Raw genomic sequence first — 115,343 nt, forward strand, 5'->3', positions numbered from 1 at the left:
CTCACCGAATACCAAGCCAAGATGGGTGATAGCTATTATGTGTCATTCATTAAAGGCCGTGCAGGCCGCAAGGTCAGTGAGTTTTTCCTCGATTTTCTCGGTTGCAAAGAACGAGTGAATTCAAAAGCGAGTACCCGTCACTTAGTGGATACGGTGCAAGCCTTGGTGAAGGAAACAGAGCTTGAAGAAGAAAGTGCTCACGCCATGCGTCGTGAAGTCTATGACTATTGCGGCGAGCGTTGGCAGCAAGGCGAACACGTGAGTATGGAAGGGCTCGAAAGCCGCCTTACCGAAAAAGGTGCGCCGTCGTTAAAAGCATTTACTCAAGATAAAGGGGTAGAGCTTCCTGAACAGTTTCCCGCGGATCGCGCAAGTTTGCGTCAGTTGATTAAATTCCAAGGGCAAGGCGGCGGCTTGAGTGTTGCCTTTGATCAAACCATGTTCGGTCAGCGGGTGAGCTATGATGCGGATACAGATACCTTAACGATTAAAGGAACACCGCCGAATTTACGGGATCAATTACGCCGGTATTTAGGTCACAACGATTAATAGACATAAAAAATGCCAGCGTTTGCTGGCATTTTTTTATTTGTCTACCGAGAAGGAAGACAAAGCAGAACGGTAAGCCGTCGCTACGACTTAGGATCTGATACGTGAGGAACAATCTGAGTTGCATGCAACCCTTTCGGGCCTTCTTCTAACTCAAAGTCGACTTCTTGACCTGCTTTTAAGGTACGATAGCCTTCCATTTGAATGGTCGAATAGTGCGCGAAAATGTCACCACTCCGATCAGTCGACTCAATAAATCCAAAACCTTTCGAGTTATTGAACCATTTGACTTTACCGGTAGCCATACTTCTACTTCCTTCTTGCGTGTGAGATATTATTTTAGTCTTTCGAGCGCCTGTTATTATTGTTGGGGCGCAGACGATTCCACTGGACCTTGAAATTTGGTTTGGGCGGAACCATTTCTTACTGTAGATAAGACTAAAAAATAGTCAAGCGCCGAACGAGTATTTGATTACATTTTTTTAACGTAGTTGCGAAGATTTGCAAAAATTTGCGCTACCACTTGCTAGAATTCTGGCTATAGTTAATAGGTACACGACGAGTTTATGACGAAGTACAGCGACTCCATTCCTGAGCACCACCTCGCTGATGAGACGGACATTCATCTGCAGCCACCGCGCATGTACTCGGTGATGCTCAATAATGACGATTACACACCGATGGATTTTGTAATTGAAGTGTTAGTGCGCTTCTTCCGTCTCGACCAAGAAAAGGCAACAAATGTTATGTTGCAGGTCCATGAGCAAGGAAAAGCCGTATGTGGAATATACTCTGCAGAAATTGCAGAAACAAAGGTGGTTCAGGTCAATCAATACGCCCGCGAACACCAGCATCCGCTGCTCTGTACTATGGAGCAAGCATGATTTGTGAAGTAAGGAGAGTTGTATGCTGAACAAAGCACTCGAGATTTCATTAAATGATGCGTTTCGCCTTGCCCGCGAGCGTCAGCATGAACTCATGACCGTAGAACACCTGCTGGTCGCCTTATTAGATAACCCGGAAGCCGCAGAAGCGTTGCGAGCCTGTGGTGTGAAGTTCGCCTCGTTGAAAGACGAGTTAGTGAATTATATCGAGCGCAGTACCCCCAAGTTCGATGTCGATGAGCATAGTGATACCCAGCCAACCCTCGGTTTTCAGCGTGTGTTGCAGCGTGCTGTATTTCATGTGCAGTCTTCGGGTAATTCCGAAGTGACTGGGGCTAATGTATTAGTGGCCATTTTTAGCGAACAAGAATCGCAAGCGGTGTACTTGCTGAATAAACATGAAGTGACGCGACTTGATGTAGTGAATTTCATTTCTCATGGCATCTCCAGAGTTGAGGAAGAAAAAGCCCAGCCTGCCGAAAATCCAGAAGGTGAGGGGGACGATCAGGAAGCAAGTTATCTTGCGCGGTTCTGCGTGAATCTTAATGCGCGAGCCAAGCTAGGTAAAATTGACCCGTTAATTGGCCGGGATGCAGAATTGGAACGCTGTGTGCAAGTGCTCTGTCGACGTCGCAAGAACAACCCGCTTTTGGTGGGTGAGGCGGGGGTTGGAAAGACAGCGATTGCCGAAGGCTTAGCCTATCGCATTGTGAAAAATGAAGTACCACAAGTTATCGCTGATGCGGTGATTTTCAGTCTGGATATGGGCGGGTTACTTGCAGGTACCAAATACCGTGGCGACTTTGAGAAACGGTTTAAAGCATTGTTACGGGAGGTCAGTAAACACCCTCACGCAATTCTATTTATTGATGAAATTCACACCATCGTGGGTGCCGGTGCTGCATCCGGTGGTGTGATGGACGCCTCTAATCTTTTAAAACCGCTGCTTTCAAGCGGGGACCTAAAATGTATTGGGTCCACCACTTATCAAGAGTTTAAGAATATTTTTGAAAAGGATCGTGCGCTGGTTCGCCGGTTCCAGAAAATAGATGTAACCGAGCCAACGGTGGAAGATACCACACGTATTCTTATGGGATTGCGTGAAAAATACGAAGAGCATCACGGCATTCGTTATACCCAGCCGGCGATTCGGGCTGCTGCGGAGTTAGCGGCAAAGTATATTAACGAGCGGCACTTACCGGATAAAGCGATTGATGTCATGGATGAAGCCGGTGCGAGTCAGCGTTTGTTGCCGCCCTCAAAACGGAAGAAAACCGTAGGTGTTGCGGATATCGAAGCCATTATCGCTCGAATTGCGCGAGTTCCGGCGCAATCTGTATCACGTAATGACCAAAGTATGCTCAAACAGTTGGATCGCAATTTGAAGATGGTGGTGTTCGGTCAGGATGCGGCCATCGACAGTTTGGTATCTGCTATCCGACTATCGCGCTCAGGACTAGGTGGCGAACATCAACCTGTGGGCTCGTTTTTATTTGCAGGACCTACTGGGGTAGGTAAAACGGAAGTTACGCAGCAGTTGGCGAAGGCCATGGGCGTGGAGCTCCTTCGTTTTGATATGTCCGAGTACATGGAACGTCACGCAGTGAGTCGTCTGATCGGTGCGCCTCCAGGCTACGTTGGATACGAGCAGGGCGGTTTACTGACAGAAGCAGTGATTAAGCACCCATACAGTGTGGTATTGCTTGATGAAATCGAGAAAGCTCATAGCGATATCTTTAATATCTTGTTGCAAGTCATGGATAACGGGACGTTAACCGATAATAACGGACGCAAAGCAGATTTCCGTAATGTCGTGTTGGTGATGACAACTAACGCCGGTGTGCGGGAAACTGAACGTCAATCTATTGGTTTCCAAGAGCAAGATCACAAGTTCGATGCGCTGTCGGAGATCAATAAGATTTTCACGCCAGAATTTCGTAATCGCCTCGATGGTATCATTTGGTTCAACCACCTGAATACTGAGATTATTATGCAAGTTGTGGATAAATTTATCTGCGAATTGCAGGCACAACTGGATAAGAAGGGTGTGTCACTAGAAGTTGAGAAGAGTGCGCTTGAGTGGCTCGCTGAGAAAGGCTACGACCGATCCATGGGCGCACGTCCAATGACACGGATTATTCAAGAGCATTTGAAAAAGCCACTCGCCAATGAAATTTTGTTTGGTAAATTAAGTCAGGGCGGAAATGTGCGTGCTCAGCTCAATGAACAAGGTGATGAACTTACATTTGTTTACGACAATGCGAGCGAAGCCATTACCTAAGTGTTGTCCATGCGGCCCACGGTAATCGATACATACGCAAAAAGCCCAGCTCAACAGAGCTGGGCTTTTATTTTGTAATTCGTGCTATGGGTTGCGTGAGTACTAGCGCTTAGAGAGTGCTAATGTTTGTGCAACCGTCTGCCATAAATGACAAGCGCTGTAGGCTCGTTTAGCGCGAGCGGAATACGATACGACCCTTGCTTAAATCGTAAGGAGTCAGCTGAACGGTCACTTTATCGCCGGTCAGAATTCGAATGTAGTTTTTACGCATTTTTCCAGAAATATGCGCAGTAACCACGTGCCCGTTTTCAAGTTCAACGCGGAACATGGTGTTTGGCAGGGTTTCAAGGATCGTTCCCTGCATTTCAATGCTATCTTCTTTCGCCATTAAGTCCTCTGTCTTTTTTGGTCTGGCTAATTCTAAAGCGCGGGGATTTTACCGCTTTTTAACAAGGATTGCCAACATCTAGAAAATTCAATTCACGTGATTGCCAAATATGGGCCGGAATTTGCACCGAATCTTGCTGTAAATAATCTAAATAATCATCTCGATGTACCAGTATGGCACCTAAATTTTCTAAATGATCATTCATGATTTGGCAATCAATCAAGCGCAGTCCATGACCAATCAAATCCTGGGCAAGGGCAAGTAACGCTATTTTTGAGGCGTTGGGCTTGATGGAAAACATACTTTCCCCCGCAAAAACACTTCCTACTTGAATCCCGTAAAGGCCACCTATCAGTTGATCGTGATGCCAGACTTCTACAGAGTGTGCGCTGCCGTGTTGATGAAGTTCCTTGTAGGCGTCACACATCTCTTGGGTAATCCAGGTACCATTATTGGGACCTCGAGGTGCATGGGCGCATTGCTCGATCACTTCGTTAAAGTTCTGATTTAAGGAGATGCGATAATCGCATTTCTTTATAAATTTGCGCAGGCTGCGGTTGCAGTATATTTGATCAGGGAACAGCACAGCCCGGACCATAGGGTTCCACCAAAGGATCGGGTCCCCTTCGGAGAACCAAGGAAAGATGCCATGTCGATAGGCATTGACCAAGCGTTGTGTGGAGAGACATCCACCCCATGCAATTAAGCCACCATGGCGATCACCGGCGGCGGACGGCGCAGGAAATGGCGCGGATGGGTCTTTGCTGACTTCAGGAATGCCGGTGAGGTTCATGGCGTCGCTCAATAAAAAATGGCCTGCGAGGCAGGCCATTGGGTAGTTACTTGGCTATCGCATCCAAGAAGCGTTCCGCATCAAGGGCAGCCATACAGCCGGTACCCGCCGACGTAATTGCTTGTCGGTAGATATGGTCGCTCACATCACCTGCGGCAAAAACGCCTGGGATAGAGGTTTGTGTGGCATTTCCGTTGGAGCCGGTTTGTACTTTGATGTATCCGTTCTCCATACTTAGTTGGCCTTCAAACATCTGAGTGTTGGGCTGATGACCGATAGCAATAAACACACCTTGCAGTTCAAGTTCGTCGGTGCTGCCGTCGCGTGCATCTTTAATACGAATGCCAGTGACACCCATATTGTCTCCAAGCACTTCATCGAGGGTTTTGTGCAGGTGTAACTTAATTTTGCCTTCTTCAGCTTTCTTCATCATACGATCGATTAAGATCTTTTCCGCTCGGAAGGTATCGCGACGGTGAATAACGTGTACTTCTTCTGCGATATTAGAAAGATATAAGGCTTCTTCCACTGCGGTGTTTCCGCCACCGACCACACATACTTTCTGACCACGGTAGAAAAAGCCGTCGCAGGTGGCACAGGCGCTTACGCCTTTGCCTTTAAATGCGTCTTCCGAAGGTAATCCCAAATATTTAGCAGAGGCACCAGTTGCGATAATTAGCGCATCACAGGTGTATTCTTTCTCACCTTTTAAGCGGAAGGGGCGCTCAGATAGCTCAACCGTGTGAATATGGTCAAACAAGATTTCGGTATTGAAACGCTCGGCGTGTTGTTGCATGCGTACCATTAAATCTGGGCCCGTTAAGCCTTCAGGGTCACCCGGCCAGTTTTCAACGTCTGTGGTCGTGGTTAATTGACCGCCTTGTTGCATACCAGTGACCAATACCGGATCAAGGTTGGCTCGGGCAGCGTAGACCGCGGCGGTGTAGCCGGCAGGGCCTGAACCGAGAATTAAGAGTTTACAATGCTTTACTTCAGCCATGGAACAACGACTCCGATGTTTGCTGGCCTGCTTACTGCACAGGCAATAATTTTAAGAAGAGATAAGGACCGCTATTGTAGGGAGTTGTTACAAATGCGTAAAGAGCCGACTGACGTCGGCTCTTTAATTAACCTAGATTTTAATAGCAGAGAGCGGCTCTAAGTACTCAAGATTTAGTTTTGCACCTAAATCATCGTGAATCGCTTTATAGGTAATGTAGCCTTTGTGCATATTCAAACCATTGCGTAGGTTTGCGTCATGCTCAAGTGCTGCCAAGCCTTTATTAGCCAATGCTAAACCATGGGGTAGGGTCGCATTATTAAGTGCAATGGTTGAAGTACGAGCAACGCCACCAGGCATGTTTGCTACACAATAATGAACTACGTCATCAACGATGTAGGTTGGATCTTGATGCGTTGTTGCTTTTGAGGTTTCAAAGCAGCCGCCTTGATCGATGGCAACATCGACCAGTACTGAACCAGGCTTCATATTTTTAATATGCTCGCGGGTCAGTAGTTTCGGTGCCGCAGCACCAGGAATCAATACCGCACCGACCACAAGATCGGCTTCACGTGAATATAATTCGATGGCGTCTACCGTGGAGTACACAGTTTTGACACGACCACCAAAAATATCGTCTAGTTCGCGCAAGCGCGGCAATGAACGATCAAGAATGGTGACATCGGCGCCCATACCGATCGCCATTTTCGCTGCTTGGGTACCTACAACGCCACCACCAATGATAAGTACTTTGCCTGGGGCTACACCAGGCACGCCACCGAGTAGGGTTCCGGAACCGCCATGGGCTTTTTCTAAGTGATGAGCGCCTGCTTGAATCGACATGCGACCCGCCACTTCACTCATAGGAGCGAGCAACGGTAAGCCGCCACGATTATCGGTCACGGTTTCGTAGGCAATGGCGGTGACACCCGCTTCCGCTAATAACCGGGTTTGCTCTGGATCTGGGGCGAGATGAAGGTAGGTATACAGAATTTGGCCTTCACGGAGCATTTTGCATTCGTTCGGCTGCGGCTCTTTCACCTTCACAATCATATCGGCTTTAGCAAAGATTTCTTCTGGCGTGTCGACAATGCGCGCACCGGCAGCTTCGTAATCTTCATTGGTAAACCCGATGGACACGCCGCCATCGCGCTGGATCATCACGTCATGGCCGTGTTCCACATATTCACGGACTGCCGCAGGTGATAAGCCGATACGGTATTCATGGTTTTTAATTTCTTTAGGTACACCAATCAACATAGCAAAGTGCCTCTTGAGCTGTATAAATGGGTCGGGCAGTGCAACGCTTGCAACCACCGGGACCCTCGTAAAATTTGGGCAAAGTATAACGCAGGGCGAACTGGCGTGACTTACTTTTTTTAACGTAAAAATAAGTTTTATATGCTAAAATACTACTTATTATTAGTGGGAAAAACTGGCTGGTTAAATGAGTAAAGATAAAGTCACTATTGATAGGATTGATCGTAAGATTTTGCGCATCCTGCAAGAGCGAGGGCGTATATCGAATGTTGCTTTGGCGCGCGAGGTAGGCCTGAGTCCAACACCCTGTTTAGAGCGCGTGCGTAAGCTTGAACGTGACGGCGTGATTCTTGGTTACAACGCGCGAATAGACCCGGATAAACTAGGAACCCCGTTATTGGTGTTTGTCGAGATTACGTTGAGTAAGACCTCTTCTGATGTATTTGCCGAGTTCAGTGATGCGGCGCGCAAAACCGAAGAGATTCTCGAATGTCACTTGGTCTCGGGCGATTTTGATTTTCTGCTGAAAGCCCGCGTAGCAGATATGGCAGCGTATCGAAAATTGCTCGGAGAAACCTTATTAAATATGCCGGGCGTGAATGAATCGCGCACCTATGTGGTTATGGAAGCAGTAAAACAAGAAAATAAAGTGGTGATTAAAGGCTGAATTCACTGGTAAATTGGTTACAATCAGTTAGGTGATATCTGGCACAGTGAGCGGTGAGCGTAAAATTCACGGAAATTCAGTTACATTGTTGCCCTGAACCAATAAAAATGTGTAAGGACATACGATAAAGCAACGCGTATCACGCTAGATATAGAGATACATCCCCCAGTCAGTTTGCAGATAACAACAAACAACGGAGCATTATGACAGGCGTACAGCGATTACTGGAAACCGGTCTGATTCTATGCGGCGCATTAGCAATTTTCTTGCTGACCGCATTACTGACGCATAGTCCGGCAGATCCCGGTTGGTCTCAAACGGGCCATACCCAAGATATTGAAAATGCAGCCGGCGCAATTGGCGCTTGGTTTGCAGATATTTTGTTGTTTGCGCTGGGGATTATGGCGTATAGCATGCCATTTGTTGTCGCCGGCTTTGGCTATGTCATGTTTCACCGACCACGACAACTTTTAAGCCTCGATTATTTGAGTTTGGGGCTTCGACTTATCGGTATATTACTGTTTCTGGCAGGAACCACAGGGCTTGCCACGCTCAATTTAGCGGAGGTTGAGTATTACTCTGCTGGGGGCTTAGTTGGTGATGTTATTACCGGTGCCATGCTGCCTTATTTTAGCCTCGTGGGTACTACCTTAATTTTACTCACTTTTGTACTTACCGGAATCACCTTAGTCACTGGATTATCCTGGTTTGTGCTGATTGATCGCATCGGTGCCTATACGATTGCAACGATCACTTGGTTCTATATGACCATTAAAGGTTGGTTTTCTGGTTTAGACTCCGAGAGCAAAACAAAGAAGTCGCCGTCTAAGACCAAGCAGAAACAAATTACCTCGGCAAAGTCGAATGCCGAAGACGCCTTCGATGATCACAGCGACACTGATACGGATGGTCGCAACGCAAACCCCAGTATTTGGGCGCGCATGGGAAGCGGTATTGCTGGCCTATTCTTTTTGGGTAAAAGCAAAGCGGGGAGAGCTGAGCGCTCGGAAGCCACCGACGACGTGGATGACTGGGATGAGCTGCCATTAGGGCGTGAGCCGATGCAATCTGAACCGGATGACTTACCGTCTATCTCAACCCGTACAGAGCCCGAGATTGACGAAGACACATTATGGGAAGATCTCGATGATGACGATCTTCCGTTTACGCCGGATCAACCCTCAAAAACGAAACCAGCTGTGGCGAAACCAAAACAATTTGCCAAGAAGCCAGCAACCTTATCTGCCGAAGGACGCCCGGAATGGGTCTCAGAACTACCATCGATCGGACTGCTCGATCGCGCGAATCGCACCAGTAACCCGATTAGTCAGGAAGAATTGGACCAGGTAAGCCGAACGGTAGAATCGGTTTTAAAAGACTTTGGTGTAGATGTACAGGTTGCCGGGGTTCAGCCTGGCCCTGTGGTTACCCGTTTTGAATTGGATTTAGCGCCGGGTGTGAAAGTGAGTAAGATTTCCAATCTATCGAAGGATATTGCGCGTTCGCTTTCGGCCATTGCTGTGCGCGTCGTGGAGGTAATTCCAGGTAAATCCTACGTAGGACTTGAGCTTCCCAATAAGAACCGCGAAATTGTGCGTCTTAGCGAAGTGTTAGAAAGTGAAAGTTTCGCAAAATCAGGCTCTCCGTTATCGATGGTATTGGGCAAGGACATTGCTGGTAAGCCAGTGACCGTTGATTTAGCAAAAATGCCGCATTTGCTCGTGGCGGGAACCACGGGCTCAGGTAAATCAGTGGGAATCAACGTGATGATTCTCAGTATGCTGTATAAATCGCAGCCTGAAGACGTGCGCATGATTATGATTGATCCGAAGATGCTGGAACTGTCGGTTTACGACGGCATACCGCATCTACTTACGGAAGTTGTCACCGACATGAAAGATGCAGCGAATGCCTTGCGATGGTGTGTCGGTGAAATGGAACGTCGCTATAAACTGATGTCGGCCCTTGGCGTGCGTAACCTTAAAGGTTATAACCAGAAAGTGGCGGAAGCAGCAGAGAGCGGGGAACCCCTAAAAGATCCGATTTGGAAGCCTGGCGATAGTATGGATGAATTCCCTCCTGAACTTGAGAAGCTGCCGTATATCGTTGTCGTGGTCGATGAACTTGCCGACATGATGATGATTGTAGGTAAGAAAGTCGAAGAGTTGATTGCGCGTATTGCGCAAAAAGCGCGAGCCGCCGGGATTCATTTAATTCTTGCGACCCAGCGACCCTCGGTAGACGTGATTACGGGGTTGATTAAAGCCAACATCCCAACCCGCATCTCATTCCAAGTATCGTCGAAAATCGATTCTCGGACCATTCTTGATCAGAGCGGCGCTGAACACTTACTCGGGCAGGGTGACATGCTCTATATGCCACCGGGTTCCGGTGTACCTGTGCGGATTCATGGTGCCTTTGTGGATGACCATGAGGTACATGCGGTGGTCGGCGACTGGAAAGCACGAGGCCGGCCTAATTATATCGAAGAAATTCTCAGTGGTGACCAAGGTGAAGAGGGGCTGTTACCGGGTGAATCTGGTGACCCTGATGGCGAGTCCGACCCCTTGTATGATGAAGCCGTAGCCTTTGTAACAGAAACCCGTCGTGTATCTGTATCTAGTGTGCAGCGAAAATTCCGTATTGGCTATAATCGCGCTGCCCGCATTGTCGAACAAATGGAACATTCCGGTGTCGTATCTGCTGCGGGGCATAATGGCGCCCGCGAAGTGATCGCACCGAAACCACCGAGGGATTTATGACGTACATCGGCAAATTGAATTATACCCGCGTACTTTTGTGTATGGCCTTACCGGCCGTTATGGCGATGCAAAGTGTCGCAGCGGATATCGCGACCACTGAGCCTAAACGTGCTTTACAAGCAAAGTTGGCTGATCTGGTCACCTTCCAAGGTGAGTTTATTCAAGAAGTGTATGACGGCGAAGACCTTATTCAAGAGGGAACCGGACATTTCTATCTGGAACGTCCAGCGAAGCTACGTTGGGTAACGGATGCTCCTGACGAATCCACCTTAGTGGCAGACGGTGAAACTCTGTGGTACCACAACCCATTTATCGAGCAAGTCACCTTATTTCATCAATCAGAAGCGATGCAGGCAAACCCGTTGCTCTTATTACTAGATGCCGAACAAGCGAACTGGGATGCCTTTAACGTGAGTTATGATGGCGAAAAGCTATGGACGGTGGAGGAACATCCAGATGCGGCAGCGGGGATGGGGAGCACCTTACATTTAGCGTTTTTAGATGCAGTGAGCGATCGCCCAGAAGATACGAACATGCTGTATAAACTCATTCTTGAAGACGGTCATGGTCAGCGTAGCGTGTTTAGCTTACAAGATATGCAAAAGAACCAACCGCTGCCAGCCCAAGCGTTTCTCTTCACGATTCCTGATGGAACCGATATCGACGATCAGCGAGATTAACAATAAACGGTGCGACAAATTGACTTTATGAGTGACGATCCCCCTGCGCTGACCACCATGCCTTTGGCGGCCCGCATGCGGCCGCGTACCATTGATGAATATATCGGACAAAGTCATATTCTTGGTGCCAATAAACCCTTGCGCGTTGCAGTGGAGCAGGGGCAATTACATTCCATGATTCTCTGGGGTCCACCAGGGACAGGGAAAACGACCCTCGCCGAGTTATTTGCCACCGCCGCCGATGCCTATGTAAGCAGACTATCTGCAGTGACCTCTGGGGTAAAAGATATACGGGCGGCCATCGACGATGCGAAAAAGCGCCGCGCGGTTCAGCGCACGTTACTTTTTGTCGATGAAGTACACCGTTTTAACAAAAGCCAACAAGATGCATTTTTACCCTATATCGAAGACGGAACGATTTTGTTTGTGGGAGCTACCACAGAGAATCCTGGCTTCGCCCTCAATAATGCATTGCTCAGTCGTGCAAGGGTATACCGGTTAACCACGTTAAATGACAACGAACTGGCGCAGATCATGCGACAGGCGCTGAATGATTCAGAACGCGGGCTTGCTGATCGCGGGTTGACCTTCACCGAGGACGCTGAAGCTTATTTGTTACGTAGTGCCGGCGGTGATGCGCGTCGATTGCTTAATTATCTAGAAATCGCCGCCGACTTCGCGCTTCCTGAAGAACCTTTAGATGCAGCCCGTTTGGCTGAGATTGTCGGGGAGAAGGGCGCTGCCTTTGACCGCCAAGGTGATCTCTATTACGACTTACTATCTGCATTTCATAAATCTGTTCGGGGGTCATCGCCGGATGGGGCACTCTATTGGTATTGTCGTATTCTCGCTGGTGGTGGTGATCCCTTAATTGTAGCCCGTCGCTTACTGGCAATCGCATCGGAAGACATTGGTAACGCGGATCCTCGAGCACTGGAAATTGCGCTTAATGCTTGGGATACCTTCCAGCGGGTTGGTCCGGCTGAAGGCGAACGGGCTATTGCACAAGCCACTATTTACTGCGCCTGTGCCGCGAAAAGCAACGCAGTGTATAGCGCATTTAACCAGATGCTGACTTTAGCCAAAGAAGGACCTTCTTATCCTGTGCCCGAACATTTACGCAATGCGCCCACAAAGGTGCACAAGAGCGAAGGCTTTGGCGCGGAATATCAGTATGCCCATAACTACCCCAATGCGTATGTGGCAGGTGAATCTTATTTACCGGAAGAATTGGCAAATGAACGCTACTATGTGCCGGCGGAACGGGGACTAGAGACTAAAATCAAAGAAAAGCTGGAACGCTTAAACGACTTGGATGAGGCTAGTTCCTGGCACCGGTGGGTTAAGCCATGAGTTTGCTCACGCTATGGCTTCTTGTGGCGATTGGTGGTGCCTTTGGCGCCTTGTTGCGGTTTTGGCTGACTCGATTAAGTGCTTGGCGTTGGGGGAGTTCAATTCCAGCCACGCTTTCGGTAAATATTCTGGGTAGTCTAATACTGGGTGTTGGCTGGGTGATCGTGAGTTATTATCAGCACATGCCTTGTGGGCCTGAAGACTCCGGGTTACCTGCGTACGCCATGATTGAACTTGGCTTTGTCGGTGGCTTTACGACCTTTTCTGCCTTTGCCGTTGAGCTACGTGGCATGCTTCCAAATCACTGGTTACGGGCGTTAGCCTATATGCTCGGTAGCGTATTAGGCTCGGTAATGGGCTTGATTCTCGGCTATATCCTCGGAGGCTTTGTTGTATATGGCTAGTGCATGGCGTCGATTTCTCGTATTCTCTGCTGCGGTTATGCTCGGCGGCGCTTTAGGAGCGGTATGTCGGGTGATGATCGCCAGTTGGATGCATGGTAATGGTTTTGATTTTACTGGGATCGACATGCAAGGAGATTTCCCTTTTGCGACGCTGATCGTTAACATAGTAGGGAGTTTTGGTTTAGGCCTTATCGTCGGTCTGTACGCCACCCAATCCCGTCGCTCGCAATATAGTCGTGAAACTTGGTTAATCTTTATGGGCACAGGCTTTTTTGGCTCATTTACCACGTTTTCTGCATTTACTTATGAGCTTGTGCATCTTTGGTCGTGGCAAGAGTACACATATGGAATATCCAATCACCTATTGGTGATGACTAGCGTAGTCGCGCACCTTGGAGGCGGTTTACTTGCCGCAAGCCTTGGTTTTATTTTAGCAATCACCTGGCGCCAACCAAACCCAGAATAACCTGTTTATTACCGTTGTCACTAAAGAGAAGAGAGTCGTTCATGTTAGACGCGAAACATTTTCGTGAAGGGATTGAAGAAACAGCCGCACAGCTGCAGAGACGTGGGTTTCAGCTCGATGTTGATGCCTTAAATGCGTTAGAGTCGAAGCGCAAAGACGTGCAAGTACGCACGGAGACACTGCAAAGTGAACGGAACTCTCGCTCAAAGTCCATCGGCCAGGCGAAAGCTCGCGGCGAAGATATCGCGCCTCTGTTGGCGGAAGTTGGTGATTTAGGAGACCAGCTTGAAATGGCCAAGCAGGAGCTTGCGCAGATCCAAGCTGACTTGCAAAACGTGATTGCTGGTATTCCAAATATTCCAGATACAAGTGTTCCCGACGGTGCTGACGAAAACGAAAACCTAGAAATCAGTCGCGTTGGCGAACCCCCACAGTTTGATTTTGATGCAAAAGATCACGTGGATGTCGCTGCAGGCCTGAATAATGGGTTAGATTTTGAGGCTGCTGCAAAGCTAACCGGCGCTCGTTTTGTGGTGATGAAAGGGGGCGTGGCACGTCTTAATCGTGCAATTGCCCAGTTTATGCTGGATTTACATACGGATGAACACGGCTATTCAGAAACCTATGTGCCGTATTTGGTGAATCACGATAGTTTGTTTGGAACAGGGCAGTTACCCAAATTTGGTAAAGATTTATTCCATGTGGAAGGCGAAAGCCAGGATGCCGTAGCATTGTCCCTCATTCCTACGGCAGAAGTACCACTGACCAATCTTGCCAGGGATGAGATCTTAGATGAGGCTGAGTTGCCAGTTAAACTCACGGCATTTACGCCGTGTTTTCGCAGCGAGGCCGGTTCCCATGGACGGGATACCCGCGGTCTCATCCGCCAGCATCAGTTCGATAAGGTGGAATTGGTTCAATTAGTGAAGCCAGAAGATTCCATGGCGGCCTTAGAAGCCCTTACAGGCCATGCGGAGAAAGTACTGCAACTATTGAAGTTACCTTATCGCAAAGTATTATTGTGTACCGGTGATATGGGCTTTGGTGCTTGTAAAACCTACGACCTAGAAGTATGGTTGCCGGCCCAAAATACCTACCGAGAAATAAGTTCTTGTTCCAATATGGGCGATTTCCAAGCCCGCCGTATGCAGGCGCGTTTCCGTCGCAAGGGAGCGAAGAAGCCTGAGTTACTGCACACCCTAAATGGCTCTGGGTTAGCGGTTGGGCGTACACTGGTCGCGATTCTTGAGAACTATCAGCAGGCGGATGGTTCGGTAATAGTGCCAGAGGTATTACGTAAGTATATGGGTGGTCTTGAAGTTATTACGGCGACTGCATCGTAACTATCGGTTGTTGATTGAGACATCCTAAATACATTTCGCAGGCTTAGGTAAGCCTGCGATGCGTGTTGCTTGCTTTGCCGGGCCTTTAGGGAATAGTTTGTATAAATAGCGGCTGTTCCCTTTATCTTCCCCCAATGACTTCCCCACAGCCTTCACTAATACCCGCATGGCTGGACTCGTGTCGTATGTCTTATAAAACGCCCGTACAAAATGCACCACTTCCCAATGGGCAGGTGTCATCGTGATCCCTTCTAACTCCGCAATATACGCTGCTAGTTCCGGACTCCAATCATCCAGATGCAATAAGTAGTTATGCTTGTCGGTAGCGTACTGCTGTCCATTAAATTCAATCATGGTGACACATCATGTTGATGGGGCGCACGGCCAAAACTAATCCGATGGGTGCTGCGCTTATGCAATAAGATGTCGACCTCCGCAGCAGATAAAACGGTAACGGGAATGCGCAGATGATTAATTCCTAAGCCGGCATTTTGCAGCGAATCCTCGGTGGTAAAGAAGTTCTCAAACTCAAATACTTCATTTAACAACGCGATTTTCTTTAAGGGATCGGGCGCATTTACCGGTGCCACTAATTGCCATACCCCGTCGCCTACAAAAAGCGCATTGGCGGGTTGTTCTAAACTCACCATCATTAATAGCATATCAAGGCCATGGCGAGCACTGGGATGCTGGGGGCGTTCATTGAAAATCAATGTGTTCATCAGCGTTTCCCTTAATACTGCAGAAGTTGGTCAGCGCTGCTAAGTTGTTCAACAAACTCAGCAAGACCGCCGGCAAAGAAACCTTCTGCAAGGTTTCCCTCAGGTGCTGGTTCAGCAATAACGCCATACTGTGCCCCAGCCGTACTGCAAATTACTAAAGGCGACTGAGTAGCTGCAGAAAATTGACGCCATTCTTCTTGCAGATTAGGGAGGCCCGAAGGAAATTCGATATGGGCGCTGCCATAGAGTGTGGCAGCGCCATAGAAAAACACTTGCCTAATGGTACTGCCTGCTTTGGTAAGTCGGCGTGCATCCGCAAGTGCACGCAACCCCGGTTCAAAGTAATCGGGACCGGAGTAAATCATTAGAACAATGGAGTGCGCTGCTGCCATGACATTCCTTGAGTGTGTAAACATTAGCTAAGGCAATGGGGAGAGTATAACGAAAAACGCCCCGTAGAGTCATCTACGGGGCGTTTTTCAATAGTGTATCGTTCTTTTGCTTAGTCGTCGCCGCCAGCAAAGGCCATCAACAAGTTTATTAAGCTAAGGAAAATGTTGTAAAGCGACACGAATAACGTGACTGTGGCTAGGATGTAATTCCGCTCACCACCATTCACAATGGCACTCGTCTGCATCAAGATGGCGCCTGAAGAGAACAGGATGAAAAGAGCGCTAAGGGCTAAGTGGAAAGCAGGTAACTGTAGGAAAAGGTTGGCAATAAAGCCGACTACAATCACCACAAAACCCGCAACCATCATGCCGCCTAAGAACGACATATCTTTCTTCGTAGTTAAAATATACGCGGAAAGTGCAAAAAAGATTGCAGCGGTTCCGCCCATGGCCAACATAATGATGTCGGAGCCACCGGCAGCGACAACCATATTAAGAATTGGACCGATGGTGTAGCCCATAAAGCCTGTAAGTGCGAAGACCATAACAAGACCCATGGCACTGTTGGCAGTTTTATGAACAGCAAAAAGCAGACCATAAAAACCAACTAACGTAATCAGTAACCCAGGGTGGGGCAGGTTCATCATTCCGCTCATGGCAGCAACTAACGCACTGAAGGCCAATGTCATGGCGAGCAGTGAGTAGGTATTGCGCAATACTTTATTGACTTCAATGCTCGTATCGCGACGCGCTGTTTGTACAGTTGGGTTATGCATCGTTATCGTTCTCCGGTTGTTTAACTTTCTACTCCGCATTCTACACACTTTTAGAGCAAAAGATGTGCGTATCTGCAAAACTTAGAGTATTGAATTATATAATGGTTCTACTATACCTCAGGGTATGGGGGCTATTTCAATAAAATTCGATGATTCCATAATCTATCGGGCCTGGAACGGCTAATTTTGCAGCAAACAAACCGATTTGTTACATTTTTTGCTTTACAAGGTGAATTCCGATCTTTATCATTCGCCTCGTTCTTCAGAAGAACACGCAAAAACAATTTGGAGAGGTGGCAGAGCTCGGTTTAATGCACCTGACTTGAAATCAGGCGTAGGTTCATCCCTACCGGGGGTTCGAATCCCTCCCTCTCCGCCAAATTCGAAAAGCCCGCATCACCTGATGCGGGCTTTTTTCGTTGTGCGTGGTTGCACATGGTTAAATCTGTCGAGCAGTGATAATTTATATAAATAAATTGAATCAGGGAACTTAAGGTTATGCTGTGATAGCCCGCCTTGAGCACTTGAGAAGGAATACGAATGCAACAGTTTGAGGCCATGCCAAGCCTGCGCAGTGTTTTAACCACCGAAGTGATACGATTGCACGAACTTCGTGCCAATGAGCGCGGCGAAGCCGCATTACAAGATGAAGATGCTATTGCGCAAGCACAACAGCAGCCGCAGGTTTATCAGCAGATCGATGAGCGCGCCCGTGTACTTGCACAACGCCTCGGCTATCCTTTGCTCATTGAACGAATGTTTGCGGCCCTGCGCGGGTTTACTCTGTTGCTCATGCTCGTTATGTTCCTGGCTGGGATAGGTTTAGCGAGTCGCTTGCTGGCCAATACGTCGGTTAACTTATTTTCGCTGATTATTTTAATGCTCGGTTTGAACTGGCTTATGTTGCTGTTTTGGTTGATCGCTGGATTACGGCATCTGCGGGGACGGTCCAATCAGGGTATCGGCGTTGGGAGCTGGCTATTTCAGGTAGGCACATGGTTGAAGCGGGATAAACCCATCGCTGTGGTGAGCGAAAGCTTTGTTCATGTCTTGGGCTACGGGCGAATGAGCTTCCTATTCTTTAGTCGTTTCACCCATGGTGTGTGGCTTCTATTTACCCTAGGGCTTTTCATTTCAACCTATGTATTGCTGATCTCTAGGGGTTACAGCTTTCACTGGGAAACCACCATTCTGTCTGCGGATGTACAACAACTGATGTTGGCTATATTTGCCTATTTACCTGAGAAGTTAGGGTTTGCAACACCTGAGTTTAGCGACGGTGAGGCGATAACTGGGCGGCAAGCGATTGGCATTTGGTTATTACTCGTCATCGCTTTGTATGGCGTATTACCGCGGTTGTTGCTGTGGTTCGCAAGTCGCTGGCTGTTGATAAAGCGTGCCCGTGCATTGCGCACGGATCCGCAACGTGTTGGTTTAAGCCATTTGTTACAGCGCCTACGTCGAAACGAAGAAATGGTCGTCGATCCCGCGCCTGATCATATTGCTCATCCAATAGCCGACGGAAATGTCCCTCAGAGTAACGTGGATCTGATTGCATCTTTAGATCATGCACGTGCCGCCGATAAACTTCAGCAACGCTCAAATTACTGGGGCGTAATCGATAGCCACGAAAGCAAACAGGGGTTTCTTAAACACATCGAGGCTATATCTGCGAAGCATGTTTGTGTTCGTATCGACACGGCACTGACACCAGATCGAGGCAGCGTGCGAACGCTCACGGATATCGCCAAGGTAACAGCAATGCATGTAACCTTGCTGTTACAAGACCGATCGCCAGAAAGAATTCAAGCCTGGCGCGACACCTTGGAAGAGAGCAATATTCCATTCGAGGAAATGAATGATGAGTAATTACCAGCAGGAGCGTCCGCTGCAGATTGCTGTGGTGGGGCACACCAATACAGGGAAAACATCGCTTCTGCGTACCTTACTGCAAGATGTGGGTTTTGGGCATATCTCCGATCGGCCTGCAACAACGCGCGATGTGCGTGCGGCTACTATTAGTAGTCAGGGTAAGCCCCTTATTACGTTGTTTGATACACCTGGGCTCGAAGATGGAATTGGATTATTTGCGTGGTTAGAAGAACACAGCCGAGGAGTGAGCAAACATGATGGTCCAAATCGGATCAAACAGTTCTTGGACAGTCCACAAGCTTCCGAAGAATTTGAACAAGAGGCAAAAGTGTTGCGCCAACTGCTGGTCAGTGACGCAGCATTCTACGTAGTGGACGTGCGCGATCCTGTACTGAATAAATATTTAGATGAATTAGCCGTGCTTCGATTGTGCGGACGTCCGATTGTGCCAGTGCTCAATTTCACTGCCGCCGCTGCGCACAATACGGAAGCGTGGCAAACTGCATTTGCACAGGTCAACCTGCATGGCTGGGTAGCATTCGATACAGTATCACCCCCTGAGCATGGGGAAGCGCAATTGTATGATCACCTTGTAGCTGTACTCCCACAAGCGCGCGTGGCGCTGAAGGTTTTAACCCAAGAACGGCAGCAGGAACGTGAGCAACGTCAGTTTGCGGCGTTGCGCTGGCTTGCAGAATTGATTATCGATGTTGCGGCTGCGCAAAAACAAGTCAATAGTGCCCATGCAGCGGACGTAGAGCGTGCAACCATCGAATTACAAAGACGGGTTGTGCGTCACGAACAAAGCTGTTTACGTCACGTGCTTCAAATCTATGGTTTTCGCCACGACGATGCGCGATTAGCAGAAGTACCTGTGCGGGCAGGGCAATGGGAAGATGATTTGTTTCATCCTGATTCATTGAAAGAATTTGGCATTGAAGCGAGCAAGGGTATTGTCGCGGGCGGTACTGCGGGAGCTGGTATAGATATAATGACTGGAGGCTTTTCTCTCGGCGCAGGAACCTTGATTGGTGCAGCTGCAGGGGGGATCTGGCAAGGATGGCAGCGCTATGGGCAACCCATTCAGAATAAATTGCAAGGTTTTGTAGTTATACGCATTGAAACACCGGTACTGGAGTTGCTTGCAAAGCGACAATTAGGCTTAATCAAAGCACTTCAACGCCGAGGGCATGCTGCGGTGGAGCCGATTTCAAATACAGAACTTACCGATCAATTCCCCGATCAGGCATTTCAGATATTAGTAAAACAGGCACGCAAACACTCGCGCTGGAGTGCGTTACCCGGGATGCAATTCCAAGACTCCCTGGAACGTCAACGGGCCATCGATCACTTCATTCAAAGCACACTTCAAGAAACGACTTCCGGTTAAAAAATAACCATTCGTTTCATTTTCATATCGGAGAATATGCCGCTAATTGGTTGATTATCATCCATTTAATGAAAGGGAGATTACGTACGTTGTTTGCCTGAAACCCGCGATAATTCCTGAACTCTTGTTGTTAGCTCTATATCTTAAGATATATGTCAATTTTCGTAGTCCGAGGTCTGATCTCTTTTAAAATATGTGAATTAGAGTTGAATTCAGCTTGCGCTCATTTGCATGTATAGGTGATTAATATGGACCGCTGAATGAAGGAGGTACAGCGGACCCATACGGATATCACTAATGATTAGACTAAGGATGGATACCATGAGCGATATTATTCTCGCTTTACGGTCTCAGATTCGCCAAGCCGGATTGCTTAGTGAACTGACCAAATTGAAGCATAACGTTGTAACTGCAAGCCATCACCGCAATGATCTCTTCAAAGCGGCCCAGCCCTACAAGGTACCCGTGTTGATATTTGATGAAGGCAACGCCGACATCTCTTTACGCGCGCTAGCCCGGAGTTTAAAGCAACACCATAAACGATTTCGGATTCTTGCGTGGTGCGATAACCTAAGTCATGCCATGGATTTACGTTTACATGAGAAATCCATCGACGGCTTTCTTCTTGCAAATAGCGAATTGGATGAAATAGAAAAAGCCATTCGCACAGTGACCATAGGCTCTGTATATGTGCCAACACTGCTTGCAGAAGCCACCAAGCGCTATCGCAAGATCAATGAGATTCATCCGTTGTTTAGCGGTTTAAGTCGCCGTGAAAGTCAGATTTTTCAATTGATCGCGACCGGCTTAACCGTACCGGAGATCGCCAATCGGTTATTCATTTCTCGTAAAACTGTGAATACATTCCGGTATCGGCTGTTCCGTAAATTGCATGTGGAAGGGGATGTGCAGTTGGCTCATTTGGCTTATCAACATGGCTTGTTAACCCCTTCATTGCTAAAACGATTAGCCATGTATCCACAACTCTCGCTTCCCGCCGCAAATGAATCTATGACGCAACAAGTGGCGGAACGTAAATCCCTGAGCTATCGCCCGTAACACGGTGGATAGCGAGACAAGTGCGTGGTGGTCTGGTAATCTTATCCTATGGCTCATCGGATAAAGCAGACACCACTCTTGCATGGCATCTAAATCAGACGCGACAGCATTTAACGCCCCGGATTTTCTGCAAAATCTTACCCATCAACCGGGTGTTTATCGCATGTACGATGACGCTGGTGAAGTGATCTATGTGGGGAAAGCGAAAGACCTAAGAAAACGTTTAGGCAGTTATTTTCGCCAGCAAGTAGATTCGGTGAAGACCCAAGCTTTAGTGAAACAAATTGCCAATATTGAAGTGACGGTCACCAACAGTGAAGCGGAAGCCTTAATTCTCGAAAACAGTTTCATCAAAAAATACCGACCGCGCTATAACGTTTTACTCCGAGACGATAAATCGTATCCTTATATTTTTATTTCCGATCATCAACATCCGCGTATTGCTTTTCACCGGGGTGTTCGCCGAGAAAAAGGGGAGTATTTTGGTCCCTTTCCGAATGGCACCGCGGTGCGCGAAAGCCTCCGCTTGCTACAAAAACTGTTTCCGGTACGCCAGTGTGACGATAGCTATTACCGAGCTCGCAGCCGTCCTTGTCTGCAACATCAAATGAAACGGTGCTTAGCGCCTTGCGTGAATCTTCCAAGCGACGAAGAGTATTTGGAACAAGTGCGCTTGGCCAAACTGTTTTTACGCGGCAAGAACAATGAAGTGGTGGCACGCCTGGTTGAGTCGATGGAGCAAGCGAGTCATGATCTTGCATTTGAACGTGCCGCGCAGTTGCGGGACCAAATTGGTGCCTTGCGCGCAGTGCAAGAACGTAATGCAGTTAGTGGTAGCCATCATGAAATGGATGTGATTGGTTTGTATCGGGAGTCTGGTTTCACCTGTATTCATATGCTATCGATCCGGCAAAATGCAGTGCAGGGCAGTCGCAATTATTTTCCAAAAGTACCGCAACATACGCAGGATTCAGAGATCTTAGAGTCATTTTTATTGCAGTACTATCTGAATCGCCAACACGGGCAACGCTCACCTGCGGAAATTGTTGTGCCTGATAGCCTAGAACATCTGAAGCGGTTTAATGAACAGCTTCGCAGTGTTTCTGAATCCAACGTGCGCGTATTGCAGCCAAAACGGGGTGAGCGCTTCCAGTATCGCGCGTTGGCGACAAAAAATGCCATGAACGCTGTGCAAAGCAAGCTTGGCACCCAATCAACGATGCAGAGCCGCTTGCAGGCGCTAAACCGGTTGTTGGAGCGAAATGAAGCGGTGTTACGCATCGAATGTTTTGATATCTCCCATACCATGGGAGATCAAACGGTGGCGTCTTGTGTTGTGTTTAATCAAGAAGGACCAAATAAATCGGAGTATCGCCGCTTTAATATTGAAGGGATCACCGGCGGTGACGATTACGCCGCTATGGCACAAGCGCTGTCACGTCGTTACAAACACGCGATTGAGCGGGATAACGTACCTGATGTGCTGCTTATTGATGGTGGGAAAGGGCAACTAACACAGGCCGAAACCTATTTTCAGGATTGGCCTCACCCCCCAATCTTGTTGGGTGTAGCAAAAGGTGAAAGTCGGAAGCCGGGGTTAGAAACTCTGATATTTGGATTTAGTCGTCGTACTGTTCAGCTACCTGCTGACGATGCTGGGTTACATCTGATTCAACATATCCGCGATGAAGCCCACCGATTTGCCATTACCGGCCATCGACAACGGCGAGCCAAAGTGAAAAAAACCTCTACTTTGGAAGAGATTCCGGCGGTTGGGGCCAAACGTCGGCAAAATTTATTAAAATATCTAGGTGGATTGCAGCAGGTAAAAAGCGCTAGTATAGAGCAGCTTGCCAATGTTCCTGGAATCAGTCGTTCCTTGGCGGAAACTATCTATTATGCGCTACGTGATGAATAACCATTGCTTGGCTGTATAATCTCCCAGATAACCAAAGAACGCGGCTTTTATAGCGGTTGAAGGAAAGAGAAGAAAAAATATGTGGAGCATTCCTAACATTTTAACGTCGTTCCGGATTGTATTGATTCCGGTATTTTTGGTGGTGTTCTACCTACCCATTGAAAACGCCCATTTCTTTGCGGCACTGATATTCGTTTTAGCCGCGATTACCGATGCCTTAGACGGCTATATTGCTCGTAAACTGGAACAACACACGAAATTTGGTGAGTTTCTTGACCCAGTTGCCGATAAGATCATGGTGGCAGCGGCCTTGATTGTTGTTGTAGAGTTTCATAACACCTTATGGATTACGATTCCGGCGCTGATTATTATTAGCCGTGAGCTTATTATTTCGGCATTGCGCGAGTGGATGGCGGAAATCGGCAAGCGCGAAAGTGTTGCGGTATCGTCGCTCGGAAAAGTTAAGACAGTGATGCAAATGATTGCATTAACAGGTTTACTATGGAGCGCAAACACCTTTGTGATTGGCGTGGCTACCATTGCTATTTATATCGCGGCGATCCTTACGCTATGGTCAATGTATGTATACCTCACAGCGGCCTGGGCGGATTTGACCCACGATAGTTAGCATTGAGTGGGGTTTCAAATTAAACACGAAGAGCGCTTATACAGCGCTCTTTTTTGTTTCTTAATTTCAACCATTACTAGCGCTAAATTAGAGCGTAAACGGCATACATGAGGATACGACTACAACAGTGCGATCGCATCATTGGAAATAGGGCACAACACTGAACCGGGAGTTGTTAACCTGTGTTGGTGTGTTAGCTTTTTGGGGGGGTCTGAGGGGTGCAGAGAGATGGTGCCCGGGGCCGGACTCGAACCGGCACGACCGTTAAGTCGAGGGATTTTAAATCCCTTGTGTCTACCAATTTCACCACCCGGGCTAACCTAGTAGGCACTTCTTCTGCTTGCAATGCGTTCTTGAAGAACACATTTTTGTTCACACATAACGTGTTAAAACTGGAGGCGGGTCCCGGAGTCGAACCGAGATCCACGGATTTGCAATCCGCTGCATAGCCATTCTGCCAACCCGCCGGGGAGTTAAAACGTGGAGCGGGAAACGAGACTCGAACTCGCGACCCCAACCTTGGCAAGGTTGTGCTCTACCAACTGAGCTATTCCCGCAACGCTTTATCACTTCCGGAGCCGTGCTCCAGTGGCTCGCCATTCTACCTGCACGGACATTTCAGTCAACAAGAAATTTTGAATTTCCGGTTGTTTGGATGTTTTTTGACTGATTTGCTTATTTTCTGGCTGTCGCGAACGATAGGTTTCTACTTTTTCTGGCTTTCTGCGACATGGCGCATCCAGTTGACCAGAGCAACAATTGCCATTTCTTTCTGACTTTCGCGACGTACCGACAGATGTAACCCTTGCCGACCATTCAAATCAAAGCCTTCAACATGTACAAGTCCACTCTGGGTCGCAGCCCGTTGGTAGCAGTCGGGCAACAACATCAAGCGACCGGTATACTGTGCTAATTCAACGGCCATACTGGTATTGTTGACTAGTTGAATATGCTCTGCGGCGACCTTAGTATCATGAACCCGTACCCAACGGTCCCAATCCTTATTGGTATTCACAGCAACATATTTGTAGTTCGGAAGGGACTCTTCGGTAGGCGCAGGAAGCTTCTCAGGGCGCACTAATATTAGATTGGTATCCGTAAGCTTCCAATTGGAAATAGCTTTCTGTGCGGGCGCAGAGAAGGTGAGCAACGCGTCGAGCTCCCCATGCAGCAGCTCATGACTTAAAGCAGCTTCATTTTGCCGGCTTAAATATTCAGGCACTTGCACACAATGCAGTTCCAGATGCGGGTAGAGTTGGTTAAACTCGTCGAGTACTGGGCCTAACCACCACCGTAACAGCTCGCTACTGATACCGAGAGTGAGGGTACGACGGGCGTGCTCGCCATTTTTCATGGTACGTTTTACGAGTCGCTCGATTTGGCGGAATACCCGAGATAACTCAGGAGCCAACGCATCGCCGGCAGGGGTTAGGGCATGCACGCGGTTATCACGCTGGATCAGGCGGATGCCCAGCTGCTCTTCGAGAGCCGTGATTTGTCGGCTAATCGCCGATTGGGTTACCGCAAGTTCTGCCGCGGCAGCCTTAAAGCTCCCGAGTCGGGAAACTGCCTCGAAGACCCGTAATGCGTTTAGTGAAGGAAAATTATTGTTTTTCATAATGCTCATCGCGCTTTGAGTTTAAATCACAATAAATGATATTTTAGAATTACGCAATATTTCAATGAATTCAATACCCGTGGAGCATTAATTGATGATAGAAGCCTTGTTTAGTTCCCGTTACCTTGCAGAATTCCTCGCCATGGCCGTTGCCCATGCGGTAGCGGTGGCGAGCCCCGGGCCAGATTTTGCTGTAGTGAGTCGTTATAGTGTGCGGTATGGCGCTCGCATTGCGGTTTGGGTGAGTTTAGGGATCGCGTTGGGCATCCTCATCCATGTGACTTATTCAGTGCTAGGCTTAGCCATTATCATTGCCACCACTCCTTGGTTATATTCCTTACTATTACTCACGGCGGCCTGTTACTTCTTTTATCTAGGCTTTTCCGCGTTACGTTCGCGACCAGGAGAGCAAACCTCCGAGCATGGTAAAAAGTCGGCTTTGGCAGTGGCTTCTATGAGTACAAAACGTGCTGTGGGTATTGGTTTCCTCACCAATGGCTTGAATATAAAGGCAACCATGTTTTTTCTGGCGTTGTTTACCTCGATTATTTCTCCGGCAACACCAATCGTTATTAAAGCGGGCTACGGTGTCTATCTAGCCATTGCGACCTTTGCTTGGTTTGCAACCCTATCTTTGTTACTGGGTAAAACACGTATTCGCGAACTATTATTGGCCAAAGGCTACTGGTTTGATCGTGTGATGGGCGCTATTTTGTGGATATTGGCAGCAAACCTTCTGTTTCAGTGGTGGAAGCTAGCGTGAATCCGTTATAATGCGCAGGATTTCTATTTTTAAATACAGGCTTTTTCATGCAGTTATTTGTGAACGACCTTACCGTTATCGATTTCTCATATTTATGCCCAGAGCGGGGCATTGTTGGGGAAAGCTGGATAGTGGATATCATGCTTGATGGGTCGTTGAATGATCAATCCATGGTGTTAGATTTTGGCCGCGTGAAAAAGCAGGTGAAAGCGATTATTGATCAATCGGTGGATCACAAGTTGTTGATTCCGACGGAGCATCCATTTACACGGGTGAGTGCCCACCCAAATGAAACCCATCACTGGGTTGACTTTATGCGCCCGGGTCGCTCCATCCATTTGTATTGCCCGTCCGACGCTTATGCTTTTATTGATGCCAGTCAGATCGATATGGATGCCACTATTAGCTATTTGCAAGCGGCGATAAAACGGGAACTTCCGGCCAATGTGCAAGGCATCACCTTAACCTTACGCAGTGAAGCAATTCCCGGTTTTTACTATCACTATACCCACGGGCTAAAAAAACATGATGGCAATTGCCAACGTATAGCCCACGGTCATCGCTCGGCGATTCAAGTATATATCGATGGCATGCGAAGCCCCGCATTGGAGCAGCGTTGGAGTCGGCGCTGGGAAGATATTTACGTGGGTACGCGGGAAGATCTTGCGTCGCCTGATGAACTTACATTAAGCCCAGAAGCAACAAAGGCGCTCGGTGCGCACCACGTATGCTACAGTTATGTGGCGGAGCAAGGCGTATTTGAGCTGATATTGCCCGCTGACGAAAATGAAGTGATGGAAGTGGACTCCACGGTGGAATGTATTGCGGAGTATATTGCTCAAGAAATTAAAACATCACTCAATGATTCTGACTATGGTCCCTCGCCGCAGATTCGTGTAATTGCGTATGAAGGTGTGGGCAAAGGAGCAATTGGTTATGCGTAACGGAATAAGAATTGCTAGTGCAATGGCGGCGATTTGCGCGAGTTTTCTTTTACTCACGACAAATGCCTATGCAGCGGAACCGGAACTTAAAGGTGAGTTTGTGCAGGGTGGACTCATCGTTGGGCGTACGAACCCTGACGCTCAAGTCATCTTTAATGGGGAACCGGTAAAGGTTGGGGCACACGGTCATTTTGTGTTCGGTATTGGTCGTGATGACGAAGGGAAAGCACAATTACAAGTTCGTGGGACGAATGGTGAATCTTGGTCGCAAGCGTTTCCGATTGCCTCGCGTGAGTTTGATATTCAAAGGGTGGATGGTTTGCCGCAACAAACAGTAACGCCAGATCCAGAGACCCAAGAACGTATCCGAGCGGATAATGTGCGTATAGGCGCCGCCCGCAATGTTGAAAGTGATTATTTTGCTTTCGCGGGTGATTTTGAATGGCCAGCACAAGGGCGTATTACCGGGGTGTACGGTAGCCAGCGTATCCTCAATGGCGTCCCTGGTGCCATTCATTGGGGCTTAGATATTGCAGCGCCCACGGGCACACCCGTGTATGCACCAGCCGCGGGAGAAGTGCGGTTAACGGCTCCTGATATGGTGCTTTCGGGTGGTACTATCATCATTGATCACGGCCATGAAGTGTTTTCAAGCTTCTTGCACCTGCATGCAATTCATGTGGAAGAAGGTCAATATGTGGAGCAGGGTACCTTAATTGGTGAAATTGGTGCCACCGGCCGCGCGACTGGCCCACACCTAGATTGGCGCATGAATTGGCGCGGGGTACGCGTTGATCCATGGTTGTTGTTGGAACATTCAGATAACTAATCGTATATCGGATCAAAGCCTTCTTAAAAGCGCGTGGCTTGGTTTATAACCAAGCGCGCGCTTTTTCTGTATCACGGACGGCTAATTGATAGCCATCAACGACAGGTGCCTGCCAATGTAGCTCAGCGGCCACCAATATATCTCGGCGGAAGTAGTGCAAGGTACTGGTATCACCTGGTTGATAGCGTTGGAACGCTCTTAAAATATTTCCTTTGGTCGCTTCGATATGGTCAATAGCGAGCAAGCGATCGCCTTTGGCAAGTCCCGCTCGGGCAGCAGGACTATCTTCCATGACACGCTGTACCGTGACGCCTTGATGTGTTTCTTGTAGCGCAGCACCCAAGCTTACAGACGTTGGCTGTAAAGGTGTCAGGGCTGGTTGTTGACTGAAGGGATCAACCGTGGCGGGCAGAAGTTCGATGCCAACGGCTGCCAACAAAGGTGATAAGTCGATGGCTTCTGTGCTGAGAACAGCTCGTTCTACCAATGCTCGTAAGGTTTCATCGCCCACGGTTGCAAACAAGCGAAACAAGTCGCTTAGCGTGGTTCCGTGATGGCGATAGCTCTGGTAAGCCTCACGCATTACATCATCTAAACTTCTCCCAGGATACCGGCTACGTAAATAGAGATCGGCAAGTAGTGCCACCACCGCACCTTTACTGTAATAGCTTGCGATAGCGTTCGCGGCATTTTCGTTTTGTTGGTAGAACGTAGTCCAGGCCAATTGACTGGACTCAGCAATACTTTGGCGTTGCGGCCCTTTTCCACGCAATGCTCGGGTTAATGATTGAGCTAACCGACCTAAAAATCTTTGTTGCGTCATGACGCCTGCACGATACACCATCCAATCGTCGTAGTAAGAGGTCATCCCTTCATAGAACCACAATTGCTGAGTATATTGTTCGTGGCGAAGATCGTAAGGATGAAATTCCTTGGGTCTTAGCTGTTTGATATTCCAGCTATGGAAGTATTCATGGCTACACAAACTTAAAAAAGTAAGGTAGTCATCATTGGCTTCTTTCTCTGAGCCGGGTTCTAAGGTGTGCCTACTGCACAGCAAAGCGGTTGAGTTTCGGTGTTCTAAGCCACCAAAGCCTTCCCCAATCACCATGGTTAAAAATTGATATGAGGCAAAAGGTGCCGCAGTTCCGCTTTCTCCGAACAGGGCGATCTGTGCTTCGCAAATACGTTGTAAATCGCGTTCTAACGCATCAGCATCGGCAAAATGCGGTGCGCTCAGAACTAATGTATGGGGAATGCCTGCCGCGGAAAACTCGATGCGTGTAAGCTCGCCACACAAAAATGGATAATCGATGAGGCTCGCATAGTCCTCCGCAGCGTAGCTGTTGGACGAATTATCTTCAGGTAGTGCCGCTTTGGGCATGCCCGTGCTGATGTCCCAATGCAAGGGAAACCCTTGCAGGTTAATCACATGAGGGTGGTTTGAATGAGCCAGTGATTCGAGGCAAAGCGCACTGGGATTAAAAAAACCAAACTCGTGGGCTAAATACGCGGTGCGTACCGACAAATCAAAAGCGTATACCGTATAACGAATCGTGATCCCGTTACCGTCGGTTTGAATTATCCATGTGCTTTTGTCAGGCCGACGGCTATCGAGCGCACCGTGAGTGCCAGTTGCCGAAAAGGTCACTATGTGTTTTGCAAAATCACGTATCATATAGCTGCCGGGTAACCATGTTGGCAGCCGTAATATCACCTTGTTATCAGCGTGTGCGGGAATTCGCATACAGACATGAAAGTAATGGTGCGCAATGTCGGGTGTGACTTGATAGGTTACGGGCGCAATTTCTGCGGCAGACATAGAATCTCCATGCACGGGTGAATACATACTGTGCTTGAGTTTATCATGCAGTGCGACCAATCGTCTTGTTCCCTCGACTAATACGCGAGCAAGAGCGGACACAGTCGCGTATCATTGTTAATAAATTGTAATAAGACGTTTAGGTGGGTAGCTGTTTGAATTGGCGATCATATCTTGAAGACCGCAATAAAATGTTCTGGGTCCTGCAGATCGCAGGGTGGATGGGGTATGCCTTAGTTCAATATATTGGCTCTCTCATGCATGAAATGCGCGATATTTTCCTCGTGATCATTTTATTGGGTGCTTATGCTGGGTTTTTGTTAACGGTACCCATGCGCTACATCTATCGTGCCATCTGGAACGCGCCGCCTTTTGTCCATGTCATTATGGTGATCGCGATTTCCTACTTCGCCGCTGCGATATGGGCTGTCATTGATAATCTCACACATTGGGAAATCTATAAATTCGGATATCGACCGAATAACTTACTGTTCTACTTCCAACATAGCGTGGCCAAGTTCTACATTTTGCTCACTTGGAGTGTGTTGTACTTTGTGATCAAGTATTACCAGCTGTTGCAAGATGAGCGTCAGAAGGCACTTACTGCGGTGTCGATGGCCCACCAATCGCAACTAAAAATGCTGCGCTATCAATTAAATCCACACTTTTTGTTTAATACCCTGAATGCGATTTCGACGTTGATTTTGGTGAATGAAAACAAAGCCGCCAATCAAATGATGAGTAAACTCAGTCGTTTTTTACGATTTTCGTTAGATAATGAACCCATTAAGCGCATCAGTTTAAAGAAAGAAATTGATGCACTTATGCTGTATCTGGATATAGAAAAGGTTCGTTTTGGTGACCGCCTAGAAATCCATGTTGATGCGTCAGATGAGGCGTTACGGGCCCTTGTGCCTAGTTTATTGCTGCAACCATTGATCGAAAATGCAATTAAATATGCAATTGCTCGTACCGAAACCACGGGTACGATTCATATCCATGCCCATGTGGAAGCGGATATGCTGAAAATTAGTATTGCCGACAATGGACCACAGCCCTTTGACCCATCGCGTATTAAGGTGCGCGGGTCAGGTGTGGGGCTGGCGAATACACAAGAACGCTTGAAAGCCTTGTATGGTAAGCAGTACTCCTTTAATCTGTCGGCTAATGTTCCTTCCGGCTGCGTGGTGAGCATTTCCATGCCATGGCAGCCAGAAGAGTAATCACTTGAAGACAATGTGAGTTGAATGAACGACATGCAGCAAACAATCCGTGCGGTAATAGTTGATGACGAACCCTTAGCTCGTAAAGGGTTGAGAATCCGACTTGAACAATTTGAATACGTCGATATTGTTGCGGAAGGCACCAGCGGCCGGGAAGCGGTGGAAGTGATCTTGGCGGAGAAACCGGATTTGGTGTTTCTCGATATTCAAATGCCCGGCATGAACGGATTTGATGTGCTCCGCAGCCTTCGGGAACGAGCGCAAACCATGCCTGCGGTAGTTTTTGTTACTGCCTACGACCAGTATGCGATTCGCGCATTCGATGTGCGGGCTCTAGATTATTTGTTAAAGCCAGTCGATGAAGAGCGCTTGAAAGAAGCTATGGATCGCATAAGTGATGAGCTTAATACTGAAAAAGCGCGGCAATACCAAGACCGTTTGGTGCAGTTGGTAAGTGAAATTACGGGTGAAGATTGCGAAGATATCTTGCGTCAGCTGGCAGAAGGGAAGCAACCAAAATTCGATCAGTATCCTGAGCATCTGGCAATAAAAGACAGTGGCGAGATTACACGTGTGGCAATGAATTCCATTGAATGGATTGATGCTGCGGGTGATTACATGTGCATTCACGCTGGTAATCAAACACATATCTTACGTAAAACCATGAAGGAATTGGAGCAAGAGCTCAATCCTCGCATCTTTCAGCGGATTCATCGGTCGGCCATCGTGAATTTAGCGCAAGTAGAAAAGCTCTGTAGTCGGCAAAATGGTGAATATCACATTGTCTTGCAAAATGGGCAGGAGCTGAAGGTCAGTCGCAGCTACAAAGACCGAATCAAACAGCTCGTTTTGGGTAATGCCTAACACCTCCTAAGAAAAAAGCAGTGAACAATATCACTGCTTTTTTCGTTTAAAACAAATACATAATAAACGCAGTAAATAAGCAGGAAACCTATGTTACTAATGCGCTGGATAATGGCAATGGTGTGTATTGCGCTGATTTTAGGCAGCTTATCTGCGTGTTCAAGTCGACAACTCGGCTATCGATACGCGGAACAGCTTGTTTCGTGGCAAGCCGGGAGAATTGTGTCGCTTACATCAGAGCAGCGTCAGCAATTACGTAGTGAAACCGATGCGTTGTTGCAATGGCATGCGGAAACTCAATTGCCCGAATATATGCTCGCTCTTAACCGCCTTTATCGCGATGCCAACAGCAAAACCATTAACACTGAAGATCTGGAATACTACGAAGAGCGATTGTATCGCTTTTGGTTGGACCTCCGAAAAGCCTTGGTGGCCCCGTCAGTACGCCTTCTCAGTAAGCTATCGGACAACCAGGTGGAGGAACTTCTGAGTTATATGCAGGAGCGCCAAGAAAAGCGTATTGAGGAAAGATCTGAGCGGGATGCAGAGGAGCGAATCGCGCAGCACGAAGAACGCCTACTCAAACAGATTCGCGATAACATGGGGCGCCCGACCGCACAACAGCAGGCGTTGATCCAAGCCTGGGCAACGGAGGTGCCAGAGACCTCGCAATTATGGTTTGAGTATAATCAACGCTGGTCGAACGCGTTTGCGGAGGCGCTTACTTACCGTCATGATGAGGAAGCATTTGCCCAGCGTATTGAACGTTTATGGGTACAACCAGAGCAGTTTCGAAGCGACGACATGGTGGCGGTATTGATGGAGCACCGAGCGGTGACCATGGAGCTTATGGTGAAAATTCATGGGTCTATGACTGACCGCCAACGCCAGCGTTTAATGCGGACGATTGACGGCTTTAGAAGAGACGTGATCGGAATGATGCGGCAGCGTGATGCGGTGCCGCAATCTCGGTAGAAACTATACCTGAATGATTTTGCTGGTGTTGGTCTTGCCAATGGTTTCCATAACATCACCATGGGTGATGATCACCATTTCACCCTTGCTAATATGACCTTGCTTTTCAATCATATGAATCGCATCGCGCAGAACGGTAGTTGGCGTCGACTTGGTGGAATCAAAATATAATGGGTAAACTCCCCGGTATAAATTTGCTTTATTGAGCGATTTTTGATGCCGCGACAACGCAAAAATTGGCAAGTCTGTATGTATTCGCGACATAAGCTTTGCGGTATGCCCTGATTCTGTGAGGGCGATGATTGCGGTAACACCCTCAAGATGGTTTGCAGTGTACATCGCCGATAGGGCAGTCGCTTGTGATACAGAGCTTACCGAGTCATGCTCGCTGTTCCGAGTAAGTCGCAAAGCAGGATATTCCTCCGCGCCGCGACAGATATCCGCCATCGCTTTTACAGTTTCCACAGGGTATTTCCCAGCCGCTGTTTCAGCCGATAGCATCACTGCATCGGTACCATCCAAAACGGCGTTGGCGACGTCCATTACTTCGGCGCGTGTAGGCATGGAACTATCAATCATAGATTCCATCATTTGCGTGGCCGTAATCACCACACGGTTCAGTTCACGGGCCCGCTGGATAATTCGTTTTTGTTGACCTACCAACTGAGCATCGCCAATTTCTACCCCGAGATCACCACGGGCCACCATTACCACATCCGAATGTTCGATAACGTCATCTAAGGCCGCGTCTGTAGCCACGGTTTCGGCGCGTTCGATCTTGGCACAGATGGCGCCATCACAGCCGGCTTTGTTGAGCAGAGCACGGGCAAGTTGCAGATCTGAACCAGAACGCGGGAAGGAAACGGCGAGAATGTCGACGTCAATTTCGGCGGCGGTTTCAATATCTCGGAAGTCTTTTTCGGTTAACGCAGAGGCAGAAAGGCCGCCGCCTTGGCGGTTAATTCCTTTGTTATTTGACAAGGTGCCAGCAACAACAACCTTGGTGTGCACTTTAGTGCCTTCCACCCGGGTGACTTGTAAGCGAATGCGACCATCGTCGAGCAAAAGAATGTCGCCACTGGTTACATCTTTTGGTAATTCTTTGTAATCAAGACCCACGGCAAACTCATTCCCTTTCGCGCCGTCCATTGCCGCATCCAAGACAAAGTCTTGTCCGTGGGTCAGCTCAACTTTATCGTGTTCAAAGCGCGCCACACGAATTTTAGGGCCTTGCAAATCGCCCAAAATGGCAACATGACGGTTTAACCGTTGTGCGATTTCGCGCACTGCGGTCGCACGTTTTTTGTGGTCAGCGGCATCACCGTGGGAAAAATTGAGACGCACGACGCTTGCACCAGCTTGGATGAGCGCTTCTAAGACACCGGGTTTATCTGTTGCAGGACCGAGAGTTGTGACAATTTTTGTACGACGTAGCATCGAATTACATTCCCTAAAAACTTGAGCGAATAAGACAGATATTATCATAATGATACCCATGTAAATATGACAGCGTCTATGTTTAAGGGAGGACTATGAAAAAATCTCAGTACAGTTCGATACCACGTACCGATGCGGAATGGCGGGAACATTTAACACCTGAGCAATATCAAGTGTTACGCGAGCAGGGTACTGAGCGGCCATTTACCGGTGCTTTGCTGTATGAAAGCCGCGCGGGCGAGTATTGTTGTGCCGGTTGTGGTTTGCCCTTGTTTCCCGCGGATACGAAGTTTGATGCAGGGTGTGGTTGGCCGAGCTTTTACCAAGCATTGCCTGATGCGATTCGTTACCTTTCGGATGATTCCCATGGGATGCAGCGCATTGAAATTAGATGTGCTCGCTGCGACGGGCATTTGGGCCATGTATTCGATGACGGTCCTGGGCCTACAGGCCAACGCTATTGCCTAAATTCACGCGCCATGACCTTTATCGCTATAGATGGGTCTGCAACGAACGGTTGACAAATTTATGCCGGTAAACGTTAGGAAATGGTCTAGGCAACTAGCCGCTGGGACACATTTTAAGTACAATAGCGCTCGAATTTAAACCTGTGCGCGTTCTGCGTGCAGATCCGTTTCATTCGAATAGCTGGGAAAGGTTTTCCAATGACTGATGCGCATAATGATACAACGTTAAAAAGCTGGGAAGAGCGTCAAGACTACGCGGAAATGATGCAACCGCTGATTGGCCGTTTATACCGCACCAAGGGAGTGGAGATTCTGGTATATGGCCGGAGCCTGTTAAATGGATCAACGATTGATATTATTAAAACGCATCGTTTAGTCCGCCAACACGAAGATCATAAACTTCGTCTGCGGGAAAGCTACCCCTTCCTTGCGGCACTTGCCGAGATGGATATTGCCCCAGCTCGTATCGATTTAGGTAAACTTGCCTTCGGCTACCACTTTGGTGGTCAGCGCAAAGATAATGAATCCGTTCAAGAATATTTAAACCGTAACCTTGTAGACATCATTGGTAAAGCCGATGACGTAGAGCCACGGGATGTAGTGCTATATGGATTTGGTCGTATCGGTCGATTGTTAGCTCGCTTATTGATTGAGCGTAATGGAAACAACAACAAGCTGCGCTTACGGGCAATTGTAGTGCGCGGTGGCGGCGAAGGGGACTTAGAAAAACGAGCGAGCTTGTTGCGCCGTGATTCAATCCATGGCCCATTTAATGGTTCAATCACCGTTGATCCGGAGAACAATGCAATTAAAGCTAATGGTACGCGTATTCAGGTAATTTACGCGAATTCGCCGGATCAAGTAGATTACACCGCGTATGGCATCAAAGACGCGATTATTGTCGACAATACGGGTGTGTGGAGTGACGAAGCGGGTCTGGGTTTACATCTGAAAGCCAAGGGTGCCAAGAAAGTGTTGTTAACGGCGCCAGCGAAGGGCGATATCAAAAACATCGTGCATGGCGTGAATCATGCAGACATCCTTCCAGAAGACTTAATTGTTTCGGCAGCGAGCTGTACCACGAACGCGATTACGCCGGTGCTGAAGGCGATTAACGATGAATTTGGTATTAAGAACGGTCATGTTGAAACCGTTCATGCGTATACCAACGACCAAAACCTCATTGATAACTACCACAAAGCCGAGCGTCGTGGACGTTCCGCGCCATTAAACATGGTGATTACCTCTACTGGTGCCGCGAAAGCGGTGGCAAAAGCGCTGCCGGAGCTGAAAGGCAAGCTCACGGGGAACGCCATTAGGGTACCTACACCGAATGTGTCTATGGCAATTATGAACCTGAATTTAAACCGCGAAACGGATCGGGATGGCTTGAATAACTTCTTGCGTCACACCGCATTGCACTCAGAACTGCAGAACCAAATTGATTTTACCTCGTCGACGGAAATCGTTTCCTCTGACTTGGTGGGTAGTCGCTACGCGGGTATCGTTGATTCACAAGCCACTATCGTGGAAGGTGACCGGGCTGTGCTGTACGTTTGGTACGACAACGAGTTCGGTTATAGTTGCCAAGTGTTGCGCGTTATCCAAGACATGGCTGGTTTAGCGGTACCAAATATCCCCGCATAACGGGACATTTAAGTAAAGAAGCGCCCTTGTGGCGCTTCTTTTGTCTGAGGCGATCTGTTCGCTTTACGAGAATTCTTTAATACGAGGAAAACCTATGCTCATTTCAACCGCATTTGATAGCGGCAATATCGAAGTGCTATCAGCGGATCGTCCTGATAATATCCGCTTGAATATTCGCAAAGATCATCAATCTGATTTTTATCAGTGGTTTCATTTTAAGTTGCTGAGCACGGCCGAGATTGAGCACACCCTTATCATTGAGAACGCATCGGGGTCGGCCTATCCAAAAGGCTGGGAAGGTTACCAGACCTTCGCGAGCTATGATCGGGACACCTGGTTCAGAGTGCCCACTTCCTTTGACGGTAGTAAAGTAACCATTCAGTTTACGCCGGAGCAAGAAAGTGTATTTTTTGCCTACTTTATTCCCTATAGCTGGGAGCGACACTTGGATCTGGTGCAATGGGCGCAGCAAAGTAGCTGGGTCGAGCAAAAGGTGCTTGGCACAACCCTTGATGGGCGTGAAATGAATTTACTCGTGATTGGTGAACCTGCAGAGCATAAGCGTTCGATTTGGATTACGGCGCGCCAGCATCCCGGCGAAACCATGGCCGAATGGTTTGTAGAGGGTATGTTGGAAGCTTTGCTCAACGAAGACGAGCCCGTATCTCGCCAACTCCTTGAACAATGTGTTTTCTATGTGGTTCCAAACATGAATCCAGACGGCAGTGTTCGTGGGCATTTGCGCACCAATGCAGCAGGTGTCAACTTGAATCGTGAGTGGAAGACCCCAACGATAGAGAAAAGTCCGGAAGTGTTTCATGTGCTGAACATGATGGATGAAGTTGGCGTGGATATGTACTTGGATATCCACGGTGATGAGAATATTCCGTATAATTTCATTGCTGGTGCAGAGGGGATCCCATCCTATGATGACCGGCATGCGCAGCTCGAGGCATCATTTCGTGCCGCTTACCTGCAGGCCACCGCTGAGTTCCAGACCACCTACGGTTACGATAAAGATGAACCAGGCAAGGCCAATTTAACAGTGGCGAGTAATGCCGTAGCAGAACGTTTTCGTTGCTTGGCCTTTACTGTCGAAATGCCGTTTAAAGATAACGACGACTTACCGGAGCCTTATCAGCAGTGGTCGGATGTACGATCACAACAATTTGGTCGTGATACCTTGCGGGCCATACTGGCGGTAGCGCCTCGCTTGCGTTAACCCGGTGAAGCGCAATGAGCAATAAAAAAACGGAGGCATGTGCCTCCGTTTTTTATCTGTTTTACAACTGCTTATGCCTAAGGATTATTCTTGTCCTCAGCGGCAGCAACATTCGCAGCGGCTTCTGCACGTTGTCTGGCTAAACGTTTCACCCAGAAATCGGCCTTCTTGATCCCTAGCTTTTCCGGATCAAAGGTAATGGGACCACCCGCTTTTTTCTGTGCTTCGTAGTCGCGCAAACAGGTCATCGCAGGTTTGGCAACAAAGAATATCGCGAGAATACCGAGAATGTTAATCCAGGCCATTAAACCCACACCGATATCACCAAGATTCCAGATGTAGCCGGAACTGTTCACTGTACCGTAGGCCACCATAAACATAATCACAAATTTCACAAGGTTGAGAGAGATCTTCCCTTTAAAATAGCGATTTAAGTACGAAACATTGGTTTCCGCAATGTAGTAGTAAGCCAGTATGGTGGTAAAGGCAAAGAAGAAAATGGCAATGCCGACAAAGCCTTGCCCAAAGTCTCCAAATACACTGGATAACGCAAGTTGAGTAAAGGCCGGAGATGCAACTTCGGTGGCAGCATCTACGTTCTGAACAATCATGGTCCCTGTACCCGCAACCACATTAAAATCTTCGGTTTGGATGTTAAATTGCTGGGTAATCAGAATCATGAGTGCCGTTGCGGTACATACGAACAAGGTGTCTACATATACTGAGAACGCTTGTACCAAACCTTGTTGCGCCGGATGATCAACCTCTGCAGCAGAGGAGGCGTGAGGGCCTGTACCTTGACCAGCTTCGTTAGAGTAAATACCACGACGCACACCCCAGCCAATAGCCGCACCAAATCCAGCCTGCGCAGTAAAGGCATCGGTGAAGATCATGGCAAATATCCCTGGTACCTGATTAAAGTTTAGAAAAACAATAACAAGCGCCATAATGATGTACGCCAACGCCATAAAGGGGACAACGATCTGGGTAAAGTTGGCAATACGCTTAATACCACCAAAGATAATAAACCCAAGTACAATCAAGATAACCGCAAGCGCGATTAACTTGTTGGATCCTACATCACCGTAGTCAGTGGTCACCATATTACCGTCACCAAACACGTGTGTAACGGCATTACCGACCGCGTTCGCTTGAATTCCCGGTAAGAAAATACCGCAGGCAACAATAGCGGAAACGGCGAATAGAATTGCCAACCACTTTTGTCCTAGCGCCTTTTCAAAGTAATAAGCTGGGCCACCACGATATTGGCCTTCGTCTTCTACTTTATATATCTGACCGAGGGTTGACTCTGCAAAGGCTGTTGAAGCACCCAGAAAAGCCACGACCCACATCCAGAAAACGGCGCCGGGCCCACCGAAGCCGATGGCCGCGGCCACACCGGCAATATTACCGACGCCTACACGACCAGAAAGGGTCACTGCAAGTGCTTGAAACGAAGAAATGCCTTGCTTGGATGTATTACCGCTAAAGAGTAAGCGAACCATCTCGCGAAAGTGACGTACCTGCGCAAAACGCGTCAGGATGGAGTAGAACAAGCCGGCGGCTAGGCACAGAACGACGAGTGCCGGGCTCCAAACGATATTGTTCACCGTATTGACCAGTGCTTCCATTGGTTTCCCCTGATTGTTATGGAATTGTTGTTTTTAACCCTGCATACTCTGCCATAGTTCATTTAAAAGCTCTATGCTTTGCTGCGGCTTTAGTAGCACTGAATCGCACGTTGGTCGAAAAGTTTGTACAAAACAGCTGATTTTGGTCGATTGCCCACTGACAGTGGGTGAATCTGCCGGTCTGCACTGTTATCATGGGCCCTCGAGCGAAGGATAGGAGAAATCGATGGCGATCATTAGTTGCCCAGGCTGTGGTAAGAAAGTTTCCGATAAAGCGGCAACCTGCGACCATTGTGGATTCATGTTGGGAGCTCATGATAGTGAGAGTTTAGCGCGTAAATCACGCTTACAACGTTCACAGCAATTGAGTCGGTTAGTGAGTCAACAAATGTTGGCGATATTGTTATTCATTGCGGGAATAGGTGCTTTTTTCTATGATTGGGGTACTACGGGGATGGGTCCTTGGATTCCATATATCGGTGGTGTGCTGGCAGCCATAAGCTTTATTTGGTATCTGATTACGCGCGGCCGAATTTATATTTTGAAGAAACAGCGGTAACTGAAGAATATGCAGTACGATGATGTATTAAGGGCCGTCACCCCAGAGATCTACGAGCGCATGAAAGAAGCTGTGGAAACAGGGCGCTGGCCTGATGGGCAGAAGCTCTCAGCAGCTCAGCTTGAGAATGCCATGGAGATTGTTATGGTGTATCAAGCGCGACGGCTCAACCAAACCGATCACTTTTCAATTAATAACGCAGGCGAGCTTGTGTTTAAAACCAAAGGCGATTTGCGCAGGGAATTGCGCGACCGTGCCGGCTTACCCTCTGATGAAGCGACCATAGCCCGTTTTTCTATTGAGCCTGACTCTGATTCGGAGGCATCCTAAATGTTTGTTGTTGAATCACATTCCGACAAGGGGACTGCGGATTTCTACGCGTCTTTAGGTAAACAACTTGCTGCGCTTACTTCCAGCGAACCAGACCTCATTGCGAACCTCGCAAATATCAGCGCGGTTCTCTATGATCAGATTGATCGTTTAAATTGGCTTGGCTTTTATATTGTCAAACAAGATGAATTGGTGCTAGGCCCGTTTCAGGGTAAAGTGGCATGTGTTCGTATCGGTCATGGTAAAGGTGTGTGTGGTGCCGCATGGGCGACTGGAAAAACACAACGTGTCGATGATGTTCACGCATTCCCCGGGCATATTGCTTGTGATAGTGCGAGCAACTCAGAACTCGTAGTGCCAATTTTTTATCAGGGTAAGGTGGTGGCGGTGCTTGATATTGATAGTCCAGAAACCGAACGCTTTACGGCAGATGATCAGGCAGGAGTGGAAGCGCTTATGCCTGTGTTTGAACAGTTAGCCTGGGATCAGGTGGCGGCGTAGGGAGTAGTCACGTGGATCTCGATTTTGATGTTCGACCTTATTTAGTGTCGATTACCGATATGGAATTCTTCGAGGAAGACGCAGAACAAGCGGCGGACCATTTGAATGCCATGATCTACGCCATACATAAAGCAACAGCCCACGGGGGCTTTTGGACCCACGAAAACATTGAACAACTCGTGGTAGAGATTTCCGACCTCTGGTTACGGGAACCTGGATTGTTAGAATCCGATACAGACGAGCTCGAAGATTATATTACTCATTTGGTACAGCGAATTGAGCAAGATGCTGAGCCAGATGATTCAACTGAAGTGCTAGACGAAGGTTAAACAATGGAAAAATCGGCAAAGTTCTCTACCAGTAAAGAAGTGATTGCATATTTGGCAGAGCAGTTCCCAGCATGTTTCACACTGGATGGAGATGCGCGCCCACTGAAAATCGGAATTTTCGAGGATCTCGCGGCCCGTTTGGCAGATGATGAGAAAGTGAGTAAAACGCGAATTCGTTCGGCTTTGCGCTTATATACTAGCTCATGGCGCTATTTACGCGGTGTAAAGGCTGGTGTTCAGCGCGTTGATCTTGACGGTGCAGACGCAGGCCTGGTTGAAGCTGATCATGAAGCTCATGCAGTAGAGCAGTTGCAAGCGTCGCAAGCCCGCGCCAAGGCACGTAAGGCCGAACTTGCGGCAGAAAGTAAACCTACTGCGACTAAACCACGTAAACAGCAGAACAAACCTAAACATACGAAGGTCAAAGAAAACAAAGGAAGTGGACCTAGAAAGTCGCGATCGCGTTCGGCAGATATACCGAAACGGCCGCAAGGACCACTTACCGCAGTGAACCCGGATGCTGTAACTGTTGGTCAACAGGTCCAGGTTCAAGTAGGTAGTTTGCCGGTACAAGGCGTAGTTACTGACCTCGAAAAGAACGACGCGCAAGTTCAGTTGCCATCAGGAATGACCGTTCGGGTCCCAGTGGCTGAGTTATTTCGCGTCGGATAGGAGTTTGAATGATTAAGCAAGCAGTTCAATGGGTTGTATTTGTCGCTCTATTTTTAGCGCTCAGCGTCAATGCTGTTGCTACAGACTATACGGTATCAGATATTCCAAAGCTGACGCCTGAGTCGCAGCATAAAGCAGCGAGTCGCCGCATCGCGTCGTACTTTACCCGTTATCATTACAGTCAAGTGGAGCTGGACACTGCGATGTCTCAGCAAATTTTTGATCGTTATTTTGAACAGCTTGATTACAATCGGATGTTTTTGCTTGAGAGCGATATTGAACGCTTCAAGAAGTATCGCGATTCCTTTCATGAAAAGCTCATAGCAGGTGAACTTGAAGTGGCCTTTGCCATTCACCAAGTAAATTTGGAACGTCGTTTCGAGCGGTTTGCATACGCATTAGCACTGCTTGAGAATGAGTCGTTCAACTTTGAGGAAGAAGGCGAATTTGTATTTGATCGGTCTGAGGCTCCATGGGCAACTACGTCTGAGGAACTTGATCATATTTGGAACAAGCGGGTGCGCAACGACGCCTTAAACTTGGCAATGGCAGGTCGTGAAGACGATGAGATCATTGAAAATCTCAAGCGGCGCTATACCGCCGCATTGCAGCGTATGACCCAAGCTCAAAGTGAAGATGCATTCCAAGTTGTCATGAATGCTTTTGCTCGCAGCGTCGATGCGCACACTAGTTATCTTTCACCCCGCAACGCAGAACGCTTCCAACAGAACATGAACCTATCTCTCGAGGGGATTGGTGCATTGCTGCAATCGGAATTCGATTACACAGTGATTCGTTCGTTGGTTCCTGGTGGTCCGGCAGAACAGTCCGGGGAGTTATCGCCTAATGACCGCATTATTGGTGTGGCCCAAGGGGATCAGGAATTTGTCGATATTATCGGTATGCGTCTTGATGACGTGGTGCAATTGATCACAGGTCCGAAGGGCAGCGTGGTTCGATTGCAAGTTTTGCGTGACGGTCAGGGCGCTGGTGCAGCTCCAGAAATCGTGGAAATTACCCGTGACGAAGTCCGTTTGGAAGATCGGGAAGCGAAACTGCGCGTTGAAGTGACAGGTGACGAGCGTCGGATCGGCGTTATAGAGATTCCAAGTTTCTACAACAACCTTACCGAACATGTGAAAAAGCATTTGATAACCTTACAGAATGAGCCAGTAGATGCATTGATTATCGATTTACGCGGCAATGGCGGTGGTGCATTAAATGAGTCGATCACGTTAACGGGGTTGTTTATTCCTGGTGGTCCTGTCGTGCAAGTACGCGAAAGTTCGGGTCGGGTTGAAGTAAGTACGGATAACGATGCTACAGTGTTTTATGACGGTCCTATGGTCGTTATGGTGGATCGTTTTAGCGCATCGGCATCAGAGATTTTTGCGGCAGCTATGCAAGATTATGAGCGCGCTCTAGTGATTGGCGAAAACACCTTTGGTAAGGGAACGGTACAGCAACATCGGGGCCTGCAACGTCGTTTTGATTTGCATCAGAATCCGATGGGAAGTGTGCAATACACCATGGCAAAATTTTACCGCATCACGGGTGGTTCAACCCAGCATAAGGGCGTAGTTCCTGATATAGCGTTCCCAAGCTTGATCGATCCAGATGAATTTGGCGAAAGTCGGGCTGATAACGCTTTACCGTGGGACCAAATCGAGCCGATTGAATTCCGTGGGTTTTCCATGGTGAATCATGGGTTGATTCAAGATCTCACTGAGCGTTATCAAGAGCGGATCGGGAAAAATCCAGAGTTTACATATATTCAAGAAGACATTGAGCGCTATCGTACATTGCGTGAGCGCACCGCAATCACGCTTGTAAAAGCGGAGCGAGAAGCGGAGTCAAAGCGGGAGCGTGAGCGTAACCTTGCACGGGTGAATGAGCGATTACAGCGCGCAGGCAAAGACCCGGTAGAATCGCTTGATGATGTGGATAGCGACTTCACTGAGCCGGATCCTTTTATGCAAGAGGCCGTGTTCATTACCTTAGATTACCTCGAGCGACTCCATGCAACCGACAGTAATGTTGCAATTCGCTAATAAGCAGAGGTAAGGTACATCACGTTATATACGAAAGGGCCTGGTTTACAGGCCCTTTGCGCTGTTACAGAGCATTAGAAGATAATAATAAACAGGAACAGCACTCAAGTTGTTCTCATCCGACACAATACCGATACCAATAACGACACAATAACGGTTTATTTTTATGACAACAGAACGCGCAACCCACAATCGCTGGTCCAGTAACTTTTCGTTTGTTCTTGCCGCCACTGCTGCGGCAGTTGGCTTAGGCAATATCTGGAAATTCCCATATATTATGGGGGAAAACGGGGGTGGGGCGTTCGTACTCTTGTATCTTCTGTTTATTTTCCTCATTGGCGTTCCGGTACTCATGGCTGAGGTGCTGATCGGTCGCCGGGGACGCACATCGCCAGGCTATGCTGCAGCAAAGCTTGCAAAAGAATCAGGTGTAAGTTCCGCTTGGCAAATTACTGGCTGGATGGGCTTAAGTGCCGGTTATATTATTTTAACCTTCTATGCGGTGATTGCCGGTTGGGCTCTTTCCTATGTATTTAAGAGTGCGGCAGGTACCTTTGTCGATGCTACCCCAGAATCTGTTTCCTTAGTCTTTGGCAGTATGGTGACTTCCGCCAGTGAGCTGCTCTTTTTCAGTACCTTGCTGATTGTGGCAACGGTGTTCGTGGTGGGCAAAGGCTTCAAAAATGGTCTCGAGCGCGCGGTGAAGTATTTAATGCCAGTACTGCTAATCTTACTGGTCATTATTGCTATCTACTCTGGCATTATCGGTGATTTTGGTCGGGCGGTGAACTTTATGTTCCGCCCTGACTTCTCGGCTCTCACCACCCAAGGTGCCTTGATTGCTTTGGGCCATGCCTTCTTTACTCTATCTTTGGCATCAGGTGTGATGATTATCTATGGTGCTTATTTGCCAAAAGGTACATCGATAGCGCGTACATCCATCTGGATTGCTCTTGCGGATACGTTAGTTGCATTGGTGGCGGGACTTGCAATATTCCCGATTGTCTTTGGTTTCGGTTTAGCGCCAGGCGAGGGGCCAGGGTTGATTTTCCAAACGCTACCACTGGCCTTTACCCATATGCCGATGACTTCTCTGACGGCCACTGTGTTCTTCGTGATGTTGGTGTTAGCGGCCTTTACCTCAGCGATCGCGATGATTGAAGCTTCGGTAGCTTTCGCCGAGGAAAAGTTGCAGGTGTCTCGCTGGAAAGCATCTATCGCTTCGGGATTGTTACTATGGACCCTAAGTTTGGCCACCGTATTCTCATTTGCCGGTGCAGGCTGGACCCAACTGAATTGGAATTTCTTTGGCAAAGAGCTGGCCACAATTTTTGATGCTATCGATCACTTAGCGTCGAATATTTTGTTGCCATTAGGTGGTTTGCTCGCAGCTCTATTTACTGGGTGGGTCATGAAGCGTCGCTTTACTGAAGAAGAACTGAATACGAGCCCGCGTGTTTATGCGGTATGGCGGTTCTGTGTGCGTTATTTAGCGCCAATTGCTATTATTGCAATCTTCTTACAATTACTCGGAATTGTTCAGTTTTAACAATTAATCATAACTTTGGGCCCCGTATTTGGGGCCCACTAGCATGGATTACTCACGATGACGGAAAACACACGGCGTCCCTCCTATTTACAGGCTCTTATTCCTCTGCTTGCATTGATTGTGATGCTCGGAAGCTCGGTTTATCTGTTTGGAGAGGACTCGTCTTACGGCCCTAATCAAATTGCGTTATTGATCGCGGCCGGTATAGCCGCCACTATTGCTTTCTATAATGGTTTTCGCTGGTCCGATATCGAAGCGGGAATCACCAAGGGGATTTCGGTAGCCTTGGGCGCCATTTTGATCATTTTAATGGTCGGTTCTTTAATTGGTACCTGGTTGCTCGCGGGTATTGTACCCACCATGATCTATTATGGACTTGAGCTGCTCAGTCCTACCTGGTTTTATGCTGCCGCCTGCTTGATCTGTGCCATTGTTGCAATTTCCATTGGTAGCTCCTGGACCACAGCAGCAACCATCGGTGTGGCACTGATTGGTGTCGCGACAGGCATGGACTTGTCGTTACCCATTACAGCAGGCGCGGTGATTTCCGGTGCCTATTTTGGCGATAAAATGTCGCCTTTATCGGACACCACCAACTTAGCGCCTGCAGTCGCCGGAACAGAACTCTTTGCTCATATCCGCTATATGACGTGGACCGCAGTTCCTGCGCTTCTCATCTCCCTATTGTTATTCACTATCTTAGGATTCACTGGCAGCGGTGTGGCTAACATGGATAGCCTTATCGTAATGCAGAATGATCTGCAGGCCATTTTTAACATTAGTCCGCTGATGTTAATTCCGTTGGCCGTTTTATTTATTTTAGCGGCCACGCGTAAACCCGCACTCCCTACGATTTTGATCGGCGCTCTGCTTGGTGGCTTATGGGCGCTACTATTTCAATCAGATGTTGTCGCAGGTCTCGCTCAACTAGATCGCCCGAGTGTCTGGATCGGACATTTGGAAGTCGTGTGGACAGCCTTGGCTAACGGAGTGACGGTACCGACTGATAATCCTGATTTAGAAAGTTTAATCAGCGGTGGTGGTATGGAGAGTATGACCAATACCGTTTGGTTGATTCTTGCAGCGATGACGTTTGGTGCTGTCATGGAAACCACGGGATTGCTGCAGAAGATCATTCGTGGAATTCTCAAAGTGGTTCACTCCACGGGTTCGTTGGTTACGGCAACTGTGTTTACTTGTTTTGGCGCGAACGTGCTCACAGCAGATCAGTATATGGCCATTGTATTACCTGGTCGTATGTTCCGAGAAGAGTATGCCAATCGCGGATTAGACCCTCGGGTGTTATCGCGCACGCTTGAATCGAGTGGCACTATTACCTCGCCATTGATTCCATGGAATACCTGTGGTGCCTACATGTTTAGCGTACTGGGTGTGTATCCGTTGCATTATGCACCTTTCGCGTTCTTCCTGTTCTTGGTGCCAATTATCACCATTATATACGCGTATACGAACTTTAAGATTCTCCGTCTTGAAGATCCCGAAAATAGCGTACAAACCGCCAGTTAATCAAAACGCAGGCTACGGCCTGCGTTTTTTTATGCGCTAAGATGGTTTCTCTCATGCTTTTTGTTAGGATGATGCGCAGTTTCAATTCTTTGTTTTGGAGTCTCCATGTCTGACGTGTCCACCAACGCCCCGCAAGCGAAGTATCGTAATGATTACCAAGCACCGCTTTTTGCCATTTCGGAAACTGATTTGGTGTTTGAACTCGACGATCATCAAACCATGGTCACCAATACCATGAAGATCCAGCGGGTAGGAGAGGATAGCGATTTAGTGCTGGTGGGAGAGAACGTTAGTTTGTTAAAGGTGACCTTAGACGGGCGTATATTAGGCGAGAGCGACTATACACAAACGGAAAAGGACCTAAGAATCCACCAGGTGCCAGATGCCTTTGTACTCGAAGTCATGACTCAAATCGATCCGGCAAATAATTCAGCGCTGGAAGGCCTTTATAAGTCTGCCGGTACCTTTTGTACTCAATGTGAAGCAGAGGGTTTTCGGCGGATAAGTTATTATTTGGATCGGCCAGATGTGCTGTCTGTGTTTACCACCAAGATTGTTGCTCCCAAGCAAGGTTTTCCTTATCTATTGGCGAATGGAAATCCAATCGCTCATGCCGCCAATGATACTCACCATTCCGTCACTTGGCATGATCCCCATCCAAAACCCGCTTATCTGTTTGCTTTGGTTGCGGGCGACTTTGACGTGCTGGAAGATCACTTTGAAACGCAAGATGGACGGGATGTGTTGTTGCAGATCTTTGTCGATAAAGGAAATCTATCGCGTGCACAATACGCGATGGATTCACTTAAGCGTTCAATGGCATGGGACGAAGAGCGTTTTGGTCTAGTGTACGACCTTGATATTTATATGATTGTTGCCGTGGATTTCTTCAATATGGGAGCCATGGAAAACAAAGGACTGAATATTTTTAACTCGAAATACGTGTTGGCAGATGCCAAGACAGCGACTGATCAAGACTTTATTAATGTGGAGTCAGTGATTGGCCATGAGTATTTCCATAACTGGACCGGCAATCGTGTGACCTGCCGGGATTGGTTTCAACTGTCGCTGAAGGAGGGGCTCACGGTGTTCCGTGACCAGGAGTTCAGCGCGGATATGGGCATGCGTTCGGTTCAACGAATCCAAGACGTACGTATTATACGATCACACCAATTTGAAGAAGATGCGGGCCCCATGGCGCACCCGATACGCCCAGACCGTGTGATGGAGATGAATAATTTCTATACAGTCACGGTTTACAACAAGGGTGCCGAAGTGATTCGCATGCTGCATACCTTATTAGGGGAAAACGGGTTTCAAGCAGGTATGCGGCTCTATATTGATCGCCATGATGGGCAAGCGGTTACTTGTGAAGACTTCATCAAGGCTATGGAAGATGCCAATAGCGCAGATTTTTCCCAATTTCGTCATTGGTATGCTTATGCGGGGACACCGCAAGTTCAGGTTCATTATGATTATGATGTGGAGCGCCAAGAGGGGAGTTTGGTATTGACCCAAACAACCCCAGACACTCCAGATCAGAAAGATAAACCCGCGTTTCATATTCCGATTCAAGTCGAGTTTATTGATGACCAAGGCGTTTCGGTTGAAGTTCACGTTAATGATTCCCCCTTGGATTTAATTGAGCTCACAGAACGGGAACAGTGTATTCGCTTCAAGGGGCCCAAAGCCCCCTTAATACCGGCATTGTTGGGGAATTTCTCAGCGCCAATCAAATTGATATTTGAGCAGAATGAAGATGAGTTATTGGCAATCATGAGAGGTGCATCCGATCCATTCTTACGCTGGGATGCGAGCCAACGCATATACCGAAACAGTTTACTCACCGCCATTCATGAGGATACCGATGTTGGCCTGTCTGAAGCCATGCTCGATACATTGTCGTCGGTGTTAAAAGATGCCAAACAGGATGCGGCACTGACAGCCTTGCTACTGCAGATCCCGAATGAAGAAACGCTTGCGCAGGAGTTCGACATTATTCCGGTGGCCGATGTTGTGCGCGTCGTGGGCGAATTGCGGGCGTTACTGGCATTGGCGTTAAAAGATGAGCTCATGTTTGTATGGGAACGAACTGATATTGCTAATGCAGGGTTAGACTCCGCTCTCATCTCTCAACGCATGCTGGCAAATACGGCTTTAGGTTATTTGGCGTTTCATCACGATGACGCACAGATTTCGTCAGTGCTGAAGCAACAGTTTTATCACAGTGCCAGCATGACGCTCACATTCGGTGCATTGGCCGCTGCGGTGCATGCTGACCATCCACTATGTCATTCCTTACTCGACGATTTTGCGAAAAAATGGCAGGGGCATGCTTTGGTGATGGACAAATGGCTAGCGGTACAAGCTAGCGCGCCAGATTGGGGAAGCGCGGAGCGCATAGATTACTTAACGCACCATAGCGCGTTTAACTGGACTAATCCCAACCGAATTTATGCATTATTGGCAAGTTTCACCCATAATTTAGGCCAGTTACATGCACAGGATGGCTTAGGATACCAACTGTTGGAGTCCGCCATCACGCGACTGAATGCGTCAAACCCTCAAGTGGCCTCGCGTTTATTGTCGCCATTATTGAAGTGGAAACGGCTCCCTGAGGCACTGCAAACAGCATTACATGACACCTTAGTTCGGTTGCGCAAGCTGAATAATTTAGCACCAGATTTGCATGAAAAATTGAGCCAAGCGCTAGAAGAAAAATAACTCCTCGCACCAGCCGAGAATACGTTGATTTTCCTAGCGTAAAGGCCGAGAATAAGAAGGTTTACACCCCGCCGCAATACGCGGCTGGCGAGCCACCTTTTTTCGCCCGCAGACAAGGATCTATCATCATGGCATCGGTCAATAGTCAACCTCCAGTGATTCTCGAAAAAGTTTCTGAAACGATCCGTCAGAAATTGCCGTCCGAGAGCGCGAACTTGGTTGATGAGTTTGCTCATCGTTTGTATCGCAATGTGTCCCGCGATGATTTCGTAGGACGCGATCATAGTAATATTTACGGGGCTATTGTTGGACTTTGGCATAGTTTCAGCAACTATGAGTCGAACAGCAAAGCCACGATCAAAGTGTATAACCCTGAAGTTGCCAAGTATGGCTGGGAATCACCGCACACGATCGTTGAAATTATTCAAACAGATATGCCTTTTATGGTGGACTCAGTGCGGATGGCATTGAACCGCCTTGGCATTAATTCACAATTATTGCTCCATGCACCACTCGTTCACCGCCGTAACAGTGACGGCAGTGTGCGTGAAATCCTACCCGCTGGCGAAACCGATGCTAAGGCGCAAACGGATACCGTTTTCCTTATCGAAGTCGACCGCCAGAATACCACCGATGAATTGAAGCTCCTGAAGAAAGAACTGACCTCAGTGATGGAGGAAGTGTTTCTTGCTGTGAGCGACTGGCAACCGATGCGCCAACGTTTGAAAGATATTGTCGCCGATCTTGAAAAGCGCAATTTCCCCGGCAGTAAAGAACAACTAGCTCAAGCTAAGCGCTTTTTAGCGTGGTTAGCCGACGACAATTTTACCCTCATGGGCTATCGCAGCTATACGTTGACGCCAGTGGAAGGGGACTATGAACTCACGCAGGACCAAGGCAGTAGTCTTGGGTTGTTAAAGGCGTCAGAAAGTCCAGAAGGCCGTCGCTTATCGGAGATGACAAAGCTTGCTCGGACTACAGCCCTCGCAAACGATGAATTATTATTGCTCACAAAAACGAATTCAAAATCACGGGTACACCGCCCAGCATATAGCGATTATATCGGCATCAAACGCTTCGACAAAAAAGGGCGTGTCGTCGGTGAAGATCGCTTTATCGGCCTTTACGCCGCTAGCTTCTACAATGATAGCGTAATGGATATCCCGTTGGTCCGAGATAAAGTGGCAGCGGTATTGAAAAATAGCCGCTATGCCCAAGGCACCCATGCCAGCAAAGCGCTATTGAATATTATGCAAACCTACCCGCGTGATGAAATTGTGCAGTCCCATGTGGATGATTTGCTGACCACGGCACTTGGGGTGTTACAGATTCAAGAACGAGATATTACTCGGGTATTTCTGCGTCGTGATATTTTTGGGCGTTTTATTACCGCCATGGTGTATGTACCCAAAGAGCGTTACAACACGATACTGCGGATGAAAACACAGCAAATATTGGCGCGTACTCTCGGCAGCACCGAAGATGTGGATTTTACGACCTACTTTTCAGAATCAATTCTCGCACGGACACAATACACCGTGCGTGTGCAGGATAGCGGACAGGAAATTAATGTGAAAGAACTCGAAGAAAACCTCACTGAAGCATCGCGCACTTGGGAAGATAACCTTGAGCGATTGTTGGTTACGGGGAAGGGTGAAGCACGTGCTCGTGAGCTGGTGCGTCGCTACGCCGATGGGTTCTCCCGCGCCTATAAAGAAGATATTTTGCCGTCTGTAGCCATTGCCGATATCGAGCAGCTCGAGGCCCTCGATGATGACCATCGTTTGGGCATGCTGTTTTATCGAGCGCAAGAAGTCCAGGACGATTCAAATCGGGTCAAACTCAAGCTTTTCCATCGGGATGAGCCGATCCACCTATCTGATGTACTTCCCATGTTGGAAAACTTTGGTCTGCGCGTGATTAACGAATCACCATATCAGATCAAAACCAACGACGGTCATGTGTTCTGGGTGCTCGATTTCTTTATGTTGCACACCGCTGGGAAACTCGATCTCGAGAAGAGTCGCGATAACTTTCAAGATGCGTTCGCCAAAGTATGGACTGGCGATTACGAAGACGACGGTTTTAACCGTTTGATTCTAGGCGCGGGTATGGAAGGTCGGCACGTGTTGATTTTGCGGATGTTCGCAAAATATATGCGGCAAATCGGCGTAACATTCAGTCAAAGCTATATTGAAAGTACCTTCACGCGCTATCCGAAAATCGCGAAATTGCTTGTGAAGCTGTTCTATACGCGCTTTGAACCAGGTACTAAGGTGACTGCGAAGAAAGTGGAAACCTTGGTGCAACGTATCCAAAGCGAGCTAGAGCATGTTGCCAGCTTGGATGACGACCGTATTATTGGTCGTTACTTAGATCTGATTCAGGCGGCATTGCGCACCAATTTCTTCCAAACCGACGCAGACGGCAACGAGAAAACCTATGTGTCTGTGAAGTTCCTACCTGAATTAATTTCAGAAATGCCTCTGCCTTTGCCGAAATACGAGATCTTCGTTTACTCGCCTCGCGTGGAAGGGGTTCACCTACGGGGTGGGAAAGTGGCTCGTGGGGGATTGCGTTGGTCGGATCGTCGTGAAGATTTCCGGACCGAAGTGCTTGGTTTGGTGAAAGCCCAGCAAGTGAAAAATACCGTGATTGTGCCTGTTGGTGCGAAAGGTGGTTTCGTTTGTAAGCAGCTCCCAGAAGAGCGCGATGCCATGTTTGAGGAAGGCAAAGCATGTTATCGGACCTTTATTCGTGCCTTGTTGGATATCACCGATAATATCGTTGATGGCGAGATTGTTTACCCTGAAAACGTGGTCCGCCATGACGACGACGACCCGTATTTAGTGGTCGCGGCAGACAAAGGTACCGCGACTTTCTCGGATATTGCGAACGGAATTTCAGCAGAGTATAACCATTGGCTTGGCGATGCCTTCGCCTCAGGTGGGTCGGTCGGTTACGATCATAAGAAAATGGGCATCACTGCCCGCGGTGGCTGGGAGTCTGTTAAGCGACATTTCCGTGAAATGGGAATCGACTGCCAGACTACAGACTTTACCTGTATTGGCATTGGCGACATGGGCGGCGATGTATTTGGTAATGGCATGCTGTTATCGAAGCACACCAAACTTGTGGCGGCCTTTAACCATATGCATATCTTTATCGATCCAGAGCCAGACGCTGCGAAGTCCTTCAAAGAGCGTGAGCGCCTGTTTAATATGCCGCGTTCAAGCTGGGATGATTACGATCGCAAACTCATTAGCGAAGGTGGCGGGATCTTCTTACGCAGCGCCAAGTCGATTGAATTAACCACACAAATGAAGCGCTTGGTTGGTACACAAAAACGCACCATGACGCCGACCGAGCTAATTAAGGCGTTGCTCACCGCCGAAGTTGATTTGCTGTGGAATGGTGGCATCGGCACCTATGTGAAGGGGTCAAAAGAAACCGACGCGGAAGTTGGTGATCGTGCCAACGATGCTCTGCGCGTAAACGGCAACGAGATTCGTGCGAAAATTGTGGGTGAGGGCGGTAATCTTGGCTGCACCCAGTTAGGCCGTATCGAGTACGCTATTCGGGGCGGACGGATTAACACTGACTTTATTGATAACGTAGGTGGTGTTGATTGCTCTGATAACGAAGTGAACATTAAGATTTTGCTGAACGGCTTGGTCGCGAAAGGCCAAATGACCAAACCTCAGCGCGATCAACTCTTGTTTGAGATGACCGAACAAGTTGCAGACATCGTGTTACATGACTGTAACCGACAAACGCAGTCAATTTCAGTGACCTTATTGCGTGGCCCTGATCAAATCAAGGAAATGCAACGCTTTATTCATCATCTAGAGAAGGAAGGATTGCTTGATCGTGCTTTAGAGTTCCTTCCGGATGACGATGAGTTAGCAGAACGTACAGCTGCTGGTAAAGGCTTAACACGACCAGAATTGGCGGTGCTGAACGCTTACGGCAAGATGGTGCTGAAAGAAGAGTTGGTGTGTGATGAGATCACCCAAGATCCGTTCCATCAGCGTGAACTGGTTGCTGCATTCCCTCGCGAATTGCAGGAACAGTTTAGAGAAGCGATGAACGATCACCCATTGAAAGCCGAAATTATTGCCACCAAGCTGGCTAATAATATCGTGAATGATATGGGGCCAAACTTCGTGTATCGCAAGCAAGAAGCGACCGGTGCCAGCATCGCTGAAATCGCTGCGGCATACATTACGGCTCGGGAAGTGTTTGGTAGCCGCTCTATTTGGCAGCAAGTGGAGAAGCTCAACAACAAGATTTCTGCAGATACGCAAAATCATATGTTGTTCCAAGTACGCCGCATGGTTCGCCGCGCGACACGCTGGTTCTTACGCCATAGAAACCCTGAGTTTACTAGCATTCAAGAGCATATTGATTTCTATTCGAAGTCGTTCAATGACTTGCGCAAGAATGTACTCAATTACCTGAGTGATGAAGAAAAAACTGCCATCAGTGGCCAAATTGATCAGTTAATTGAAAAAGGCGTGCCGAAAGCACTTGCCCATCAAATTGGTATCTTGAGCACGGTGTTCTCGGCAATGGATATTGCCGAAGTGGCCGCAATTACTAAACAGAAGATCCCGGTGGTCTCGGAGACGTATTTCCGCTTAGGCGCTGAGCTGAGTATTCATTGGTTCTTGGATCAAGTGAACCGTCAGCCGGTGGCAAACCACTGGCAAGCGTTAGCACGAGCTGCTTTCCGGGAAGAATTGGATTGGCAGCAACGATTGTTAACGCTAACGGTATTGAGATACGCGGACGAGGAAAAATCGGCAGAAGACATGCTTAATCGTTGGTTGAACGATAATGCTGCCTATGTGGAGCGTTGGAAGCAAACCCTGGCCGATTTTAAAACGACGAAGAGCCATGAGTTCGCTAAGTTCTCTGTGGCCTTGCGTGAGCTTACGTTGCTTGGACAAAAGAGTGGAAATAGTCATTAATGAATCTGTACCCACTTTTTCGTTCTGCGCTGTTCAAACGCGATCCAGAGTGGTCGCATGACTTTACGTTAAATCAGCTTGAACGCATGGGGAAAGGCCCCATGCGTTTTTTGCTTCAGCAAAAGCTCCCTAGTAAACCCGTTGAGCTCTTGGGGATGTATTTTCCTAATCCGGTGGGGCTCGCCGCTGGTTTAGATAAAGATGCACGCTGTATTGATGCGTTCGACGCCATGGGTTTTGGCTTTATAGAAGTGGGGACTGTAACCCCACGCCCTCAAGCAGGTAATCCGAAACCACGCATGTTCCGGTTGCCTGAGCATCAGGCGTTGATCAACCGGATGGGCTTCAATAATCAAGGGGTCGATGCGCTTGTAGAGCGGATTAAGGGTTCAAAATACAAGGGTGTATTGGGTATCAACATCGGTAAAAACAAAGACACCTCTGAAGCAGAAGGTACCGCCGATTATCTGTACTGCATGGAGCGTGTATATCCCTTAGCGAGTTACATTGCAGTAAACATTTCGTCACCAAACACGCCGGGATTGCGTGCCTTTCAGCATGGTGATGTGCTCGACCAACTGCTTTCGGCGCTGAAAGCAAAGCAAGCGGAGCTTACCGAAACATACGGGAAGTACGTACCCATTATGGTGAAGATCGCACCAGATATGGATCAGGCACAAACGAAAGGCTTCGCCGATGCGATTCAGCGTCATGGAATTGATGGTGTCATCGCGACCAATACCACCGTTGAACGCACAGCAATATCCGGTCATTTGCATGCGCAAGAAGCCGGAGGATTAAGCGGTGCGCCGGTCACGGAGGCGTCTACACAAGTTATTCGCTGGTTGCGGGCTGCGTTACCTAAATCAACGCCGATTATTGGTGTTGGCGGTATTATGAACGCAACGGATGCAAAGTCCAAAATTGATGCCGGCGCGAGCCTAGTGCAAGTGTACACAGGCTTTATATACCGTGGCCCAGAGTTGATCCGCGAGATTGTTGAAAACTTGTAATAGTTATTAAAAACGAGTATTGTTGCTTTGTTCATCGAGTACATAGGGAACATTTCGATGCAAAATTGGCAGTGGCGCCTGCAGGATTCGCAAACGCTAGTAATTGAATTAGGTAAAAATCTTATTCATCCGCTCGAATTTAAGCGGAGCTTTTTACGTGATCGTTTACCCGAGTCGGTGTCCTTCTCAATGGACGATGCGGCTGCATTTCAACGCTTTTCAGACTATTTGGAAGACCACAGCACCTTACCAGCCTCCGAGCAATTCAATATTGCTTTGCATGCAGCAGCGCTTGTGCGCTTCGGTAAGATCATGTTGCCACAGAGCTGGTACTTTCAATTTGGTCCTTTTTCGGAAGAGAAACCTTGGCCACAAACCCACTTATTTTGCTCATTAATCTCAGGTCCTGCGCAAGCTGATTTCCTTGTGGTGGAGCAAGATGAGCGGTGTTCGTTGTGTCTGCTTGTAGATGAATCATTTGAACTCGGCGGCTTTAAAACCATGCGTCGATTTGAAGTAACTCGCGTTCTGAATGATCGATTGCAAGAATCTTTACGCCATCCCATGCCCCGTATGGGCGGTCATTCAAAGCAGTGGGCTTAAGAAATACATGAAGCGCTCCGCTGCCCGATGCAGTCGTGAGCGCGCCTTCCAACGCTCATAATCGATTGCGGTACTTTGTTCCTTATAAGTGTGCAGCAGCTGACATACTTGATTGCAACTGTCTTCGTTATAGAGCGCGAAACTCAATTCAAAATTGAGCTGTAAACTGCGCATATCCACATTCATACTTCCTACAATTGCTAATTCTCCATCAACGACCATGGCTTTGCTGTGCAGCAATCCTTTATCAAAGAGACGTATCTGAACGCCGGCTGCGAGGAGATTCTCGTAGTATGAGCGACTAGCAAATGCAGCGATGCGAGAATCACTCACCGCAGGCAGCAAGATACATACATCTATTCCGCGTTTCCCTGCATGTACCAAGGCTTCATAAATTGCCTCACTAGGTACGAAGTAGGGGGTAGCGATAATTAAGCTCTGGTCGGCACGGTGAATCAATGAAAGCATCAGTTGATGCACGACATCCACATGAGTCCCCGGTCCCGATGGGATGATCGAAAGCCACTGTTTACTGTGGGGAAGGGGATTTTCCAGTTCTGGGAAGCGGCGGTCACCGGTTTCTAGTTCCCAATCCCAGGAAAACACCTTGGATACACCAAAGGCCGCAGCGCCTTCAAAGCGGATGACCATATCAATCCAGGGGCCAAAACGACGACCTACATTGAAGTACCGCGGATCGACCATATTCATTGAGCCGCTGTAACAAATATAATGATCAATCAGCAGCATTTTTCGATGCAGACGCAAATCGGCACGGCGAAATAGATTGCGAAATATATTAACCGGCAGCGCCGGTAAAAATTCAATGCCAGCTCCACGCATACGTTTTAAATCGCGGCTCCAAAAAAAGAATCGCCAACTGCCTGCATGGTCTACCAGGATCTCAACCGAAACCCCTCGCTCTGCGGCAGCAATCAATGCGTCGGTAACCTCATTGACGCGACCATGAGGGTGCCAAATATAAAACTCCATGCGGATGCTTTTCTCCGCCTTCCGAATATCGGCTATCCAAGCGTCAAAAATTGCGTCTGGCTCACTAAGCACTGAGAAGTTATCAAAGCCAAAAGCACCGATTCCGTCACGCCGTTTCATTAAATTGTAGATTGCGCCAGCGGCGACGTTGGAGGGAACTTCAGGTTTATGATCCTGGAGATGAGACAGGAAATTATCGGTAAACGGCTTGTGCATGGCTGCGGCGCGCTCAGCGCGACGTTTTCCGAGTTGAACTTCGCCAAAAAAGAGGTAAATAAGTGCGCCAAGGAGAGGAATAATAACGATGATAAGCACCCAGGCGAGTGATGCACTGACCGGGCGCCGCTTAAAAATAATCCGAAGAAAAACAGAGGCAATCAGAAGCCAATAAAGCACAACAATGAGATCAGTGAGTTGCACGAAAAACTCTCGTTATGGTGATTATGATGGCCTAACTATAGAAAGAGATATGATTTTTTTCAATAAATGGGTAAGAACACCCGGTTGGACATCGAGAATTGGTTGCGGGGGCAGGATTTGAACCTACGACCTTCGGGTTATGAGCCCGACGAGCTACCAGACTGCTCCACCCCGCGTCCGATGTGGGGCGTATCATAACAGCAGAAATCCGTAATGCAAGGTTAAAAGCATGGTTTTCACGGTTTTATTCAAAATAAGGGTTCAAACGCTTAAAAAAGAAACAAAACAAAGGAAGTAAGACAGCAACCGTCCCCATGCGATATACTAGGGACACATCAACGTATCATGTGATTTACTCACGAAAACCGCTGGAATTGTTTCATTCATGCAATCTTATCAATTTTTTGTTCCATGTGCCCTCGGGCTTGAGGAATTGCTCGCTCAAGAAATGCAATCTCTGGGTGCGCAAGCGATCAAGCCAACCAATTCAGGTGTAACTTGCACGGGAGATATCGAGTTAGGGTATCGCTTGTGCCTGTGGTCGCGCTTAGGTAGCCGGGTATTGCTTAAGTTGGTCAGTGCAGAAGTGCATGATCGCTTCGCCCTTGAGAAATTGTCGAGTGATTTTCCATGGCACGAGGTGTTCAATGAACGTAATACGTTCGCGGTTCGGTTTAATGGCACGAGCCAGACCTTGCGAAACACTCAGTTTTCCGCGCAAGTGGTAAAAGACGGTATTGTTGATGCGTTTCGCCGGACAGGTGATAAACGCCCAACGGTCGATGCCAAACAAGCGGATATTTCGATTCAAGGCTATTTGCATAAGGGCGAAGTGACGCTGTACTTGGATCTGGCCGGTGCGGGTTTGCATGAACGGGGGTATCGCCAAGCCAAAGGTGCCGCGCCGATTAGAGAGACACTGGCAGCCGCATTGGTGATGCGTGCTGGCTTGCAGGGGACTGCCAGCGAAGCCCCCGAATACTGGCCAGAACTTATTGCCGATCCCACCTGTGGTTCGGGAACTTTATTGATTGAAGCGGCGCTGATGGCGACTGATCGTGCGCCGGGTTTAGGTCGAACCCGTTGGGGTTTCAACGCCTGGCGCGCCCATCGCGCGGACCTATGGAATCGTTTAAAGGACGAAGCACAAAGCCGGTTCGAGCAAGGATTGGCGGCTTGTCATACCCGATTTCATGGCGTGGACCTTGATCCTCAGGTAGTGGAAGCAGCGGAAGGAAATATCGCAGGGTTAGGGCTGTCTGAGATTATTAAAATCGAAACAGGGGAGTTTAATGCCCCTTGGTTGATGAAGCGCTATCGCGGTGCTCGCTCAGGACTGATTCTCAGTAATCCGCCGTATGGTGAGCGCTTAGGAAGTCCATTCGGCGCATGGCAATTTTATCGGAAACTCGGTACTTGGCTACAGCCAGGTATTCCAAATTGGAAGGCCGCAATTTTAGCCCCTGACGAAACTATGATTCGGGCCATGCGAGTTCGCACCGATAAGAAATACAAACTGAATAACGGCGGTATTCCCGTGCTATTGGCAATAATCAATATGCACGAACCACAGGTTCAGTTTGAGCGACCTGAATTGGAATCACTAGCCAATCGTTTGCAGAAGAATTGGAAACACCGTGAAAAGTGGGCTGCTAACGAAGGGGTAAATTGTTTCCGGGTTTATGATGCGGACATCCCTGAATTCAACGCAGCGATCGATTACTACGATGGTGCGTTGGTTATTCAAGAATATGCGGCACCGAGCACCATTCCAGAACAAGTCGCCGAAAAACGCTGGTGGCAAGTGATTGAAGCCGCGTTAGATGGGCTTCCTGTCGATCCCGCTCGAGTCTATACCCGCCAGCGCAAGCGGCAAAAGGGCGAGCAACAGTACGGGCGTGTTTCTGAAGAGAGTGTTGTGGTTGAAGTGCAAGAATATAATGCTCGTTTCTTTGTGAACTTAACCGATTATTTAGATACCGGCATATTCCTCGATCATCGCTGGGTCCGTAAGAGCATTCAGTCGTTATCGAAAGATAAGCGAGTGCTCAACTTATTTGCCTACACGGGAACGGCATCAGTGCACGCGGCTTTAGGTGGTGCAAGTGAAGTAACAACCATTGATTTGTCGAAAACTTATCTCAATTGGGCTAAAGATAACTTTCGTTTAAATCATCTCACGATTTCTCGCCATCCTTTTGTGCATGCAGACTGTATGCAATGGTTAGCTACGGAGTCAGCGAAGGCGAACCCAGAACAATGGGACTTGATCTTCATTGATCCACCAACATTCTCCAACTCAAAACGTATGGACAATGTATTTGATGTGCAGCGCGACCATAGTCTATTCCTCGAGCAGGCGAAAAAGTTATTGGCGCCAGATGGTCTGATTATATTTACCAACAATCGGCGCGGATTTAAGCTTGATCTCGAGGCCGTGGCGGCAATGGGGCTGCAGGCAGAAGACAACACCCGCGCTTCGATTCCGCCAGACTTCGAAAAGCAAAGGGCTGTGCACGTGTGTTGGTACCTGCGCCATGCCTGAATTTTTCTTATTAACTAAAGATAATTGCGCGCTTTGTGTGCACGCGATTCAGTTAATCCATCAGCAAGAGTTGCCCGAGCCGATTCAACTGAATATGGTCGATATCACACATGACCCAGCACTTGTGGTGGAGTATGGCTTGTTGGTGCCCGTGCTCGTGCGGGGTTCTGACGATGCTGAATTAAAATGGCCCTTCGCGGCCGACCAATTGCAGGAATTTCTATCCCAATGAGTGTTGTTTTACGCCTCACCAATGCCCGCTTAGCGTTTGGTACTGCCCCTGTTCTCAATAATGCTGAGTTCACTGTAAGTGCCCAGGAGCGGGTTTGTATTATCGGACGTAATGGTGCCGGTAAGTCGAGCTTATTAAAAGTGCTGCAGGGCTTGGTCGTGTTGGATGAAGGCACGCTGCACCGTGTAGGAAATACGCGCGTCGCCATGTTGCCGCAAGATCCGCCGCGCGATATGCAAGGGTGTGTGTACGATTACGTTGCTGCGGCATTTGCAGACGTTGGGCGCCATCTCACGGCCTATCATGAGCTGTCACAACAACTCGCCAATGATCCTGAGAACGAAGCCGTGCTTGCGCGTTTGATGCGCGCTCAACAAGCGTTGGACGCAGGTGATGGATGGCAGATTCAAAACCAAATCGAACAAATTCTTAGCCGTTTGCAACTTGATGGGGATCAACAGATGACCCATCTTTCCGGAGGCTGGCTACGACGAGTCGCGTTAGCTAAGGCCCTTGCCACGCAACCGGATGTTCTGTTGCTTGACGAGCCGACCAACCATTTGGATGTGGATACGGTTATGTGGCTTGAACAAATGCTTCTGGATTTTCGTGGCGCTATTGTATTTATTAGCCACGATCGGGCATTTATTCGAGCGCTCGCCACACGTATTGTCGATCTCGATCGCGGGGTTTTAACATCGTTTCCGGGGAATTACGACGCCTATTTAACAGAGAAACAACGCTTATTGGAAGTTGAAGAGACGCAAGCTGCACTCTTCGATAAAAAGCTCGCTCAGGAAGAAGCATGGATTCGCCAAGGCGTGAAAGCACGGCGCACTCGCAATGAAGGGCGAGTTCGTGCCTTACAAGCACTACGCAACGAACGCGCGCAACGACGCAATCGTCACGGCCAAGTGAATATTGAACTGGGCTCGGGCGAGCGTTCCGGTAAGGTTGTATTTGAAGCCTCAGATCTTCATCTCACCTTGGGCGGAAAAGAATTAATTCGGGGTTTAGATCTGATCATTCAACGGGGGGATAAACTCGCATTTGTGGGCCCCAACGGGTGTGGTAAGAGTTCGCTGATTCGATTGATTACTGGGGAAAGTGAAGCAACCAGTGGCTTTTGTAAACTCGGCACAAATTTGAATGTGGCCTATTTTGATCAACATCAGCAACAATTAAACCTCGATGCGACAGTGGCTGACAACGTGGGCGAAGGGAAAGTGGATGTAGTTCATCAAGGTCGAACACGCCATATATACAGTTACTTACAAGATTTTCTTTTTTCTCCACAACAGGCACGGATGCCGGTAAGCGCCCTCTCGGGCGGCGAGAAGAATCGGGTGATGTTAGCAAAGATACTCTTGCGGGAAAGTAACTTACTGATTCTCGATGAGCCTACCAACGATTTGGATATCGATACCTTGGAGCTATTAGAGCAAGTTGTTGTTGATTATCCCGGTACAGTACTGATGGTAAGTCATGATCGGGAATTTATCGATCACGCTGCAACCTCGGTGCTGTTGTTCGAAGGGGAAGGGCAGGTCACGGAAATCGTTGGTGGCTTTGACGAAGTACGTCATTATCAGGCGAAACAAGTAGAAAATGCTGCGCCACCCCGAAATAAAAATCAGTCTAATCCTGAAAATTCGGGAACTTCTGCAGGAAAAGAGCACTCAGAGAGCGAGTCCGCTTTAGCTCGGAAGTCGAACAAGTTATCATACAAATTAAAACGAGAGCTCGAACTGCTACCAGGGCACATTGAAACCCTCGAGCGGGAGTTAAATGATTTACAACAACATATAAATGATCCTGAGTTTTTTCGAAAACCGATCACCGAAACCCAACCAACGATGGACCGGTTAAGTGAACTAGAAACGGCGTTAATGGAAGCTTTGGAACGCTGGGATTATTTAGAAAACTTACAAGGTAATTGAATGCGCAATAACAAATTAGCCATCGCTATCTCAACTGCACTCGTATGGGGGATTGGGACCGCGAGTGCAGATTCCATTCCAGAAGGTTATACGGTAACTGAGCTAGCTTTGTTACCGCAGGCTCTCAATATGGTTCCTCATGGAATGAACGAGCAAGGGCGCGTCGTAGGCACGTTAACCGACATTCTGAACCAGAACATCCGTTTAGACCTTCTTGATCCTGAAGACTTCCCGAATGTTGAAGATGTGATGAATCCTACCGATGTTGAGCGTCGCCGTATTCGGGATCGCTTAATTGCCGGGGAAACCGTTTCAACAAGCCCACGGAATCAAAAGCTTGCGATGGAGCTCGGATTTTTATTTGATGTTGAAGAGCGCGAACTTGCAGGATTTGACGAAAACGACGCGGAAACAGGACAACGCTCCGATAGCGCCGATTTTCGTGCATTAAGCATCAACAACCAAGGCATTATTGTCGGTCAGGCGGGGTTGCCTTATCACCGTATCGAAGGCACAGACACTGATGGCGAAGAAGCGACATTTTTTACGCGTGAGTCCTTTCCTGTGGGTGCATGGACCGACGGTGTGAACTATCGCACCGTCACCGGGAACGAAGGACTGATTCAAGGCGGAACAGCTTCACTATATGCCATTAATGACTCGCATCTGGCGGTCGGTTATGCGTCTGTTGCAGATGGTTGGCGCTTAGAAGAAATTTATGATCGTTGTACTACACCTGAGGATGAAGAAGGTGAGCCTATTTCGCTTGAGCCTTTGTCGGTGTGTTTGTGGCGCTTTTGGTTTGCCAATAGTGGTATCCGCGAGGGTGTTCGTACCCCATTTACCGATGAAGAAGCCTACGCATGGCAGTTTGATGCGCAAGGTAATGTCATTGAGCAGGGGCCGCTGGGGTTTGCATTCGACCCAGAAGCTGACTTAGAAGATGGATTTGCTACGGTTCGGTATGCTGCGATTGCCCGGGATGTGAATAATCACGGCGATATCGTCGGTACCTCGCGCCGTGTATTACAGGGCGCGCAGTTCCGTCGTGCCACATGGTTTAACGGTCCAGATGGCCCAGTAAGCCTCCGTTCGGGCACTGGCGATGGCAACATAAGTGAAGCCGTTGCAGTGAATGATCAGCGTATTGTAGTTGGTTATACGGATCGGTTCTTCGACCAAGAACCGCGTTCACGTCTGTTTTATATTGACTTAGACGATCCGGATCTTACGGCGGAGTATCCAGTGGGTTTCTATGCAGCTGGTGCTTGGCGGCCACGTGCGATCAATAACAATAATGTAGTTGTCGGCCGCGCAGAAGTTGAAATCAATGCACAAAGCAACCGACGTTATTCGGGCTTTGTATTTGATATCAATAGCGGTAGTTTACGCAACCTCAACGACTACTTACCCTGTGATGCAACGTTACGAATTATTGATGCGGTAGACATCAATGACTCGGGTGAAATTCTGGCCATGGCCATGACGACGAAACAAGTTGAAGAAGATGGCGATCTGCGTGATTACAATGCGCTAATTTCTGTTGTCTTAAAGCCCAGCTCGCAAGAGCCGGAAGTATGTACAGGCCCAGGTAGTGAAATCGATCGAAATACCCGTAAAGGCGCTTATATGAACCCGATTTCGGTAGGCGTATTAAGCTTGCTTGCACTTATTACATTGCGTCGTAGAAAACAGTCTTAACAGACGATTTTCGTCTAGATCAAAAACATCCCGACTCTCAGCGCCTTAACTCTATTAGGTGATGTGAGTCGGGATTTTTCATTGAACTTTAATCAGTTTGTCACTATCCATAGAGTACGGGCTAGGAAAAAATAAGTCCGTCGCATCTGAAATGGTGTTCAAGAGCAAGTAAGAAAGAGTACGTGACGACCACACTTGTTGTTGAACCATTGATCGCGTTGATTTAACAAACACAGATACCCAATAGGCTGTGGTGTTATTTCAACTGGCTAAAAAGCGACAAAGAGGAAAGTGAAGATGAGAAGACAAAAACGTGACCGTTTAGAGCGCGCACATTCTCAAGGTTTCAAAGCAGGGGTTTCCGGACGTTCCAAAGAAACCTGTCCCTATCAAAGCAACGAAGTACGCTCACAATGGCTCGGTGGATGGCGAGATGCCATGGAAGCTCGAACCGATGGTTTTTATCGACTGTAATAGGTAACGGTCACCAAAAAAGAAAGCCCCCATGTTTGGGGGCTTTGTGGTTATGAAAGCGATTAAAAATATTTAAAAACCAGATGTATCTGTGAAGAGACCCACTTTAAGATCTTTAGCTTCGTAGATCAGTCGGCCATCAACTTCAACATAACCGTCGCCAATCCCCATAAATAGACGCCGCTTAACGACGCGCTTCATATGGATTTTATAAGTTACTTTCTTGGCCGTAGGTAGCACTTGACCGGTAAACTTCACTTCGCCTACACCTAGAGCACGCCCACGCCCAGGGCCGCCAGAACAGGCCAAGAAAAAGCCGAGTGTTTGCCACAATGCGTCTAGACCTAAGCAGCCAGGCATGACTGGATCACCAGGGAAGTGACAAGCAAAGAACCATAGATCTGGATGAATATCGAGCTCCGCTTCGATGTATCCCAATCCAAAATCACCACCGTCATCATTCATGATTGTGATACGGTCCATCATGAGCATATTAGGCGCAGGTAACTGACTATTTCCTGGACCGAACATTTCGCCACGGCTACACGCCAATAGTTCTTCCCGAGTATAACTAGATTGCATGGTACACACCTTGTTGTTGACCCCGTTAACGATCACAGGCCACTTAATAAAATTGCCGCTAGCTTAGCGAACAGGTGTACGCTAGACAAGTCCGAACAGTTACGATCATCACCCGAAAACAATTAGCTACGACTAAATAAGCGCTTTAACAACGAAGGTCGGGCTGGGTGCTGATGCGCTAAGGCATCTTGTAAACGATGATGAACCCGGCCAAATAGGGTGTCTTTATCATCACTGAGTGGTTCGCCGCATGGCGTATTCATCAGTAACTCAAACGCCTCTGTGGCATGATTCACCGCATAAACAGCAAATTCTCCTGCAGCGACCGCATCGATAACTTCCTGGCGTAAATGCAAATTAATCATATTCGATTTAGGCACGATTACTGCGTGACGCGTATTTAATCCGCGCATTTTGCAAATTTCAAAATAGCCATGAATCTTTTCGTTAATCCCGCCGATCGCTTGCACATTGCCAAACTGATCGATAGCTCCAGTCACAGCAATGCTTTGATCAATTGGTGTTTCACTCAAGGCAGACATTAAACAACATAACTCTGCTAAAGATGCCGAATCCCCATCAACTTCATGATATGACTGCTCAAATACGAGCGTGGCCGACAGCGGCATGGGCTCCTGTCGAGCAAACAGGTTTGCAAGGTAAGCGGTTAGAATCATGATGCCTTTGGTGTGGATCGCTCCTGATAACTCGGCCTTGCGCTCAATATCAATAATATCGCCTTCACCATAATGCACGGTGGCGGTAATCCGCGACGGTTCACCAAATTCAATGCCAGCCATTGAAACCACCGTAAGGCCATTAATCTGACCGATTGCTTCACCTTCTGTGTCGATAATAATTTGTCGTTCTAGAATCGACTGCCAATTTAGCTCCGCGAGAAGCCGCTCACGATGCTCCGCATCATGAATTGCTTGCTCAATAAATGTGCCATTAATACTCGGTTCACCGGCTTCGCGCGCAAGCGTATTGGCTTCTTCAAGAATTTGAATAAGTGCCACCGCATCTAAACTTAACTCGTTTTGATGTTCTGCCATTTCCGCACTGAAATTTAATAATGCCAAGCGAGCACAATCTGTTAGGGGCGCGCAGCGTGCAGTATTTTGTAAATAGCTTAAAAAACGACCGTAGGGCGCTTCACCAAATTGATTCACCGCGTAGAAACTACGAAATTCTGCAAAGTAGGGGAAGAAATTACTAAATTCAGCATCGAGCTCACGCAGTTGCGCGAATAGGTCACGTGAGCCGACTAAGATCAGTTTTATATCAATAGGAATCGGCTCAGGTTCATAATGCAAGGTACCCTGGGGAGAGGCCGGTAGCTGTTGCCACTGGTAGGTTCCAGAGCGAATCACATGTTTGAGTTGACGCCAGAGCTCGGGTTGGATCAGCAACTCATTGGCTTGAATCAATAACGTTCCGCCATTGGCCTCAAGCAGTGCGCCTGACCGTATTAAATGCAGCTCTGTATTTATCTGCCCTTCCACGTTTTGCACGCGAATATCGCCAAATAGCGTCGTTGCTGTCACGCGATCACAATAAACCCACGCGCGCGGCTCTTGGTGGCTCACAATAATGTTTGCCAGCTCATTACCTGGAATGTCTTCAAAGGCTTTATCTGCAATAAGTTGTAAGTAGTGTCGATAGCCCGCCGAATTATACTTGTCTGCCAACTCAGTGATGGATCCCTTCCGTTCATTAACCGGGGTATTCAGATAACCCCAAAGGTCAATGAGCGCTTGTTCAGCTGCACCGGCAGGAAGACTTACGCAGAGTGGGGCACGCTCGTCTTCTGGATTCGCTAGATAGACCCAATCTTGCATTCCTTGGCTCGACCATTGCTGACGTTCACTTAATTGCTGAATGATATCGTGGGCGATCATTCCCGCGGGTAAACTCATATACACATGAGAATACGCAGAGCGTTGTTGTTGTGCCCGTGCAACAGCCGTCAGCGCACGCTCTTGCCCTACCAATGCATCCGGCTCATTAGTTGCATCCATGCCCTGTAACCACGGCACAGCGTCGGATTTCAGTTGTTTGGGAGCAAGCAACAAGTGTGTCGCTTGATTTCGCGCCATCGATTTATCATTCATGGGGTGATCTAAATTCAATTAACTGAGAATATACACATCATACGTGAATGACTTCACTCGGTGAAGCAAACAAGAGAGATATGGATGTTGAGAGCCTTTAATTTCCAACCCTGTAAATGTCGCATCAGCGCTATGTTGCCATTTGTTTGTATCGGTGGCTTGCTGAGCATGGTAAGTCACGCCGACGATGATGTGCAGCAGGGGCCTCCACTCGGTTGGAGCTTTGGTGCTGCAGTGATTAGTAATGACTTGAGTTATCGTGGTGTCGACTCAGACGTTATTGTGGTGCCCGCAGTCGGTTATGAAGGAGAGGATTATTTTATTCGCGGGCTAAGCGTTGGACGCCATCTTTATCGGGATCGGGCGCAGCAACTATGGACGACGGTGAATTTGGATCTTTCCCGTTTCAAGCCCTCCGAAAGTAGTGATGTCCAGATGCAGCAACTGGATTCACGGAAAATCAGCGCCAACTGGGGACTCGGCTATCGCTATACGCCTAACCGCTGGGTAAACCTAACATTCACAGTAAATACTGACGTAAGCGGTCGTCACAATGGTCAAAGGGCGCAAGCGCAGTATGCGTTACCCCTAAATCGCCCGATGCAGGCGTGGCAAATATCGCCACAAATCGGTGTGAACTATATGAGTAAAGATTACGTGAATTACTACTTTGGGGTCAGTGAAGTTGAAGCAATAGGTTCAGGGATTTCAGAGTACCGAGGCGATCACAGTGTAAATCCATTTGTCGGCGTGAGTGGCTATCAGTATTTTAGTGAGCGCTTAAGTATGGCAGCCGGATACCAATACTCGCGCACCGCGAGCGGGATTGCTAACAGCCCTATGGCGACCCAGCGTAGCTATCGCACCATTTTCGTAACCTTATTGTACCGTTGGTAAGGGGCGCAGAGCTCCCTTTATAAGAGAGGCAAAAAAAAGCCCGCAAAAAGCGGGCTTTCTGTACGAACGTAATTAGAAGCGGTATTGCACACCCACACGGAACTCGTTGCTCACACTTCGGTTGTTCAAGCTGTAACTTCCTGTTACCGCAAGATTGTTATCCAGTTTATAGGTCAACCCACTGCGAAAACGGAAAAAGCCGTCGACCGCGGTATCATGTAATAACTCGAACTTACCATCAAAGCGAGGATCAAAGGCGTAAGTAACACCTGCGCCAAAATAGATACCGTCATCCACCGAGTAGTCCGAATAACCAGCTGCAATAAACAGTGGTGCTCCGCCCAAGGCTGCTTCAGTTAGGTACACGCCGCCGACACGGAAAATTGTGTCGAAGGTATCGCCAATTTCAGCATTCAGCACAAATCGATCGGCAACGTGGGTTGACCCTTCTAGGTAAAAGCCACTGTCGCCGAAATCGTAATAACCACCACCCACGTAATTCCACGGTGACGCTGATGCAGTACCCACGGTGCCAAAGGCGAGGGCGCCTGTTGCAGCGGCGCACATAAGTACCGACTTAATCGACTTCATTTTCATAGGTTAGGTTCCTTTTGGCTGTAAAACAACGCCTTGAATATAGATAAAATGGTTTATCTTTACAAAGGCGTGCCCAGTAAAAACAGTGTAAAGCAGTCAGGCTTGCTTTATTAAATCACTGATATTAAGTCATTTTCGACCTAACTTTTAGAATCCTGGCCCATCATTTCTTTAACTATTGTCTTAAATGACTCATCTTGCGGAGAGACTGCGCTTCGGAAAGCTTCAATCCGCGTTCCATCCGCGCTAATGAGGTACTTATGGAAGTTCCAGCGAGGTTCATCGCCAGTCACGTCCGTTAGTGCTTGATGTACGCTGTTCGCAGATTCACCACGCACTGGTGTGGTGGCCATCATTGGAAAACTTACGCCAAAGTTGCGAAAACAGACTTCTGCAGTGTCGGCTTCGTCTTGGTGTTCCTGACGGAAACTATCTGAGGGAAAGCCAAGTATCACAAACGAATCGTCTTTAAACTCTTGGTAAAGTGACTCGAGGTCTGCAAATTGACCAGTAAATCCGCATTGGCTTGCGGTATTTACGACAAGCACCACGCGATCACGGGTGAGCTCACACAGGTTATGGTGTTCCGTCGAGTGTAAAGCCCGCATATCGTGATCAAATACATTCAAGCAGCCGTTCTCAGCAATTTGCAGAGGTGCACTAGTGGCTGCGGGTTCCTCGGCATTTGCGCTCACCGTCATTGGAAAGGCGACAACTAAAGCATATAAGCAAGCGCCGGCACACAGGCGCAACAAAACCTCAGTTCGGTTAGTTAATGCGTTCATTTGGTTCTACTCCTTAACACGATAAAATCGTCGTTGCTGATCATGGTACTATGTATGTGAGATATACGAGCAAGTTAGTTTGTCCGATCATGACAAGGCAATTTAGTGACATGAATCGTCTACAAGTATAGTGCAAGGCGTCGCTACGTGAATCTTTAACAAGTTCGGGAGGGATTGCCGATAAAGATTCACGAAAATGATGCCTGGAAACAGGCCTTACGCCAGTCTATCCCATATCTGAGGCACACGCACGTCATTTCGTATAATGTATATTATGTTAAATTAGATATTAATCACCAAGAACGATGAATCTACAACGGTGGGCAGAAACCCAGCTCCCCTTTTCTCAGCGAAAGGAAAATAATCATCGTTAATCAATAAAGTATAGACACCCAAGTGCGTCGCAAGGACGTTTGAGTGAAGGAACCCAGTTGCTTTAAAGGGTTAATGTTTTGTGGTTATGGCTTTTCGAGAATCGCGAGGGCTTCAATGGCCATTTCATCACCAAGCGCTTCTGCGCGGCGCAGATACGACATGCCTTGGGCTATGGTGGTGTCATCGGCACCATGGCGCACAAGATAAATACCACGATGTGCCATTACCCGCCCATTGCCTTGTTCAATAAAATATTGTGCCCAAGGTGACGTTATGGGTCTACTTAACGCATAGGTCAATTGTTGAAATGAATCACCATTGGTTGCTGCTTGTAAACGCCAATAGTTTTGGTCCGCCCACGTTGAATGGTACATGGGCTTTTTGAAATGAAGCTCATCCTTTGTTCGATCTAAAGACACCACGTAATCGCCATCGGTGAACCGACGACTGCGCATTCGTTTTTGGATGTCATCCATAATCTCAGGAATAGTTTCAATAAACGCTTGCTGTTCTTCATCAGAATCATCCAGTTCATCGTGCCAATGACTAAAGGTTGTGTCACGATTCACACGGGTAACGAAAAACCGAGGAAATTTATCAGGAACAGGATGACTCAAACGCGAGCGTTTTAAGGCCGGATATCCTGTTTGAGCCTCATGATCCGCGTAAAATGGTTCGGCGGGTTGTTCGTTTAGTCGCTCATCCAACAGAAACTCATAAGCCATTTGATTCGTGCGCAGACTGTCATTCATAATGACTAAGCTGGTTTGTGCAATCTCGTTACCCAGTATGGCCGGAGAAAAATAGTGATCGAGTAATTGATTAAAACGCTCAGCGCCAATGTCACTCATGTTGCTGGTAAATCCAAAGGACACAGTTCTTGCATCAGGCCCGTCGCTTTCGTCAAATCGCCAGTTTCGAATCCCCCGCTCCACAGCGGAAACAAAGGCTTTGCTATAGAAACCCTCATAAAAATTGGCTGAGGTTGTACCGTCTGGGTGAATGAGGTAACTCATGATAAAGGTAGTTATTTTCCCCAGCTCGCTGGGAGGAAATCGAATTGAAGGCTCTTTCACTCGTTTCCGAATGTGACGCTCGTCTTTGACGTTATACGGCGACGTGATAGCGGTGTCGTCACCGTACAATACAACTCGCACCTCTTGTTTCAGCGCCGCTGCACGTTGTTGCGTGCGGGACATAACATCGTCATCGACCGTATCGCGCCAAGGGTCGAGGTACTGCTGTGCTCTGTGATCGCCCCACTCGTCGGCAATTAGTAAATAGGCGTAGCCCGTTTGCGGATCCGCAGGCACACCGTCGCCGTTTATATACATAACCCCAAGCATTAGTGCCGCTTGTTTGCTCGAGGTCTTAAAACGATAGTCAAAGATCGCGTGTGCCAGGGTAAAATCTTCGCTAGCATAGGCCTTAAGGCCTTCGCTCATAGGCTGTGCGTGCGAATTAGGCAAAATACTTAAGCAAAGAAAGCTGGTGAGAAAAGTAAGTTTTGCTATTGGGTTCATCACATCCTCCATGACCTGTAAATCAGTAGATATATTTAGTTTGAACTTACATTAATCATCGTTAGGGCCTCGATGGCCATGGACTCACCTGCCTCTGCAGCTCGCTGCAAATAGGCCAGCCCTTGTTCAATCGTTTCGTCATCACGACCAAACCGCAGCAAATACAGTCCGCGATGTGACATCACTAAGGTATCCCCTTTTTCAATCAAATAATGTGCCCATGACGATGAAGCAGGATTCCATAGCGCGTAACGAAGCTGATGATAGTAGGAGCCATTAGTTGCCGCTTGCCATTCCCAATAAAGATGCAGTGACCATTCAGGTTGATATTGAGGCTTGCGAAACTCAAGAACATTGTCCTTTTCGTTAAAGGTCACCACATACTCGCCATCGTCGAAGCGACGACTGCGTAGATGGCGTGATATTCGTGGCATCGCGCTATCAACGGCTTCTTGAAGTAACGATTCGTCATCTGCTTTCGTATCGTCAAGCCAACGGTCAAACGCGGACTCTCGATTTTCGCGCCGTACTATAAACTTCGGTAATGCTTTAGGTATGACACTCGGAATGCGGCGGGCACTCAGGTCTCGCAGATTATCAAACGCATCAATATGTTGAAAAAATGGTTTCGGGGGCGTGCTATTCAGTTCAGAATCGTACACGACTTCCCATGCATCCGTTCGTTTTGCATTGCGCATGAAAATCGCCATGCTATATTGCGACTCTTCGTCTCCACGAATTGCCTTTGGAAAACGTTCGGCCAATTGCTGATTAAATTCCAGTACCCCTTCTTTGCTTAAGTACGAACCGAAGGTGAACCCAGAGTATGCAGGGCTAGGAAATTCGTCCTGTTCGAATTTCCAGTTGCTAATATCTCGTTCAACAACCGACCGAAAATCGCGAAGCGACCAGCCAACATGCCGTATAGCGGATGTCGAACCGTCAGGTGCAATGAGGTAACTGGATATAAACGACGTAAGCGCCCCATGTCTAAATGGTGGGTATGAAATAGATGGTCGCGAAATACGGGTTCGTCTTTCTCGGGTGCGTTCGACATTGTAGCGCCAGTCAAGCTCATCCAACGCCTTTTTGTAAGAAATCTTAATCTGTGACTTGAGTTCATCAGCACGATGTCGGACTTGTTCAATTATCCCGGCGTCTGTTTGCTCAAGCCAAGGTTCTAACATGTCCGTGGCGCGCGGGTCGTTAAGATCACTGGCGATCTGTAAATAAGCGTAACCTTCTATCGGGTTGGGTGACACCCCTTCCCCAACCAAATACATAGTCGCGAGCATAAAAGCTGCCTGCTTGCTTCTAGTCTGAAAACGATATTGGAATACCTCATATGCGGTTTCGTAATTTTCTTTGTCGTAGGCCTTAAGGCCTTCGCTCATGGGCTGTGCGTGCGAATTAGGCAAAATACTTAAGCAAAGAAAGCTGATGAGAAAAGTAAGTTTTGCTATTGGGTTCATCCTATCCCCTTATTATTTTATAACCTGTCCAAGTCCAGCTGAAACGCTGTGATAACTGATAAGTGTGATAAAAAGATAAGCCTAAGATACCGAATTATCACATAATGTCCAAAAAAAATGCAGCGGAGATAACCGCTGCATTTACTCTGTATTGAACTACATAAACGCTCTCCCTTTCGGGAAAACAGCTATTTTGCGTGTTTTAATACTTCGGTTAGGCCTGCTACAGCGCCACCAATGTTGCTTAATTCCGCGGGTAAAATCAGGGTATTGCCAGCTTTCGCTAAATTACCGAACTCTTTCACATATTGCTCAGCAACACGCAAGTTCACCGCGTCTTTACCACCAGGCTCATTAATGGCCATCGCAATTTTGCGCAAACCTTCCGAGGTTGCCGTAGCAATCAGTTCGATTTCTTTGGCACGACCTTCAGCTTCGTTAATTTGCTTCTGCTTCTCTGCTTCCGACAGGTTGATCACTTCTTGGCGATTACCCTCAGACACGTTGATCAGGGCCTGGCGCTCACCTTCTGATTTGGCGATAGCGGCACGACGTTCGCGCTCAGCACGCATTTGCTGCTCGAGAGCATCTTTAATAGACGCGGGTAATTCAATGTCAGAGATTTCATAACGCAGTACCTTAATACCCCAAGGTGCTGCTGCTTCATCAAGGGCGCGTACGACTTCTTCGTTAATCGCAGCACGTTCTTCGAAGGTTTTATCTAAATCTGTTTGACCAATCACTGAACGCATCGTGGTTTGCGCCAACTGTGATGCGGCATATCGGTAATCATTAATACCGTAAGAAGCTTTATAGGCATCGATGACTTGAATATAGAGAACGCCGTTGATACCGACTTGAATGTTGTCTTTGGTAACACAAGCTTGGCGCTCAACGTCGATCACCTCTTCTTTCAAGGTCTGGATGTATGCAACTTTATCGATAAAGGGAATTAAAATATGAAACCCTGAATCCAATGTGCGCGAGTATTTACCCAGACGCTCAATCACGAAGTTAGACCGTTGCGGAACAATGCGTGCGGTTTTGACAATGGTGATAATCACCGCAATGGCAAAACCTATTGATAAAATTGTACCGATGTTAATTTCTTCCACAGTAATCTCCTTTGGCGACAGGCTCAGAATGGCCTGACAAAATACGTTGTATTATGAGTTTTTGGGTGCGATTTGCGGGCGATTGGCGCTGACGGTTAAACGGATACCCTCATTTTTAACGACCCAGGCGATATCGCCTTTCTTTAACGGATCGTCGGATAGCGCATCCCAAGCCACGCCATTGAGTACCACGCGCCCTGCCCCTTGGTTAAAATCAGTTTGTACGGTAACACGTTCGCCCAAATCTTTTTGAAAGACGGTTCCGTGTTCGCCATCTTTATCAGCAGTAAAGCCCGAGAACCAGCGCTTAAATTTACCGCGAGCAGTAAGTAATAGTGTAATGCTTACCAGTCCAAATAACGTGTACTGAGCGGTTGTCGACTCAATCAATCCAAAATGTAGCGCAAGCCCAGTAATAATGGCCCCGAGACCTAAGAACACCGCGATAATGCTGGTGGCTAGCAGCTCCGAAATAATCAAAACCACGCCGATTAAAATCCACCACATGGCTGTTGTCATGAGTTGTCCTTTTTGTTGTTTTTAATCACAAAAGTACCATCTAAATAGGCCCGTTGCGCCTTGGCGTCGGTCACCATCAGTTCGCCGTGATCATTGTTGCAGCGATAATGAAACGCCGCTTCAGCGGGCAAAATCAGGGGACGCCGAAAACTAATGTCCATCGTAGTGACATCTGCATTCAGATGACGTTCCAATTCCGCCTGAGCATATGCCACGGAATACATTCCGTGGATAATGGGGCGTTCGAAGCCAAACCAACGAGAAAGCCACGGATGCAGATGAATCGGATTATAATCCCCGCTTAAGTTCGCATAAGAGCGCCCTAACTCGCTACTCATTTGCCACAGCGCGGTATGCTCGTAATCAGTGAGATCTGGGGCGGGAATGCTACGCTTGCGCCCTTTCAGGGGTGGTTCCCCTGCCCCCACTTGGTACGTACTGATGCACTGTGCTCGCAACGTACCCTCTTGATAAAACAAGACTTCATAAATTGGACGAACCCGTTTACGCGTAGCTGCCCGTTCCGGCATGCGGATATGCACTTTTAACTGAAATGGCGTTTTTTTAAGAATAGGCGCCGATAGGACCATCTTGTTGGCCACATGCACCATGCCTAAAATTGGCCACGGGAAACGTTCATCGAGCATGGCAGCAAGATGCGCTCGCTGAGCGATCAAGTATAAATAGGTAAGCGGAATATCGCTGCTAAAGCCTTGAAATGCATTGTGATAACGCAATAAATGGGCTTGTTCAATGGGATCGACAGAAAAGTGAAAGGTAATATCTTCCGGCTCAGATTCTGGTCCCTTACGGCGAATCATGGTTGGAACTGCTTTGAGAAGCATCATTGGTAGCCCGGGTAGCGCATGTCGTGCTTCACCACGCGCAGTGGCTGACTCATGTGACGTCGACATAAACCTGACTCCATTCAAACCCAATATAACGGGGATAGAATAGCAAACTTACAGCTTTGAAGTGTAACTATTTTGTTGTTTCAACAGGAATCAATTGTTAACAATTGTATCTGCTAATGCCTTCTGAATATCTTCTTAAAATAGCAAGTCATTGGAGCCCTGTTTGAGACACATGCGGAATTCTCGTATGCTGTGCCCTCTCTTGTTTAGAAAATAGGATAACTATCATGCTCACATTGCTAGGCGCTTCTGTTAGCACCGCCTTAGTTGCCTCGGCAGCCACGGTATCCATTCCAACTCATGACGCATTTTTCGACAATATCCGGCAGTATTGCGGTCAGGCATTTGAAGGCCGTGTAGTCGAAGACAACTTTACCGGCGTAGAAAACTTCAAAGAAAACCGGTTAGTTATGCATGTGCGTAAATGCTCTGAGAATGAGTTACAAATCCCCTTTCATATCGGTGATAACCATTCGCGTACTTGGATTCTAACGAAAACTGGCGCAGGCATTAGTTTGAAGCACGATCATCGAAATCCTGATGGCAGCGATGATGATGGCACTATGTATGGTGGTCATACCGTAGATGCGGGATGGGAGTTCGCCCAATCATTCCCTGCGGATCACTATTCAAAAGAAGACTTTATCCGCCGTAAGATTCCTCAAAGCATTTGGAATACCTGGCATATGTACATCTATCCAGACGACTTCTTTAGCTACCGGTTAACGCGCGAAGGACGAGAACTACGGGTTGATTTCGATTTGACCAATCCGGTCGATTTACCACCAACACCTTGGGGTTATGAAGACACAGATTAAATACCTCGTGTCTGCACAAGCTCGTTAGCATAAAGCCGGCATCAGGTGACTGAGCCGGCTTTTTAGTGGCCTACCTATCGCTTAGTAGCTTGCGGCTGACCGTTCAGTTGGAATTAACACGGTATCGATGACGTGGATCACACCATTATCCGCTTGAATATCTGCAGTAACAACGCGTGCCCCACCGTTGATGCGCACGCCATAGCCAGTTGCATCAATAGCTAGTGATTGTCCTTGCAAGGTTTCAGCGTACAAAGACTGATCAGCGATATCGTCGCTACTCACTTCGCCCGACACCACGTGGTAAGTTAGAATTGCGGTGAGTTGCTCACGGTTTTCAGGTTGGAGCAAGGACTCTAATGTACCTTCTGGGAGTGCCGCAAAAGCCTCATCGGTGGGCGCAAATACGGTAAAAGGCCCTTCCCCATTTAAAGCATCAATAAGATCTGCCGCGCCTAGGGCTGCGACAAGGATAGTGAACTTATCATTACCAGCGGCGATATCAGTGATCGAGCCTTTCTTGTCTTGGTAACTTGAATACTCGCTCTTCTCTTTCTCTTTATCACGGTCACCACCATGATTGTGAGCAATGGCAGCCCCGCTTAAAGCAAATAAAGAGACCAATACCGTCGTAATCGCATTGCGAGTTAAGTGTTTCATGGTTCTTTCCTCCAGGATTGTTTGTAAGTCTAAGCAAAAATGAAGCCTCGCTTAGGGAACGCAGGATTGAAATAATCTGCTGAGTCATGGAGGTATACGCAGGGAAAACAAAAAATGGACGGCATAACCGTCCATCTTTACTTGTTCTTAACGCTAAGTCCTTGCTCTATCGTAAAATAAAAACCCGATTAATTAGCTAGGAAGCAACCTGTTTTTGCGATTAAAGACCGCCGCTGGCGTCTTGGGCTCGGGCATTTTCTAGGGTTTCTGTAAGCGCTTCGCCCAAATGCGTTTCCATAATCTGGCGATACCGTGGCGTATTGCGGTAGCCTCCGTCGGCCGCAAAGAAAGCTACCATTAACGTTGCCCAATCATTACTATGCGGCATAATAATCCCAAAGGTTTCACCGTGCTCATCAGCGATTGGATGATGCCGAAGTGGTGCACCCTGCTCTACCGCGCGCCAATAGTTGTAGGCATCAATATAGCTGTACATTCCATCATGGCTTACTGCATCAATAATCTCCGGATTACTTTCAGCTGGGTGAATATCGACACCCGGTTGAAAACGGTCACGAATCCCCCTAATCCGCTCTTCATGCAATGTACCGCTGAACGCCATCGGTTCTAAATCAGCAAACACTTCTGGGAAATCCATCCAGTCTGTCAGTTCTGCGATGCCATTGTGGGTAACTAGAACCGCGACATTATTTAGATATGCGGGTGAAAACTGCAATTCGGCTCGACGCTCTTCTGTAATGGTGACGTTACCTAAACCAAACACACCACCTTGAGCATCCACGATGCGCTGATAAAAACGTTGCCAGTTTGTTTCTTCTACAAACTCAAGATTTACGCGCACAGCATGGTAACGCTCAAACCAGGAAACAAAATCTCGCATAATTTCTACTGTCACACCGGTGAGCTCACCGTTCTCATCTGTGTAAGCAAAGCCATCTGCGGCAACATATAACACGCGTAGATCTGCCTGACCCTTGGCACTTGCTGCAGAGCGAGCGGTTCCTTGGTCTTGAGCGTCGGTTACCGTGGACTGCGGGGCTTCAGTACAGGCGATCATCCCAAGGGCTAACCCAAACAACACACTTAATTTAAACAATTTCATCAGTTTACCTATGCGATTGAAATGGCAGGTGAAGCCAAAGCGTATCACCATCCGTTGCCGCGTTCACGCGATTATCGATCAATTGAATACGTAATGCCCACAGCATATTCGGATCGATACAGGCACCAAGAAGAATATTGGCATGCTGGTACTGAGGCTGCTCTGAAGGTTCCCACATGACAGGAATTCTTCCCATATACATACTTTCACCCACGATTTCGCTGCGACCTATAGTAACGGCTTCGGGAAGTTTCATCGAAATCCTAATGGGCGCTTCAAAAGGCATTCTTGGATTACTTGAACGTATATGTATCACTTCACCCGCTATTAAGGCATCAATAGAATGGGTACAGCCGCTCAAATCGCCCTGTTCCTCGTTACAAAATGGAGTTTCAAGTGACGCTGCAGATTTTTCTGCGCATCCGGAAAGCAAAAGCAAAAAAAGAAACGTAAGCAACAGGAGGAAAACTTGGGATTTTTGCCTATGCTTAGTTTTTGAACAGCCAGTGAATAACATTTGTTAACGCCCGATTTTATTACGCTACATTATAGTTACAGAATCGGTAATTGTTTGATCTCGGTCATAGGAATCGACCGCCAATACACTGTATTTTCGACCTTAAAACCCGTACAATTCAGCCAGGTTTCGAACTTTAGGAGTACGCCACTTGGGGGATTCTAATGTTCGATGTCGTCACCGATGTCCTGCAACTACAGCGGATCTAAAAATAATGAGTACAACTACCAATCAACCTATTGAGTATAACCTGAAGGTGGTCAAGCAGTTCACCATAATGACCATTATTTGGGGTATTGTCGGTATGGCGGTGGGTGTGTTGATTGCGGCCCAACTTGTTTGGCCTGCACTTAACTTCGATACCCCTTGGCTTACCTATTCACGACTTCGTCCACTTCATACAAATGCTGTTATCTTCGCATTTGGTACCAGTGCCCTCTTCGCGACAGCTTATTACATTGTGCAGCGAACCTGTCAGGTACGCCTGTTCTCGGATAAGTTAGCAGCCTTCACCTTCTGGGGATGGCAAGCGGTTATTGTGGGAGCGGTGATTACCTTACCAATGGGAATCACCACAAGCAAAGAGTATGCAGAACTAGAATGGCCTATCTCCATTCTGATTTTGCTGGTGTGGGTTGCCTTTATTATTGTGTTCTTTGGTACCTTGGCAATTCGCCGTACCTCACACATTTATGTGGCAAACTGGTTCTATGGCGCCTTTATTATTGCGGTAGCCATGCTTCACATTGGTAATAACCTGGCAATTCCAGTTTCCTTTACGAAGTCGTACTCAATCTATGCGGGTGCCGTGGATGCCATGATGCAATGGTGGTACGGGCATAACGCCGTGGGCTTCCTGCTCACAGCCGGTTTCTTGGGCATGATGTACTACTTTGTTCCGAAACAAGCAGAACGCCCGGTCTATTCTTATCGTTTGTCGATCGTGCATTTTTGGGCCTTGATCACCATTTATATCTGGGCGGGTCCGCACCACTTGCATTGGACCGCACTGCCAGACTGGGCGCAAAACGTGGGTATGGTTATGTCGGTCATTTTGTTCGTTCCATCTTGGGGCGGCATGATCAACGGTATTATGACCTTATCCGGCGCTTGGCATAAGTTACGCACAGACCCCATCCTGCGTTTCTTAATCGTATCCTTGTCTTTCTACGGGATGTCGACCTTCGAAGGGCCGATGATGGCAATTAAGTCGGTTAACGCCCTATCACACTATACTGACTGGACCATTGGACACGTGCATTCAGGTGCATTGGGCTGGGTGGCGATGATCACTATTGGTGCCATTTACCACTTGATTCCGATTTTGTTCGACCGTGAGCGGATGTACAGCATCCGGTTGATTAATACACATTTCTGGTTACATACCATTGGTGTGGTGCTCTACATCGTCGCGATGTGGATCTCCGGGGTCACTCAAGGTCTGATGTGGCGTGCAGTGAACTCAGACGGAACCCTCACCTATAGTTTCGTAGAGAGTTTAGAAGCATCTTACCCGTTCTACTTCGTCCGCTTTGTCGGTGGTGTCTTTGTGGTAGCTGGTATGTTGGTCATGGCGTACAACGTCTGGAAGACCATCCGTAGCGAAGAGGTTCGTGCCAAAGAACCACTTGCCACGCAGCCGGCGTAAGGAGACTCGAACAATGAGCAAAACTAAAAACAAACATGAACTCGTAGAAAAACACGTCGGTTGGCTCGCCGTGTTTGCGATTATCGCAATTTCTATTGGTGGTTTGGTGGAAATCACCCCACTGTTATTCCAAAAGCAGGTACAGGAACCGGTGAAAAATCTGCGTCCTTATACAGCATTGGAATTAGAAGGTCGTGATATCTATATCCGTGAAGGCTGCGTTGGCTGTCATAGCCAAATGATTCGCCCTTTCCGTGCTGAAACTGAACGTTATGGCCACTATTCTGTCGCGGGTGAATCTGTATGGGAGCACCCTTTCTTGTGGGGCTCTAAACGTACAGGTCCAGACTTGGCTCGGGTTGGTGGTCGCTATAGTGATGAGTGGCATTACGTACACTTGATTGACCCACGTGCAGTGGTTCCTGAGTCGAATATGCCTGCTTATCCTTGGCTTGCAGAGCGTACTTTGGATGGCCGCTTAACAGAACGGAAAATGCGCGCTTTTCAACGATTGGGCGTTCCTTACACTGACGAAGATATCGACGGTGCAGGTGAGCGAGTTCGCGGCAAGACGGAAATGGAAGCCCTGATTGCATACCTGCAGTCTCTTGGCACAGCATTGAGGTAATTATGGGCGGTCCAGGGTTTCAAGCACTGTATACGCTGCTGGTTTTCGGTGTCATTCTCATCGTAATTGGATGGGCATATTGGCCGAGAAACAAAGATAAATTTGAGCGCAAAGGCGAATCTATATTTGAGGACGGTGAGATCGACCGTTCTCCTGAGCGCAAGAAACAGGAGTCAAGCAAAGATGAGTAGCTTCTGGAGCTGGTGGATTATTGTTCTCACCCTAGGGTCATTAGTAGCGATTGCTGCGCTGCTCTGGTGGAACATGACAAACTTCACCGATGTTGAAGAAGGTGAATCCATGGGCCATGAGTTCGACGGCATCGTTGAACTCAACAATCCATTACCAAAATGGTGGACTATTTTGTTCTGGATCTGTTTGGCCTGGGGTCTGCTATATCTTATCCTCTACCCTGGTTTAGGCAATTTCCAGGGATTATTGGGATGGTCGAGTTCGAACCAGCATGTACGTTCGCTAGAAGAGTCGCGGCAAGCGGTGATCGATGCTCGTGAAGCAGGACTCAATGTAGCATACGACCGTGAGCGCGCTCGTGCCGAAGAGGTATATGGTCCGATTTTCCAACAGTATGCATCGTTGGAAATCACCGAGATTGCAGAAAACAGAGAAGCGCTGCGGATCGGTCAACGTCTGTTCTTGCAAAACTGCGCACAGTGTCACGGCTCCGATGCTCGAGGTTCATTGGGTTTTCCGAACCTCACTGACGGCGTGTTCAACTGGGGCGGTTCGGCAGAACATGTATACACGACCCTTATGCAAGGCCGTGAAGGGCAAATGCCTGACTTCTTGGACCAACTCGGTGAGCAAGGCATCCGAGAAATGACCGCTTATGTGCTGTCATTGAGCGGCCGTACTGTGGATCGGGACTTAGCCCGTGCAGGTGAGCAAAACTGGGCAGTATGTGCAGCGTGTCATGGTCCAGATGGCCGCGGAAACATTGCCTTGGGTGCGCCGGATCTCACCAACAACGTGTGGCTTTACGGTGGATCACAACGGGCTATCGAAGAAACCCTGCTTTATGGTCGCAATGGCGTGATGCCGCGTTGGGATGCCATATTAGGTGAAGACAAAGTGAAAATCTTGTCTGGTTATATTCTTAGTTTAAATGCAGATTAATCAAAACAGTGATTTGGCAATGGAAAGCCCCGCACTCCGGGGCTTTTTTGTCAAAAGGAGTACGGGTTGCAATGGCTGTAAATACCCCACAGAAAACACCTTGGTATAAAGTTGGTTGGGTCTGGTACATTATTTTTATGAAATTTGCCGTGATTACCGCATGTATCATCACCGCGATATTAATTTACCGTAACCCCATCTCCATGGTGGTTGATGATTATTATACCGAAGGTCGCTCGATTAATTTGCAGCTGCAAAAAGTGGCCGAGGCGGAAGCGCGTGATTTGTCGTTCTACTTAGACATTGATGACGAGCAGATTAGCTTACGTTTCCGCACGGGTGAAGCGGATGATAATACGGCGTTGGCTTTGGTGTTCTTTCATCCCACAATGCATGAGTTTGATTTCTCCTTGCGATTACCGCGGGGTGGCGATGGTGTGTACCGACAACAATTACCAGAGTCTATTAGTGGACATTGGCGGGTTGATATTCAGCCGTTAGACGATAGCTGGCGCGTGAGTCAAAATATCCACCTCCCAGCAGAGGATACCATTGTGATGTTACCAGTGAATTACGGGATCTAATGCAAGACGCGAAGTTTCTCGATGAACAAGACACACCGCAGCAGCTCCAGCCGTCGGTGTGTTTTCATTGCTTTGAAGCCGTGCCTGAAGGCCTTGATTTAACGGTAGCGATTGATGGTGCAGAGCAACCCATGTGCTGCTACGGCTGTAAATCCGTGGCAGAAACTATCGTTGATCAGGGGCTTACCCACTTTTATAAGTACCGCGATACCAGCAAAACCGACGTTAAGCTGATACCCGATGAACTCAGCCACATTAACGAACAACTCAAACGTTACGACGATCCCGATATTCAACGGGAATTTGTGCGTAGCGACGACCATCAACAATCGGCCACATTGGCCATCGAAGGAATGACCTGTGCCGCCTGTGCATGGTTAATAGAGAAACAACTCCATCATACGGCAGGCGTACAGAAGGTTGTTGTAAACTCTGCGACTGAGCGCGTACAGGTTGTCTGGGATCAGCGGCATACCCAACTTAGCCAAATTCTCTCGGCGATATACGCAGTTGGCTATAAAGCACTCCCCTTTCAACAGGCCGATATTGAAGCCTCCTACGACCGCAAACGCAGAGGCTTTATCCGCCGCTTAGGGGTTGCCGGGATTGCTTCTATGCAAACCATGATGGTGGCCTTTGGTTTGTATTATGAGGATATTGATGCCACCACCAAGCTTTATTTTTGGTGGGTCTCGTTGCTGTTTACGGCACCCGTGATTGTCTACAGTTGCCAACCATTTTTTGCCAACGCAATCCGCGCACTAAAGGCACGCACTTTAAACATGGATGTGCCGGTCGCACTTGCCATGGCAGTGATGTTTATTGCCAGTTTTTACGCCACCATTACCGATACTGGGGAGGTATACTACGAATGTGTCACCATGTTCGCATTCTTCTTACTTTCCGGGCGTTTTCTCGAGTTACAGGCACGGCATAAAGCCATAGCCAACGCAGCCAATCTCATGAAGCTTATTCCCGCGATCGCGGAGCGGGCACAAAGTGATGACCAATGGGAACAGGTGATGGTGAAGTATCTCGAAGCAGGTGACACCATACGGGTATTGCCTGGAGATACAATTCCCGTTGATGGCACCCTCCTCAGTGAACAGGCGTGGTGCGATGAATCCTTGCTCACCGGTGAGAGTCGGCCCGTCGTGAAACGGCAAAATGAATCGCTCTACGCAGGTTCAGTTAACCAAGAACAGGCCATATTGCTGCAAGTATCTGCTACCCGACAAGACACGCTGTTATCCAGTATTATTCATATGCAAGACAGTGCAATGGAGCAGAAGCCTTCATTTGTACGCATTGCCGATGTTGTCAGCCGCTATTTTATTGCTGCCATGTTGCTGGTTACCGCCCTAACCTATGGTGTTTGGTGGTTTATCGATCCGGATCGCGCGTTTTGGGTCACTTTAGCGGTACTCGTGGCGACCTGCCCTTGCGCCCTATCCCTTGCAGCCCCAACCGCTATGAGTGGTGCTGTGAGTCGGCTAAACCGGGTAGGTATTCTACTAAAACAGGCTGCATTAATTGAACGTTTACCAAGTATGAAAACGATCTGCGTGGATAAAACAGGCACCCTTACTCAAGGCCGCTTTTCTCTGGTGAATGAGTGGATCCTGAGCGATCGTTATACCGACAATGAAGTGCATCGTCTTGCAGCGAGCCTTGAACAAGCGTCGGAACATCCGCTTTCACGCCCCTTTAAGCAACGGGCCGCGGTACTTCCTTATGTCACCACAGAGAACCATCCAGGTGCTGGAATTTGCGGGCGCTACCACAAAACCAACTATCGCATAGGTAGTCTTGAGTTCGTGCAAACGCTAGCTCCCCAGGCTGAATCCCCCGATCCCCATGCCAATGTGTTTTTAGCCGACGCCGAAGGTCTTATTGCTGCGTGGCAAGTCGACGATCAAGCACGTCCCGATGCTGAAGAAACCATCGCCTGGTGCACCGCTCAAGGTTATGACGTGGTGATGTTAACCGGAGATTCAAGCGAAAGGGCCCACGCGATGGCAGAAACCTTGGGGATTACTAAAGTATTCGCTGAGTTAAAGCCGGCCGATAAGCTTTGGCACCTGCAAGCGTTACAAGTTAAAGGTCCAGTTCTGATGATCGGGGATGGGATTAACGATGGTCCTGTGTTGGCAGCCGCCGATGGCTCAATCACCTTTGCTTCTGGCTCAGATCTCGCGCAAGCGGGCAGCGATGTAGTCATCCTGACCGGTGATTTGAGTGCATTGCGCCGTTTGCAAGAAACGGCTCAGCTCACCCGGCGTATCATTCGGCAGAACTTTGCATGGGCATTAGGGTATAATCTCACTATCTTGCCTTTAGCGGTAACAGGCCAAGTTGGTCCTTTATTGGCTATGCTCGGTATGTCGATGAGTTCATTGATTGTTATGGCAAATTCGCTACGCTTAATGCGCGACGTACGTTAACGGACGGAAGTATGGAAATTCTGCATTTAATGGTTCCCATAGCGATTATTCTCGTGATCATTGCTATTGCCCTATTCTTCTGGGCCGTGCGTACAGGACAATTTGATGACCTGGAAAGGCAAGGCTACAACATCCTATTAGACGACGAATCAAAGAAAAAACCGCAAAAGAACGACACGGCTGACGAGAAAACAAAGCAAGATTCACCTCAGGATAAAGCGGGCTCATGACCGAAACCCTTCCGTTTTTACTCACGGCGTTAGTTATGGGTTTTGCCGGTAGCGGTCATTGCTTAGCCATGTGTGGCGGCCTAGCGGCCGCTATGGGCATGCATCATTCAGCGCCTCGCCTCTTTTTGTATAACCTCGGCCGTATCTTTAGCTATGCAATTGCCGGCGCTATCGTCGGTGCAGCACTATTGTCCGCCGCAAGCCTTTACCCAACCTTGTTGGTCGGCCTGCGCGTTTTGGCTGGGGTATTCATGGTGTTGCTCGGGCTTTATTTTATCCGTTGGCGGCAGGTGTTGCTTTGGATAGAACGTTTAGGCAGTTTGTTGTGGAAGCAAATTCAGCCTTTGGCCCGTAAACTACCTGCGGAAAAGACTAACTTGCAAGTACTCTTAGCCGGAATGATCTGGGGATGGCTCCCGTGTGGATTAGTTTACAGTGCTTTGGCTTGGTCGGCTTTGTCAGCCTCGCCAATGCAAGGTGCAGCCTTTATGCTAGTATTTGGAGCCGGAACCTTACCGGCTATGTTTCTTACCGGTGTATTTAGCCATAAACTCCAACATTTTTTGCAGTCGCGAGGCTTTCGTTGGATTGCAGGACTGGTTATGATCGGTTACGGTATAGCGACATTGGTCATCGCTGTGCAGCAATTGCACATGACCACTTAAGGAATCATCATGGAACGTTCGTCAAATTTAGTGAACCACATCAATTGCCAGAACTGTAGCATTAGCCAGCTATGCTTACCGTTTACGCTTGATCACGGTTCTCTAGAACGCCTAGATTCCATGATCGAGCGCAAACGCCCCTATCAACGTGGAGACACCCTGTTCCGCGCTGGTGAAGGTTTAACAAGCCTATATGCAGTGCGTTCTGGCAGCGTGAAAAGTTATGCTCTTAATGACCATGGTGAACTGCAAATTACCTCCTTTCATCTTCCCGGTGATTTAGTGGGCTTTGAGGCAATAAGTACCGGCAAACATCATAGTTATGCCGAAGCCATGGAAACCTCCATGGTGTGCGAGATCCCCTATAACAACTTAGAAAATTTAACCGGACAAATCCCGGCATTGCGACGCCAATTAATGCGCTTAATGAGCGAAGAAATTAACGCAGACAAGCGGATGTTAACGTTACTTAATACGCGCACCGCAGAGCAGCGCCTGGCTACCTTTTTGGTGGAACTATCAGCCCGTTTCCGAGCACGTGGCTTATCATCGCGGGAATTCCGACTCACCATGACCCGCGCTGAAATCGGGAACTATCTTGGTCTTACCGTAGAAACTGTGAGTCGTCTTTTTGGTAAGTTCCAGAAAGCTGATTTAATCAGCGTTGACGGTCGTTTAGTTGCTATCACAAGCCCGGAAAAACTGGCAGAGACTGCCGGCCTACCTCCAACTGCTTGCCTCTAAATAGTCACTGGAAATTCGTGCGTTTTCTATAGGTTACGCTACACTGAACGAAGTAATCATTCGTTCAGGAGTGGAACCCATGTACGAAAAACTGCTCGTTGTGCTCGATCCAGCCCAAGAAACCCAAAAAGCGCTAGGTCGCGCATTGCATTTAGCACGCATTCAACCGTCGCAACTAACGCTTTTCGTATCGATCTATGATTTTGCTTACGAAATGACGACCATGCTCTCCGGCGAAGAGCGTGAACAAATGCGCCAAAGCCTAATCGCTGATCAAGAAGCATGGATTCGTGACCAAATCAGAAACTATGACAGCAAAGATTTGGTAATCGATATTGTAGTGGTATGGCACCATCGCCCCTTCGAAGCCATCATTAAGCAGGCCATTGAAGGCAACTATGATTTGATTGTCAAAGGCACACAGAAACACGACACCTTACAAAGCGTGATCTTCACCCCTACCGATTGGCACCTATTACGCAAAGCGCCAAGTCCAGTATTACTTGTCAAAGATCACGATTGGCCCCAACACGGCAGTGTATTGGCGGCGGTGAATGCTGCGTCGGACAGTGATATTCACCAAGGGTTAAATCGGAAAATTCTGAAAGCGGCTGGGTACATCAGCAAAAAACTCAACTCATATTTACATATTGTAAACTGCTTTCCAGGCGCTCCTGCGTCTATAGCCGTTGAAATACCTGAATTTGACACCCATCAGTATCAAGCGAGTGTTCGCGAGCATCATGAAACAAGTCTGCTGAACATTGCGCAGGAAGTGGATGTTGATTTTGCTGGGCTGCATTTACGAGAGGGCTTACCAGACGATGAAGTGCCCCGCGTCGCCAATGAACTCGATGCGGAATTAGTGGTTCTAGGTACCATTGGTCGCACCGGAATTACCGCCGCCCTTTTAGGGAATACCGCTGAGCATGTGATCGAACAGCTGAACTGTGATTTGCTTGCGATCAAGCCAGAGGGCTTCAAGTCCCCCATGGCTAAGAATTAACTCGAGGCTATAAGGGCCAATATACATCATTGCAACACACCAAGGCCGGCAGGTATAATTGCCGGCCTTTTTGTAGCCGCTGTTAACTGAGAAATTGCTATGTCTATTGAGCTTGCTTCCATGCCTTCTACAGGCACATCCCCCGCCCGACCAAAGGCAGAGGCTCGGCAGTCCTATAGCGTTAATAAGTTAGAAAAGCGGATTCGTCGCGCCGCCGGTAAGGCCATTGAAGATTTTGGGATGATCAGTGATGGTGACCGGATCATGGTGTGCTTGTCCGGGGGCAAAGATAGCTACACATTGCTCACGACCTTACGGTACCTGCAACGGGTTGCTCCAGTACATTTTGAATTGATCGCGGTTAATTTAGACCAGAAACAACCGGGGTTTCCGGAGCACATATTGCCTGAATACCTCGAAGCAGAAGGCGTGCCTTATCGGATTATCGAAGAAGATACCTACAGTATCGTGAAAGATAAGGTGCCAGAAGGCAAAACGACCTGTGCCCTGTGCTCCCGATTACGCCGGGGAATTCTCTATCGCACCGCGAAAGCGCTTGGCGCAACAAAAATTGCATTGGGTCACCATCGAGACGATATGATCGAAACCATGTTACTCAACATGTTTTACGGCGGAACCCTTAAATCAATGCCACCGAAACTGGTCAGTGATAACGGTGAGCATGTTGTTATCCGCCCGCTCGCTTATGTGCGCGAGAAAGATATCCAACGCTACGCGGCCGCTAAACAATATCCAATCATTCCCTGCAATCTGTGCGGTTCCCAAGAGAACCTACAACGGAAAGTGATCAAAGAGATGCTGCAGACATGGGACCGGCAGTATCCCGGCCGTATTGAAAGCATGTTTAAAGCCATGACTCAGGTTGTACCGAGTCACCTTGCTGATGCGAGTTTATTTGATTTTCATGGACTTGCGGCAACGGGAGTTGCCGATCCGAATGGTGATACAGTCTTTGATCCGCCAAGCTTAGGCGATCCTCGCGCTTTTATTCAAGACGACGAAGATTCGGCTCAGATCCCCATTTTAAAAGTCGAGTGATTCCAACATACGGGCGTCTTGAATGATGGCCCGATTCACCCGAATCATTTGATTGAGTTCCGCAATGTAATCCTCACCCCGCTCAGAGTAGCTTAATAAGCCTAACGTAAGCGGCTGCGCAGTAATTGGAATACCCTGACGCCGCAGATCGGCACGAATCGACCGTAGGTCATAATAGGCGGGATGGGTATTAAGGTTCCGTATGTACGCTCGTACAGAGGCTTCTACACTCTCAAAATACTGAACTTCATGCACGGCCCCTTCCGGACGCGCTGCAGGTACAATGCCACAGCCTTCATTCCAGCACCATTGACCGAAAAAGTTGCGGGCATCTAAGGCGAAACGCGACGTTCCCCAACCCGACTCGTTTGCAGCTTGAATGAGTACTAATGTATCTGGAATAACGTCGACACGGCGCATTAAGGTCAGCAATTTCTCTTCACGCTGACGATGTGTCACCCGATAATAACGCGCCATATCATTAAGCCAACGTTGTTCTGCGCCAGTTAAACTTTGTCGTTGACGATGCTTTTCAAGTAAACGCGAAACATGGCGGCGCTGTTCAAGGAGAACGCTATTTTCATAATCGATAGCGGGTAATAGATAACTGAAAAATTCAATTTTCCGCGTATTTACATCGTGAATTGCAGAAAAATCGGGGACTTCCGTGGTTTGTCTCGGATGACGTGGTTGTACGGGTGGTAAGCGATCGGAAATTTCCAACTCATACGACACCGCACGATCTTTAAGACCACGTTCGACATAAAATGGCACGGCCAATGCCGCTACCACTACAAACCATGCAAGGCATTGAAATACTCGAATTTTAATCATCGTATCGCGTTTCTCTGAAGCATTTGTTGGCTATTATACATCATGTTTACGCGCGAAAGTCATCATCACGATTGGGTCGGGATAAGGAGTCATCTGCATCAGAACTCTGGTCCGGTTCAGGGTCAACTACTGGATTATTGGTAAACGTTGAGTTCGATGTGTCGTCTTCGTCGGTGCTTACCGCAAATAAAATGCGGTAGCTCTCTGCAATGGTAAAGAAGTACAACGGAATAACCCGAGTAAAAAGCACATAGGTGAGTACAAGCCCGCCAACCACCGCCGCATAAACCCCTGCACCGCCTGCTGTGGCAAAAGCAACCAATATGGTGGCGGCAACCGCAATAAGGAGATAGAGCACAAACATCACAAAATGGAATATAAAAAATGCACCTATGTTCTTCCAAATAATCTGTGCTGAGCCAAGCACCGCGGCAAACGGCTTTGCTTGATACAGCGCTGCCATGGGAATAGCAAAGGTAAATAGGATTTGCGCAAACATCATCCAAATAATACCAACAGCCATGCCGAACAGTAACCCAAGTTGACTGACTAACGCGGTAATGATCGCGGTGCCAATAATGCGCCACGGATTCTGAAAGAACAGAAAGAAATCTTCACGATTTGATTTGATATGCAAGGTCGTTTTAAGGCTCACCCAATATAATCCAGCAACACAAGGTGCAAGGATCAAGGTTTGAATGGCCACACTCAAAATTTGCCCAACCCCTTCATTCACATCTACCCCGATGACTTCCGCTAATATGGCCACGAATATCATGGCCACAAAAAGCAGGAGTACAGTCCACCCCATCGCTCCTAAAAATGGGCCACGACGTGATTTTACGTGCTCATAAGCGGTTTTTATAATCCGATTAATATCAAGCTTTCCTGCAAAGGTGGAGGCGTGTTGATACGATCCGCGAAGCTTTTCCTGCATGGCGATGTCTCTGAATTGAATCTGCTAAAAGACGACGATACTCCGGTACATCCACGAAACATCGGCGAAGCGAATGCCCTATGGTACAATGCCCTATAGAATTCTCAAACTATTCTGAGTGTTATGGGTTATAAAATACGTACCGCTAACCATGGCGAACCATCCAAGCCAAAGCGCACCCTAGCCCGTCGTCGCTTGGGCTTTGGAAATCCATCGGGTAATACTAAAACGCGGTACCCTCACACTGTAGCGGCGCAAAATCGCCGTGTATTGTTGTTCAACAAGCCCATGAACGTGTTGTGTCAATTTACGGGGGAACACAGCGATCAGACGCTGAAAGATTTTATCGACGTGCCAGATGTGTACCCGGCGGGAAGGCTGGATAAAGACAGCGAAGGATTGCTTGTATTAACCAACGATGGCCAGCTGCAAGCACGCATTTCCTCACCAAAATTCAAGCAAGACAAAGTCTATTATGTGTTGGTAGAAGGTGTCCCAAGCGCCGAGGCTCTTGCCAGACTTGCCGCTGGTGTTGAATTGAAAGACGGACCAACGCGTCCAATTAACGTAGAAATCGTTTCTCCACCTGATTGGCTTTGGTCACGAACGCCACCAGTGCGCGTTCGCAAACATATTGTCGATACCTGGTTGCGGCTTACTCTAAGGGAAGGCCGTAATCGACAGGTACGACGCATGACCGCCCATATAGGCCACCCAACATTGCGATTAATTCGCTGGCAAGTGGGTCCTTGGAGCCTCGCTGATTTAGCCCCAGGAAGCTACCGCGAAATCACAGTTTAACTGGCCCAACCCAGTGAAAAAATGCTAGAATTCGCGCCAATACGTTCTCGGTGAAATATCTTGGCAAATAAAACCAATCCTATGACAAACTCCATAGCAGATCCTGCTTCAAAACGCGTGATCGTTGGTATGTCCGGCGGTGTCGATTCTTCTGTGTCTGCCTACTTGTTGATCCAACAGGGATTTCAGGTGGAAGGCCTGTTTATGAAAAACTGGGAAGAAGATGACACTGACGAGTATTGTGCGGCAGCGACAGACTTGGCTGATGCTGAAGCGGTCTGTGAAACCCTCGGTATTCCATTACATACGGTTAATTTTGCTGCGGAATACTGGGATAACGTTTTTGAGCACTTCCTCACCGAGTACCGTGCCGGACGGACCCCTAATCCGGACATCATGTGCAATAAAGAAATCAAGTTTAAAGCCTTTCTTGAATTTGCTGCCGAAGCACTAAATGCCGATTACATCGCCACTGGGCATTACTGTCAGCGTCGTTTAGGCGACGACGGTCGTTGGCAGCTCATTCGCGGGAAAGATACCAATAAAGACCAAAGCTATTTTCTGTATACCCTCTCACACGAGCATATTGCACAAACGCTTTTTCCTGTTGGTGAGCTAGAAAAACCTGAAGTACGTGCTATCGCCGAAGCGCAAGGGTTAGTCACAGCGGGAAAAAAAGATTCCACCGGAATCTGCTTTATTGGCGAGCGTAAATTTAAAGATTTTCTGCAGCAATATTTGCCCGCGCAGCCCGGTCCGATTAAAGATGTGGACGGCAATCAATTAGGTACGCACGAAGGTTTGATGTATCACACGATTGGTCAGCGGAAAGGATTACATATTGGTGGATTAGCCAATGCGGGTGATGAACCTTGGTATGTGGTCGATAAAGACGTCGCCAACAATCAACTGATTGTCGCTCAGGGCAGCTCGCACCCGCGTTTGTTTTCCAAAGGATTAATTGCAGGGCAATTACATTGGGTTAATCGCACGCCACTCTCTGCATCAACTCGATGCATGGTGAAAACTCGTTACCGCCAGGAAGATATTCCTTGCTCCCTGGAACCTCTCGCCAATGGGGATATTCAGGTCTTATTTGATACACCGGTGGCAGCGGTTACACCAGGTCAATCAGCGGTGTTCTATCAAGGCGATGTTTGTTTGGGCGGTGGTATCATAGAACAGCGGCTCACCGACTTTGAGGTAGCGCTTTAATGCATCGCAGTAATGAATTGCCCACTGTTTGGCACGAGCGCATGCTCGCATTTGGCGGTATAGGGTTAGCCGCTATCTGTGCGCAACAACTCGCCCGCCGTGGGGAAGTATTCCCCAGTGAGCATAGTGATACCCTGATTCATAGCTTATTGGAAACGGATCCGGAAAATACGCTTGCGGTATATGGCAGCATTCAAGCGCTTCAGCCCGCGCTGCGTGTGCTTTTAGGACAGTTAAACGGACAAGGTGCCAAAGATGTGGAACAAACCCGTTACGTGGTTGGGATTCTTAATCTTGAGCGGCATCTAATGAAAAGCCCCAAAGCCTTGCATGCATTGGGACGAGGTCTTACCCAAATTAAAAGACAACGGGATGAATTTGATTTCGATCATCACCGTATTATTGAGCATCTTGGCCAGCTTTATAGCGATATAATTAGTCCGCTTGGCCCTCGCATTCAGGTACACGGAAAACCAGAGTGTTTGAAACGCCCTGAAGTACAACACCATATAAGGGCGATGCTTCTCGCTGGAATTCGCAGTGCCGTATTATGGCGACAATTAGGCGGCAAGCGTCGACAAATCATATTTTCACGCAAGCGATTATTGCAGGCCATTGAACAATTATTGAACGCATAAACTAAACGTCCCATACGCCCGTTGTTTTGGGCGTATTTGAGCCCAACTCACGGAGTATATTAGCATGGCGCCTACAGCCCCCCTTTCCCTCTCGGAACTTACTGCGATTAGCCCAGTTGATGGTCGTTACGGCGCAAAATCAGCTGTGTTACGTGCTTATGTAAGTGAGTTTGGCTTGATTCATCAGCGCGTATTGGTCGAAGTGCGTTGGCTACAAAAGCTCGCAGCAATCCCACAAATTGAAGAAGTTCCGCCATTATCTGACGACGCCTCAGCCTATCTGGATGCCATTGTCACTGAATTTAGTGAAGCAGATGCAGCCCGCGTAAAGGAAATAGAACGCACCACCAACCACGACGTGAAAGCCGTTGAATATTTCTTAAAGGAAAAGGTGGCGAATCACCCAGAGTTACAGCAGGTAAGCGAGTTTATCCACTTTGCCTGTACCTCTGAAGATATTAATAACCTCTCCCATGCACTTATGCTGAATAACGCGAACCGTGAGGTCATCTATCCGTTACTAACGGAAGTCTTGCAGGCTTTGGTGACCCATGCCCAAAGCTATCGTGATATCCCGATGATGGCGCGCACTCACGGGCAACCGGCGACGCCAACCACTATGGGGAAAGAGTTTGCGAACGTAGCCGTGCGTTTAGACCGGCAAATGACGGCGCTGAAACAAGTGCAGTTTTTAGGCAAGATTAACGGTGCCGTGGGTAATTATAACGCCCATTTAAGTGCCTACCCAGATGTGGATTGGCATCAAGTGGCACAGTCCTTTGTCACCTCATTGGGCCTTACCTGGAACCCTTACACTACGCAGATTGAACCCCATGACTATATCGCCGAATGGTTTGATGCCTTATGCCGCGCCAACACCATTTTGATAGATTTAGACCGGGATCTTTGGGGCTATATTGCTTTGAATCATTTCAAGCAGCGCACCATTGAGGGTGAAGTGGGTTCTTCCACTATGCCGCATAAAGTCAATCCAATAGATTTTGAGAACTCTGAGGGTAATTTAGGGCTTGCCAACGCCGTCTTAGGCCATCTTGCCGCTAAGTTGCCTGTATCACGCTGGCAGCGCGACCTCACCGATTCGACTGTACTGCGTAATCTCGGTGTAGGATTAGGCTACGCCGTAATCGCCTATCAGGCCACTTTAAAAGGCTTGTCGAAACTGGAAGTGAATGAGTCCGTATTACTTAATGAACTAGACAGTAACTGGGAGCTGCTGGCCGAGCCGGTGCAAACAGTGATGCGCCGATACGGCATAGAAAAGCCTTACGAGAAATTAAAATCACTGACTCGTGGTAAACGAATTAGCCAAGCGGATCTGGCGCGTTTTATCGATGAGTTGGCCCTTCCAGCGCAGGTAAAGGATGACTTGAAAGCTCTCACTCCTGCGAATTACATCGGACGTGCGGTAGCTTTTGTCGATGAATTACCGGCGCATCTGGATAATTTGTAATGTCTGATTCTGGCTATGTACTTAATCATTACGCCTTTGATCCAGTGGTCTTTTTACGAGACCACTGGCAACAAAGGCCGTTGTTGATTCGACAAGCCATGATCGACTTCCAGGACCCGTTACAACCCGAAGAGCTTGCGGGCTTGGCTATGGAAAGCGGCGTGGATTCGCGATTGGTGGTGCACCACGACCAGCGTTGGGACGTGGCGCACGGCCCCTTTGAGCACTTTGACGCGCTTCCAGAAGACGGGTGGAGTTTATTGGTTCAAGCGGTAAACGAACATGTACCGGATGCCCAAGCACTGCTGCGGGCATTTCGGTTTTTACCGGATTGGCGTATCGATGACCTTATGGTGAGCTATTCAACCGCCCACGGTGGTGTAGGTCCCCATGTGGACCAATACGATGTATTTATCATTCAAGGGCAAGGCCAGCGACGCTGGCAGATTGGCGAGAAACAAGATTTAGCGACCCGTCTTCCCCACCCGGATCTGAAACAAACCGAGCCTTTTACGCCAATTATTGACGAGATCTTAGAACCAGGCGATATGATCTATATACCGGCGGGCTTCCCCCATGCAGGTGACACCCTAGCGCCGGCGATGAATTATTCCATTGGTTTTCGGGCACCCAGCCAAGCGGAGCTTCTATCAGCAAGTGCAGATTACGCGTTAGAGCATGACACATGGCAAACACGTTTTCGTGATCAGGTATCACAATTACTGGACGCTGAACGCAGCCAGCTCACGGATGCAGAACCTTGGTATTTGCCTGAGGCTGTGGTCAACGACTTTCAGCAGATGCTACAGCAAGCCCTTACCGATAAAACCCAGATACATAGAATTGTTGCTGAGTTGCTGTCGAAGAATCCGCGTCCACCGTTGCCAGAGTGGCCAGAGTCACCAGTTACCGAAAGCCGCTTGCCTTATCTGATTAGCCAACAACCGCTTTTATTTAAGGCCGTGGGTGTCCGCATGCTTACTACCCACCTGGAAGGGCAATTGTACGCGGTTGTGCAAGGCCATTGGTACTCCCTCGATGAGGATGCAGAAGCCCTATTTGTGGTACTCAACGAAATGACCGACTGCATTGAAAGTATGCATCTCAATGAATATCTGCAAAGTTCCCGAGCTCGACAATTGCTTTGTGGATTACTGAACGAAGGTCTGTTTATTTTTTCCGCCGAAGCTGGAGACTAACGAAAAAAGGGTGAGGTATCACATGCCACCTCACCCTTTGTTATTTACGGCAATCTTTACGATCACCTCGCATCATAAATTTAACGCGCTAAACCTTGCCACAACTCTTCATTCTGCACCAAGCCGTAGCAAGCTTCTGCATGCACAACCAGCATTTCGGCGAACTTGCGTTCAGTTGCATCACTGCGCTCATTCTGCAGGATTTCTTCTGCGCGTAACTGCCAACGCAAACTAAAATGGCGAAGCGCGTCGCGCGGATTCTCAGCAACCTTGGCATCTACATGGTCCGTTGGCACTACGCCGGTAATCGCCCATACTTTGTCGGTCACCCCTTTTAAGGTGAACTTCCACACCGCGATTTGAGGAACGAGGTATAGCGATTCTTTGGTCAATACTTGATCCGTGATCATGCCTTTTTCTACCAAGTAACCATTGGCTTTCTGAAATTGCTCCCGAACCCAGGCATTTTGTTCTTCTTCTGTCATTACTGGTTGATTATTCATTCTCTACTCTCATTATTTGCAACCGACCTGCCCTTTGCCGACAGCTCATACTCTACGAAACCCACCGAACCCGGTAGTTTAATACTAAAAAAAGTGACGCTCATAGTAACAAGGAAATGAACAAAGGAAAACCTAGCAAAGTCGTTCCCGATGGGGCTTTTACCAACGGCTGGACTGACCAGAATACTGTAAAGACAAGTTGATAGTTCCCGTTAAAAAAAGCACCTTTTTTGCGATCGGGTAACTGGTAACAATTGTCGTAAAGTGTTAGTTTACGCTCCGATTTTGTGTCTAAGACAACAATGAGGTTAGCCGTTATGGCGCTATTCGAGCATATTGAATATGACAATCACGAACAGATCGTGTTTTGTCATGACAAGGTAACCGGACTTAAAGCAATTATCGCTGTGCATGACACCACCATGGGGCCTTCTTTAGGCGGCACCCGGATGTGGAACTATGCTAGCTCTGAAGAAGCTTTAACCGATGTTTTGCGTCTCTCACGTGGTATGACATATAAGAGCGCGTTGGCAGGATTGCCACTCGGTGGTGGTAAAGCGGTGATCATTGGCGATGCCAAAAAAGATAAAAGCGAAGCGTTGTTTAAAGCTTATGGACGGTTCGTTAACTCCCTTGGTGGTAAATATATTACCGCTGAAGACGTGAACATTCGTACTGCAGATATCGGCATCGTTGCCACAGAAACCCCTTTTGTTGCAGGCACCGATGGTAAAGCAGGCGATCCGTCTCCTCACACGGCGCTGGGATCGTACCTAGGCCTGAAAGCCGCTGCGAAACACGCCTTCGGTTCTGAAGATCTGAAAGGTCTTAAAATTAGCGTACAAGGCGTTGGCGCCGTTGGTTTTGATTTTGCGAAGTACTTAGCAGATGAAGGTGCTCAACTAATCGTATGTGATGTGAACCAAGAGAGTGTCGATCGTGCCGTGAATGAACTAGGTGCGACCGCCGTATCTGTAGACGACATCTACGACGCAGACGTTGATATTTACGCGCCTTGCGCTCTGGGTGCTACCATCAATGATGCCACTTTAAAGCGCATCAAAGCGAAAGTGATTGCCGGTAGTGCGAATAACCAACTCGCCACCCCAGCACACGATAAAATTGTTAAAGACATGGGCATCCTATATGCACCGGATTACGTGATTAACGCCGGTGGCGTAATTCATGTCTGTTCGGAAGCGGCGAACTTCACGCTAGAAGATACGTCAGCCCGTATTAAGAATATCTACAACACCTTGGATAAAATCTTCACCCGTGCAAAAGATGAAGATCGTCCTACCGGTGAAATCGCCGATGAAATGGCTCGGGAAATTTTAGCGAAAAAACTCGCTGAGAAAAAAGCCGCTCTCTAAGCGATCGTTGATATAATGAAGAAAGCCGGTGCCCTTGGGCGCCGGCTTTTTTGTTTAGCGAGGCGCTCTGCGTAATCGCTGTGCAAGCAGGGCTACCGGATGCTTAACCCCCTGCCCCTGCATACGTTTCCCTTGGCAGCGACATGAAAATCCAGTGGCATAAAGCTGATCGTACTGAATGTCTTCAAATTTCGGTTGCCAACTCATTTCCCAAAGCGCCTTACTTGTTTTCTGATGTTCCGACTCGTGCCCAAAGGTTCCCGCCATACCACAACACCCCACTGCGGGTGCCTCCGCGCGAATGCCAGCGTTCTGAAGCACGGTAGCCCAATCGCTGCGACTATTTGCCAGCATGGACTGTTCAGTGCAATGCACTAACACCTGAACAACATGGTTATCACGATGATCGTCATTAATTCGGGAAGCAATCGCTGTAAGATGCTCTTTGAGCCATTCATGCATCAAATGAACATCAAATTCCTCCGCCTGAGCGACGCCGAGCTTCCGGTATTCATCTCGATACACTAGACCACTGGCCGCGTCCATGGCTACCAATGGTGCCTGAAACTGCTTCTGGACCTGGGCGAGAAAAGCGCTAGTGCGGTTGGCCTTGTTATAAAAGCTCCGCAAAAACCCTTTCACATGGGCCGCTTTTCCATTCTCCATAAATGGTAACAACACTGGCGTTTTACCAATACTACGAGCGACCGCTACGAAATCTGCGACCACTTGCGCATCAAAGGCAGAGGTATAGGCGTCTTGCACGATAAACACGTATGCGTCTTTATCCCATTCACCTTTGTCATGTTTTTTCTGAGCGTCGGCAAATGACATCACTTGCAATAACTGGCTGTGTGTACGCAACGAAGGAATCGCGAAGCGTGGTGTGTCTTGATAACCCAATAATTGTTTTTGCAGCCAACGCGAGAATGGATTCTGCACGAATAGATTCGCTAACCGGGGAAAACGAGCAAGACGCAGCACACTCGATTCGCTTCGCTGAACAACAAAGTCTTTCAGCGGGCGCTTAAAGCGCGTGTGATAAAGCCCATAGAACAGCGATCGTTGACTCGGAATATCCACCTTGACGGGGCATTGACTGGAACAGGCTTTACAGGCCAAACAGTTATCTAAGGAATCCCGTACTTCATGGTTAAAATCGTTGCCCTTTGCGGGTGCCAACCAAATATTAGCCAACACTCCTGGCTCTTTTGGAAGTGACTCGGCCGAAATCATGAGCTTGGAGTCGGCATGACTATGCAAGCGAAGCCACTCACGTATCAAGGTCGCGCGGCCTTTCGGCGAGTAACGCCGATCGCCAGTTGCGCGAAATGAGGGACACATGGTGGCATCGGCATCGAAGTTAAAGCACAAGCCATTACCGTTACAATCCATCACCCCTTGAAATTGACGCTGATGGGCCTTCGAGATCTGCCGGTCCAGTGTGCCGCGCAGCGGACCATCGATAGATACCAGCGGTTCGTTACGCTGAATAGGCGTACAGATCTTTCCGGGATTTAATAGATTGCGCGGGTCAAAGGCGCCTTTAATTTTGCGAAGCTCAGTAAATAACCTATCGCCAAAAAATTCTGGACCGTATTCAGAGCGAAACCCCTTCCCATGCTCTCCCCACATCAAGCCGCCAAACCGGGCTGTAAGGGCCACTACTTCATCACTGATATCCCGAAGGGTGTGAGCACTGGCGGGATCTTGCATGTCTAACGCAGGGCGTACGTGCAGTACACCGGCATCTACATGACCAAACATGCCATAGTGCAACCCGTAACGATCCAATATGGCCCGGAACTCCATAATATAATCTGCTAAATTTTCTGGCGGCACCGCAGTATCTTCTACAAAGGCGACCGGTTTCTCGCTCCCCTTGGTTGCACCTAACAAACCAACGGCTTTTTTCCGCATATTATAGATTTTATGGATACTCGCCCCATCTCGGCAAATCTGGTATCCAATCACGCCGGTACGGTGCGGATCCAGTTGATCCAGTTCCGTGCATAAGCGCTTAAGTTTGCCACCGATCTCTTGTTGGGTCAGTCCGGTAAACTCGAGAATATTAATACCGTCCATCCGATACGGGGGCACATCAGTGAGTAAATCACGAACTTCATGCCAAACCACATCATTTCTGGCTAAATCCAACACCGTACTATCAATAGTTTCTACCGAGGTCGCCTCAGCAGCGACTAGGCTGGGGGCATGCTTCAGTGCCGCCTGAAAATCTTGATACTTTACATTCACGAGCACTTTAAAAGCGGGGATGGGGGTAATGTTTAATTTGCATTCTGTCACAATGGCAAGGGTACCCTCGGCACCACAGATTAAACGCCCAATATCGATCTCATCACGACTCTCGTTATAAGCATGAGCAAGATCATAACCGGTTAAAAAGCGATTTAATGGTGGAAACTTTTCAGCGATTTCAGCCCTCAGTCCCACGCAGGTATCTAACACCTGCCGGTAGATAGTCGCTAGCGTATCCCCTTCATTCGCCCTTGATTCAGCTTCATTACGAGGCATTGGTGCGGTGCGTATTTCCTCGCCATTCGCCAAGTAACCACGTAGCGCTAACACGTGGTCACTGGTTTTGCCATACACCAAGGAGCCTTGACCAGAGGCATCGGTAGCAATCATTCCACCGATAGTGCAGCGGTTACTGGTTGAGGTATCCGGAGCAAAGAAATAGCCATCATCAGCTAAGGCCGCATTGAGTTGGTCTTTCACGATACCCGCTTCAACACGAACCCAACCTTCTTTCGCGTTGATTTCTAATACCCGATTTAAATAACGGCTCAGATCAATCACGATCCCTGGCGTAAGCGATTGCCCATTGGTCCCGGTACCTCCGCCGCGCGGTGCAAAACGAATGTGACGAAACGCTTTTTGTTGGGCAACTTTTAAGGCGCAGGCTACATCACGTTGACTGCGCGGATAAAGGACGGCTTGTGGGAGTTGTTGGTAAATGCTGTTATCGGTTGCTGCAATGAGCCGCCCACTATAGGACACGTCGATATCGCCAATGAACCCTGATTTACGTAAGGCTTCAAGGTAAGGATGGGTTGCCGCCACCACGGGATCGTCTGGAGAAATCGTTGCAAGCATGTTGCTCACTACTGCCCACCTCATAAACTAGGAAAGGGATGCGCACCACCCCTTTCCCATGTAAGTTACTTCAAGTGTTTACTTAAGTATAGCCAGGTATCAACCACAGTATCCGGGTTCAAGGACACGGAATCGATGCCCTGCTCAACCAACCATTGTGCGAAATCTGGGTGATCGGATGGACCCTGACCACAAATACCCACATATTTGCCACGTTTTTTAGCGGTTTTAATAGCCATTTCAAGTAACGCTTTTACGGCTGGGTTACGTTCATCAAACAAATGCGCAATTAACCCTGAATCTCGGTCTAAACCAAGGGTCAACTGGGTCAAATCGTTGGACCCAATGGAGAAGCCATCAAATATATCAAGGAACTGGTCGGCTAATACTGCATTAGACGGCAATTCGCACATCATTATGACGCGTAATCCGTTCTCGCCCTGACGCAAACCATACTTCGCCAATAAATCGATAACTTTCCGTCCCTCTTCAAGGGTGCGCACGAAAGGAATCATGATTTCGACATTGGTCAGGCCCATTTCGTTACGTACGCGCTTAATGGCTTCACACTCTAAGGCAAAGCATTCCACGAAGTCTTCAGACAGGTAGCGCGATGCGCCACGGAATCCAAGCATCGGGTTTTCTTCTTCGGGCTCGTATTGACGGCCACCGATCAAATTCGCATATTCGTTAGACTTAAAGTCGGACATGCGCACAATCACTCGCTCCGGGGCGAACGATGCGCCAATGGTGGCAATGCCTTCTACTAACCGCTGAATATAAAATTCACGAGGGCTCGGATAACCGGCAATTGTATCGTTAATTAACGCCTGCAACTCGGCTGACTGATCATCAAAATGCAATAATGCTTTCGGATGCACACCAATCATACGATTAATAATAAACTCTAAGCGAGCCAAACCAACGCCTGCATGGGGTAAGCGAGCAAAGTCAAATGCCCGATCTGGATTTCCCACATTTTGCATGATTTTTAACGGCAGCGGCGGCATATTGCCTACTTCTGATTGCGTCACCTCGAACTCGAGAATGCCGCGGTAAACCATGCCAGTGTCGCCTTCGGCACAACTGACAGTCACCGGCTCACCGTCTGGGATTGTCTTAGTGGCGTCGGTGCAGCCAACAATAGCTGGTATACCCAACTCACGAGCGATAATCGCAGCATGACAGGTGCGCCCGCCGCGATTGGTAACAATGGCGGCAGCCCGTTTCATGATGGGTTCCCAATCTGGGTCCGTCATATCGGTAACTAGCACGTCGCCCGGCTGTACTTGATCCATTTCGGCAATAGAGCTTAATACGCGCGCCTGACCAGACCCTATTTTCTGTCCGATTGCGCGACCAGTAGTAATTACATCGGACTGCGCTTTTAGGCTGAATCGCTCAATGCGATTTGCATTCTCATTGGAACGAACCGTTTCTGGGCGTGCTTGCACAATATAAAGCTTACCGTCGAGGCCATCTTTCGCCCATTCGATATCCATGGGGCGCCCATAATGCTGCTCAATGGTAACCGCTTGTCGGGCCAGCTCCATGATTTCTTCATCGCTGATAGAAAACACTTTTGCACGTTTGGCTTCGACGTCTTGAATCGATACCTGCTTACCATGCTCTTGCGATTCCGAGTAAACCATTTCAATCTTTTTCGAACCCATAGTGCGACGAATAACTGCGGGACGTCCTGCTGCTAAGGTTGGTTTGTGCACATGGAATTCATCTGGGTTTACAGCCCCTTGCACCACCATCTCACCGAGTCCGTAGGAGGAGGTAATAAAGACGACTTGATCAAACCCGGATTCCGTATCGATCGAAAACATGACTCCAGACGAGGCTAAATCACTGCGCACCATACGTTGCACACCGGCAGATAAGGCCACGCCACGGTGGTCGTAGCCTTGATGGACCCGGTAAGAAATCGCCCGATCGTTAAACAGCGAAGCGAAAACATGTTTGATCGCTTCCATTACCGCATCAATGCCCTTCACGTTTAAGAAGGTTTCTTGTTGACCAGCAAAAGATGCATCTGGCATATCTTCCGCAGTTGCCGAACTGCGTACCGCAAAACTAGCACCACTAAGACCATCACTCAGGGTTTCATAAGCATCACGAATGGCAGCATCGAGCTCAGGCGTAAACGGGGTATCGATAATCCACTGACGAATCTTACCACCAGCAACGGCGAGCGCTTTTACATCATCAACATCGAGGTCGTCGAGTACTTGGTAAATTTTCGCGTTGAGACCGCTTTGTTCGAGGAAAGTATTGAAAGCATGAGAGGTGGTTGCAAAACCACCGGGCACGGTGACGCCCAATCCGGCAAGGTTACTAATCATTTCTCCAAGTGAGGCGTTTTTTCCTCCAACTCGGTTCACGTCGTTCATACCGAGGTCTTGATACCAAAGCACGTAATCTTGCACGGTGTAATCCTTTTCCATTTATAAGGTTGAGGGCTGGGCGAGCTTGCTGCATTCAAAACGCAACCACGAGGGCTACAACGAAGCTTATTTTACACATCCCTGCCGAACAAGTTAACATTTGTGTCACTTTCCTTGGGAACATTTTCTTATGCGCACTGCTTTTTATATATCAGACGGAACGGCTCTGACCTCCGAAACCTTTGGCCATGCGATACTATCGCTCTTTCCAGTGAAGTTTCAGCATAAAACATTACCCTTTATCGACGACGAAGAAAAAGCCCAACGTGCGGTGGAGGAAATTAACCAAGCCTTTGCTGAAACTGGCGAACGCCCGCTTATTTTTCACACCTTCGTTGACCCACGGATTAAGCGCATAATTATCCAAAGCGATGGCATCAGTTACGACTTCCTTGACCATTATGTGGCCCCCGTACAGGCAGAACTCGGCGTTGAAGCGCAACCAAAGACCAATCGCACCCATGGAATCACTGCAGATTATAATTTTCGAATCGATGCGATTAACTATACGCTAGAAAACGATGACGGTGTCACGACGCGTAATTATGGAGAAGCAGATATTATTTTGATCGGTGCGTCGCGTACCGGAAAAACGCCAACATGCCTGTATTTGGCGCTTCAATACGGTATTAAAGCAGCAAACTATCCCATCACTGAAGATGATATGGATAATCTTGAACTCACCTATGACTTAAAAATGCATCGCCATAAGCTATTTGGATTAACGATTGATCCTGAGCGTCTACAAAGTATTCGCGAAGCACGTCGGGCAGGTTCACGCTATGCATCGCAACAACAGTGTGAGTTTGAGATTGCAGAAATTGAAGCATTATATAGAAGAGAGGCAATCCCCTACCTTAACTCGACCTATGCGTCGGTGGAGGAGATTGCCGCTAAGATTATGACCACTGCAAAACTGCAACGGCACCGCTACTAACGCGGCTTATTTGCTATTGGTACTTTCGAATATTTTATCTGCAGAGGCCGCAACAAATCCGGTGTAGAGTTTGCCGGGTGCCAATTCATAACGCTTTGCAAACTCATAAAAGCAGCTCGGAATACGGGCTGCTTTATCTTTAAAGCGTACTTCCACATGATCCGCCATCGTCGCCGACTGCTCGAGATACACCTCAGGCGAACCTTTAATTTCGCCGCCGGAACTGTTCAAGGTGAACCCTGCATTTTTCAATGTCGCGTTAACACTTTCCAAGGTGCTGTAGCCAGGCAATGCGTTGACGCTCACCGTAAAGTGATTGGCACAAAAACCAAACGCGCTCATCCAAGCCGCATATTCGCTTTCTGCAAGGAGCATCTGATATTCATCGTAGGTGACATCCCAGTGGGTGCCCGAGTACAAAAACGCCGGTTGCTGCACCTGTTCAGGCGCTATACCCGCAACCATGCGCTGAATAACGCGTTGTACTTGCGGTGAGAATGACTCAACCAGTAATTCACTGACAAATACCTTGGGTAGCGTCGGGTCTGCGTGTTCAAAATGCTTAGCCCGTAGTTTTTTCTCAGTGAACTCGTAATCACCATTCGCGAAGTAGCCCATGCTCTCAATCAGAGTAGCCAGTGCATCTAAATTAACCGGTGCAATATTGAAGGTTCGAAACGCAACATGGTCATTAATTATTGAATGCCCTTTGCCAAGCACTTGATGCACTTTATCAGCAGATGGCGTACGTTGGATGTAATCTTGCCAAAGATCGGCGAAAAACTGATGAACTTGCTGAGACATGGAATGAACTCCTGTTTCCACTGCCAGTACGACGAGCAAACTACGTTCGACTGCAGGAATTAACCCGATAGCACGATGAGCACTGCTATCAAACCTACGAAAAGACAGGCCCGAAAGCCTGTCTATACAATACATCTATTATCGCATAATAAATCGACACCTGACTAGAGCTTGCTATACACTTTTCCCGTTGCGTGCGCTGGCCAATGTTTCCGAAACCAAGAAAGCTAACTCCAATACTTGGTCCGCATTTAAGCGCGGGTCGCACTGTGTCAAGTAGCGCTGCTCCAAATCGTTTTCGGAGATTTGATACGCACCACCCGTACATTCGGTGACGTTTTCACCCGTCATTTCTAAGTGAATACCACCCGCGTAACTGCCTTCCGCTTGATGAATGGCGAAAAACTGCCGGATTTCGCGAATAATGGCGTCGAAATTGCGCGTTTTATAACCGTTATCTGCTTTAACTGTATTGCCATGCATAGGATCACTTGACCAGACAACATGCCGCCCTTCTGCTTGTACACGGCGAATCAGGCGCGGGAGATTCTCGGCAAGATTATCAGCCCCCATACGCGTAATTAGCGTAAGGCGTCCTGGTGTATTGTTGGGGTTTAATGCATCAATGATGGCCATGAGCTCATCTTCACTGGCTTTTGGCCCGATTTTTACACCCAGGGGGTTGTGTATTCCACGGAAGAATTCGACATGAGCATGGTCGAGTTGCCGCGTGCGTTCCCCCATCCACACCATATGCGCAGAGCAGTTATAGGGAAGTCCAGTAAGACTGTCGGTGCGAGTCAAGGCTTCCTCATAAGGCAATAGCAAAGCCTCATGGGAGGTGAACAACTCAGTTTCATGAATGGTAGGATGGGTCTCAGCCGTAATCCCTAACACTTCCATAAAGCGCAAAGATTCTTCAATCCGCTCCGAAACCTTCTGGTACTTTTCTTTCATCGGATTGGCAGCAATAAAGCCCATGTTCCATTTATGCACTTTATGCAGATCCGCAAAACCACCCTGGGCAAAGGCCCGCAGCAAGTTCAAGGTGGCGGCTGAGTGGTGATACGCCGTTAACATGCGGTTTGGATCTGGCTCGCGTGCTTCTGGGGTAAATTCAGCCCCATTAATAATGTCGCCGCGATAACTCGGCAAAGAAACACCTTGGATAGTCTCCATGTCGCTGGAGCGAGGTTTCGCGAATTGCCCAGCCATGCGCCCTACTTTGGTGACCGGGACCGAACCCGCGAAGGTGAGCACAATGGCCATCTGTAACATAACTTTAAACGTGTCACGGATTTTAGGCGCAGTGAAATCACGGAAAGACTCGGCGCAATCGCCACCTTGCAGTAAAAAGCCGCGACCTTGGCAGACATCGCCAAGATGGTCCTGTAATCGGCGGATTTCTTCGGCAAATACCAACGGTGGATATTGCTTGAGCTGTTGCTCCACATACGCCAATGCGTTTTTATCCGCATAGGTGGGCTGTTGCTGGATGGGAAGTTTTCGCCAACTGTTAGGAGTCCAACTCATTCGATTTTCCTCGTTACTTCATGAAGAAAAGCTGAATACGGCACTAGTACGCATGGGCTTTCCGAGCTTAGGGGTTAGAACCTTTAAATGTATAGAGCGGGCTCCAGGAATGCAATGCAAAATCAAAGGAAAAAAACGGTTACCACAACCGATTTTGTTATTTTGGTCGAGGAACCGTAAGAATTTGCCCCAAATTTCCATAATGATCAGCCCCTAAACGGGCTAAAGGATCAACTTTCAGAGCATCCACATGGAGACGCTCAACGCTGGAGCCGTCTGGCTTAGTGTGTCGTGTTTTCTCAGCAACAGCATCGGAAATATACACTTGTTCAATCTCGCCAAATATCAAGTCTTGTGGGGCACCAGGAATGGCATGAACATGGTGTAGCCGACAACCAAAGGCAACTTTACATGAAGCTAAGCGCGGTAATGGGAAATCACCAAATGGCACGGTTTCCAAAGACAGCCTAGCTAATTCAGATTCCTCTGCGGGCAGTGCCCGTGAACTTTCCGTCACCGCGTGGGCATGGTCGCTGGACGGGATATGCACTACAAAATGGGTATTCGTCGCAATATTTACTTTGGTATCTTTACCTTTTCCATCGGCTTTATTGCCGACAGAAAACATAAGAAGTGGTGGCGCACTGCTTACTGCCGTGAAATAGCTAAATGGAGCTAGATTCAAGTGCCCGTGAGCATGTTCACTGAGTACCCAGGCGATCGGTCTGGGTATCAGTGTTTGCGTCATTAAATGATAGATCTGACTGGATGAGTTCTCGTTTAAAGCAATAATCATGTGTATTGACCTTGCTGTAGGGCGGCAATCCGTTTTTCTATCGGTGGATGGGTCATCATTAATTCGCCTTTTTTGAGCTTACCTTTAATACCAAAGGCCATCATGCGGTCATCTAATTGTGACTCACGCCCTTGCTGTAATCGGCGCAAAGCTGCAATCATTTTTTGCGGCCCAACCAATCGAGCAGCTCCAGCATCCGCCCGATATTCCCGTTGGCGGGAGAAATAAAACACGATGATTTGTGCCAGCATGCCAAAGAGGATTTCAAATAAAATAACTAACCCGAAATAAGCGAAGCCTCCTCCCCCGGTGCGCGAGCCTCCTTGATTACCTCGTAATGCATTATTGATAAGGCCTGCGACCACACGGGCTAGGAAAATAACGAAGGTATTTACCACACCTTGAATCAAGGTCAGGGTCACCATATCTCCGTTAGCCACGTGGCTGACTTCGTGCGCCAACACCGCCTCCACTTCATCTTTATTCATGGAGCGCAATAATCCGGTGGAGACTGCCACCAATGAGTCGTTTTTGCTCGGCCCCGTCGCAAAAGCATTGGGTTCTGGCGAATCATAAATGGCCACCTCTGGCATCTTGATCCCCGCTTTTTGTGCTTGTGCTGCAACAGTATCAACTAACCATCGTTCAGCGTCATTACGTGGGTGCTCAATAACGCGAGCGCCGGTACTGCGTTTTGCCATCCACTTTGAGATAAACAGGGAGATAAAGGCGCCGCCAAACCCAAATAGCGCAGCAAATATCAATAGCCCCTGGTAACTTCCAAAATCAATCCCGAACACAGCCATCAATACATTGAGCACAATGCTCAACACAATGATCACCGCTAAATTCGTTGCCAGAAATAATGCGACTCGTTTCATGCAGTACAACCTCTTCGGTAACAATCACCCTGTGAATATTGGGATTTATCCCCTAATTTTCAAGCAGTAGATTAAGCATTGAGCCCAATTTGGGGCAGTGTTATGCTGATTTTACGCCACGACACCTTTTAGGAAAGCTTGCGTCCTTATGATTGATTCCAACGAGCAACAGAAACGCAACTTACTATTATTAAGTAGTTCCAAAGCCGGTGAAACGGATTACTTAGTGCATAGTAAATTCTGGTTAAAATCCCACTTTTCACAAGCCAAAACTATTGTTTTCATCCCCTATGCAGGGGTAACACAATCTTACAGCAGTTACAGCGCAAGGGTCGACGCAGCACTTGCGGATATGGGTATGCACATTCGTGGCATCGAAACCTACAGTAATCCGCGCGAGGCCATCGCAAAAGCCGATGGTGTTATTGTCGGTGGCGGCAATACTTTTGTGCTACTGAACACCCTCTATCAATATGGGCTGTTAGATCCCCTACGCAAACGTATCTACGAAGGCTTGCCCTATGCAGGATGGAGTGCTGGTGCAAACATCGCTGGATTAAGTATTCGCACCACCAACGATATGCCAATTATTGAACCACCATCGTTTACAGCCCTCGGGGTAGTCCCATTTCAATTAAATCCACACTATATAGATCAGCACCCTCCCGGGTTTCACGGGGAGACTCGAGCACAACGACTTGCTGAATTTATGGCGGTGAACCCGCATACGCTTACCATTGCGTTACGAGAAGGTACAGGACTTAAAGTAGAAGGAAAAACCATGCGATTGCTTGGCACACTCGATGCTGTGGCATTTCAAGACGGCAAAGCCCAACCATTGGCGGCGGGAAGCGTACTAAGCCAATATCTCTAGGCTTTTAGGGCATCAAGCGGCGATTATAAGCGCGGATGTGTGGTTGCCAGCCACGCTTGCCCCGTCGCCTGATCTGCCAGAAATGGCACTTCCGCAAGTAATGGTGCTTGAATTCGATCTTTTAAGGTTTGCAGGTTCTCTTGGTAAAAAGGCATAGCCTCTTCAGTCAGCTGATTGGCGATCCAGCCGCGCAAATGGCAACCGCTTTGAGCGATTGCAGCAACGGTCAGCAAAGCATGATTTAAACAGCCGAGTTTCATGCCCACCACGAGGATCACTTCTTGGTTAGTCTCTCGCACAAATTGCGGCATGAGATCCCCTTGATCCAACGGCAACATCCACCCTCCGGCCCCCTCACTCAAGAGAATATCCGGATTACGACTATGCAATGCCCGCCAAGCCATGGTGGAACGTAATAATAAGCCCTGCTCTCCTACTAGCTCAGCCGCGATATGAGGCGCGATAGGCGGCTCTAGGGCAACGGGGTTTACATCTCCGTACTCCGCGGTCATGGTTGCCGCTCGCTGCAATATTAGTGCATCACTATTTTCGAACCGTTGCGATACTTCATTCCACTTACATCCCGCGGCAATCGGCTTCATTGCAAGCGTCGACAAGCCTTGCTGTTGCCAGTACTGTAATAGCATCTCTGACACTCTGGTTTTACCGGAGTCAGTATCAGTACCTGTTACAAAAATGCATCGTGTCATAACCTTACCGTATATTTAAATGGGCTACTGCATTGATTTATGAGCAATAAAAAAACCGACACTATAATCGAGTGGTAATCCTGCATGAGTGCGATACGGCGCGTAAGCCTTCTGCAGATAAATCAACTCACTGCGGGACAATTCCCGTTGAGGTAGCGCCTGATAGTCGGCACCAATTCCCGATATACTGCGGATCAGTGCTGATACATTAGGAAAATATCCGGTAACCTTCCGTTGCTCGGCATACCCCAAGGTAAAACCTACCTCTTTCAAGGCAGTGCACCATTCCTGAAAGGAACGATGTTCATTAATCCCAACGTGGGCTGCACTCCCTAACGATTCCACTGACTCGTTATTCCCGTGCGCGCCGGATAATGCGTAGGCTCCACGTAACTGCGCGAGTGGCATCAAACTATTGGGAAGTACCGTAGAAAATGCAAAACACCCGCCAGGGCGCAGTGTGCGCCATGTTTCGGCACATAGCCTTGATAAAGAATTGGCCCATTGCACGGCAAGATTCGAATAAATCAAAGACATCGTATCCTGAGGAAACGGCAAATCTTCCATATCACCAAGCACAAATCTTTGTTTTGGATTCATCTTCTGGGCTTGCGCTAACATTGCTGCAGAAATATCCACACCGGTATAGATTGGCGCGAGTTTGCTTAGCTCAGCGGTAAAGATCCCAGGTCCGCATCCCAAGTCCATCACAGTTTCTTGTGCATTACTTGTCGAATGTGAGTGCAGCATATTAAGCAGCACCTGTCCGGCGTAGCGTTGTACATCGGCCAACTGAGTATAACGCTGGGCTGCACGTCCAAAATGGGCGGCTACTTCTGATTTATCGTACAACACAGGCCTCATGAAGTTCCTTGTCCTGGTGAAAAATCCGCACTAGCGCAGAAAAGAGTGCATCAATGTCGGTTTCGGTATGCCCTGCTGATAGGGTAAAGCGTAATCGTTCTGTTCCTTTCGCCACCGTCGGGGGCCGCATCGCAATACAGCGAATATTTTCCGTGCGTAGCGCGTGTGACAGGCGTAGGGCAAGTTCAGACGTGCCAATCACAAGGGGTTGAATCGGTGTACTCGAGGGCAGCAAGCGCAGTTGCAATTGCGCTGCATAATCACGAAAACGGGAAATATTACGGGTAAGCATGCCACGTCGCTCTGGTTCGGCTTGAATCACGCCAAGACTGGCTTGTATGGCCATCGCCTGAGCCCCCGTAAACGCGGTCGAATAGATAAGGTGACGACATTTCTGCACCATGTAATCGCAAATTTGTTGATCGGACGCCACAAATGCCCCGCCTAATCCAAAGGCTTTGCCGAAAGTTCCACTGAGAATATCTATACCGTCACTCCCACGGCTATCCATAGCCCCTCGTCCGCGCTCGCCGGTAACGCCAACGCCATGGGCATCGTCGATAAACAGTAACCCATTCTGTTGGCGTACAAGCGCACTTAGCCCAGCGATAGGCGCGGAATCCCCATCCATGCTAAACACACCTTCACTCACCAATAAAGGCGTTCCCTCGGGCATTTGGGCTTTTACCGAGGTTATCTTCGTCTTAGCGTCGGAAAGCTCGTTGTGCTTAAAGCGATGTACTGGCAGCGTTTTTATCCCGTCATACAAGGAGGCATGGGCAAAGCGATCAAGAATGGGCACAGCCCCTACGCTTTGTAAGGTTTGTAACACACCTTGATTGGCCGCGTATCCGCTTGAAAACAAGAGAACGCGGTCAAATCCAAGCCAATCCGCCAGTTGCTCAGTTAATTCATGATGGGCGTTTGAATAACCAACAACCAACGGGCTTGCGCCACTGCCAGCGCCCCATTTCTGTAAACCCTGGTGAAAAGCCTCGAGTACTTTTGGGTGAGCGCGCAAGGCGAGATAATCGTTACTGGCAAACTGACCGTGGAACGAATCTGCCGGATACGGCCACGGTTCTAACTGCCGCCATAAACCGGCGGCCTTTATTGTGGCGAGATTTTCGGCAATTCGTTCTCGCAACATATCAAACGGTCGCCGACGATTGGGATTCCCGGGCTGTCGCGTCATAAAACAGAGGCTTCGCCGGTTTGCGCTGCTCGGGCGTAAGACCTAGGCGCGCAAATAGTTTGAGATCCGCTTCGGCCACTGGGTTAGCAGTCGTAAGTAGCTTTTCTCCATAAAAAATAGAGTTTGCTCCGGCAAAGAAGCAGAGCGCCTGAAGCTCATCGCTCATGGTCTCCCGGCCTGCAGATAAGCGTACGTGTGATTTTGGCATCAAAATACGGGCCACAGCGATACAGCGCACGAATTCAAAAGGGTCCAAGTCGTCAAGGTGATCGAGTGGCGTCCCCTCAACTTTAACCAGTTGATTAATAGGCACACTTTCTGGCGGTACCGGCATATTAGCTAGCTGTTGCAGCAGTCCAATGCGATCTGATTGCTCTTCACCCATCCCTACGATGCCACCAGAACACACTTTCATACCCGCAGAACGCACGTTTTGCAGGGTGTCTAAGCGATCTTTATAGGTGCGCGTGGTGATGATATCGCCATAGTATTCAGGCGACGTATCCAGATTGTGGTTGTAATAATCGAGCCCGGCTTCGGCAAGCGCTGCGGCTTGCGTCTCGCTCAGCATGCCCAAGGTCATACAGGTCTCTAATCCAAGTTCACGCACGCCCTGAATCATGGCGACGATCTTCGGCATATCCCTTTCTTTTGGATTACGCCAGGCGGCCCCCATACAGAAACGTGAAGCGCCGGTATGCTTTGCACGTTCGGCTTGCTCGAGTACCTTCTGTACTTCCATGAGCTGTTCTTTTTCTAAGCCAGTGTCGTAGCGTGCGCTCTGAGGGCAATACTTGCAGTCTTCTGGGCAGGCGCCGGTTTTGATCGATAACAAAGTGCTCACTTGCACTTCATTGGGATTGAAGTGGGAACGGTGGATACTTTGAGCTTTGAAAAGCAAGTCATTGAAAGGCATGTCAAATAGCGCTTGAATATCAGCGCGAGACCAAGTTTCACATAGGTGCTGTTGGGCCATGAGAATTCCGAATTTTCATTGAATAAAGTCTCGACTAGCTTAGTGCCACCACTTACACTGTCAACTAAATACCATTCTTAAATTTTACAAGTGGTTAAATTATACACTATGCAGCCGATTGATCTTGCCTTCGACCAGCGCCATATATGGCATCCGTATACATCTCTGACCTCTCCACTGCCCACGTATCCTGTAGTGTCCGCCCGTGGGGTTGAACTGGAGCTTGAAGATGGTCGGCGATTGATCGACGGTATGGCCAGCTGGTGGTCGGCTGTACACGGATACAATCACCCCGACCTCAATCAAGCGGCCCATAACCAACTCGATAGAATGGCCCATGTTATGTTCGGGGGGATCACCCACGGACCTGCCGTGGATCTCGCAAAACAACTCGTGGCCATGACGCCTCCCTCCCTTGATGCGGTTTTTCTAGCAGACTCAGGCTCCATTAGCGTGGAAGTCGCCATTAAAATGGCATTGCAGTATCAAGCCAGTCGCGGCAAGCCTGAGAAAACTCAGTTGCTGACGATTCGTCAGGGCTACCATGGCGATACCTTTGCAGCGATGTCCGTGTGTGATCCGGTTAATGGTATGCATGAGCTATTTACCGGCATCTTGGCTAAACATCATTTCGCCCCCGCCCCTGTTATCAAACCATGGGAGTCATGGAACGAGACTGAAACTCAGGTGCTTGAGGCGTTATTTGCGGAACATCATGGGTCTATCGCCGCGTTCATTCTGGAGCCAATAGTACAAGGCGCCGGGGGGATGCGTTTTTACCACCCAGAATACCTACGTAAAGCACGGGCGCTCTGTGATCACTACGATGTATTGCTGATCGCCGATGAGATTGCCACGGGATTTGGTCGTACCGGGCGCTTGTTTGCTTGCGAGCACGCAGGAATCACCCCAGATATTATGTGCGTCGGTAAAGCATTGAGTGGCGGCTACATGACGCTAGCGGCCACCATCGCTACGCGTCACATTGCCAAAACCATCGGAAAAGGACCGGGCGGTGGTGCGTTGATGCACGGCCCAACGTTTATGGCCAATCCCCTCGCCTGCGCTGTAGCGTCAGCCAGCTTGGGCATCATTCAACAAGGCGCATGGCAGCAGCAAGTGGAAGCCATAGGCGAACAATTGGCAACGGGACTCGCCCCTTGTCGAGAGTTTGATTCAGTCGCCGATGTACGTTGCTTTGGCGCTATTGGTGTGGTTGAAATGAAAGCCCCAGTAGACGTCGCGAAGGCCCAGCGCTTCTTTGTTGACCGAGGTGTTTGGATTCGACCCTTTGGGCGCTTAATCTATGTCATGCCACCCTATGTGATTCAGACCGATCAATTAAAGCAAATTACCCAAGCGATCTGCGCCTGGTGTGAGTGCGGGAAATAAGCGCAAAAGCATGATTTCACATTGCGTCAATGCGCACAAAAAAGTAACATGACCGCCTTAATTTGCGTGCGATTTTGCATAAAAAGCACCGATTTTACTTGGCTAAGCGTTTCGGAGAATAAAAACCCATGACGATTGCGGTTATTAAAGATGTATTGGGCGGGAAGTTTGCACTGGGCGATACCGTCACAGTACGGGGTTGGGTGCGTACCCGACGTGATTCCAAAGCGGGAATCTCGTTTATTAATGTGCACGATGGATCATGTTTCGATGCTATCCAAGCCGTGGCCCCCAATCATCTGGATAATTACAATCAGGAAGTGGTGCGTCTTACTACAGGCTGCTCCGTGATCGTTACCGGTACCGTTGCGGAATCTGCAGGTAAGGGTCAAGCCTTTGAGTTGCAAGCCACTTCAGTTGAAGTCGTTGGTTGGGTCGAAGATCCAGATACCTATCCGATGGCTCCCAAACGCCACAGTATGGAATATTTACGGGAATTCGCACATTTGCGTGCGCGTACCAATATCACGGGTGCTGTGACCCGAGTGCGTCATTGTCTTGCCCAAGCTGTCCATCGCTTCTTTCATGAGCGCGGCTTCTATTGGATTAGCACGCCTATTATTACCACCAGCGATGCCGAAGGTGCTGGTGAATTATTCCGTGTATCCACCTTGGATTTAATGAATCTTCCACGCACTGAAGACGGCAAGGTGGATTTCAAAGAAGATTTCTTCGGCAAAGAGGCATTCCTCACGGTTTCGGGGCAGCTCAACGTAGAAACCTACGCCTGCGCCCTCTCGAACGTGTATACCTTCGGTCCAACCTTTCGTGCAGAGAATTCCAATACCAGCCGTCATTTAGCAGAGTTTTGGATGATTGAACCGGAAGTGGCCTTTGCCGATCTTGATGACATGGCGGCCCTTGCAGAAGATATGCTGAAATATGTGTTCAAGGCGGTGTTAAACGAGCGCGCCGACGATATGGCCTTCTTCGCCGAACGCATTGATAAAGAAGCCATCAGCCGATTACAACACGTTATTGATAATGAATTCGTCCACATGGACTATACCGACGCGGTAGACATCCTGCAAAAATGCGGTAAAGCGTTCAATTACCCAGTGGCTTGGGGTGTGGATTTACAATCTGAGCACGAGCGTTATTTGGCAGAGGAGCACGTAGGTGCCCCAGTAATATTAAAAAACTACCCTCGTGATATTAAAGCCTTTTATATGCGCCAAAACAGCGATGGTAAGACCGTAGCCGCAATGGACGTACTTGCCCCTGGTATTGGCGAGATCATTGGCGGTAGCGCCCGTGAGGAGCGTTTAGATCTGCTTGATCAGCGCTTGGATGAAATGAAGCTACCGAAAGAAGAGTACAGCTGGTATCGTGACTTACGCCGCTATGGCACCGTGCCACATGCAGGCTTCGGTCTTGGCTTCGAGCGCTTAGTGGCTTACGTGACCGGCGTGCAGAATATCCGCGACGTGATTCCGTTCCCACGCTCACCGAATAACGCTGA

At 48.3% G+C, this 115,343-nt stretch carries 103 protein-coding genes and 5 tRNA genes (2 of these 108 only partly in view); 65 read left to right on the top strand and 43 right to left on the bottom strand.

The genetic code is table 11. The features are described from left to right. Positions 1–549: the 3' portion of a nucleoid-associated protein YejK gene (yejK, locus tag FM042_RS02160; RefSeq protein ID WP_143234109.1), read on the top strand. It extends 513 nt beyond the left edge of the window; only the last 549 of its 1,062 coding nucleotides appear in the window; its start codon lies beyond the left edge, outside the window; the stop codon is at positions 547–549. Positions 550–632: 83 nt separating this feature from the next. On the opposite strand, the gene cspD is transcribed toward yejK, so the two are convergent. Further along, the gene (gene cspD / locus FM042_RS02165; protein WP_143234110.1) at positions 633–854 is read right to left on the bottom strand and encodes a cold shock domain-containing protein CspD; all 222 of its coding nucleotides are present in this window, start codon (positions 852–854) and stop codon (positions 633–635) included. Between the two features lie 261 nt (positions 855–1,115). Between cspD and clpS the strand changes: the two genes are divergently transcribed. Beyond that, complete coding sequence (clpS, locus tag FM042_RS02170; protein ID WP_143234111.1) at positions 1,116–1,433, top strand: ATP-dependent Clp protease adapter ClpS; 318 nt, start codon at positions 1,116–1,118, stop codon at positions 1,431–1,433. 22 nt (positions 1,434–1,455) lie between these two features. Then, complete coding sequence (clpA, locus tag FM042_RS02175; RefSeq protein WP_143234112.1) at positions 1,456–3,714, top strand: ATP-dependent Clp protease ATP-binding subunit ClpA; 2,259 nt, start codon at positions 1,456–1,458, stop codon at positions 3,712–3,714. Positions 3,715–3,883: 169 nt separating this feature from the next. Here the strand turns inward: clpA and infA are convergent, their stop codons facing one another. The 4 genes from infA to ald all read right to left on the bottom strand — a co-directional run bounded on the left by infA (position 3,884) and on the right by ald (position 7,155). Then, positions 3,884–4,102 (bottom strand): translation initiation factor IF-1, encoded by a 219-nt coding sequence (gene infA, locus FM042_RS02180; protein WP_014291892.1) that lies wholly within the window; start codon positions 4,100–4,102, stop codon positions 3,884–3,886. Between the two features lie 58 nt (positions 4,103–4,160). Further along, complete coding sequence (gene aat, locus FM042_RS02185) at positions 4,161–4,895, bottom strand: leucyl/phenylalanyl-tRNA--protein transferase (protein ID WP_143235580.1); 735 nt, start codon at positions 4,893–4,895, stop codon at positions 4,161–4,163. 46 nt (positions 4,896–4,941) lie between these two features. Next, the gene (trxB, locus tag FM042_RS02190; RefSeq protein ID WP_143234113.1) at positions 4,942–5,895 is read right to left on the bottom strand and encodes a thioredoxin-disulfide reductase; all 954 of its coding nucleotides are present in this window, start codon (positions 5,893–5,895) and stop codon (positions 4,942–4,944) included. 132 nt (positions 5,896–6,027) lie between these two features. Beyond that, positions 6,028–7,155 carry an alanine dehydrogenase gene (gene ald / locus FM042_RS02195; protein WP_143234114.1) on the bottom strand — a complete coding sequence of 376 codons (1,128 nt, stop codon included), beginning with the start codon at positions 7,153–7,155 and terminating at the stop codon, positions 6,028–6,030. Positions 7,156–7,342: 187 nt separating this feature from the next. On the opposite strand from ald, the gene lrp reads away from it, so the two are divergent. The 7 genes from lrp (at position 7,343) to serS (ending at position 14,830) form a co-directional block, all read left to right on the top strand. Beyond that, complete coding sequence (gene lrp, locus FM042_RS02200) at positions 7,343–7,822, top strand: leucine-responsive transcriptional regulator Lrp (RefSeq protein WP_143234115.1); 480 nt, start codon at positions 7,343–7,345, stop codon at positions 7,820–7,822. Between the two features lie 203 nt (positions 7,823–8,025). Beyond that, positions 8,026–10,584: a DNA translocase FtsK gene (locus FM042_RS02205; RefSeq protein WP_143234116.1), complete on the top strand. Its 2,559-nt coding sequence runs from the start codon at positions 8,026–8,028 to the stop codon at positions 10,582–10,584. Next, positions 10,581–11,264: an outer membrane lipoprotein chaperone LolA gene (gene lolA, locus FM042_RS02210; protein ID WP_143234117.1), complete on the top strand. Its 684-nt coding sequence runs from the start codon at positions 10,581–10,583 to the stop codon at positions 11,262–11,264. Before FM042_RS02205 ends, lolA begins: the two co-directional genes overlap by 4 nt. 27 nt (positions 11,265–11,291) lie before the next feature. Further along, entirely contained in the window at positions 11,292–12,617 is a 1,326-nt protein-coding gene (locus FM042_RS02215) for a replication-associated recombination protein A (protein WP_232366334.1), read from the top strand. Continuing rightward, positions 12,614–13,021, top strand: coding sequence for a fluoride efflux transporter FluC (locus FM042_RS02220; protein ID WP_143234118.1), 408 nt, complete (start codon positions 12,614–12,616; stop codon positions 13,019–13,021). Before FM042_RS02215 ends, FM042_RS02220 begins: the two co-directional genes overlap by 4 nt. Beyond that, positions 13,014–13,487, top strand: coding sequence for a fluoride efflux transporter FluC (locus tag FM042_RS02225; RefSeq protein WP_143234119.1), 474 nt, complete (start codon positions 13,014–13,016; stop codon positions 13,485–13,487). The genes FM042_RS02220 and FM042_RS02225 overlap by 8 nt, the downstream gene beginning before the upstream one ends. Positions 13,488–13,528: 41 nt before the next feature. Next, positions 13,529–14,830 carry a serine--tRNA ligase gene (serS, locus tag FM042_RS02230; RefSeq protein ID WP_143234120.1) on the top strand — a complete coding sequence of 434 codons (1,302 nt, stop codon included), beginning with the start codon at positions 13,529–13,531 and terminating at the stop codon, positions 14,828–14,830. A gap of 24 nt (positions 14,831–14,854) precedes the next feature. Here the strand turns inward: serS and FM042_RS02235 are convergent, their stop codons facing one another. From FM042_RS02235 to FM042_RS02250, 4 genes are all read right to left on the bottom strand, one after another. Further along, positions 14,855–15,184: a TusE/DsrC/DsvC family sulfur relay protein gene (locus FM042_RS02235; protein ID WP_143234121.1), complete on the bottom strand. Its 330-nt coding sequence runs from the start codon at positions 15,182–15,184 to the stop codon at positions 14,855–14,857. Then, positions 15,181–15,552, bottom strand: coding sequence for a hypothetical protein (locus FM042_RS02240; protein WP_143234122.1), 372 nt, complete (start codon positions 15,550–15,552; stop codon positions 15,181–15,183). Before FM042_RS02240 ends, FM042_RS02235 begins: the two co-directional genes overlap by 4 nt. An 11-nt stretch (positions 15,553–15,563) precedes the next feature. Then, the gene (locus tag FM042_RS02245) at positions 15,564–15,944 is read right to left on the bottom strand and encodes a DsrE/DsrF/TusD sulfur relay family protein (protein ID WP_185960664.1); all 381 of its coding nucleotides are present in this window, start codon (positions 15,942–15,944) and stop codon (positions 15,564–15,566) included. Positions 15,945–16,054: 110 nt separating this feature from the next. Next, complete coding sequence (locus tag FM042_RS02250; RefSeq protein WP_143234124.1) at positions 16,055–16,720, bottom strand: Bax inhibitor-1/YccA family protein; 666 nt, start codon at positions 16,718–16,720, stop codon at positions 16,055–16,057. A 287-nt stretch (positions 16,721–17,007) separates the two neighbouring features. Here FM042_RS02250 and FM042_RS02255 point away from each other — a divergent pair. The 6 genes from FM042_RS02255 (at position 17,008) to pgsA (ending at position 23,587) form a co-directional block, all read left to right on the top strand. Beyond that, positions 17,008–17,099: transfer RNA gene (locus FM042_RS02255), tRNA-Ser, on the top strand. Between the two features lie 161 nt (positions 17,100–17,260). Continuing rightward, positions 17,261–18,589, top strand: coding sequence for a DUF2868 domain-containing protein (locus FM042_RS02260; RefSeq protein WP_143234125.1), 1,329 nt, complete (start codon positions 17,261–17,263; stop codon positions 18,587–18,589). Then, positions 18,579–19,982, top strand: coding sequence for a GTPase/DUF3482 domain-containing protein (locus FM042_RS02265; RefSeq protein ID WP_143234126.1), 1,404 nt, complete (start codon positions 18,579–18,581; stop codon positions 19,980–19,982). The genes FM042_RS02260 and FM042_RS02265 overlap by 11 nt, the downstream gene beginning before the upstream one ends. A gap of 321 nt (positions 19,983–20,303) precedes the next feature. Next, the gene (locus FM042_RS02270) at positions 20,304–21,041 is read left to right on the top strand and encodes a LuxR C-terminal-related transcriptional regulator (RefSeq protein ID WP_185960665.1); all 738 of its coding nucleotides are present in this window, start codon (positions 20,304–20,306) and stop codon (positions 21,039–21,041) included. Positions 21,042–21,123: 82 nt separating this feature from the next. Then, on the top strand, positions 21,124–22,959 hold the full coding sequence (gene uvrC, locus FM042_RS02275; RefSeq protein WP_143234128.1) for an excinuclease ABC subunit UvrC: 1,836 nt from the start codon (positions 21,124–21,126) through the stop codon (positions 22,957–22,959). A gap of 79 nt (positions 22,960–23,038) precedes the next feature. Next, positions 23,039–23,587 carry a CDP-diacylglycerol--glycerol-3-phosphate 3-phosphatidyltransferase gene (gene pgsA / locus FM042_RS02280; protein WP_143234129.1) on the top strand — a complete coding sequence of 183 codons (549 nt, stop codon included), beginning with the start codon at positions 23,039–23,041 and terminating at the stop codon, positions 23,585–23,587. Positions 23,588–23,816: 229 nt separating this feature from the next. Here the strand turns inward: pgsA and FM042_RS02285 are convergent. From FM042_RS02285 to FM042_RS02300, 4 genes are all read right to left on the bottom strand, one after another. Further along, positions 23,817–23,903: transfer RNA gene (locus tag FM042_RS02285), tRNA-Leu, on the bottom strand. Between the two features lie 77 nt (positions 23,904–23,980). Next, positions 23,981–24,054 (bottom strand) — tRNA-Cys (locus FM042_RS02290). A 14-nt stretch (positions 24,055–24,068) separates the two neighbouring features. After that, positions 24,069–24,144: transfer RNA gene (locus tag FM042_RS02295), tRNA-Gly, on the bottom strand. Between the two features lie 149 nt (positions 24,145–24,293). Further along, positions 24,294–25,205 (bottom strand): LysR family transcriptional regulator, encoded by a 912-nt coding sequence (locus FM042_RS02300; protein WP_185960666.1) that lies wholly within the window; start codon positions 25,203–25,205, stop codon positions 24,294–24,296. Between the two features lie 94 nt (positions 25,206–25,299). On the opposite strand from FM042_RS02300, the gene FM042_RS02305 reads away from it, so the two are divergent. Genes FM042_RS02305 through FM042_RS02315 form a run of 3 tightly spaced genes read left to right on the top strand, consistent with a single transcriptional unit; the run spans position 25,300 to position 27,741 of the window. Further along, on the top strand, positions 25,300–25,968 hold the full coding sequence (locus tag FM042_RS02305) for a LysE family translocator (RefSeq protein ID WP_143234131.1): 669 nt from the start codon (positions 25,300–25,302) through the stop codon (positions 25,966–25,968). A 47-nt stretch (positions 25,969–26,015) separates the two neighbouring features. Continuing rightward, the gene (locus FM042_RS02310) at positions 26,016–26,912 is read left to right on the top strand and encodes a 6-carboxytetrahydropterin synthase (protein ID WP_143234132.1); all 897 of its coding nucleotides are present in this window, start codon (positions 26,016–26,018) and stop codon (positions 26,910–26,912) included. Then, positions 26,905–27,741, top strand: a complete 837-nt coding sequence (locus tag FM042_RS02315) for a M23 family metallopeptidase (protein ID WP_232366335.1) — start codon at positions 26,905–26,907, stop codon at positions 27,739–27,741. The genes FM042_RS02310 and FM042_RS02315 overlap by 8 nt, the downstream gene beginning before the upstream one ends. Positions 27,742–27,784: 43 nt before the next feature. On the opposite strand, the gene FM042_RS02320 is transcribed toward FM042_RS02315, so the two are convergent. After that, on the bottom strand, positions 27,785–29,563 hold the full coding sequence (locus FM042_RS02320; protein ID WP_185960667.1) for a M61 family metallopeptidase: 1,779 nt from the start codon (positions 29,561–29,563) through the stop codon (positions 27,785–27,787). 155 nt (positions 29,564–29,718) lie between these two features. Here FM042_RS02320 and FM042_RS02325 point away from each other — a divergent pair, with 155 nt between their 5' ends. The 3 genes from FM042_RS02325 to FM042_RS02335 all read left to right on the top strand — a co-directional run bounded on the left by FM042_RS02325 (position 29,719) and on the right by FM042_RS02335 (position 32,625). Further along, positions 29,719–30,786: a sensor histidine kinase gene (locus FM042_RS02325; RefSeq protein WP_143234135.1), complete on the top strand. Its 1,068-nt coding sequence runs from the start codon at positions 29,719–29,721 to the stop codon at positions 30,784–30,786. A 33-nt stretch (positions 30,787–30,819) separates the two neighbouring features. After that, the gene (locus FM042_RS02330; protein WP_143235582.1) at positions 30,820–31,650 is read left to right on the top strand and encodes a LytR/AlgR family response regulator transcription factor; all 831 of its coding nucleotides are present in this window, start codon (positions 30,820–30,822) and stop codon (positions 31,648–31,650) included. 99 nt (positions 31,651–31,749) lie between these two features. Next, positions 31,750–32,625: a DUF6279 family lipoprotein gene (locus tag FM042_RS02335; RefSeq protein ID WP_143234136.1), complete on the top strand. Its 876-nt coding sequence runs from the start codon at positions 31,750–31,752 to the stop codon at positions 32,623–32,625. 3 nt (positions 32,626–32,628) lie between these two features. Here the strand turns inward: FM042_RS02335 and pyk are convergent, their stop codons facing one another. Then, positions 32,629–34,062: a pyruvate kinase gene (gene pyk, locus FM042_RS02340; protein WP_143234137.1), complete on the bottom strand. Its 1,434-nt coding sequence runs from the start codon at positions 34,060–34,062 to the stop codon at positions 32,629–32,631. 95 nt (positions 34,063–34,157) lie between these two features. On the opposite strand from pyk, the gene msrB reads away from it, so the two are divergent. From msrB to FM042_RS02355, 3 genes are all read left to right on the top strand, one after another. Beyond that, entirely contained in the window at positions 34,158–34,583 is a 426-nt protein-coding gene (gene msrB / locus FM042_RS02345) for a peptide-methionine (R)-S-oxide reductase MsrB (RefSeq protein WP_143234138.1), read from the top strand. Between the two features lie 144 nt (positions 34,584–34,727). Next, positions 34,728–36,176 (top strand): glyceraldehyde-3-phosphate dehydrogenase, encoded by a 1,449-nt coding sequence (locus FM042_RS02350; RefSeq protein ID WP_143234139.1) that lies wholly within the window; start codon positions 34,728–34,730, stop codon positions 36,174–36,176. 94 nt (positions 36,177–36,270) lie between these two features. After that, positions 36,271–37,398 (top strand): M14 family metallopeptidase, encoded by a 1,128-nt coding sequence (locus tag FM042_RS02355; protein WP_143234140.1) that lies wholly within the window; start codon positions 36,271–36,273, stop codon positions 37,396–37,398. Positions 37,399–37,475: 77 nt separating this feature from the next. On the opposite strand, the gene FM042_RS02360 is transcribed toward FM042_RS02355, so the two are convergent. Next, on the bottom strand, positions 37,476–39,029 hold the full coding sequence (locus FM042_RS02360) for an alanine/glycine:cation symporter family protein (protein ID WP_143234141.1): 1,554 nt from the start codon (positions 39,027–39,029) through the stop codon (positions 37,476–37,478). Between the two features lie 226 nt (positions 39,030–39,255). On the opposite strand from FM042_RS02360, the gene FM042_RS02365 reads away from it, so the two are divergent. The 12 genes from FM042_RS02365 (at position 39,256) to FM042_RS02420 (ending at position 55,860) form a co-directional block, all read left to right on the top strand. Further along, positions 39,256–39,588, top strand: a complete 333-nt coding sequence (locus FM042_RS02365; RefSeq protein ID WP_143234142.1) for a zinc ribbon domain-containing protein — start codon at positions 39,256–39,258, stop codon at positions 39,586–39,588. 9 nt (positions 39,589–39,597) lie between these two features. Next, on the top strand, positions 39,598–39,918 hold the full coding sequence (locus FM042_RS02370) for a YeaC family protein (protein WP_143234143.1): 321 nt from the start codon (positions 39,598–39,600) through the stop codon (positions 39,916–39,918). Further along, positions 39,919–40,419 (top strand): GAF domain-containing protein, encoded by a 501-nt coding sequence (locus FM042_RS02375; RefSeq protein ID WP_143234144.1) that lies wholly within the window; start codon positions 39,919–39,921, stop codon positions 40,417–40,419. A gap of 11 nt (positions 40,420–40,430) precedes the next feature. After that, positions 40,431–40,748 carry a hypothetical protein gene (locus FM042_RS02380; RefSeq protein WP_143234145.1) on the top strand — a complete coding sequence of 106 codons (318 nt, stop codon included), beginning with the start codon at positions 40,431–40,433 and terminating at the stop codon, positions 40,746–40,748. A 3-nt stretch (positions 40,749–40,751) separates the two neighbouring features. Beyond that, positions 40,752–41,420: an RNA chaperone ProQ gene (gene proQ, locus FM042_RS02385; protein WP_143234146.1), complete on the top strand. Its 669-nt coding sequence runs from the start codon at positions 40,752–40,754 to the stop codon at positions 41,418–41,420. 8 nt (positions 41,421–41,428) lie between these two features. Further along, positions 41,429–43,471 (top strand): carboxy terminal-processing peptidase, encoded by a 2,043-nt coding sequence (prc, locus tag FM042_RS02390; protein WP_143234147.1) that lies wholly within the window; start codon positions 41,429–41,431, stop codon positions 43,469–43,471. A 166-nt stretch (positions 43,472–43,637) separates the two neighbouring features. Beyond that, entirely contained in the window at positions 43,638–45,020 is a 1,383-nt protein-coding gene (locus FM042_RS02395; protein ID WP_143234148.1) for a sodium-dependent transporter, read from the top strand. Between the two features lie 57 nt (positions 45,021–45,077). Continuing rightward, entirely contained in the window at positions 45,078–46,547 is a 1,470-nt protein-coding gene (nhaC, locus tag FM042_RS02400; protein ID WP_143234149.1) for a Na+/H+ antiporter NhaC, read from the top strand. A gap of 105 nt (positions 46,548–46,652) precedes the next feature. Then, on the top strand, positions 46,653–49,271 hold the full coding sequence (gene pepN, locus FM042_RS02405; RefSeq protein WP_143234150.1) for an aminopeptidase N: 2,619 nt from the start codon (positions 46,653–46,655) through the stop codon (positions 49,269–49,271). Between the two features lie 128 nt (positions 49,272–49,399). Continuing rightward, complete coding sequence (locus FM042_RS02410; protein WP_143234151.1) at positions 49,400–54,244, top strand: NAD-glutamate dehydrogenase; 4,845 nt, start codon at positions 49,400–49,402, stop codon at positions 54,242–54,244. Further along, positions 54,244–55,257 carry a quinone-dependent dihydroorotate dehydrogenase gene (locus FM042_RS02415; RefSeq protein ID WP_143234152.1) on the top strand — a complete coding sequence of 338 codons (1,014 nt, stop codon included), beginning with the start codon at positions 54,244–54,246 and terminating at the stop codon, positions 55,255–55,257. Before FM042_RS02410 ends, FM042_RS02415 begins: the two co-directional genes overlap by 1 nt. A gap of 57 nt (positions 55,258–55,314) precedes the next feature. Continuing rightward, the gene (locus FM042_RS02420; protein ID WP_143234153.1) at positions 55,315–55,860 is read left to right on the top strand and encodes a cell division protein ZapC domain-containing protein; all 546 of its coding nucleotides are present in this window, start codon (positions 55,315–55,317) and stop codon (positions 55,858–55,860) included. Here the strand turns inward: FM042_RS02420 and cls are convergent. Both cls and FM042_RS02430 read right to left on the bottom strand, forming a co-directional pair. Next, complete coding sequence (gene cls / locus FM042_RS02425) at positions 55,843–57,273, bottom strand: cardiolipin synthase (RefSeq protein WP_143234154.1); 1,431 nt, start codon at positions 57,271–57,273, stop codon at positions 55,843–55,845. The two genes, FM042_RS02420 and cls, sit on opposite strands and share 18 nt — an antisense overlap. A gap of 99 nt (positions 57,274–57,372) precedes the next feature. Beyond that, positions 57,373–57,449, bottom strand: a tRNA-Met gene (locus FM042_RS02430). Positions 57,450–57,658: 209 nt separating this feature from the next. On the opposite strand from FM042_RS02430, the gene rlmKL reads away from it, so the two are divergent. The 5 genes from rlmKL (at position 57,659) to rmf (ending at position 64,165) form a co-directional block, all read left to right on the top strand. After that, positions 57,659–59,818, top strand: a complete 2,160-nt coding sequence (gene rlmKL, locus FM042_RS02435) for a bifunctional 23S rRNA (guanine(2069)-N(7))-methyltransferase RlmK/23S rRNA (guanine(2445)-N(2))-methyltransferase RlmL (protein ID WP_143234155.1) — start codon at positions 57,659–57,661, stop codon at positions 59,816–59,818. Continuing rightward, positions 59,811–60,050, top strand: coding sequence for a glutaredoxin family protein (locus tag FM042_RS02440; protein ID WP_143234156.1), 240 nt, complete (start codon positions 59,811–59,813; stop codon positions 60,048–60,050). Before rlmKL ends, FM042_RS02440 begins: the two co-directional genes overlap by 8 nt. Next, positions 60,047–61,990, top strand: a complete 1,944-nt coding sequence (gene uup / locus FM042_RS02445) for an ATP-binding cassette ATPase Uup (protein ID WP_143234157.1) — start codon at positions 60,047–60,049, stop codon at positions 61,988–61,990. Before FM042_RS02440 ends, uup begins: the two co-directional genes overlap by 4 nt. Continuing rightward, positions 61,991–63,691: a DUF3466 family protein gene (locus FM042_RS02450; protein ID WP_143234158.1), complete on the top strand. Its 1,701-nt coding sequence runs from the start codon at positions 61,991–61,993 to the stop codon at positions 63,689–63,691. 297 nt (positions 63,692–63,988) lie between these two features. Continuing rightward, positions 63,989–64,165 (top strand): ribosome modulation factor, encoded by a 177-nt coding sequence (gene rmf / locus FM042_RS02455; protein ID WP_143234159.1) that lies wholly within the window; start codon positions 63,989–63,991, stop codon positions 64,163–64,165. A 72-nt stretch (positions 64,166–64,237) separates the two neighbouring features. Here rmf and fabA read toward each other — a convergent pair whose 3' ends face one another. After that, positions 64,238–64,747, bottom strand: coding sequence for a 3-hydroxyacyl-[acyl-carrier-protein] dehydratase FabA (gene fabA, locus FM042_RS02460; protein ID WP_185960668.1), 510 nt, complete (start codon positions 64,745–64,747; stop codon positions 64,238–64,240). 122 nt (positions 64,748–64,869) lie between these two features. Continuing rightward, a complete protein-coding gene (locus FM042_RS02465; RefSeq protein ID WP_143234161.1) occupies positions 64,870–66,861 on the bottom strand; it encodes an AAA family ATPase in 1,992 nt (663 codons plus the stop codon). A gap of 132 nt (positions 66,862–66,993) precedes the next feature. Here FM042_RS02465 and FM042_RS02470 point away from each other — a divergent pair, with 132 nt between their 5' ends. Then, entirely contained in the window at positions 66,994–67,758 is a 765-nt protein-coding gene (locus FM042_RS02470; RefSeq protein ID WP_185960669.1) for a MipA/OmpV family protein, read from the top strand. Positions 67,759–67,830: 72 nt separating this feature from the next. Here FM042_RS02470 and FM042_RS02475 read toward each other — a convergent pair whose 3' ends face one another. The 7 genes from FM042_RS02475 to FM042_RS02505 form a co-directional block, all read right to left on the bottom strand. Beyond that, positions 67,831–68,355 (bottom strand): hypothetical protein, encoded by a 525-nt coding sequence (locus tag FM042_RS02475; protein ID WP_143234163.1) that lies wholly within the window; start codon positions 68,353–68,355, stop codon positions 67,831–67,833. Between the two features lie 140 nt (positions 68,356–68,495). Next, positions 68,496–69,140 carry a glutathione peroxidase gene (locus tag FM042_RS02480; RefSeq protein WP_143234164.1) on the bottom strand — a complete coding sequence of 215 codons (645 nt, stop codon included), beginning with the start codon at positions 69,138–69,140 and terminating at the stop codon, positions 68,496–68,498. Between the two features lie 458 nt (positions 69,141–69,598). Further along, positions 69,599–71,038 (bottom strand): SEL1-like repeat protein, encoded by a 1,440-nt coding sequence (locus tag FM042_RS02485; protein ID WP_143234165.1) that lies wholly within the window; start codon positions 71,036–71,038, stop codon positions 69,599–69,601. Between the two features lie 35 nt (positions 71,039–71,073). Next, positions 71,074–72,432: an SEL1-like repeat protein gene (locus FM042_RS02490; protein WP_185960670.1), complete on the bottom strand. Its 1,359-nt coding sequence runs from the start codon at positions 72,430–72,432 to the stop codon at positions 71,074–71,076. 266 nt (positions 72,433–72,698) lie between these two features. Continuing rightward, positions 72,699–73,625 (bottom strand): SPFH domain-containing protein, encoded by a 927-nt coding sequence (locus tag FM042_RS02495; protein ID WP_143234167.1) that lies wholly within the window; start codon positions 73,623–73,625, stop codon positions 72,699–72,701. A gap of 51 nt (positions 73,626–73,676) precedes the next feature. Then, entirely contained in the window at positions 73,677–74,144 is a 468-nt protein-coding gene (locus FM042_RS02500; RefSeq protein ID WP_143234168.1) for an NfeD family protein, read from the bottom strand. Continuing rightward, positions 74,141–75,058 carry a MaoC/PaaZ C-terminal domain-containing protein gene (locus FM042_RS02505; RefSeq protein ID WP_143234169.1) on the bottom strand — a complete coding sequence of 306 codons (918 nt, stop codon included), beginning with the start codon at positions 75,056–75,058 and terminating at the stop codon, positions 74,141–74,143. Before FM042_RS02505 ends, FM042_RS02500 begins: the two co-directional genes overlap by 4 nt. Before the next feature lie 227 nt (positions 75,059–75,285). Between FM042_RS02505 and FM042_RS02510 the strand changes: the two genes are divergently transcribed. Next, the gene (locus tag FM042_RS02510; RefSeq protein ID WP_143234170.1) at positions 75,286–75,876 is read left to right on the top strand and encodes a hypothetical protein; all 591 of its coding nucleotides are present in this window, start codon (positions 75,286–75,288) and stop codon (positions 75,874–75,876) included. Positions 75,877–75,957: 81 nt separating this feature from the next. Here FM042_RS02510 and FM042_RS02515 read toward each other — a convergent pair whose 3' ends face one another. From FM042_RS02515 to FM042_RS02525, 3 genes are all read right to left on the bottom strand, one after another. Continuing rightward, the gene (locus FM042_RS02515) at positions 75,958–76,536 is read right to left on the bottom strand and encodes a fasciclin domain-containing protein (protein ID WP_143234171.1); all 579 of its coding nucleotides are present in this window, start codon (positions 76,534–76,536) and stop codon (positions 75,958–75,960) included. A 220-nt stretch (positions 76,537–76,756) separates the two neighbouring features. After that, positions 76,757–77,659: a substrate-binding periplasmic protein gene (locus FM042_RS02520; protein WP_143234172.1), complete on the bottom strand. Its 903-nt coding sequence runs from the start codon at positions 77,657–77,659 to the stop codon at positions 76,757–76,759. Between the two features lie 4 nt (positions 77,660–77,663). Continuing rightward, the gene (locus FM042_RS02525) at positions 77,664–77,915 is read right to left on the bottom strand and encodes a hypothetical protein (protein ID WP_143234173.1); all 252 of its coding nucleotides are present in this window, start codon (positions 77,913–77,915) and stop codon (positions 77,664–77,666) included. 475 nt (positions 77,916–78,390) lie between these two features. On the opposite strand from FM042_RS02525, the gene ccoN reads away from it, so the two are divergent. The 11 genes from ccoN to ttcA all read left to right on the top strand — a co-directional run bounded on the left by ccoN (position 78,391) and on the right by ttcA (position 88,318). Continuing rightward, positions 78,391–79,824, top strand: a complete 1,434-nt coding sequence (ccoN, locus tag FM042_RS02530; RefSeq protein ID WP_143234174.1) for a cytochrome-c oxidase, cbb3-type subunit I — start codon at positions 78,391–78,393, stop codon at positions 79,822–79,824. Positions 79,825–79,837: 13 nt separating this feature from the next. Continuing rightward, positions 79,838–80,452: a cytochrome-c oxidase, cbb3-type subunit II gene (ccoO, locus tag FM042_RS02535; protein WP_143234175.1), complete on the top strand. Its 615-nt coding sequence runs from the start codon at positions 79,838–79,840 to the stop codon at positions 80,450–80,452. A gap of 2 nt (positions 80,453–80,454) precedes the next feature. Further along, the gene (locus FM042_RS12015) at positions 80,455–80,643 is read left to right on the top strand and encodes a cbb3-type cytochrome oxidase subunit 3 (protein ID WP_143234176.1); all 189 of its coding nucleotides are present in this window, start codon (positions 80,455–80,457) and stop codon (positions 80,641–80,643) included. Then, positions 80,636–81,586 (top strand): cbb3-type cytochrome c oxidase N-terminal domain-containing protein, encoded by a 951-nt coding sequence (locus tag FM042_RS02545; protein ID WP_143234177.1) that lies wholly within the window; start codon positions 80,636–80,638, stop codon positions 81,584–81,586. Before FM042_RS12015 ends, FM042_RS02545 begins: the two co-directional genes overlap by 8 nt. Positions 81,587–81,657: 71 nt before the next feature. After that, entirely contained in the window at positions 81,658–82,170 is a 513-nt protein-coding gene (locus tag FM042_RS02550) for a FixH family protein (protein ID WP_143234178.1), read from the top strand. Then, the gene (locus tag FM042_RS02555) at positions 82,170–84,614 is read left to right on the top strand and encodes a heavy metal translocating P-type ATPase (RefSeq protein ID WP_143234179.1); all 2,445 of its coding nucleotides are present in this window, start codon (positions 82,170–82,172) and stop codon (positions 84,612–84,614) included. Before FM042_RS02550 ends, FM042_RS02555 begins: the two co-directional genes overlap by 1 nt. A gap of 11 nt (positions 84,615–84,625) precedes the next feature. Beyond that, positions 84,626–84,844 (top strand): cbb3-type cytochrome oxidase assembly protein CcoS, encoded by a 219-nt coding sequence (ccoS, locus tag FM042_RS02560; protein WP_143234180.1) that lies wholly within the window; start codon positions 84,626–84,628, stop codon positions 84,842–84,844. Next, positions 84,841–85,509, top strand: a complete 669-nt coding sequence (locus FM042_RS02565; RefSeq protein WP_143234181.1) for a sulfite exporter TauE/SafE family protein — start codon at positions 84,841–84,843, stop codon at positions 85,507–85,509. The genes ccoS and FM042_RS02565 overlap by 4 nt, the downstream gene beginning before the upstream one ends. Before the next feature lie 9 nt (positions 85,510–85,518). Next, positions 85,519–86,253, top strand: a complete 735-nt coding sequence (gene fnr / locus FM042_RS02570; protein ID WP_143234182.1) for a fumarate/nitrate reduction transcriptional regulator Fnr — start codon at positions 85,519–85,521, stop codon at positions 86,251–86,253. Between the two features lie 79 nt (positions 86,254–86,332). Further along, a complete protein-coding gene (uspE, locus tag FM042_RS02575) occupies positions 86,333–87,259 on the top strand; it encodes a universal stress protein UspE (RefSeq protein WP_143234183.1) in 927 nt (308 codons plus the stop codon). A gap of 120 nt (positions 87,260–87,379) precedes the next feature. After that, the gene (ttcA, locus tag FM042_RS02580) at positions 87,380–88,318 is read left to right on the top strand and encodes a tRNA 2-thiocytidine(32) synthetase TtcA (RefSeq protein ID WP_143235583.1); all 939 of its coding nucleotides are present in this window, start codon (positions 87,380–87,382) and stop codon (positions 88,316–88,318) included. On the opposite strand, the gene FM042_RS02585 is transcribed toward ttcA, so the two are convergent. Together FM042_RS02585 and FM042_RS02590 are read right to left on the bottom strand one after the other, a co-directional pair. Then, a complete protein-coding gene (locus FM042_RS02585; protein WP_143234184.1) occupies positions 88,304–89,152 on the bottom strand; it encodes a glucosaminidase domain-containing protein in 849 nt (282 codons plus the stop codon). The two genes, ttcA and FM042_RS02585, sit on opposite strands and share 15 nt — an antisense overlap. Before the next feature lie 46 nt (positions 89,153–89,198). Continuing rightward, entirely contained in the window at positions 89,199–90,089 is an 891-nt protein-coding gene (locus tag FM042_RS02590; protein WP_143234185.1) for a hypothetical protein, read from the bottom strand. A 123-nt stretch (positions 90,090–90,212) separates the two neighbouring features. On the opposite strand from FM042_RS02590, the gene FM042_RS02595 reads away from it, so the two are divergent. The 5 genes from FM042_RS02595 to FM042_RS02615 all read left to right on the top strand — a co-directional run bounded on the left by FM042_RS02595 (position 90,213) and on the right by FM042_RS02615 (position 95,413). Then, positions 90,213–90,890 carry a pseudouridine synthase gene (locus FM042_RS02595; protein ID WP_143234186.1) on the top strand — a complete coding sequence of 226 codons (678 nt, stop codon included), beginning with the start codon at positions 90,213–90,215 and terminating at the stop codon, positions 90,888–90,890. 81 nt (positions 90,891–90,971) lie between these two features. After that, positions 90,972–92,105, top strand: coding sequence for a tRNA 2-thiouridine(34) synthase MnmA (gene mnmA / locus FM042_RS02600; RefSeq protein WP_143234187.1), 1,134 nt, complete (start codon positions 90,972–90,974; stop codon positions 92,103–92,105). After that, on the top strand, positions 92,105–92,743 hold the full coding sequence (gene hflD, locus FM042_RS02605; RefSeq protein WP_143234188.1) for a high frequency lysogenization protein HflD: 639 nt from the start codon (positions 92,105–92,107) through the stop codon (positions 92,741–92,743). The genes mnmA and hflD overlap by 1 nt, the downstream gene beginning before the upstream one ends. 64 nt (positions 92,744–92,807) lie before the next feature. Beyond that, entirely contained in the window at positions 92,808–94,214 is a 1,407-nt protein-coding gene (purB, locus tag FM042_RS02610; protein ID WP_143234189.1) for an adenylosuccinate lyase, read from the top strand. After that, a complete protein-coding gene (locus FM042_RS02615) occupies positions 94,214–95,413 on the top strand; it encodes a cupin domain-containing protein (RefSeq protein WP_143234190.1) in 1,200 nt (399 codons plus the stop codon). Before purB ends, FM042_RS02615 begins: the two co-directional genes overlap by 1 nt. An 80-nt stretch (positions 95,414–95,493) precedes the next feature. Here FM042_RS02615 and FM042_RS02620 read toward each other — a convergent pair whose 3' ends face one another. After that, on the bottom strand, positions 95,494–95,916 hold the full coding sequence (locus FM042_RS02620; protein ID WP_143234191.1) for a DUF4826 family protein: 423 nt from the start codon (positions 95,914–95,916) through the stop codon (positions 95,494–95,496). A gap of 317 nt (positions 95,917–96,233) precedes the next feature. On the opposite strand from FM042_RS02620, the gene FM042_RS02625 reads away from it, so the two are divergent. Further along, entirely contained in the window at positions 96,234–97,289 is a 1,056-nt protein-coding gene (locus tag FM042_RS02625; protein ID WP_143234192.1) for a Glu/Leu/Phe/Val dehydrogenase dimerization domain-containing protein, read from the top strand. A 54-nt stretch (positions 97,290–97,343) separates the two neighbouring features. Here the strand turns inward: FM042_RS02625 and ydiJ are convergent, their stop codons facing one another. Beyond that, complete coding sequence (gene ydiJ, locus FM042_RS02630) at positions 97,344–100,406, bottom strand: D-2-hydroxyglutarate dehydrogenase YdiJ (protein ID WP_143235584.1); 3,063 nt, start codon at positions 100,404–100,406, stop codon at positions 97,344–97,346. 65 nt (positions 100,407–100,471) lie between these two features. Then, positions 100,472–102,841 (bottom strand): phosphoenolpyruvate synthase, encoded by a 2,370-nt coding sequence (gene ppsA, locus FM042_RS02635; RefSeq protein WP_143234193.1) that lies wholly within the window; start codon positions 102,839–102,841, stop codon positions 100,472–100,474. Between the two features lie 148 nt (positions 102,842–102,989). On the opposite strand from ppsA, the gene ppsR reads away from it, so the two are divergent. Then, positions 102,990–103,796, top strand: coding sequence for a posphoenolpyruvate synthetase regulatory kinase/phosphorylase PpsR (gene ppsR / locus FM042_RS02640; RefSeq protein ID WP_143234194.1), 807 nt, complete (start codon positions 102,990–102,992; stop codon positions 103,794–103,796). Between the two features lie 6 nt (positions 103,797–103,802). On the opposite strand, the gene FM042_RS02645 is transcribed toward ppsR, so the two are convergent. From FM042_RS02645 to htpX, 4 genes are all read right to left on the bottom strand, one after another. After that, positions 103,803–104,600 (bottom strand): DUF1338 domain-containing protein, encoded by a 798-nt coding sequence (locus tag FM042_RS02645; RefSeq protein ID WP_143234195.1) that lies wholly within the window; start codon positions 104,598–104,600, stop codon positions 103,803–103,805. 174 nt (positions 104,601–104,774) lie between these two features. Next, positions 104,775–106,133: a class II 3-deoxy-7-phosphoheptulonate synthase gene (locus tag FM042_RS02650; RefSeq protein WP_143234196.1), complete on the bottom strand. Its 1,359-nt coding sequence runs from the start codon at positions 106,131–106,133 to the stop codon at positions 104,775–104,777. A gap of 157 nt (positions 106,134–106,290) precedes the next feature. Continuing rightward, positions 106,291–106,929, bottom strand: a complete 639-nt coding sequence (locus FM042_RS02655) for a flavin reductase family protein (protein WP_143234197.1) — start codon at positions 106,927–106,929, stop codon at positions 106,291–106,293. Continuing rightward, positions 106,926–107,810, bottom strand: a complete 885-nt coding sequence (gene htpX, locus FM042_RS02660) for a protease HtpX (RefSeq protein WP_143234198.1) — start codon at positions 107,808–107,810, stop codon at positions 106,926–106,928. The genes FM042_RS02655 and htpX overlap by 4 nt, the downstream gene beginning before the upstream one ends. A gap of 148 nt (positions 107,811–107,958) precedes the next feature. On the opposite strand from htpX, the gene pepE reads away from it, so the two are divergent. Further along, entirely contained in the window at positions 107,959–108,684 is a 726-nt protein-coding gene (pepE, locus tag FM042_RS02665; protein ID WP_143234199.1) for a dipeptidase PepE, read from the top strand. Between the two features lie 23 nt (positions 108,685–108,707). Here the strand turns inward: pepE and bioD are convergent, their stop codons facing one another. Genes bioD through bioB form a run of 4 tightly spaced genes read right to left on the bottom strand, consistent with a single transcriptional unit; the run spans position 108,708 to position 112,429 of the window. Further along, the gene (gene bioD, locus FM042_RS02670; RefSeq protein ID WP_143234200.1) at positions 108,708–109,394 is read right to left on the bottom strand and encodes a dethiobiotin synthase; all 687 of its coding nucleotides are present in this window, start codon (positions 109,392–109,394) and stop codon (positions 108,708–108,710) included. A 24-nt stretch (positions 109,395–109,418) separates the two neighbouring features. Beyond that, on the bottom strand, positions 109,419–110,258 hold the full coding sequence (locus FM042_RS02675; RefSeq protein WP_143234201.1) for a methyltransferase domain-containing protein: 840 nt from the start codon (positions 110,256–110,258) through the stop codon (positions 109,419–109,421). Further along, positions 110,236–111,453: an aminotransferase class I/II-fold pyridoxal phosphate-dependent enzyme gene (locus tag FM042_RS02680; protein WP_143234202.1), complete on the bottom strand. Its 1,218-nt coding sequence runs from the start codon at positions 111,451–111,453 to the stop codon at positions 110,236–110,238. Before FM042_RS02680 ends, FM042_RS02675 begins: the two co-directional genes overlap by 23 nt. Further along, complete coding sequence (gene bioB / locus FM042_RS02685) at positions 111,410–112,429, bottom strand: biotin synthase BioB (protein WP_143234203.1); 1,020 nt, start codon at positions 112,427–112,429, stop codon at positions 111,410–111,412. Before bioB ends, FM042_RS02680 begins: the two co-directional genes overlap by 44 nt. Before the next feature lie 108 nt (positions 112,430–112,537). On the opposite strand from bioB, the gene bioA reads away from it, so the two are divergent. Beyond that, complete coding sequence (gene bioA, locus FM042_RS02690) at positions 112,538–113,821, top strand: adenosylmethionine--8-amino-7-oxononanoate transaminase (protein ID WP_143234204.1); 1,284 nt, start codon at positions 112,538–112,540, stop codon at positions 113,819–113,821. A gap of 128 nt (positions 113,822–113,949) precedes the next feature. Then, on the top strand, positions 113,950–115,343 hold the 5' portion of the coding sequence (gene asnS, locus FM042_RS02695) for an asparagine--tRNA ligase (RefSeq protein WP_143234205.1). 7 nt of this gene lie beyond the right edge of the window; 1,394 of the gene's 1,401 nt are visible here — the first part of the coding sequence; it begins with the start codon at positions 113,950–113,952; the stop codon falls past the right edge of the window.

This window comes from Aliidiomarina halalkaliphila (assembly GCF_007096385.1).
GTDB classification, from domain to species: domain Bacteria; phylum Pseudomonadota; class Gammaproteobacteria; order Enterobacterales; family Alteromonadaceae; genus Aliidiomarina; species Aliidiomarina halalkaliphila.

Excerpts from the sequence above, each read along its gene's own strand:
- FM042_RS02490 (WP_185960670.1), bottom strand. The coding sequence starts at position 72,432 with ATGAGCGAAGGCCTTAAGGCCTACGACAAAGAAAATTACGAAACCGCA.
- FM042_RS02475 (WP_143234163.1), bottom strand. The coding sequence starts at position 68,355 with ATGAAAATGAAGTCGATTAAGTCGGTACTTATGTGCGCCGCTGCAACA.
- pepE (WP_143234199.1), top strand. The coding sequence starts at position 107,959 with ATGATTGATTCCAACGAGCAACAGAAACGCAACTTACTATTATTAAGT.
- ccoS (WP_143234180.1), top strand. The coding sequence starts at position 84,626 with ATGGAAATTCTGCATTTAATGGTTCCCATAGCGATTATTCTCGTGATC.
- FM042_RS02465 (WP_143234161.1), bottom strand. The coding sequence starts at position 66,861 with ATGAATGATAAATCGATGGCGCGAAATCAAGCGACACACTTGTTGCTT.
- FM042_RS02585 (WP_143234184.1), bottom strand. The coding sequence starts at position 89,152 with ATGATTAAAATTCGAGTATTTCAATGCCTTGCATGGTTTGTAGTGGTA.
- FM042_RS02545 (WP_143234177.1), top strand. The coding sequence starts at position 80,636 with ATGAGTAGCTTCTGGAGCTGGTGGATTATTGTTCTCACCCTAGGGTCA.
- FM042_RS02220 (WP_143234118.1), top strand. The coding sequence starts at position 12,614 with ATGAGTTTGCTCACGCTATGGCTTCTTGTGGCGATTGGTGGTGCCTTT.
- ppsR (WP_143234194.1), top strand. The coding sequence starts at position 102,990 with ATGCGCACTGCTTTTTATATATCAGACGGAACGGCTCTGACCTCCGAA.
- FM042_RS02215 (WP_232366334.1), top strand. The coding sequence starts at position 11,292 with ATGAGTGACGATCCCCCTGCGCTGACCACCATGCCTTTGGCGGCCCGC.
- ccoO (WP_143234175.1), top strand. The coding sequence starts at position 79,838 with ATGAGCAAAACTAAAAACAAACATGAACTCGTAGAAAAACACGTCGGT.
- FM042_RS02330 (WP_143235582.1), top strand. The coding sequence starts at position 30,820 with ATGCAGCAAACAATCCGTGCGGTAATAGTTGATGACGAACCCTTAGCT.
- FM042_RS02440 (WP_143234156.1), top strand. The coding sequence starts at position 59,811 with ATGCCTGAATTTTTCTTATTAACTAAAGATAATTGCGCGCTTTGTGTG.
- FM042_RS02620 (WP_143234191.1), bottom strand. The coding sequence starts at position 95,916 with ATGAATAATCAACCAGTAATGACAGAAGAAGAACAAAATGCCTGGGTT.
- FM042_RS02225 (WP_143234119.1), top strand. The coding sequence starts at position 13,014 with ATGGCTAGTGCATGGCGTCGATTTCTCGTATTCTCTGCTGCGGTTATG.
- FM042_RS02260 (WP_143234125.1), top strand. The coding sequence starts at position 17,261 with ATGCAACAGTTTGAGGCCATGCCAAGCCTGCGCAGTGTTTTAACCACC.
- FM042_RS02305 (WP_143234131.1), top strand. The coding sequence starts at position 25,300 with ATGATAGAAGCCTTGTTTAGTTCCCGTTACCTTGCAGAATTCCTCGCC.
- nhaC (WP_143234149.1), top strand. The coding sequence starts at position 45,078 with ATGACGGAAAACACACGGCGTCCCTCCTATTTACAGGCTCTTATTCCT.
- FM042_RS02645 (WP_143234195.1), bottom strand. The coding sequence starts at position 104,600 with ATGTCTCAGCAAGTTCATCAGTTTTTCGCCGATCTTTGGCAAGATTAC.
- prc (WP_143234147.1), top strand. The coding sequence starts at position 41,429 with ATGATTAAGCAAGCAGTTCAATGGGTTGTATTTGTCGCTCTATTTTTA.
- FM042_RS02595 (WP_143234186.1), top strand. The coding sequence starts at position 90,213 with ATGGGTTATAAAATACGTACCGCTAACCATGGCGAACCATCCAAGCCA.
- infA (WP_014291892.1), bottom strand. The coding sequence starts at position 4,102 with ATGGCGAAAGAAGATAGCATTGAAATGCAGGGAACGATCCTTGAAACC.
- pyk (WP_143234137.1), bottom strand. The coding sequence starts at position 34,062 with ATGCTACGTCGTACAAAAATTGTCACAACTCTCGGTCCTGCAACAGAT.
- FM042_RS02415 (WP_143234152.1), top strand. The coding sequence starts at position 54,244 with ATGAATCTGTACCCACTTTTTCGTTCTGCGCTGTTCAAACGCGATCCA.
- FM042_RS02515 (WP_143234171.1), bottom strand. The coding sequence starts at position 76,536 with ATGAAACACTTAACTCGCAATGCGATTACGACGGTATTGGTCTCTTTA.
- FM042_RS02265 (WP_143234126.1), top strand. The coding sequence starts at position 18,579 with ATGATGAGTAATTACCAGCAGGAGCGTCCGCTGCAGATTGCTGTGGTG.
- FM042_RS02360 (WP_143234141.1), bottom strand. The coding sequence starts at position 39,029 with ATGGAAGCACTGGTCAATACGGTGAACAATATCGTTTGGAGCCCGGCA.
- hflD (WP_143234188.1), top strand. The coding sequence starts at position 92,105 with ATGCATCGCAGTAATGAATTGCCCACTGTTTGGCACGAGCGCATGCTC.
- FM042_RS02245 (WP_185960664.1), bottom strand. The coding sequence starts at position 15,944 with ATGGCAGCAGCGCACTCCATTGTTCTAATGATTTACTCCGGTCCCGAT.
- lrp (WP_143234115.1), top strand. The coding sequence starts at position 7,343 with ATGAGTAAAGATAAAGTCACTATTGATAGGATTGATCGTAAGATTTTG.
- FM042_RS02270 (WP_185960665.1), top strand. The coding sequence starts at position 20,304 with ATGAGCGATATTATTCTCGCTTTACGGTCTCAGATTCGCCAAGCCGGA.
- FM042_RS02450 (WP_143234158.1), top strand. The coding sequence starts at position 61,991 with ATGCGCAATAACAAATTAGCCATCGCTATCTCAACTGCACTCGTATGG.
- bioD (WP_143234200.1), bottom strand. The coding sequence starts at position 109,394 with ATGACACGATGCATTTTTGTAACAGGTACTGATACTGACTCCGGTAAA.
- FM042_RS02250 (WP_143234124.1), bottom strand. The coding sequence starts at position 16,720 with ATGCATAACCCAACTGTACAAACAGCGCGTCGCGATACGAGCATTGAA.
- FM042_RS02335 (WP_143234136.1), top strand. The coding sequence starts at position 31,750 with ATGCGCTGGATAATGGCAATGGTGTGTATTGCGCTGATTTTAGGCAGC.
- FM042_RS02240 (WP_143234122.1), bottom strand. The coding sequence starts at position 15,552 with ATGAACACATTGATTTTCAATGAACGCCCCCAGCATCCCAGTGCTCGC.
- pgsA (WP_143234129.1), top strand. The coding sequence starts at position 23,039 with ATGTGGAGCATTCCTAACATTTTAACGTCGTTCCGGATTGTATTGATT.
- FM042_RS02505 (WP_143234169.1), bottom strand. The coding sequence starts at position 75,058 with ATGTCGACGTCACATGAGTCAGCCACTGCGCGTGGTGAAGCACGACAT.
- ydiJ (WP_143235584.1), bottom strand. The coding sequence starts at position 100,406 with ATGCTTGCAACGATTTCTCCAGACGATCCCGTGGTGGCGGCAACCCAT.
- cspD (WP_143234110.1), bottom strand. The coding sequence starts at position 854 with ATGGCTACCGGTAAAGTCAAATGGTTCAATAACTCGAAAGGTTTTGGA.
- FM042_RS02375 (WP_143234144.1), top strand. The coding sequence starts at position 39,919 with ATGTTTGTTGTTGAATCACATTCCGACAAGGGGACTGCGGATTTCTAC.
- FM042_RS02315 (WP_232366335.1), top strand. The coding sequence starts at position 26,905 with ATGCGTAACGGAATAAGAATTGCTAGTGCAATGGCGGCGATTTGCGCG.
- rlmKL (WP_143234155.1), top strand. The coding sequence starts at position 57,659 with ATGCAATCTTATCAATTTTTTGTTCCATGTGCCCTCGGGCTTGAGGAA.
- FM042_RS02555 (WP_143234179.1), top strand. The coding sequence starts at position 82,170 with ATGCAAGACGCGAAGTTTCTCGATGAACAAGACACACCGCAGCAGCTC.
- FM042_RS02680 (WP_143234202.1), bottom strand. The coding sequence starts at position 111,453 with ATGACGCGACAGCCCGGGAATCCCAATCGTCGGCGACCGTTTGATATG.
- bioA (WP_143234204.1), top strand. The coding sequence starts at position 112,538 with ATGCAGCCGATTGATCTTGCCTTCGACCAGCGCCATATATGGCATCCG.
- fnr (WP_143234182.1), top strand. The coding sequence starts at position 85,519 with ATGGAACGTTCGTCAAATTTAGTGAACCACATCAATTGCCAGAACTGT.
- ccoN (WP_143234174.1), top strand. The coding sequence starts at position 78,391 with ATGAGTACAACTACCAATCAACCTATTGAGTATAACCTGAAGGTGGTC.
- FM042_RS02470 (WP_185960669.1), top strand. The coding sequence starts at position 66,994 with ATGTTGCCATTTGTTTGTATCGGTGGCTTGCTGAGCATGGTAAGTCAC.
- purB (WP_143234189.1), top strand. The coding sequence starts at position 92,808 with ATGGCGCCTACAGCCCCCCTTTCCCTCTCGGAACTTACTGCGATTAGC.
- FM042_RS02480 (WP_143234164.1), bottom strand. The coding sequence starts at position 69,140 with ATGAACGCATTAACTAACCGAACTGAGGTTTTGTTGCGCCTGTGTGCC.
- FM042_RS02500 (WP_143234168.1), bottom strand. The coding sequence starts at position 74,144 with ATGACAACAGCCATGTGGTGGATTTTAATCGGCGTGGTTTTGATTATT.
- FM042_RS02365 (WP_143234142.1), top strand. The coding sequence starts at position 39,256 with ATGGCGATCATTAGTTGCCCAGGCTGTGGTAAGAAAGTTTCCGATAAA.
- uvrC (WP_143234128.1), top strand. The coding sequence starts at position 21,124 with ATGGCATCTAAATCAGACGCGACAGCATTTAACGCCCCGGATTTTCTG.
- serS (WP_143234120.1), top strand. The coding sequence starts at position 13,529 with ATGTTAGACGCGAAACATTTTCGTGAAGGGATTGAAGAAACAGCCGCA.
- msrB (WP_143234138.1), top strand. The coding sequence starts at position 34,158 with ATGAAAAAATCTCAGTACAGTTCGATACCACGTACCGATGCGGAATGG.
- FM042_RS02650 (WP_143234196.1), bottom strand. The coding sequence starts at position 106,133 with ATGAGTTGGACTCCTAACAGTTGGCGAAAACTTCCCATCCAGCAACAG.
- aat (WP_143235580.1), bottom strand. The coding sequence starts at position 4,895 with ATGAACCTCACCGGCATTCCTGAAGTCAGCAAAGACCCATCCGCGCCA.
- FM042_RS02590 (WP_143234185.1), bottom strand. The coding sequence starts at position 90,089 with ATGCAGGAAAAGCTTCGCGGATCGTATCAACACGCCTCCACCTTTGCA.
- FM042_RS02655 (WP_143234197.1), bottom strand. The coding sequence starts at position 106,929 with ATGATTATTGCTTTAAACGAGAACTCATCCAGTCAGATCTATCATTTA.
- FM042_RS02510 (WP_143234170.1), top strand. The coding sequence starts at position 75,286 with ATGCTCACATTGCTAGGCGCTTCTGTTAGCACCGCCTTAGTTGCCTCG.
- FM042_RS02485 (WP_143234165.1), bottom strand. The coding sequence starts at position 71,038 with ATGAACCCAATAGCAAAACTTACTTTTCTCACCAGCTTTCTTTGCTTA.
- FM042_RS02550 (WP_143234178.1), top strand. The coding sequence starts at position 81,658 with ATGGCTGTAAATACCCCACAGAAAACACCTTGGTATAAAGTTGGTTGG.
- proQ (WP_143234146.1), top strand. The coding sequence starts at position 40,752 with ATGGAAAAATCGGCAAAGTTCTCTACCAGTAAAGAAGTGATTGCATAT.
- FM042_RS02615 (WP_143234190.1), top strand. The coding sequence starts at position 94,214 with ATGTCTGATTCTGGCTATGTACTTAATCATTACGCCTTTGATCCAGTG.
- bioB (WP_143234203.1), bottom strand. The coding sequence starts at position 112,429 with ATGGCCCAACAGCACCTATGTGAAACTTGGTCTCGCGCTGATATTCAA.
- pepN (WP_143234150.1), top strand. The coding sequence starts at position 46,653 with ATGTCTGACGTGTCCACCAACGCCCCGCAAGCGAAGTATCGTAATGAT.
- uup (WP_143234157.1), top strand. The coding sequence starts at position 60,047 with ATGAGTGTTGTTTTACGCCTCACCAATGCCCGCTTAGCGTTTGGTACT.
- FM042_RS02320 (WP_185960667.1), bottom strand. The coding sequence starts at position 29,563 with ATGTCTGCCGCAGAAATTGCGCCCGTAACCTATCAAGTCACACCCGAC.
- FM042_RS02300 (WP_185960666.1), bottom strand. The coding sequence starts at position 25,205 with ATGAAAAACAATAATTTTCCTTCACTAAACGCATTACGGGTCTTCGAG.
- ald (WP_143234114.1), bottom strand. The coding sequence starts at position 7,155 with ATGTTGATTGGTGTACCTAAAGAAATTAAAAACCATGAATACCGTATC.
- lolA (WP_143234117.1), top strand. The coding sequence starts at position 10,581 with ATGACGTACATCGGCAAATTGAATTATACCCGCGTACTTTTGTGTATG.
- FM042_RS12015 (WP_143234176.1), top strand. The coding sequence starts at position 80,455 with ATGGGCGGTCCAGGGTTTCAAGCACTGTATACGCTGCTGGTTTTCGGT.
- FM042_RS02410 (WP_143234151.1), top strand. The coding sequence starts at position 49,400 with ATGGCATCGGTCAATAGTCAACCTCCAGTGATTCTCGAAAAAGTTTCT.
- htpX (WP_143234198.1), bottom strand. The coding sequence starts at position 107,810 with ATGAAACGAGTCGCATTATTTCTGGCAACGAATTTAGCGGTGATCATT.
- FM042_RS02235 (WP_143234121.1), bottom strand. The coding sequence starts at position 15,184 with ATGATTGAATTTAATGGACAGCAGTACGCTACCGACAAGCATAACTAC.
- FM042_RS02565 (WP_143234181.1), top strand. The coding sequence starts at position 84,841 with ATGACCGAAACCCTTCCGTTTTTACTCACGGCGTTAGTTATGGGTTTT.
- FM042_RS02205 (WP_143234116.1), top strand. The coding sequence starts at position 8,026 with ATGACAGGCGTACAGCGATTACTGGAAACCGGTCTGATTCTATGCGGC.
- rmf (WP_143234159.1), top strand. The coding sequence starts at position 63,989 with ATGAGAAGACAAAAACGTGACCGTTTAGAGCGCGCACATTCTCAAGGT.
- FM042_RS02675 (WP_143234201.1), bottom strand. The coding sequence starts at position 110,258 with ATGAGGCCTGTGTTGTACGATAAATCAGAAGTAGCCGCCCATTTTGGA.
- FM042_RS02525 (WP_143234173.1), bottom strand. The coding sequence starts at position 77,915 with ATGAAACTTCCCGAAGCCGTTACTATAGGTCGCAGCGAAATCGTGGGT.
- FM042_RS02520 (WP_143234172.1), bottom strand. The coding sequence starts at position 77,659 with ATGAAATTGTTTAAATTAAGTGTGTTGTTTGGGTTAGCCCTTGGGATG.
- fabA (WP_185960668.1), bottom strand. The coding sequence starts at position 64,747 with ATGCAATCTAGTTATACTCGGGAAGAACTATTGGCGTGTAGCCGTGGC.
- FM042_RS02370 (WP_143234143.1), top strand. The coding sequence starts at position 39,598 with ATGCAGTACGATGATGTATTAAGGGCCGTCACCCCAGAGATCTACGAG.
- ttcA (WP_143235583.1), top strand. The coding sequence starts at position 87,380 with ATGCCTTCTACAGGCACATCCCCCGCCCGACCAAAGGCAGAGGCTCGG.
- FM042_RS02355 (WP_143234140.1), top strand. The coding sequence starts at position 36,271 with ATGCTCATTTCAACCGCATTTGATAGCGGCAATATCGAAGTGCTATCA.
- uspE (WP_143234183.1), top strand. The coding sequence starts at position 86,333 with ATGTACGAAAAACTGCTCGTTGTGCTCGATCCAGCCCAAGAAACCCAA.
- FM042_RS02420 (WP_143234153.1), top strand. The coding sequence starts at position 55,315 with ATGCAAAATTGGCAGTGGCGCCTGCAGGATTCGCAAACGCTAGTAATT.
- clpA (WP_143234112.1), top strand. The coding sequence starts at position 1,456 with ATGCTGAACAAAGCACTCGAGATTTCATTAAATGATGCGTTTCGCCTT.
- trxB (WP_143234113.1), bottom strand. The coding sequence starts at position 5,895 with ATGGCTGAAGTAAAGCATTGTAAACTCTTAATTCTCGGTTCAGGCCCT.
- FM042_RS02395 (WP_143234148.1), top strand. The coding sequence starts at position 43,638 with ATGACAACAGAACGCGCAACCCACAATCGCTGGTCCAGTAACTTTTCG.
- FM042_RS02625 (WP_143234192.1), top strand. The coding sequence starts at position 96,234 with ATGGCGCTATTCGAGCATATTGAATATGACAATCACGAACAGATCGTG.
- FM042_RS02310 (WP_143234132.1), top strand. The coding sequence starts at position 26,016 with ATGCAGTTATTTGTGAACGACCTTACCGTTATCGATTTCTCATATTTA.
- mnmA (WP_143234187.1), top strand. The coding sequence starts at position 90,972 with ATGACAAACTCCATAGCAGATCCTGCTTCAAAACGCGTGATCGTTGGT.
- FM042_RS02350 (WP_143234139.1), top strand. The coding sequence starts at position 34,728 with ATGACTGATGCGCATAATGATACAACGTTAAAAAGCTGGGAAGAGCGT.
- clpS (WP_143234111.1), top strand. The coding sequence starts at position 1,116 with ATGACGAAGTACAGCGACTCCATTCCTGAGCACCACCTCGCTGATGAG.